This window comes from Thiemannella venezuelensis (assembly GCF_014203605.1).
In the GTDB taxonomy this organism is placed as follows: Bacteria; Actinomycetota; Actinomycetes; order Streptosporangiales; family Streptosporangiaceae; genus Planomonospora_A; species Planomonospora_A venezuelensis.
In genome coordinates this window covers 55,796-171,138 of the sequence record NZ_JACHJJ010000013.1, presented here as the reverse complement: position 1 = coordinate 171,138, position 115,343 = coordinate 55,796, and the positions used below count along the sequence as shown (strand labels likewise).

At 72.2% G+C, this 115,343-nt stretch carries 103 protein-coding genes and 2 tRNA genes (2 of these 105 running past the window's edge); 67 read left to right on the top strand and 38 right to left on the bottom strand.

Annotation, left to right across the window (positions count from 1 at the left end):
- The 4 genes in view from FHS22_RS20195 to FHS22_RS20180 are tightly spaced (at most 52 nt apart) and all read right to left on the bottom strand, a layout consistent with a single transcriptional unit that may run on beyond the window.
- A protein-coding gene (locus FHS22_RS20195) for an AzlC family ABC transporter permease (RefSeq protein WP_184943787.1) crosses the window boundary here: on the bottom strand, positions 1–604 show its 5' portion. The gene continues 77 nt to the left of window position 1, outside the view; 604 of the gene's 681 nt are visible here — the first part of the coding sequence; the start codon lies at positions 602–604; its stop codon lies beyond the left edge, outside the window.
- Between the two features lie 10 nt (positions 605–614).
- Positions 615–1,469, bottom strand: a complete 855-nt coding sequence (locus FHS22_RS20190) for an AraC family transcriptional regulator (protein ID WP_184943786.1) — start codon at positions 1,467–1,469, stop codon at positions 615–617.
- The gene (locus tag FHS22_RS20185; RefSeq protein WP_184943785.1) at positions 1,466–3,415 is read right to left on the bottom strand and encodes a serine/threonine-protein kinase; all 1,950 of its coding nucleotides are present in this window, start codon (positions 3,413–3,415) and stop codon (positions 1,466–1,468) included. Before FHS22_RS20185 ends, FHS22_RS20190 begins: the two co-directional genes overlap by 4 nt.
- A 52-nt stretch (positions 3,416–3,467) precedes the next feature.
- Positions 3,468–5,639 carry a serine/threonine-protein kinase gene (locus FHS22_RS20180; RefSeq protein WP_184943784.1) on the bottom strand — a complete coding sequence of 724 codons (2,172 nt, stop codon included), beginning with the start codon at positions 5,637–5,639 and terminating at the stop codon, positions 3,468–3,470.
- Between the two features lie 356 nt (positions 5,640–5,995).
- Here FHS22_RS20180 and FHS22_RS39635 point away from each other — a divergent pair, with 356 nt between their 5' ends.
- Complete coding sequence (locus FHS22_RS39635) at positions 5,996–6,973, top strand: chorismate mutase (RefSeq protein WP_221473850.1); 978 nt, start codon at positions 5,996–5,998, stop codon at positions 6,971–6,973.
- A 268-nt stretch (positions 6,974–7,241) separates the two neighbouring features.
- A complete protein-coding gene (dnaE, locus tag FHS22_RS20170; protein WP_184943782.1) occupies positions 7,242–10,763 on the top strand; it encodes a DNA polymerase III subunit alpha in 3,522 nt (1,173 codons plus the stop codon).
- Between the two features lie 108 nt (positions 10,764–10,871).
- On the opposite strand, the gene FHS22_RS20165 is transcribed toward dnaE, so the two are convergent.
- Positions 10,872–13,094 carry a transglycosylase domain-containing protein gene (locus FHS22_RS20165; protein ID WP_184943780.1) on the bottom strand — a complete coding sequence of 741 codons (2,223 nt, stop codon included), beginning with the start codon at positions 13,092–13,094 and terminating at the stop codon, positions 10,872–10,874.
- Positions 13,095–13,146: 52 nt separating this feature from the next.
- Positions 13,147–14,463: a UDP-N-acetylglucosamine 1-carboxyvinyltransferase gene (murA, locus tag FHS22_RS20160; protein ID WP_184943778.1), complete on the bottom strand. Its 1,317-nt coding sequence runs from the start codon at positions 14,461–14,463 to the stop codon at positions 13,147–13,149.
- 107 nt (positions 14,464–14,570) lie between these two features.
- Between murA and FHS22_RS20155 the strand changes: the two genes are divergently transcribed.
- A complete protein-coding gene (locus FHS22_RS20155; protein WP_338047845.1) occupies positions 14,571–15,110 on the top strand; it encodes a hypothetical protein in 540 nt (179 codons plus the stop codon).
- A gap of 39 nt (positions 15,111–15,149) precedes the next feature.
- Here the strand turns inward: FHS22_RS20155 and FHS22_RS20150 are convergent, their stop codons facing one another.
- Positions 15,150–16,541 carry an amidase gene (locus FHS22_RS20150; protein ID WP_184943776.1) on the bottom strand — a complete coding sequence of 464 codons (1,392 nt, stop codon included), beginning with the start codon at positions 16,539–16,541 and terminating at the stop codon, positions 15,150–15,152.
- Between the two features lie 136 nt (positions 16,542–16,677).
- Positions 16,678–17,190, bottom strand: coding sequence for a Cys-tRNA(Pro) deacylase (gene ybaK / locus FHS22_RS20145; RefSeq protein ID WP_184943774.1), 513 nt, complete (start codon positions 17,188–17,190; stop codon positions 16,678–16,680).
- Positions 17,191–17,354: 164 nt separating this feature from the next.
- On the opposite strand from ybaK, the gene hisD reads away from it, so the two are divergent.
- From hisD to hisF, 10 genes are all read left to right on the top strand, one after another.
- On the top strand, positions 17,355–18,689 hold the full coding sequence (hisD, locus tag FHS22_RS20140) for a histidinol dehydrogenase (RefSeq protein ID WP_184943773.1): 1,335 nt from the start codon (positions 17,355–17,357) through the stop codon (positions 18,687–18,689).
- Positions 18,686–19,774, top strand: coding sequence for a histidinol-phosphate transaminase (locus tag FHS22_RS20135; RefSeq protein WP_338047844.1), 1,089 nt, complete (start codon positions 18,686–18,688; stop codon positions 19,772–19,774). Before hisD ends, FHS22_RS20135 begins: the two co-directional genes overlap by 4 nt.
- A 342-nt stretch (positions 19,775–20,116) precedes the next feature.
- Positions 20,117–21,469 (top strand): RNA-guided endonuclease IscB, encoded by a 1,353-nt coding sequence (gene iscB / locus FHS22_RS20130; RefSeq protein ID WP_260408118.1) that lies wholly within the window; start codon positions 20,117–20,119, stop codon positions 21,467–21,469.
- On the top strand, positions 21,469–22,083 hold the full coding sequence (gene hisB / locus FHS22_RS20125; protein ID WP_184943767.1) for an imidazoleglycerol-phosphate dehydratase HisB: 615 nt from the start codon (positions 21,469–21,471) through the stop codon (positions 22,081–22,083). The genes iscB and hisB overlap by 1 nt, the downstream gene beginning before the upstream one ends.
- Positions 22,084–22,098: 15 nt before the next feature.
- Complete coding sequence (locus FHS22_RS20120; protein WP_184943766.1) at positions 22,099–22,254, top strand: hypothetical protein; 156 nt, start codon at positions 22,099–22,101, stop codon at positions 22,252–22,254.
- 7 nt (positions 22,255–22,261) lie between these two features.
- Positions 22,262–22,897: an imidazole glycerol phosphate synthase subunit HisH gene (gene hisH, locus FHS22_RS20115; RefSeq protein WP_184943765.1), complete on the top strand. Its 636-nt coding sequence runs from the start codon at positions 22,262–22,264 to the stop codon at positions 22,895–22,897.
- Between the two features lie 48 nt (positions 22,898–22,945).
- On the top strand, positions 22,946–23,287 hold the full coding sequence (locus tag FHS22_RS20110; RefSeq protein ID WP_184943763.1) for a hypothetical protein: 342 nt from the start codon (positions 22,946–22,948) through the stop codon (positions 23,285–23,287).
- A 4-nt stretch (positions 23,288–23,291) separates the two neighbouring features.
- Complete coding sequence (priA, locus tag FHS22_RS20105; RefSeq protein WP_184943762.1) at positions 23,292–24,011, top strand: bifunctional 1-(5-phosphoribosyl)-5-((5-phosphoribosylamino)methylideneamino)imidazole-4-carboxamide isomerase/phosphoribosylanthranilate isomerase PriA; 720 nt, start codon at positions 23,292–23,294, stop codon at positions 24,009–24,011.
- A 26-nt stretch (positions 24,012–24,037) separates the two neighbouring features.
- Complete coding sequence (locus FHS22_RS20100) at positions 24,038–24,481, top strand: RidA family protein (protein ID WP_184943761.1); 444 nt, start codon at positions 24,038–24,040, stop codon at positions 24,479–24,481.
- Positions 24,478–25,248 (top strand): imidazole glycerol phosphate synthase subunit HisF, encoded by a 771-nt coding sequence (gene hisF, locus FHS22_RS20095; protein ID WP_184943759.1) that lies wholly within the window; start codon positions 24,478–24,480, stop codon positions 25,246–25,248. Before FHS22_RS20100 ends, hisF begins: the two co-directional genes overlap by 4 nt.
- A 533-nt stretch (positions 25,249–25,781) precedes the next feature.
- On the opposite strand, the gene FHS22_RS20090 is transcribed toward hisF, so the two are convergent.
- The 3 genes from FHS22_RS20090 to FHS22_RS20080 all read right to left on the bottom strand — a co-directional run bounded on the left by FHS22_RS20090 (position 25,782) and on the right by FHS22_RS20080 (position 27,452).
- The gene (locus FHS22_RS20090; RefSeq protein WP_184943856.1) at positions 25,782–25,964 is read right to left on the bottom strand and encodes a hypothetical protein; all 183 of its coding nucleotides are present in this window, start codon (positions 25,962–25,964) and stop codon (positions 25,782–25,784) included.
- A 133-nt stretch (positions 25,965–26,097) separates the two neighbouring features.
- The gene (locus FHS22_RS20085; RefSeq protein WP_184943757.1) at positions 26,098–26,529 is read right to left on the bottom strand and encodes an ABA4-like family protein; all 432 of its coding nucleotides are present in this window, start codon (positions 26,527–26,529) and stop codon (positions 26,098–26,100) included.
- Entirely contained in the window at positions 26,526–27,452 is a 927-nt protein-coding gene (locus FHS22_RS20080; protein WP_338047843.1) for a hypothetical protein, read from the bottom strand. The genes FHS22_RS20085 and FHS22_RS20080 overlap by 4 nt, the downstream gene beginning before the upstream one ends.
- A 53-nt stretch (positions 27,453–27,505) precedes the next feature.
- On the opposite strand from FHS22_RS20080, the gene FHS22_RS20075 reads away from it, so the two are divergent.
- Positions 27,506–28,225: a MerR family transcriptional regulator gene (locus FHS22_RS20075; RefSeq protein ID WP_221473849.1), complete on the top strand. Its 720-nt coding sequence runs from the start codon at positions 27,506–27,508 to the stop codon at positions 28,223–28,225.
- Here FHS22_RS20075 and FHS22_RS20070 read toward each other — a convergent pair.
- Complete coding sequence (locus tag FHS22_RS20070) at positions 28,211–28,843, bottom strand: TIGR03085 family metal-binding protein (RefSeq protein ID WP_184943756.1); 633 nt, start codon at positions 28,841–28,843, stop codon at positions 28,211–28,213. The two genes, FHS22_RS20075 and FHS22_RS20070, sit on opposite strands and share 15 nt — an antisense overlap.
- Before the next feature lie 172 nt (positions 28,844–29,015).
- Between FHS22_RS20070 and FHS22_RS20065 the strand changes: the two genes are divergently transcribed.
- From FHS22_RS20065 to ppk2, 3 genes are read left to right on the top strand one after another with little or no spacing between them, the layout of a single operon-like run.
- The gene (locus tag FHS22_RS20065; RefSeq protein WP_377296664.1) at positions 29,016–30,827 is read left to right on the top strand and encodes an ABC transporter ATP-binding protein; all 1,812 of its coding nucleotides are present in this window, start codon (positions 29,016–29,018) and stop codon (positions 30,825–30,827) included.
- Between the two features lie 40 nt (positions 30,828–30,867).
- Positions 30,868–32,640: an ABC transporter ATP-binding protein gene (locus FHS22_RS20060; protein ID WP_184943754.1), complete on the top strand. Its 1,773-nt coding sequence runs from the start codon at positions 30,868–30,870 to the stop codon at positions 32,638–32,640.
- 47 nt (positions 32,641–32,687) lie between these two features.
- Positions 32,688–33,620: a polyphosphate kinase 2 gene (gene ppk2 / locus FHS22_RS20055; protein ID WP_184943753.1), complete on the top strand. Its 933-nt coding sequence runs from the start codon at positions 32,688–32,690 to the stop codon at positions 33,618–33,620.
- Between the two features lie 7 nt (positions 33,621–33,627).
- On the opposite strand, the gene FHS22_RS20050 is transcribed toward ppk2, so the two are convergent.
- Genes FHS22_RS20050 through FHS22_RS20035 form a run of 4 tightly spaced genes read right to left on the bottom strand, consistent with a single transcriptional unit; the run spans position 33,628 to position 37,550 of the window.
- On the bottom strand, positions 33,628–34,437 hold the full coding sequence (locus FHS22_RS20050; protein WP_184943752.1) for an ABC transporter permease: 810 nt from the start codon (positions 34,435–34,437) through the stop codon (positions 33,628–33,630).
- Entirely contained in the window at positions 34,434–35,279 is an 846-nt protein-coding gene (locus FHS22_RS20045; RefSeq protein WP_184943750.1) for an ABC transporter permease, read from the bottom strand. Before FHS22_RS20045 ends, FHS22_RS20050 begins: the two co-directional genes overlap by 4 nt.
- A 9-nt stretch (positions 35,280–35,288) precedes the next feature.
- On the bottom strand, positions 35,289–36,506 hold the full coding sequence (locus tag FHS22_RS20040; protein ID WP_184943748.1) for an ABC transporter substrate-binding protein: 1,218 nt from the start codon (positions 36,504–36,506) through the stop codon (positions 35,289–35,291).
- Between the two features lie 15 nt (positions 36,507–36,521).
- Positions 36,522–37,550, bottom strand: a complete 1,029-nt coding sequence (locus tag FHS22_RS20035; protein ID WP_184943747.1) for an ABC transporter ATP-binding protein — start codon at positions 37,548–37,550, stop codon at positions 36,522–36,524.
- A 173-nt stretch (positions 37,551–37,723) separates the two neighbouring features.
- Between FHS22_RS20035 and FHS22_RS20030 the strand changes: the two genes are divergently transcribed.
- The 9 genes from FHS22_RS20030 to trpA all read left to right on the top strand — a co-directional run bounded on the left by FHS22_RS20030 (position 37,724) and on the right by trpA (position 44,551).
- Entirely contained in the window at positions 37,724–38,446 is a 723-nt protein-coding gene (locus FHS22_RS20030; RefSeq protein ID WP_184943745.1) for a GntR family transcriptional regulator, read from the top strand.
- 30 nt (positions 38,447–38,476) lie between these two features.
- A complete protein-coding gene (locus FHS22_RS20025; protein ID WP_184943744.1) occupies positions 38,477–39,235 on the top strand; it encodes a cache domain-containing protein in 759 nt (252 codons plus the stop codon).
- Positions 39,225–39,572: a phosphoribosyl-AMP cyclohydrolase gene (gene hisI / locus FHS22_RS20020; protein WP_184943742.1), complete on the top strand. Its 348-nt coding sequence runs from the start codon at positions 39,225–39,227 to the stop codon at positions 39,570–39,572. Before FHS22_RS20025 ends, hisI begins: the two co-directional genes overlap by 11 nt.
- A complete protein-coding gene (locus FHS22_RS20015; RefSeq protein ID WP_184943741.1) occupies positions 39,569–40,213 on the top strand; it encodes a TIGR02234 family membrane protein in 645 nt (214 codons plus the stop codon). The genes hisI and FHS22_RS20015 overlap by 4 nt, the downstream gene beginning before the upstream one ends.
- Positions 40,214–40,549: 336 nt before the next feature.
- Complete coding sequence (locus FHS22_RS20010) at positions 40,550–40,942, top strand: DUF4190 domain-containing protein (protein WP_184943740.1); 393 nt, start codon at positions 40,550–40,552, stop codon at positions 40,940–40,942.
- Positions 40,943–41,072: 130 nt separating this feature from the next.
- Complete coding sequence (locus FHS22_RS20005) at positions 41,073–41,456, top strand: DUF2752 domain-containing protein (protein ID WP_338047842.1); 384 nt, start codon at positions 41,073–41,075, stop codon at positions 41,454–41,456.
- A 167-nt stretch (positions 41,457–41,623) separates the two neighbouring features.
- A complete protein-coding gene (gene trpC, locus FHS22_RS20000) occupies positions 41,624–42,433 on the top strand; it encodes an indole-3-glycerol phosphate synthase TrpC (protein ID WP_184943738.1) in 810 nt (269 codons plus the stop codon).
- Positions 42,434–42,438: 5 nt separating this feature from the next.
- On the top strand, positions 42,439–43,683 hold the full coding sequence (gene trpB / locus FHS22_RS19995) for a tryptophan synthase subunit beta (protein ID WP_184943737.1): 1,245 nt from the start codon (positions 42,439–42,441) through the stop codon (positions 43,681–43,683).
- A gap of 73 nt (positions 43,684–43,756) precedes the next feature.
- Positions 43,757–44,551: a tryptophan synthase subunit alpha gene (gene trpA / locus FHS22_RS19990; protein WP_184943736.1), complete on the top strand. Its 795-nt coding sequence runs from the start codon at positions 43,757–43,759 to the stop codon at positions 44,549–44,551.
- A 146-nt stretch (positions 44,552–44,697) separates the two neighbouring features.
- Here the strand turns inward: trpA and FHS22_RS19985 are convergent, their stop codons facing one another.
- Positions 44,698–45,600 (bottom strand): beta-galactosidase, encoded by a 903-nt coding sequence (locus tag FHS22_RS19985; RefSeq protein WP_184943735.1) that lies wholly within the window; start codon positions 45,598–45,600, stop codon positions 44,698–44,700.
- A gap of 81 nt (positions 45,601–45,681) precedes the next feature.
- Between FHS22_RS19985 and FHS22_RS19980 the strand changes: the two genes are divergently transcribed.
- The 7 genes from FHS22_RS19980 (at position 45,682) to FHS22_RS19950 (ending at position 51,786) form a co-directional block, all read left to right on the top strand.
- Positions 45,682–46,533, top strand: coding sequence for a helix-turn-helix domain-containing protein (locus FHS22_RS19980; protein ID WP_184943734.1), 852 nt, complete (start codon positions 45,682–45,684; stop codon positions 46,531–46,533).
- A 156-nt stretch (positions 46,534–46,689) separates the two neighbouring features.
- A complete protein-coding gene (locus tag FHS22_RS19975; RefSeq protein WP_184943733.1) occupies positions 46,690–47,208 on the top strand; it encodes a MauE/DoxX family redox-associated membrane protein in 519 nt (172 codons plus the stop codon).
- Positions 47,208–47,972, top strand: coding sequence for a DsbA family protein (locus tag FHS22_RS19970; RefSeq protein ID WP_184943732.1), 765 nt, complete (start codon positions 47,208–47,210; stop codon positions 47,970–47,972). Before FHS22_RS19975 ends, FHS22_RS19970 begins: the two co-directional genes overlap by 1 nt.
- Positions 47,973–47,998: 26 nt before the next feature.
- A complete protein-coding gene (lgt, locus tag FHS22_RS19965; RefSeq protein ID WP_184943731.1) occupies positions 47,999–49,243 on the top strand; it encodes a prolipoprotein diacylglyceryl transferase in 1,245 nt (414 codons plus the stop codon).
- The gene (locus FHS22_RS19960) at positions 49,240–49,959 is read left to right on the top strand and encodes a VIT1/CCC1 transporter family protein (protein ID WP_184943730.1); all 720 of its coding nucleotides are present in this window, start codon (positions 49,240–49,242) and stop codon (positions 49,957–49,959) included. The genes lgt and FHS22_RS19960 overlap by 4 nt, the downstream gene beginning before the upstream one ends.
- Positions 49,956–51,098, top strand: a complete 1,143-nt coding sequence (locus tag FHS22_RS19955; RefSeq protein ID WP_184943729.1) for a hypothetical protein — start codon at positions 49,956–49,958, stop codon at positions 51,096–51,098. Before FHS22_RS19960 ends, FHS22_RS19955 begins: the two co-directional genes overlap by 4 nt.
- A 70-nt stretch (positions 51,099–51,168) precedes the next feature.
- Positions 51,169–51,786 (top strand): hypothetical protein, encoded by a 618-nt coding sequence (locus FHS22_RS19950; RefSeq protein WP_184943728.1) that lies wholly within the window; start codon positions 51,169–51,171, stop codon positions 51,784–51,786.
- On the opposite strand, the gene FHS22_RS19945 is transcribed toward FHS22_RS19950, so the two are convergent.
- Positions 51,755–53,356 carry a bis-aminopropyl spermidine synthase family protein gene (locus tag FHS22_RS19945; protein WP_184943727.1) on the bottom strand — a complete coding sequence of 534 codons (1,602 nt, stop codon included), beginning with the start codon at positions 53,354–53,356 and terminating at the stop codon, positions 51,755–51,757. The two genes, FHS22_RS19950 and FHS22_RS19945, sit on opposite strands and share 32 nt — an antisense overlap.
- A 204-nt stretch (positions 53,357–53,560) precedes the next feature.
- Here FHS22_RS19945 and gltB point away from each other — a divergent pair, with 204 nt between their 5' ends.
- The 6 genes from gltB to FHS22_RS19915 all read left to right on the top strand — a co-directional run bounded on the left by gltB (position 53,561) and on the right by FHS22_RS19915 (position 63,796).
- Positions 53,561–58,096, top strand: a complete 4,536-nt coding sequence (gene gltB, locus FHS22_RS19940) for a glutamate synthase large subunit (RefSeq protein ID WP_184943726.1) — start codon at positions 53,561–53,563, stop codon at positions 58,094–58,096.
- Positions 58,097–58,110: 14 nt separating this feature from the next.
- Entirely contained in the window at positions 58,111–59,589 is a 1,479-nt protein-coding gene (locus tag FHS22_RS19935; RefSeq protein ID WP_184943725.1) for a glutamate synthase subunit beta, read from the top strand.
- A 209-nt stretch (positions 59,590–59,798) separates the two neighbouring features.
- Complete coding sequence (locus FHS22_RS19930; protein ID WP_184943724.1) at positions 59,799–61,502, top strand: S8 family peptidase; 1,704 nt, start codon at positions 59,799–59,801, stop codon at positions 61,500–61,502.
- Between the two features lie 154 nt (positions 61,503–61,656).
- Positions 61,657–62,040, top strand: a complete 384-nt coding sequence (locus FHS22_RS19925) for a DUF2784 domain-containing protein (protein WP_184943723.1) — start codon at positions 61,657–61,659, stop codon at positions 62,038–62,040.
- A 78-nt stretch (positions 62,041–62,118) separates the two neighbouring features.
- The gene (gene pyk, locus FHS22_RS19920; RefSeq protein WP_184943722.1) at positions 62,119–63,549 is read left to right on the top strand and encodes a pyruvate kinase; all 1,431 of its coding nucleotides are present in this window, start codon (positions 62,119–62,121) and stop codon (positions 63,547–63,549) included.
- Between the two features lie 162 nt (positions 63,550–63,711).
- Positions 63,712–63,796, top strand: a tRNA-Tyr gene (locus FHS22_RS19915).
- A gap of 344 nt (positions 63,797–64,140) precedes the next feature.
- Here the strand turns inward: FHS22_RS19915 and FHS22_RS19910 are convergent.
- Positions 64,141–64,213: transfer RNA gene (locus tag FHS22_RS19910), tRNA-Leu, on the bottom strand.
- Between the two features lie 129 nt (positions 64,214–64,342).
- On the opposite strand from FHS22_RS19910, the gene FHS22_RS19905 reads away from it, so the two are divergent.
- From FHS22_RS19905 to FHS22_RS19880, 6 genes are all read left to right on the top strand, one after another.
- Complete coding sequence (locus FHS22_RS19905; RefSeq protein WP_184943845.1) at positions 64,343–64,933, top strand: response regulator; 591 nt, start codon at positions 64,343–64,345, stop codon at positions 64,931–64,933.
- 536 nt (positions 64,934–65,469) lie between these two features.
- The gene (locus FHS22_RS19900; protein ID WP_338047841.1) at positions 65,470–66,636 is read left to right on the top strand and encodes a branched-chain amino acid ABC transporter substrate-binding protein; all 1,167 of its coding nucleotides are present in this window, start codon (positions 65,470–65,472) and stop codon (positions 66,634–66,636) included.
- Between the two features lie 161 nt (positions 66,637–66,797).
- Entirely contained in the window at positions 66,798–67,766 is a 969-nt protein-coding gene (locus FHS22_RS19895; protein ID WP_184943720.1) for a branched-chain amino acid ABC transporter permease, read from the top strand.
- Positions 67,767–67,780: 14 nt separating this feature from the next.
- On the top strand, positions 67,781–68,908 hold the full coding sequence (locus tag FHS22_RS19890; RefSeq protein WP_345097523.1) for a branched-chain amino acid ABC transporter permease: 1,128 nt from the start codon (positions 67,781–67,783) through the stop codon (positions 68,906–68,908).
- Positions 68,905–69,720 (top strand): ABC transporter ATP-binding protein, encoded by an 816-nt coding sequence (locus tag FHS22_RS19885; protein WP_338047840.1) that lies wholly within the window; start codon positions 68,905–68,907, stop codon positions 69,718–69,720. Before FHS22_RS19890 ends, FHS22_RS19885 begins: the two co-directional genes overlap by 4 nt.
- On the top strand, positions 69,710–70,462 hold the full coding sequence (locus FHS22_RS19880; protein WP_184943718.1) for an ABC transporter ATP-binding protein: 753 nt from the start codon (positions 69,710–69,712) through the stop codon (positions 70,460–70,462). The genes FHS22_RS19885 and FHS22_RS19880 overlap by 11 nt, the downstream gene beginning before the upstream one ends.
- A 72-nt stretch (positions 70,463–70,534) precedes the next feature.
- Here FHS22_RS19880 and FHS22_RS19875 read toward each other — a convergent pair whose 3' ends face one another.
- A complete protein-coding gene (locus FHS22_RS19875) occupies positions 70,535–71,080 on the bottom strand; it encodes a DUF4352 domain-containing protein (protein WP_184943717.1) in 546 nt (181 codons plus the stop codon).
- Positions 71,081–71,239: 159 nt separating this feature from the next.
- Here FHS22_RS19875 and FHS22_RS19870 point away from each other — a divergent pair, with 159 nt between their 5' ends.
- From FHS22_RS19870 to FHS22_RS19860, 3 genes are read left to right on the top strand one after another with little or no spacing between them, the layout of a single operon-like run.
- On the top strand, positions 71,240–72,112 hold the full coding sequence (locus FHS22_RS19870) for an ABC transporter substrate-binding protein (RefSeq protein ID WP_338047839.1): 873 nt from the start codon (positions 71,240–71,242) through the stop codon (positions 72,110–72,112).
- Positions 72,113–72,115: 3 nt separating this feature from the next.
- Positions 72,116–72,964, top strand: a complete 849-nt coding sequence (locus FHS22_RS19865) for an amino acid ABC transporter permease (protein ID WP_184943716.1) — start codon at positions 72,116–72,118, stop codon at positions 72,962–72,964.
- The gene (locus FHS22_RS19860; RefSeq protein ID WP_338047838.1) at positions 72,961–73,722 is read left to right on the top strand and encodes an amino acid ABC transporter ATP-binding protein; all 762 of its coding nucleotides are present in this window, start codon (positions 72,961–72,963) and stop codon (positions 73,720–73,722) included. The genes FHS22_RS19865 and FHS22_RS19860 overlap by 4 nt, the downstream gene beginning before the upstream one ends.
- A 414-nt stretch (positions 73,723–74,136) precedes the next feature.
- Here FHS22_RS19860 and FHS22_RS19855 read toward each other — a convergent pair whose 3' ends face one another.
- On the bottom strand, positions 74,137–74,520 hold the full coding sequence (locus tag FHS22_RS19855) for a PaaI family thioesterase (protein ID WP_260408115.1): 384 nt from the start codon (positions 74,518–74,520) through the stop codon (positions 74,137–74,139).
- Positions 74,521–74,630: 110 nt separating this feature from the next.
- Here FHS22_RS19855 and polA point away from each other — a divergent pair, with 110 nt between their 5' ends.
- From polA to coaE, 5 genes are all read left to right on the top strand, one after another.
- Positions 74,631–77,336, top strand: a complete 2,706-nt coding sequence (polA, locus tag FHS22_RS19850; RefSeq protein ID WP_184943715.1) for a DNA polymerase I — start codon at positions 74,631–74,633, stop codon at positions 77,334–77,336.
- 111 nt (positions 77,337–77,447) lie between these two features.
- Positions 77,448–78,563, top strand: coding sequence for a polysaccharide deacetylase family protein (locus tag FHS22_RS19845; RefSeq protein ID WP_338047837.1), 1,116 nt, complete (start codon positions 77,448–77,450; stop codon positions 78,561–78,563).
- A 234-nt stretch (positions 78,564–78,797) separates the two neighbouring features.
- The gene (gene rpsA / locus FHS22_RS19840) at positions 78,798–80,285 is read left to right on the top strand and encodes a 30S ribosomal protein S1 (RefSeq protein ID WP_184943714.1); all 1,488 of its coding nucleotides are present in this window, start codon (positions 78,798–78,800) and stop codon (positions 80,283–80,285) included.
- 233 nt (positions 80,286–80,518) lie between these two features.
- Positions 80,519–80,977, top strand: coding sequence for a GNAT family N-acetyltransferase (locus FHS22_RS19835; RefSeq protein WP_184943713.1), 459 nt, complete (start codon positions 80,519–80,521; stop codon positions 80,975–80,977).
- A 49-nt stretch (positions 80,978–81,026) separates the two neighbouring features.
- Positions 81,027–81,620 carry a dephospho-CoA kinase gene (gene coaE / locus FHS22_RS19830; RefSeq protein WP_184943712.1) on the top strand — a complete coding sequence of 198 codons (594 nt, stop codon included), beginning with the start codon at positions 81,027–81,029 and terminating at the stop codon, positions 81,618–81,620.
- Between the two features lie 112 nt (positions 81,621–81,732).
- Here coaE and FHS22_RS19825 read toward each other — a convergent pair whose 3' ends face one another.
- The 3 genes from FHS22_RS19825 to FHS22_RS19815 all read right to left on the bottom strand — a co-directional run bounded on the left by FHS22_RS19825 (position 81,733) and on the right by FHS22_RS19815 (position 85,496).
- Positions 81,733–82,503 (bottom strand): sporulation protein, encoded by a 771-nt coding sequence (locus FHS22_RS19825; RefSeq protein WP_184943711.1) that lies wholly within the window; start codon positions 82,501–82,503, stop codon positions 81,733–81,735.
- Between the two features lie 67 nt (positions 82,504–82,570).
- Positions 82,571–83,827 carry an SPFH domain-containing protein gene (locus FHS22_RS19820; RefSeq protein ID WP_184943710.1) on the bottom strand — a complete coding sequence of 419 codons (1,257 nt, stop codon included), beginning with the start codon at positions 83,825–83,827 and terminating at the stop codon, positions 82,571–82,573.
- A 4-nt stretch (positions 83,828–83,831) separates the two neighbouring features.
- Entirely contained in the window at positions 83,832–85,496 is a 1,665-nt protein-coding gene (locus FHS22_RS19815) for an SPFH domain-containing protein (protein ID WP_260408105.1), read from the bottom strand.
- Positions 85,497–85,645: 149 nt separating this feature from the next.
- Here FHS22_RS19815 and uvrB point away from each other — a divergent pair, with 149 nt between their 5' ends.
- Together uvrB and FHS22_RS19805 are read left to right on the top strand one after the other, a co-directional pair.
- Positions 85,646–87,784 carry an excinuclease ABC subunit UvrB gene (uvrB, locus tag FHS22_RS19810; protein WP_338047836.1) on the top strand — a complete coding sequence of 713 codons (2,139 nt, stop codon included), beginning with the start codon at positions 85,646–85,648 and terminating at the stop codon, positions 87,782–87,784.
- Positions 87,781–88,341 (top strand): hypothetical protein, encoded by a 561-nt coding sequence (locus FHS22_RS19805; RefSeq protein ID WP_338047835.1) that lies wholly within the window; start codon positions 87,781–87,783, stop codon positions 88,339–88,341. The genes uvrB and FHS22_RS19805 overlap by 4 nt, the downstream gene beginning before the upstream one ends.
- A gap of 55 nt (positions 88,342–88,396) precedes the next feature.
- Here FHS22_RS19805 and FHS22_RS19800 read toward each other — a convergent pair whose 3' ends face one another.
- The 5 genes from FHS22_RS19800 to FHS22_RS19780 all read right to left on the bottom strand — a co-directional run bounded on the left by FHS22_RS19800 (position 88,397) and on the right by FHS22_RS19780 (position 92,729).
- The gene (locus tag FHS22_RS19800) at positions 88,397–88,987 is read right to left on the bottom strand and encodes a Uma2 family endonuclease (protein WP_184943709.1); all 591 of its coding nucleotides are present in this window, start codon (positions 88,985–88,987) and stop codon (positions 88,397–88,399) included.
- Positions 88,988–89,051: 64 nt separating this feature from the next.
- Positions 89,052–89,705: a hypothetical protein gene (locus tag FHS22_RS19795; RefSeq protein WP_221473846.1), complete on the bottom strand. Its 654-nt coding sequence runs from the start codon at positions 89,703–89,705 to the stop codon at positions 89,052–89,054.
- A 113-nt stretch (positions 89,706–89,818) separates the two neighbouring features.
- Positions 89,819–90,421: a DUF4126 domain-containing protein gene (locus FHS22_RS19790; RefSeq protein ID WP_184943708.1), complete on the bottom strand. Its 603-nt coding sequence runs from the start codon at positions 90,419–90,421 to the stop codon at positions 89,819–89,821.
- Positions 90,422–90,656: 235 nt separating this feature from the next.
- Positions 90,657–91,814: a ScyD/ScyE family protein gene (locus tag FHS22_RS19785; protein WP_184943707.1), complete on the bottom strand. Its 1,158-nt coding sequence runs from the start codon at positions 91,812–91,814 to the stop codon at positions 90,657–90,659.
- Positions 91,815–91,988: 174 nt separating this feature from the next.
- Positions 91,989–92,729 carry an acyltransferase gene (locus FHS22_RS19780; RefSeq protein ID WP_260408104.1) on the bottom strand — a complete coding sequence of 247 codons (741 nt, stop codon included), beginning with the start codon at positions 92,727–92,729 and terminating at the stop codon, positions 91,989–91,991.
- Positions 92,730–92,888: 159 nt separating this feature from the next.
- On the opposite strand from FHS22_RS19780, the gene FHS22_RS19775 reads away from it, so the two are divergent.
- The 11 genes from FHS22_RS19775 to der all read left to right on the top strand — a co-directional run bounded on the left by FHS22_RS19775 (position 92,889) and on the right by der (position 104,535).
- Entirely contained in the window at positions 92,889–94,559 is a 1,671-nt protein-coding gene (locus FHS22_RS19775) for a CTP synthase (protein ID WP_184943706.1), read from the top strand.
- Positions 94,556–95,194, top strand: a complete 639-nt coding sequence (locus FHS22_RS19770) for an NUDIX domain-containing protein (protein WP_184943705.1) — start codon at positions 94,556–94,558, stop codon at positions 95,192–95,194. The genes FHS22_RS19775 and FHS22_RS19770 overlap by 4 nt, the downstream gene beginning before the upstream one ends.
- A 45-nt stretch (positions 95,195–95,239) precedes the next feature.
- Positions 95,240–96,148: a tyrosine recombinase gene (locus FHS22_RS19765; protein ID WP_338047834.1), complete on the top strand. Its 909-nt coding sequence runs from the start codon at positions 95,240–95,242 to the stop codon at positions 96,146–96,148.
- Between the two features lie 97 nt (positions 96,149–96,245).
- Positions 96,246–97,193: a ParA family protein gene (locus FHS22_RS19760; protein WP_184943835.1), complete on the top strand. Its 948-nt coding sequence runs from the start codon at positions 96,246–96,248 to the stop codon at positions 97,191–97,193.
- Between the two features lie 126 nt (positions 97,194–97,319).
- Positions 97,320–98,189, top strand: a complete 870-nt coding sequence (locus FHS22_RS19755; RefSeq protein ID WP_184943704.1) for a segregation and condensation protein A — start codon at positions 97,320–97,322, stop codon at positions 98,187–98,189.
- Positions 98,179–98,835 carry an SMC-Scp complex subunit ScpB gene (gene scpB, locus FHS22_RS19750; protein WP_260408103.1) on the top strand — a complete coding sequence of 219 codons (657 nt, stop codon included), beginning with the start codon at positions 98,179–98,181 and terminating at the stop codon, positions 98,833–98,835. Before FHS22_RS19755 ends, scpB begins: the two co-directional genes overlap by 11 nt.
- Positions 98,832–100,523, top strand: a complete 1,692-nt coding sequence (locus FHS22_RS19745; RefSeq protein ID WP_184943703.1) for a pseudouridine synthase — start codon at positions 98,832–98,834, stop codon at positions 100,521–100,523. The genes scpB and FHS22_RS19745 overlap by 4 nt, the downstream gene beginning before the upstream one ends.
- 77 nt (positions 100,524–100,600) lie before the next feature.
- The gene (gene aroH / locus FHS22_RS19740; protein ID WP_184943702.1) at positions 100,601–100,960 is read left to right on the top strand and encodes a chorismate mutase; all 360 of its coding nucleotides are present in this window, start codon (positions 100,601–100,603) and stop codon (positions 100,958–100,960) included.
- A 64-nt stretch (positions 100,961–101,024) separates the two neighbouring features.
- Positions 101,025–102,272 carry a prephenate dehydrogenase gene (locus tag FHS22_RS19735; protein WP_184943701.1) on the top strand — a complete coding sequence of 416 codons (1,248 nt, stop codon included), beginning with the start codon at positions 101,025–101,027 and terminating at the stop codon, positions 102,270–102,272.
- A 185-nt stretch (positions 102,273–102,457) separates the two neighbouring features.
- The gene (cmk, locus tag FHS22_RS19730) at positions 102,458–103,114 is read left to right on the top strand and encodes a (d)CMP kinase (protein ID WP_338047833.1); all 657 of its coding nucleotides are present in this window, start codon (positions 102,458–102,460) and stop codon (positions 103,112–103,114) included.
- Positions 103,115–103,164: 50 nt separating this feature from the next.
- Entirely contained in the window at positions 103,165–104,535 is a 1,371-nt protein-coding gene (der, locus tag FHS22_RS19725) for a ribosome biogenesis GTPase Der (protein ID WP_260408113.1), read from the top strand.
- A 75-nt stretch (positions 104,536–104,610) separates the two neighbouring features.
- On the opposite strand, the gene FHS22_RS19720 is transcribed toward der, so the two are convergent.
- On the bottom strand, positions 104,611–106,656 hold the full coding sequence (locus tag FHS22_RS19720) for a multicopper oxidase family protein (protein ID WP_184943699.1): 2,046 nt from the start codon (positions 106,654–106,656) through the stop codon (positions 104,611–104,613).
- 77 nt (positions 106,657–106,733) lie between these two features.
- Entirely contained in the window at positions 106,734–107,198 is a 465-nt protein-coding gene (locus FHS22_RS19715; protein WP_184943698.1) for a DUF6220 domain-containing protein, read from the bottom strand.
- A 198-nt stretch (positions 107,199–107,396) separates the two neighbouring features.
- Between FHS22_RS19715 and FHS22_RS19710 the strand changes: the two genes are divergently transcribed.
- Positions 107,397–108,641, top strand: coding sequence for a sensor histidine kinase (locus tag FHS22_RS19710; protein WP_184943697.1), 1,245 nt, complete (start codon positions 107,397–107,399; stop codon positions 108,639–108,641).
- A gap of 49 nt (positions 108,642–108,690) precedes the next feature.
- Here the strand turns inward: FHS22_RS19710 and FHS22_RS19705 are convergent, their stop codons facing one another.
- The 7 genes from FHS22_RS19705 to FHS22_RS19675 form a co-directional block, all read right to left on the bottom strand.
- Positions 108,691–110,271 carry an MFS transporter gene (locus tag FHS22_RS19705; RefSeq protein ID WP_184943696.1) on the bottom strand — a complete coding sequence of 527 codons (1,581 nt, stop codon included), beginning with the start codon at positions 110,269–110,271 and terminating at the stop codon, positions 108,691–108,693.
- 4 nt (positions 110,272–110,275) lie between these two features.
- Complete coding sequence (locus tag FHS22_RS19700) at positions 110,276–110,950, bottom strand: LppX_LprAFG lipoprotein (RefSeq protein ID WP_184943695.1); 675 nt, start codon at positions 110,948–110,950, stop codon at positions 110,276–110,278.
- A gap of 86 nt (positions 110,951–111,036) precedes the next feature.
- Positions 111,037–111,501, bottom strand: a complete 465-nt coding sequence (locus FHS22_RS19695; protein ID WP_184943694.1) for a MarR family winged helix-turn-helix transcriptional regulator — start codon at positions 111,499–111,501, stop codon at positions 111,037–111,039.
- Positions 111,502–111,687: 186 nt separating this feature from the next.
- Entirely contained in the window at positions 111,688–112,356 is a 669-nt protein-coding gene (locus FHS22_RS19690) for a 4'-phosphopantetheinyl transferase family protein (protein ID WP_184943693.1), read from the bottom strand.
- A gap of 77 nt (positions 112,357–112,433) precedes the next feature.
- Positions 112,434–113,279 (bottom strand): hypothetical protein, encoded by an 846-nt coding sequence (locus FHS22_RS19685; protein ID WP_184943692.1) that lies wholly within the window; start codon positions 113,277–113,279, stop codon positions 112,434–112,436.
- On the bottom strand, positions 113,280–114,656 hold the full coding sequence (locus FHS22_RS19680; RefSeq protein ID WP_184943691.1) for an MCE family protein: 1,377 nt from the start codon (positions 114,654–114,656) through the stop codon (positions 113,280–113,282).
- A protein-coding gene (locus FHS22_RS19675; protein ID WP_221473845.1) for an MCE family protein crosses the window boundary here: on the bottom strand, positions 114,653–115,343 show its 3' portion. It continues 335 nt past the right edge of the window; 691 of the gene's 1,026 nt are visible here — the last part of the coding sequence; its start codon lies off the right edge, out of view — the gene reads right to left on this strand; its stop codon occupies positions 114,653–114,655. Before FHS22_RS19675 ends, FHS22_RS19680 begins: the two co-directional genes overlap by 4 nt.

Sequence of the window (115,343 nt, the reverse complement as noted above, 5' to 3'; positions counted from 1 at the left end):
GGGCCGCGGCCAGCGCGACCGCCGCGCCGCCCGCGGCGACGGCCCGCAGGGTCCGGGTCTCGGGATCCTTCGCGGTCAGCCGGGGCCACAGGATGGCCAGGAACGTCGCCGGGCCCACCGCGTCCAGGCCGAACACCGCCGGGTCGGCCACCCGGGAGGTGCCCAGCGCGCCGAGCAGGGTGGTGGCGTTCCAGGTGAGGTAGAGGCTCACGAACGTGACGAGGAAGCCGGTCCTGGCCGACTTCTCGTCCGGCTGGGCCAGCGCCACGGCGGTGGTCTCGTCGATGACCCCCTGCGCCACGGGGAGCCGTCGCCAGCCGCGGGCGCCGAGCAGGTCCGCCAGGCGCAGGCCGTACAGGGCGTTGCGGACGCCGAGCAGCAGCGCGCCCGCCGCGCCCGCGGCGAGACTGCCGCCGCCCGCCACGACCCCGGCCAGCGCGAACTGCGAGGCGCCGGTGAAGGCGAACAGGCTCAGCACGCAGGCCTGGGCCACGCTCAGCCCGGCGGTGACCGCGGCGGCGCCGAAGGCCAGCCCGGAGAGCCCGACCGCGAGCCCCACGCCCAGCCCGTCCCTGACGGCGGAGGAACGAGTGGTTGTTTCCATGGCAGCGAGGTTATGTCCGGTTCGCGGGTGGGGTCTTGTACGTTCCTGCGCGCTGGTAGGCGGCCGGCGGCACCCCCACGACCCGCTTGAAGTGCCTGTTCAGGTGGGCCTGGTCGGTGAACCCGACCTCCGCGGCGACCTGCGCGGCCGGGGCCCCGGAGTCGAGCAGGGAGCGGGCCCGCCGCACCCGGAGCGTGTTCAGGTAGGCGTGCGGGGGGAGCCCGGTCGCGGCCTTGAACGCGCGGATCAGGGTGAAGGGCCGGACCTCGACCGCCAGCGCCAGGTCCTCCAGCGTCGGCGGGTCGACCAGCCGCTCGTGCAGGATCTCCCGTGCCAGCCGTACCGCACGGTCCCCGGCGGACCGGGGAGGCCTGGCCGGGCGGTAGGCGGCGTGGTGGCGGACCAGCGCGCCGAAGGCCGTGCGGGCCAGGGTGGAGGAGGCCAGGTCGTCGCCGTGCTCGGCGGCGCCGTGGGCGGCGCGCAGCAGGGCGGCGGCGTGCGCGCCCGCCGCACCGGACACGACGGTCTGGGGGAAGTGCGGCGTGCCGCGGCCGGCCAGCAGCTCCCGCGCGATCTCGGTGATCACCCGGACGGAGGGGTACAGCATCCGGTAGGCCCAGCCGTCCGGCACGCCCGCGTGACCGGTGTGCACCTGCTCGGGGTCGACCAGGACCACCGCCCCGGCCCCCGCGCGGTGCCGGGCGCCCCGGTAGTCGAACTCCTCGACCCCCGACAGGATGACCCCGATCGCGTACTCCTCGTGCACGTGCCGGGTGAACCGGTGCGTGACGTAGCGGGCCTTGAGCAGGTCGACCCCCGGCAGCCCCGGGCTCCGCCAGAACCGCGCCGCCTCCTGCGCGCTCATGGCCGGAACGTCTTGACCAGCTTGTCGAAGGGGGCCCGGTCCCAGCCGGCCTCCGGACTCTCCCAGTAGAGCGCGTACGGCGTGCCGTCCGCGGTGCGGAACCCCCGGTCCAGGACGTGGACCGGCACGCCGTCCCGGCGGAAGGTGAACTCCCAGTCGGCGGCGGGCCGGCCCAGGTACGTCAGCGGGGTGATGCCGATCCGCTCGTAGCCCGGCCAGGCGCCCTCGGCGGTGCCGCCCTCCTCGACCTTCTCCCAGTGCGCGACCGGGTCCGTCTCGGGGTCCTCGGTCGACTCGACCCAGAGGAAGGCGTCCGACCCCGGCGCCCGGAACTCCACCCGGTCGCGGCCGGAGAACCGCTTGGCGGTCCAGCCGCGCGGGATCGCGATGCTGAAGCCCAGCGGGTCCTCGTGCAGCCGCCAGCCCGCCGGGACCACCGGGTCCGAGGAGGTCGCGGAGGGGGTCGGCCGGGGGGTCGCGGCGGACGCGGACGGAGACGCGGTGGAGGGACCTCCCGTCGCGGAGACGGCGGCCGAGCCCGTTCCCGCCGCGCGCTCCTGCAGGACGAGCCAGCCGCCCGCCCCGGCCGCGAGCACGAGCACCGGCACCCCGACCAGGAGCGCCACCCGCCTGGTCCCCGGCCGGGGGGCGCTCCGGGGGTCCCCGGCGCGGGTGGGGTGGTCCGGCAGCGTCCCGTGCCCCTGGGGGGAGGACCCGTCGGAGGGCGGGAGCTGCCAGGGGTGCACGGGGCCACCGGGATGCCCGGTCTGCCCGGTCTGCCCGGACGGAGAGGGGACGCCGGAGGACGGCGGCCACCCCTGCCCGGCGGGCCCGCCGGGATACGGGGGTTGCCCGGGATGCGGCGGCTGCCCGGGATGCGGGGAGTGCGGCGGCTGGGGGACCTGCCCGGAATAGACGGGCAGGGACCGGTGGGAGGCCTGCCCGGAGTGGGCGGGCGCGGACGGCCCGGGGGTCCACCCGGGGTGGGCGGGGCGCGGCTCGCCGTGACCGGGTTCGGGGCCCCACGGCTGCGTGCCGTACGGGGGCGTGCCGTACGGGGGCGGCGCGGGACGGGCCTGCTCCCGGCCGGACAGGTGGGGGGAGGGGTCCCCGGACGGCCGGCGGTCGCCGGGCGGGACCTGGCCGGTCGCGCGGACGAGCAGGGTCTCGGCCTCCCGGGCGCCCATGCGGGCGGCCGGATCCCTGGACATCAGGCCGAGGATCGCCGTGCTCAGGGGACCGCTGTGGGCCATCGGGCTGGGCTCGCCCTGCAGGACGGCCATCATGGTCGCGGCGGCCGTCGGGCGCTGGAAGGGCGGGCGCCCCTCCAGCGCGGCGTACAGCGTCGCGCCGAGCGACCACAGGTCCGACTCCGGTGTGGCCGGCAGCCCGTGCAGCCGCTCCGGCGGCAGGAAGGCCGGGGTGCCGACCATCCCGCCCGTCCGGGTGATCCCGGTCTCCTGCGTCGTGGCGGCGATGCCGAAGTCGGTCAGCACCACCCGGCCGTCGTCGGCCAGCAGCACGTTCTCCGGCTTGACGTCGCGGTGCAGCACCCCGGCGGCGTGCGCGGCGCACAGCGCGCCCAGCACGCTCAGCCCGACCGCCGCCACCTGCTCCGGGGCCAGCGGCCCCTGCGCGCGGACGACCTCGCCCAGCGAGCGCGAGCGCACCAGCTGCATGACGATCCAGGGACGGCCGCCCTCCTCGACCACGTCGTGCACGATGATCACGGACGGGTGGTCGAGCCGCCCGGCGGTCCTCGCCTCCCGGACGGTCCGCCGGTTCAGCTCCTCCCGCGCGGCCTCGTCGACCCCGCGGTAGCGGACCTCCTTGACCGCCACGACCCTGTCGAGGAGCTCGTCGTGGGCGCGCCAGACGACGCCCATGCCGCCCTCCCCGATGGGTTCGAGCAGCTGGTAGCGGCCCGCGACCCTCCGTTCGGTCATTGCTCTCGAACCCCCTCCCAGGCTCACGAATCGTAGCCGGTCGGGCCGGACATCACTTTTTCGAGGAGAAGGTCTCGGTGAACCCCTCGAACAGCTTGAGGTTCTTCTTCCAGTCCGAGGCGAGGGTGTGCCAGTAGATCGCGTAGCCCCGGCCGCCCTTGGTGACGAACCCCCGGTTGATCACACGGGCCTTGCCGGCCTTGATCCGCCAGGTGAACTCCCAGTCGGCGGCGTCCTCCATGTAGTCGACCTTCTCGATCCGGATCCGCTTGTAGCCGGGGAAGTTGCCGCGGCTGTACGGCTCCTGCTTCTCCCAGTCCTTCTTCGCGTCACTGCCCGGGGTGTCGGTGTACTCGACCATGAGGTAGCTCACCGGGTCGCCGCGCACCTCGAACCGGACCTGCCTGCCGGCGCGCTCCACGACCTTCCACCCCTTGGGCAGGCCGATCGAGAAGCCGTTGGGGTCCTTGTGCATCCGCCAGCCGTCGGGGAGCCTGTCGTCCGCCTTCTTCTTGCCGGTCTTGGACGGGCTCGGCGCGGCCGAGGACGAGTCCTCCGCGGCCCCGGGATCCTCCGAAGGGCTCTCCTCCGGCCCGGCCGTGCCCGGCCCCCGCCGCCCGGCCGCACCGGGCGAGTCGCTGGTCATGCCGATCCAGACGCCCAGGACGGCCACGAGGGCCAGAGCCACCAGGATCGCGGGCAGCACGCGCCGGACCCGGACGGGAGACAGTGTCCCGAGCCGGGTCTGCTCCTGGCCGGAGGGGACGAGGTCCTGCGCCGGCGGTCCGGGGGCGTACGGCGGGGCCGGGTCGGGCGGTGCGGAGTCCGGGGACGTGGCGGCGCTGCGGGCCACGAGGTTCCTGACGTAGTCCCTGACGGCGGGGGAGGGGACGGAGGGGGTCTCCGCGCCGGAGGGGGGCGGCTCCGCGGCGTCGCGAACGGCGGAGGGGGACCTGCCCGCCTCCGGAGGGGGTGGGGGCGTCTCCTCCGCTCCCGCCCCCGCCGCCTCGGACGAGGCGGAGGGGGCCTTCCCCGCGCCGGGCGCGGCGGGTTCCGGAGCCGGCAGCTTGGCGACCTGCCCGGTCTGCGGGATGGCGGCGGGCGCCTGACCCGCCGCGGCCTCGTCCGCCGCGCCTGCGGCGGGCTCCCGCCCTGCCGGGTTCTTGTCCCGCGCGGCCGGGGCGGGAGGCTCCGCGCCGGCGGGGGCGGCGGCCCGCTCGCCGTCCGCGGGGGCGGACGGCGTCCGCTCGCGGGGCGGCACCGGCGCGTACGGCTTGCGCCGCTCCGCCGCCGGAGGCCCGGCGGACGCGGCCGGGGACCCGGAGCCGGTCCGGGGGGCCGCGGGGGAGCCCGCGGAGGCCGGCGGGATCTGGGAGATCGCCCACGGCTGCGTGGAGGAGCGGCCCTCGGCCACCTTCCGCAGCATGGCGGAGGTCTCGGCGTAGGTGAGCCGCTGGACGGGCTCCTTGCGGAGCAGCCCCTCCAGCACCGGCAGGAGCGGGCCGGCGTTGCGCGCCGGGTCGGGCGGGTCGGTCATCACCGAGTGCATGGTGGGCAGGGGCAGCTTGCGGTCGTGCGGGGACCTGCCCTCCACCGCCGCGTACAGCGTCGCGCCGAGCGACCACAGGTCCGACTCCCGGCGGGCGGGCAGGCCGCGCAGCCGCTCGGGCGCGATGAACGCGGGCGTCCCGGCCACGCCGGTCATGGTCAGCGTGTTCTCCGAGTCCAGCTTGGCGATGCCGAAGTCGGTCAGCACCACCCTGCCGTTATGGGCGAGCAGCACGTTCTCCGGTTTGACGTCGCGGTGCAGCACCCCGGCGTCGTGCGCGCTGTGCAGGGCCTCCAGCAGGGCGAGCCCGATCTCGGCGACCCGCCGGGGCGGCAGCGGCCCGTCCTCGCGCAGCACCTGGCCCAGCGAGCGGGACTGCACCAGCTGCATGACGATCCAGGGCTGCTCGTTCTCCTCGATCACGTCGTAGACGACCACGACGTTCGGGTGGGAGAGCCGGGCCGCCGCGCGGGCCTCGCGCATCATGCGCTGGTTGAGGGTCTGGACGTCCTCGCCGAGGGCGGCGGAGTAGCGGACCTCCTTGACCGCGACGGTCCGGTCGAGAAGCTCGTCGTGCGCCTTCCAGACCGTGCCCATCCCGCCCCGCCCGATGGGCTCCAGGAGGCGGTAGCGGCCTGCGACACGTCGTTCTTCCTGGTGTCCGCCCGACTGCATCACCAGCTCCAAACCTCCCTCACAGTAGAGGAGATCCTCCCATAAACAAGGATCCGCCCGGACCCCTCATCCGGCCGGGACGCCGTTCCGGGGGCGGAGCCCCGCCCCCGGATCTCTGTCCATCATGTGAGACGCGTGTCCACTGTGTGGCGTATCCCGAGGCGGATGGCCTATGGTTGACGGCATGAATCGCTGTTTCGCGTTTACCGAGCCGGCTCCGGGGAGCCGGTCGTGAGCACGTGATCTAGCGACCATCCGGAGCCGGCACAGGCAGAGACGCCCGAGTCTCTGCCTTTTTTGTTTCTTACGATTCGCCGGCCCGCGGGAAGCGCGCCGGCTGAGCATGGGGAGCCGAGATGTCGTTGACCGCACGCGCGGAGCGCGGAGCCGTACACCTGGGGACGCTCGCGGTGGGCGCCACCGGCCCGGCCGTGGTGATCGGCGGTGCGGGCGCGGACGCGCGCTGGGTCAGCCTGCGCGACCACCACGGCCGGGTGCCGGCGGCCGAGGCCCTGGCCGGGGTCCGCGCGCAGTGGGCGGGGCCGGTCCTGGTGGAGCCGTTCTCCTCGGCGGACCTGGCGGAGATCGCCGCCGGGGCGGACGGCGTGGTCGTCGGGGCGGACTGGATGCAGGACTTCCGGCTGGTGCGCGCGGTCGCCGGGCTGGGCCTGCCGGTCCTCGTGCAGCGCGGCCCGGCCGCGACGCTGGAGGAGTGGCTCGCCATCGGCGACTACTGCGTGGCGGAGGGCAACGACCAGGTCGTGCTCTGCGAGAGCGGGAGCCGCGTGCGGGCGGCGGCCGGAAGGACCGGGGGCGCCGCGGCCCCGCCCGCGCGCCCGGCGGACACGGTCCTTGACCTGGCCCTGATGCGAGAGGCCCGGGAGCGCTCCGGCCGCCCCGTCATGGCCTGGCTGGGCGACGACCCCGCGCTGGCCGCCGCCGCGGTCGCCGCCGGGGCCGACGGGCTTCTCCTGGCCCCGGACGCCGCACCGGAGACCGCGGCCGCCGCCCAGGAGGCCGTGACGGTCATCGGCGCGGTCACCCGCAGGGAGGAGCCGGACTCGGTGCTCGCCGCGCGCGGCGCCGTCGACCGCGTCGACGCCGCCCTGGCGGTCCTCCTGGAGCGCCGAGCCGAGCTCGCCGGGACCATCCAGCGGCTCAAGCCCGTGGGCGGTTTCGCCGGCCGCGACATGGACCGCGAGCGCCGCCTGGTCGCCGCGATGGCCCGCCGCGCGCCCGCCCTGGGCGAGGCCGGGCTGGCCCCCGTCATGAACGCCGTCATCGAGGCGGGGCTGCGCCTGGCCGAGGAACGGCGGGCGGCCCGCCGGGACTGACCGGGGGCCGCGCCCGGACCCCGGCGGGACACCCGGAGGCCGCACGGAGGCCGCACGGAGGCCGCACGGAGGCCGCACGGAGGCCGCACGGGGGGCCGCACGGGGGGCCGCACGGGGGGCTGGACGCGGGGCCGTACGGGACCTCGCGGGGGTGCGGCGCCGCCGCCCCGCGGGTATGCCGGAAACGGGGGCGGCGGGAGCCCCGGGGACGGGGAAACGCGCGTAAGCTTCCCTCGCCGACGCGGGACAAGGGGAAGGGCGAGGCCGCATGTCAGACTCGTTTGTGCATCTTCACGTTCACACGGAGTACTCCATGCTCGATGGAGCCGCCCGTCTGAAGCAGATGTTCAAGCAGGTCGGCGACCTGGGCATGCCCGCCATCGCGATCACCGACCACGGCAACATGCACGGCGCCTACGACTTCTACAAGCAGGCCACCGGCGCCGGCATCAAGCCGATCATCGGCATCGAGGCCTACGTCGCCCCCGCCTCCCGCCACCAGAAGAAGCCGGTGCTCTGGGGTGAGCCGCACCAGAAGAGGGACGACGTCTCGGCGGGCGGCTACTACACCCACATGACGATCTGGGCGCGCAACGAGCGCGGCCTGAAGAACCTCATGAAGCTCAGCTCCCGCGCCTACACCGAGGGCTTCGTCCGCAAGTGGGCCCGGATGGACGCCGAGATCCTCGCCGAGCACTCCGAGGGCCTGATGGCCACGACCGGCTGCCCGTCCGGCGAGGTCCAGACCCGCCTGCGCCTGGGCCAGTACGACGAGGCGCTGGCCGCCGCGGCGAAGTTCCAGGAGCTCTTCGGCAAGGAGAACTACTACCTGGAGATCATGGACCACGGCCTCGAGATCGAGCGCCGGGTCCGCGACGGGCTGACCCGCATCTCCAAGGAGCTGGGCATCCCGCCGCTGGTCACCAACGACTCGCACTACACCTACGAGTCGGACGCGACCTCCCACGACGCGCTGCTGTGCATCCAGACCGGCAAGCAGCTGTCCGACCCCGACCGGTTCCGATTCGACGGCAGCGGCTACTACATCAAGACCGCCGACGAGATGCGCGCCGTCGACTCCTCCGACCTGTGGGCCGAGGGCTGCCGCAACACGCTCCTGGTCGCCGAGAAGGTCGAGCCGGAGGGCATGTTCGGGTTCAAGAACCTGATGCCGACCTTCCCGATCCCGGACGGCATGACCGAGGAGGAGTTCTTCCGGCAGCAGGTCTGGGAGGGCATGGACCGCCGCTTCCCCGGCGGCTACGACTCCGAGCACCGCGCCTGGGCCGAGAAGGAGCTCGGCGTCATCATCCAGATGGGCTTCCCATCCTACTTCCTCGTGGTCGCCGACTTCATCATGTGGGCCAAGCGCAACGGCATCCGGGTCGGCCCGGGCCGAGGCTCGGCGGCGGGCTCCCTGGTCGCCTACGCGCTGGGCATCACCGACCTCGACCCGATCCCGCACGGGCTGATCTTCGAGCGGTTCCTCAACCCCGAGCGGGTCTCCATGCCCGACGTCGACATCGACTTCGACGAGCGCCGGCGCGGCGACGTGATCCGCTACGTGACCGAGAAGTGGGGCGCCGACAAGGTCGCCATGATCGCCACCTTCGGCACCATCAAGGCGAAGGCGGCCATCAAGGACGCGGCCCGCGTCCTCGGCCACCCCTACGCCCTCGGCGACAAGGTCTCCAAGGCGTTCCCGCCCGCGGTGATGGGCAAGGACATCCCGCTCTCGGGCATCTTCGACAAGGACCACCCGCGCTTCGGCGAGGCCGGCGAGCTGCGCAGGCTGTACGAGGAGGACGTCGACGTCAAGTCGGCGATCGACCTGGGCCGGGGCCTGGAGGGCCTGATCCGGCAGACCGGCGTGCACGCCGCCGGCGTCATCATGTCGTCGGAGGTGCTGACCGACTACATCCCGATCATGCGCCGCGACTCCGACGGCGCGATCATCACGCAGTTCGACTACCCGACCTGCGAGACGCTCGGCCTGCTGAAGATGGACTTCCTGGGCCTGCGCAACCTCACGATCATCGACGACTGCCTGAAGGCCATCGAGGCCAACACCGGCAACATGATCGAGCTGCTCGACCTGCCGCTGGACGACGTCAAGACCTACGAGCTGCTGGCCCGCGGTGACACGCTCGGCATCTTCCAGCTGGACGGCGGCGGCATGCGCTCGCTGCTGCGCCTGATGCGCCCCGACAACTTCGAGGACATCTCCGCGGCCCTCGCGCTCTACCGGCCGGGCCCGATGGGAGCCAACTCCCACACCAACTACGCGATGCGCAAGAACGGCCAGCAGGAGATCACTCCGATCCATCCGGAGCTGGAGGCGCCGCTCAAGGAGATCCTCGACACGACCTACGGCCTGATCGTCTATCAGGAGCAGGTCATGGCGATCGCGCAGAAGGTCGCCAACTACTCCCTCGGCGGCGCCGACCTGCTGCGCCGGGCGATGGGCAAGAAGAAGAAGTCCGAGCTGGACAAGCAGTTCGAGTTCTTCGAGCAGGGCATGAAGGACAACGGCTTCTCCGCCGCGGCCATCAAGGCCCTCTGGGACATCCTGCTGCCCTTCTCCGACTACGCCTTCAACAAGGCCCACACCGCCGGGTACGGCCTGGTCTCCTACTGGACCGCCTACCTCAAGGCCAACTACCCGGCCGAGTACATGGCGGCCCTGCTCACCTCGGTCAAGGACGACAAGGACAAGTCGGCGCTCTACCTCAACGAGTGCCGCCGGATGGGCATCAAGGTGCTCCCGCCGGACGTCAACGACTCCGACTTCGACTTCACCCCGCGCGGCAGCGACGTGCGCTTCGGCCTGTCGGCCATCCGCAACGTCGGCGGCAACGTCGTCGACGGGATCATCGCCGCGCGCAAGGAGAAGGGGCGCTTCACCGACTTCAAGGACTTCCTGCGCAAGGTCCCCGCGGTCGTCTGCAACAAGCGCGTCATCGAGTCCCTGATCAAGGCCGGGGCGTTCGACTCCTTCGACCATGTCCGCAAGGGCCTGGTGATGGTCCACGAACAGGCCGTCGACGCGATCATCGACATCAAGAAGAACGAGGCGATCGGGCAGGACTCGCTGTTCGGAGCCGTCGACGGCGCCGAGGACCAGACCTTCGACGTGCAGATCCCGCCGGGGGAGTGGGACAAGACCACCCTGCTCGCCTTCGAGCGGGAGATGCTCGGCCTGTACGTCTCCGACCACCCGCTCTTCGGCGTCGAGCACATCCTCGCCTCGGGGGCCGACTGCTCGGTCGCCGCGCTGCAGGACGACAGCCGCCCCGACGGCCAGATCATCACCGTCGGCGGCATCCTCTCCGGCGTGCAGCGCAAGGTCACCAAGAAGGGCGACACCTGGGTCCTGACCATGCTGGAGGACCTGGAGGGCGCCATCGAGGTGATGATCTTCCCCTCGGCGTACCAGCTCTGCTCGACGATCCTCGCCGAGGACGCCATCGTCTTCGTCAAGGGCCGCCTGGACAAGCGCGAGGACGTCGGGAAGATCATCGCCATGGAGGTGACCGCCCCCGACCTCACCACGGAGGCGGGCGGGCCGCTGCTGGTGAGCGTCCCGCTGGCCCGGTGCACGCCCCCGGTGGTCGGCCGCCTCAAGGAGGTCCTGACCACCCACCCGGGCACCACCGAGGTCCATCTCCAGGTCCACAACGGCCCCAAGACGACGGTCATGCGCCTGGACGACCGGCTGCGCGTCTCGCCGTCCCCGGCCCTGATGGGCGACCTCAAGCAGCTCCTGGGTCCCGCCTGCCTCGGCGCCTGACCTCGCACGCCCCGACGGTGGGCACCGGCCCGGAAGCGGACGGAAGCGCCCACTCACCAGCGGCTACCAGGCGCCGGGCCTGCCCGATCGGCCACCCGGCAGCCCCCGTCAGCGGTCGAGGAGCTGCCGGTCCCCGAGGCGGAGCCTGTTGCGTCCCGCGCCGTCCCTCCGCCCCGGACCGGCTCCCCGTCCCGGGCGCTGCCCGAGGGGGTGGTCGGCGGACGGGGCCCTGCCCAGGCCGGGGGTCCGGCCGCCGCCGAAGCGGTTCATGTCCGGGGCGTGGAAGGGCTTGGCGGGGACGCCGCGCAGGGCGGCGGACATGGAGGCCACCCAGATCGGCCCGGGCAGGGAGGCGCCCTGCACGCTGCCGTAGTGGACGCCGCCGATCCGCACGTTCCGCAGCGGGTGGCGGTAGGAGCCGCGGATGTCGCCCACGCTGACCGCCGCGGCCAGGGCGGGGGTGTACCCGGCGAACCAGGCCGAGGTGTAGCCGTTGTTGGTCCCGGTCTTGCCCGCGGCGGGGCGGCCGATGCCCTGGCCCCGCATGGTGCCCCGGGTGAACACCCCGGCCAGCACGTGGTTCACCGCGTCGGCCACCTTCGGGTCGATCGCCTGGCGGCAGCTGGGCGGGACGGGGACGCGGACGCCGTCCCGGCCGATGATCTCGGCGATGGCCACCGGGCGGCAGTGGCGGCCCCGGGCGGCGAACGCGGCGAACGCCGCGGCCACCGTCAGCGGGTCCATCTCGTTGATCCCCAGGGTGAACGTCGGGACCTCCCGCAGCGGTGCGCCGTCCGGCCGGGCGATGCCGAGCGCCCTGGCGGTCCGGACCACCGGGCACAGGCCGACCTTGCGCTCCAGTTTCATGAAGAAGGTGTTCACCGAGTTCCACGTGCCGGTGGAGATGCTGTACGCGCCGGCCCTCCGCCGGCCGTCGGCGTTGAAGATCTCGGCGCCGGGGTCGTTGACCGGCCGGCCCGCGCAGTCGGTGAAGCCCCTGGCCGGGACGTACCGGCCGGGGGTCCTGAAGCCCCGCTTGAACCGCCAGCCCCTGGCCAGCGCGGTGGCCAGGGTGAACGCCTTGAAGGTGGACCCGGCCTGGAACCCCATCCCGCCGCCGTGCGCCACGTCGGCGGCGAGGTTGAAGGTGGTGCGGGGGCCGTTCCTGCCGTCGCCGGGGTTGCGGCCGTACCGCTTGCTCGCGGCCAGCGCCCGGATCCGCCCGGTGCCCGGCTCGATCATGGCCTCGGCGGCGACCTCGGTGTCCTCCGGGGCGACCCGGGCGGCGATGGCCCGCTCCGCGGCCTTCTGCGCGACCGGGTCCAGGGTGGTGCGCAGCGTGATGCCGCCCCTGGCCAGGCGGCGCTCGCGCTCCTGCCTGGTGTGCCCGAAGACGGGGTTGTTCAGCAGCTCGCGGTGGACGTAGACGCAGAAGTAGGGGTGGGCGCTCCCGGTGCAGCCGCCCGGCTCCGGCCTGAGACGGATGCCCAGGGGGGTGCGCTTGGCCGCGTCCGCCTGGGCCCGGGTGACGGCCCCGGTCTCGGCCATGCGGTTCAGCACGATGTCCCGGCGCTGCCGGAGCCGCTCCTGGTGCGACGCGCCCAGCGAGGGGTCCGTCCTGTACGGCGTGCGCACCGCTCCGGCCAGCGCGGCCGCCTGCGGCAGGGAGAGCCTGGCGGCCGGGACCGAGAAGAACCGCCGGGCCGCGGCCTCCACCCCGAACGCCCCCGCCCCGAAGTAGGCGATGTTGAGGTAGCGCTCCAGGATCTCGTCCTTGGTGTACTTGCGCTCCATCGCCAGCGCGTACCGCAGCTCGCTGATCTTGCGCTGGAGGTTCGGGGCCCGCGCCTGGTCGCGTCCGGCCTCGGTCTCGGCGTTCTCCACCAGGATGTTCTTCACCAGCTGCTGGGTGAGGGAGGAACCGCCCTGCCGCACCCCTCCGGCCTGGGTGTTGGTCACCAGGGCCCGCAGGGTGCCCTTGACGTCCAGGCCGCCGTGGCCGTAGAAGCGGGAGTCCTCGATCGCGATGATCGCCTTGCGCATGACCGGTGCGACCGCGCTGAGATCGACGACCGTCCGGTTCTCCGAGTAGAACTGGGCGAACGGCCTGCCGTTGCGGTCCAGGAGCACGGTGCGCGCCGGGAGCGGGTTCTCGCGCGGGCTGGGCGGCAGGTCGGTGAAGACCCCCGTGACGTGCTTCGCCGCGAGGCCCGCGCCGCCGGCGACCGGCAGCGCGGCTCCCGCCGCCAGCAGCCCGCCGAGCACTCCGCAGGCCGTCAGGGTCCGCAGGCACGCGACGGGGCCGCGTCTGGTGTCACGTCGCGAAGTCACAGAGAGTAAGGTGCGGCAGGGTGATAACACACAAACACCCCATTGCGAATCCTTACCCGCTCTGCACCTTCTCTCGACTGATCTTCAGGCCGAGCGAGGCGAACTGCTCGAACGGCCTGTGGTAGCCCCGCTCGATGTGGTGCACCCCGCGCAGCGTGGAGGTGCCCTCCGCGGCCGCGGCGGCGAGCACGGCGGAGAATCCGGCCCGGATGTCGGGGAGCGTCACGTCGGCGCCGCGGAGCTTGGACACGCCCCGCACGACCGCCGAGTGCTTGGCGTTGGTGTCGTGGTAGCGGCAGGCGGGGCCGCCGAGGCAGACGTCGAAGACCTCGATCTCGCAGCCCATCTTCTGCAGCGCGGGCACGTAGACCAGCCGGTTCTCGAAGACCGTCTCGTGCAGCACCGACATGCCCTGGGCCTGCGTGAACAGCACCATCAGCGGCGTCTGCCAGTCGGTCATGAAACCGGGGTGGGTGTCGGTCTGCACCGCCGCCGCGCGCAGGCCGTCGGGGGCCGACGCGGAGAGGTAGTCGTCGGTGATGTCCAGCCGGGCGCCCATCCTGGCCAGCGTGGTGATGGCGGTGACGAGCCGGTCCTGGGGGCAGCCGTGGACCCTCACCTCACCGCCGGTGATCAGACCGGCCGCGAGGTAGGAGAAGGCCTCGATGCGGTCGCCGTTCAGCCAGGTGGAGGCGCCGTGCAGCTTCTCCACGCCCTCGATCACGATGCGCCGGTCGGGGCTGAGCTCGATGAGCGCGCCCATGCGCTGCAGGAACAGGGCCAGCTCCACGACCTCGGGCTCCATGGCCGCGCCCTTGAGCACGGTCTTGCCCTCGGCGAGCACCGCCGACATCAGGATGGTCTCCGTGGCGCCCACGCTCGGGTAGGGCAGCTCGATCCGGGTCCCGCGCAGCCGCCTGGCCTTGGCGTAGACGCCGGTGTCGCTCACCTCGACCTCGGCGCCCATCGCGCGCAGCGCCTCGACGTGGAAGTCCACCGGCCGCCGCCCGATCGGGTCGCCGCCGACCAGCGGCACGAACGCCTCGCCCGCCAGGTGCAGCAGGGGGCCGAGCATCAGGATCGGGATCCGGTTGAGACCGGTGAACGCGGCGGGCACGTGGGGGTTGATCTCCGGGCCCTGCGCGATGACGATCTCCCGGGGGGTGATCTCCACGTTGATGCCGAGCGCCCGCAGCATCTGCGCGGTGATCCCGACCTCGCCCACGTCGGGAGCATTGTGGATGATGCTCTCGCCGCTTCCCAGCATGGCGGCGACCATGTGCTTGGAGACGCCGTTCTTGGACCCGCGGACCTCGACGTCACCGCGGAGCGGGCCGGAGGGCTCGATCAGCCATACCTCTTCGTTCACCCCGCAAGGGTACGGGCTCCGGGCGGAGCTTTCGATATCGCAGAGCGGGGCAGTAGGTAACATCGGCCGGAAAGTCGCGAAAATAGAGGAGAGGCACATTGCGCTATGTGCGCGACTTCGCCGTGACCCTGCTCGCCCTCGGTCTTCTCGGGGCCGCAGGCGGCGTCCTGTGGTCGCTCCTCGCGCCGCGCCCGCCGTACGCCGTGACCGAGCGGGGACCGGTCCTCGCCGACCCCTCCACGCAGGCGCTCATCGCCGCCGACGGCTGGTTCGCCGTCGTGACCGGCGGGCTCGGGCTGGTCTGCGGGGCGGCGGGCTACGCCCTGTCGCGCCGGGGCCGGCCGCTCGCCGTGCTGCTCGGCCTGGTCGTGGGCGGCATGGCCGCCGCGTACCTCACGCTGGCGGTCGGCGGGGCGGTGAACCCCGGCGCGGCCACCGTGACCGCCTCCGGGCAGGGCGTGCCGCTGGTCCCCGGACCGCTGAAGCTGACCGCGTACGGCGTGCTCGTCTCCTGGCCGGTGCTCGCCGGAGGACTGTTCTTCACGCTGGAGGCCGTCGCGGGCTACCGCGAGTCGCCGCTGCGCCGGCCGTTCGGCGGGCAGGACGCCTACGGGCCGCTCCCCGACCGCGAGCTGGGCGGCAGGTAGGCCGCAGGGCCCGGGGGCCCGCCCGCCGCGGCGGATCCGTCACAGGGCCGGTCGGCGGGAGCCGTGGCCGGTGGCCCGCTCGAACGCGTAGGCCAGCCGGAGCACCCGCAGGTCGGCGAAGGGGCGTCCGACGATCTGCACGCCGACGGGGAGGCCGCCCCGGGTGAAGCCGCACGGCACCGAGGCGGCGGGGGCGTGCAGCACGCTGATCCAGTAGGCCGAGCGCATCCACGCCAGGTAGTCGGGGAGCGCCTCGCCGTTGATCTCCGAGACGTACGGCGCGTCCACCGGGAACGGCGGCACCTGGCTGACCGGGGCGAGGAGGAAGTCGTAGGCGTCGAAGAAGCCGCTCATCCGCTGGTAGAGGCCGCTGCGCAGGCGCTCGGCGCGGGCCAGGTCCGCCCCGGTCACCGCCCGGCCCCGCTCGACGTTCCAGCGCACGTTCTCGCCCAGCTCCTCCTGCGGGAGGTCGCCGAAGGAGAGCAGGTAGTACCAGGCGCGGTAGGTCCGGAACGCCTCCTCGGCGTCGGAGAGGTCGAGGTCGACCTGCTCGACCCGGGCCCCCAGCCCGGCCAGCACGGCCGGGGCGCCCGCGGTGGCCTCCGCCGTCTCGGCGTCCACCGGCAGCCCGCCCAGGTCCGGGCTCCAGGCGATCCGGAGCCCGGCCAGGTCCAGCAGGTCCAGCGACTCGGTGAAGACCGCGCCGCTCTCCGCGATGGACAGGGGGGAGGTCGCGTCGAATCCGGCCACCACGCTCATCAGCAGTGTCAGGTCCTCGACGGTCCTGGCCATGGGCCCGGACACGCCCAGGGTGAACCAGGCGGCCGTCGGCGTGGGCGAGGGCACCCGCCCCGGCGTCGGGCGCAGCCCCACCACGTTGCAGAACGAGGCCGGGTTGCGCAGCGAGCCGCCCATGTCCGAGCCGTCGGCCAGCGGCACCATCCCGCAGGCCAGCGCGGCCGCCGCCCCGCCGCTGCTGCCGCCCGCCGAGCGTGAGAGGTCGTAGGGGTTGCGGGTGGCGCCGAAGACCTCGTTCACCGTGTGGGAGCCGGTCCCGAACTCGGGGGTGTTGGTCTTGCCGATCGTGATCGCCCCCGCCTCGCGCATCCGCCGTACGATCAGGGCGTCCCGCTCCGGGACGTGCCCGGCGAACAGGCGTGAGCCGTACGTGGTGCGGATGCCCGCGGTGTCGGCCAGGTCCTTGTGCGCGACCGGCAGCCCGTGCAGCGGACCGCGCCAGACGCCCCCGGCCAGGTCCCGGTCGGCGGCCCTCGCCTCGTCCATGGCGCGCTCGGCCACCAGCGTGACGATCGCGTTGACCTCGGGGTTGGTCTCCTCGATCCGGCGCAGGTGGGAGTCGAGCAGCTCGACCGCGCTGACCTGCCGCGTGCGCAGCAGCTCCTGCATCTCGACAGCGGTCAGGTAGTGCATCCGTCCTCCCGATCGGCCGGTCCACGCCCCGTACGGTCCGCGTCCTGCGGGGTGCGCGCCGCCGCGGTGCGCCCGGTCAAGTCTGGCCGGGCGGCGGCGGCCGCGCGTCGGCAACCTTCGACAGAACTACCCTGTGCTAACCGGTTCTCCCGATGGGGGCCGTGATCGCCCGGGTCAGCCGGACCAGCTCGGCGGGGGCGGTCTCGATCTGCAGCCCGCGCCGCCCGGCGGAGAAGTAGACCGTCTCGAACTCCAGGGCCGAGGCGTCCACCACGGTCGGCAGCCGCCTGCGCTGCCCCAGCGGGCTGATCCCGCCGACCACGTAACCGGTGACCCGCTCCACCTTGGCCGCCTCGGCCATCGCCGCCTTCTTGCCGCCCAGCGCCGCCGCGAACGCCTTGAGGTCCAGCTTGCCCGCGACCGGGACCACCGCGACCGCCAGCCCGCTCTCCACCTCGGCCACCAGCGTCTTGAAGATCCGCTCGTACGGCACGCCGAGCGCGTCGGCCGCCTCCTCGCCGTAGGCCTGCGCGTTCGCGTCGTGCTCGTAGGGGTGCAGGACGAACTCCGCGCCGGCCTGGCTCAGCGCCACGGTCGCGGGGGTGCCCTGGCCGCCCTTGGCGCCTTTGCCGCCCTTCGACTTGCTCATGGTCGGCAGCGTAGAGCATCGAGTGAATCTACAACGTAAAGGAACTCGGACCTGTGAACGAACCGGTAGACGGAGGCCGCGCCCGCGGACGGCGGCCCGCGGGCGCAGGCGTCCGGATGGTGGACAGGACGGGAGCCGGGCTCCGGGCTCCGTAGACTGTACGGGTGATTTCTCGTACCGACCTGCGCGGAGCCCTCCCGGAGGACCTGCGCGACGTGCTGCCCCGTGCCGAGCTCGACGTCGAAGCCGCCCTTACGATGGTCCGGCCGATCTGCGAGGACGTGCATCATCGCGGCGCGGCGGCGGTGCGGGAGTGGACCGCGAAGTTCGACGGCGTGGAGCTGGACTCCACCCGGGTGCCCGCCGGGGAGATCGCCCGCGCGCTGGAGGAGCTCGACCCGCGGGTCCGCGCGGCCCTGGAGGAGTCGATCCGCCGCGCCCGCCTGGTCCACCGCGACCAGCGCCGCACCGACGTCACCACCCAGGTCGTGCCCGGCGGGACCGTCACCGAGCGCTGGGTCCCGGTCGGGCGCGTGGGGCTGTACGTCCCAGGCGGCCAGGCGGCCTACGCCTCCAGCGTGGTCATGAACGTGGTGCCCGCCCAGGAGGCCGGGGTGCCATCGCTGGCGGTCACCTCGCCCGCGCAGCTCGAGTTCGGCGGGCTGCCCAACCCGACGATCCTGGCCGCGTGCGCCCTGCTCGGGGTGGACGAGGTCTACGCCGTCGGCGGCGCACAGGCGGTGGCGATGTTCGCCTACGGCACCGAGGAGTGCGCCCCGGTGGACATGGTCACCGGCCCCGGCAACATCTGGGTCGCCGCGGCCAAGCGCCTGCTCAAGGGCCGCATCGGCATCGACTCCGAGGCCGGTCCCACCGAGATCGCCATCCTCGCCGACGCCACCGCCGACCCGGCGCACGTCGCCGCCGACCTGATCAGCCAGGCCGAGCACGACCAGATCGCCGCCGCCGTCCTCGTCACCGACTCGGCAGAGCTGGCCGAGGCCGTGGAGAAGGAGCTGCCCGGCCAGGTGGCCGCGACCAAGCACGCCGCGCGCATCGCCGAGGCGCTGTCCGGCCGCCAGTCCGGCATCCTGCTCGTCGACGACATGGAGGCGGGCCTGCGGGTGGTGGACGCCTACGCCGCCGAGCACCTGGAGATCCACACCGCGGACGCGGCCGCGCTCGCCGCCCGGGTCCGCAACGCCGGGGCGGTCTTCGTCGGGGCCTACGCGCCGGTCTCGCTCGGCGACTACCTCGCCGGCTCCAACCACGTGCTGCCCACCGGCGGCTGCGCCTGCCACTCCTCGGGGCTGTCGGTGCAGACGTTCCTGCGCGGCATCCACGTCGTCGACTACACCCGCGAGGCGCTGGCCGGGGCCGCGGTGCACGTGTCCGTCCTCGCCGACGCCGAGGACCTGCCCGCGCACGGCGCCGCGGTCCGCGTCCGGTTCGCCGCGGGCGAGCTGGCCGAGCTCGCCGAATGGGAGAACCGCCCGTGAACCTGGACGACCTGCCGATCCGCGACGACCTGAGGGGGCTGTCGCCGTACGGCGCCCCGCAGATCGACGTCCCGGTCCGGCTCAACACCAACGAGAACCCCTACGGCCCGTCGGCCTCGCTGGTCACCGACCTGGCGGAGGCCGTACGGCACGGCGCGGCCGAGCTGAACCGCTACCCCGACCGCGACGCGGCCGCCCTGCGCGAGGACCTGGCCGGCTACCTCGGCCACGGCCTGACGGCCGACCGGGTCTGGGCGGCCAACGGCTCCAACGAGGTCATCCAGCAGATCCTGCAGGCGTTCGGCGGCCCCGGCCGCAGCGCCCTCGGGTTCGAGCCGTCCTACTCGATGCACTCCATCATCGCGCACGGCACCTCCACCGAGTGGGTCGCCGGGATGCGCGAGGAGGACTTCGGGATCGACCCGGACAAGGCGGTCGCCGCGATCGCCGAGCACCGGCCCGACGTCGTCTTCCTGACCTCGCCCAACAACCCCACCGGCACCGCCCTCGATCCGGCCGTGATCGCCAGGATCGTCGGGGCCGCGCCCGGCATGGTCGTGGTGGACGAGGCCTACTTCGAGTTCGCCCGCACCGGCACGCCGTCGGCGCTGACCCTGCTCCCGGACAACCCGCGCCTGATCGTCACCCGGACCATGTCCAAGGCGTTCGCGATGGCGGGCACCCGCCTGGGCTACCTGGCCGCCTGCCCGGCGGTGGTCGAGGCGCTGCTCCTGGTCCGCCTGCCATACCACCTGTCCACGCTCACCCAGACGGCGGCGCGGGTCGCGCTCGCCCACCGCGACGAGCTGCTCGGCACCGTCGACATGCTGCGCGACGAGCGGGACGCCACGGTGGAGTGGCTGCGGGGCCGGGGGCTGGCGGTCGCCGACTCGGACGCCAACTTCGTGCTCTTCGGCCGCTTCCCGGACCGGCGCAAGGTCTGGGAGGGGCTGCTGGAGCGGGGAGTGCTGATCCGCGAGGTCGGCCCGCCGGAGTGGCTGAGGGTTTCCATCGGAACGGCTGAGGAGATGGCGGCGTTCCGCGCCGCCCTGGAAGGGATCCTGTGGTCAATGACCCCGGCCTGAAGGCCGGGGCTTGAGATGCGGCAGCCGCCGCATCTCAAGCCCGTATTGACCAGCCTGAGCCATCAGCGAATGGAGGTGCCATTGATGGCTACGTTCGATACGCGACAGCGGACCCACCGGCGGGTGCTTCCTCAGCCCGCCGCTCTGGAATGCGCGGGAGCAGACACCCCGGGTCGGGACGAAACGGCCCGTGCAGACCCGGCCGGCGACGGTCGGGTACCGGGTATCGGACATGGGCGAGGGGAGACCCGTACGCGCCGCACCCGCGTGCACGGGCGTCACCCCGAGGCGGCCGCGGCCGTCAAGGGAGACCGGGGCCTTACCGCCTCACACGTATTTGTTCTGGATAAGAGCGGTGAGCCGCTGATGCCGTGTCATCCGGCCCGAGCCCGCACACTCCTGGCGTCGGGGCGGGCGGTGGTGGTCCGGCATACGCCGTTCGTCATCCGACTCAAAGACCGTACGGTTGATGAGTCGGCGGTGCCGAGTGTGGAGGTGGGTATCGATCCGGGTAGCCGCCACACCGGAATCAGCCTGTTCATGCAGACGGACGAGGTACGGAGGGGGCTCTTCGCCCTACAGTTGGATCATCGGGGTGGGCAGATCCGCGACAAGCTGACTGCTCGCGCCAATTACCGGCGCGGGCGCAGGTCGCGGAACCTGCGCTATCGTGCTCCGCGGTTCAGCAATCGCATCCGCTCCAAGGGGTGGCTGGCGCCGTCGCTGCGCCATCGCGTCGATGGCGTCGCATCGTGGGTCGGCCGCCTGCGCCGGTGGGCGCCGATCCGGGTGCTGCATGTGGAACGGACGGCGTTCGATACCTCCGCTCTGGCGGTAGGGAAGTCGTTGTCAGGGGTGGAGTACCAGCAGGGCACATTGTACGGCTACGAGATCCGTGAGTACCTGCTGGAGAAGTGGAACCGGACGTGCGCCTACTGCGGCGCGACCGGCGTCCCACTGAACATCGACCACATTCACCCCCGTTGTCGGGGCGGCTCGGATCGCATCAGTAATCTCGCCCTGGCATGCGTGCCGTGCAATCAGGCCAAAGACGCGCTGCCTGTCGAGGAGTTCCTGGTCGGTGACCCTGAACGCCTGGCTCGCATTCGCATTCAGGCCAAGACCCCGCTGCGCGACTCCGCTGCCATGAACGCTACCCGGCAGGCACTGTGGCGGGCCCTGGCTGCTACCGGCCTGCCCACCCGCGCTGCCTCCGGTGGGCGCACCAAATGGAACCGCTGGCGAACCGGTGCGTCCAAGTCCCACACGCTGGATGCCCTGCATGTCGGCGACCTGGAGTACGTCACCGCCTGGCCGGCGACCGTGCTGGTGGCCACCGCGACCGGTCGGGGCGGCTACGCCCGTACCCGCCCTGACCGGTATGGGTTTCCCCGGCTGGCCCTGCCCCGGATCAAACAGGTGCACGGGTTCGCCACAGGGGACCTGGTCCGAGCCGTCGTCCCCTCCGGGAAGAAAGCGGGAACGCATGCCGGTAGGGTCGCAGTCCGTACCACTGGCAGCTTCAACATCCGCACCCGCCAGGGTCTGGTGCAGGGCATCGGCTACCGCCATGTACGACTGCTGCAACGTGCCGACGGCTACGGCTACATAATGATCAAGGAAGTCATTGTGGCCAGCCGTTCCATAGCTCTTCCCCGGTTCGAAGACCTGGGCTGCCATGCTGGAGGAAATTGATGAGTCTCGTTGAGGGCCGTCCTGGGCGGATCGGCCGCGTCGAGCGCGCCACCAAGGAGACCTCGGTGCTGGTGGAGGTGAACCTCGACGGCACCGGGCTCGTCGACGTGGCCACCGGCGTCGGGTTCTACGACCACATGCTGAACCAGCTCGGCAAGCACGGCCTGTTCGACCTGACCGTGAAGACCGAGGGCGACCTGCACATCGACTCGCACCACACCATCGAGGACACCGCGCTCGCGCTGGGCGCCGCGTTCCGCGAGGCCCTGGGTGACAAGTCGGGCATCCGGCGGTTCGGCAGCGCGTCGTGCCCGCTGGACGAGTCGCTGGCCCAGGTGACCGTGGACCTGTCCGGCCGGCCGTACCTCGTGCACAGCGAGCCGGAGAACATGGCCCCCATGATCGGTCCGGACTACGACACGACGCTGACCCGGCACATCCTGGAGTCGTTCGTCGCGCAGGCCGCCATCTGCCTGCACGTGCACGTGCCGTACGGGCGCAACGCCCACCACATCGTGGAGGCCCAGTTCAAGGCGCTGGCCCGGGCGCTGCGCGAGGCGTCGGAGCCCGACCCCCGGGCCACCGGGGTGCCGAGCACCAAGGGCGTGCTGTGATGGCGGCGCGCAGCGATGACTGAGAACTGGACGGCCATCGCGATGGCCTTCGTCGCCCTCTTCCTGGTGGGCGGCATCGTCTCATTCCTCAAACAGGGACTGAAGAAGGGCGCGGCCCTGCTGGCCGCCCTCGCGGTCCTGGCGACCACGGCGGCGGTGCTCTGGTGGTGAAGCAGCGGTGAAGAAGAAGGTCACGGTCCTGGACTACGGTTCGGGCAATCTGCGCTCCGCGGAGCGCGCCCTGGCCCGGGTGGGCGCGGAGGTCACGGTGACCTCCGACCACGAGGCGGCCATGGAGTGCGACGGGCTCGTCGTGCCCGGGGTCGGCGCGTTCGCCGCGTGCATGAGCGGGCTGAAGTCCGTGCACGGCGACCGGATCGTCGCGCGCCGCCTGTCGGCGGGGCGGCCGGTGCTCGGCATCTGCGTGGGCATGCAGATCCTGTTCGAGACGGGCGTGGAGCACGGGGTCACCACCGAGGGCTGCGGCGAGTGGCCCGGCACGGTCGAGCGCCTCGAGGCCCCGGTCCTGCCGCACATGGGCTGGAACACGGTCAAGGCCCCCGCCGGCTCGGTGCTGTTCGACGGGCTGGACGCGGAGACGCGGTTCTACTTCGTGCACTCGTACGGCGTGCGCGAGTGGGAGCTGCAGGCCGGGCCCGGCTTCACCGACCCCCTGGTCACCTGGGCCGAGCACGGGGTGCCGTTCGTCGCGGCGGTGGAGAACGGCCCGCTCATGGCCACCCAGTTCCATCCCGAGAAGTCGGGCGACGCCGGTGCGCGGCTGCTCGCCAACTGGCTCGGCACCGTCGGATGACCGACGTCGCCGGCCGGCCGGTGGGCGCGGTCCGATGAGCGCGGTCCGATGAGCAAGGAGCGGGCCCGGCGGCGGGCCGAGCGCGAGGCGGAGCAGGCCCGTCTGGCGGAGCTGCGCGCCGAGCGGGAGGCCCGGCTCGCCCGGCGCCGGGAGCGCGTGGGGAAGGTCGCCGCGCGCCTGCCGGGCAGACCGGTCCGGATCGCCGGCCAGCGCGGCATCCGGGCCCGCCGCCGCCGCGCGCAGAACGGCGTCGTGGCGGTGCTGTTCCTCATCGCGCAGGTGATCGCCTGGCTGCTCTGGTCCTCGTGGTCCGCGAGGCTGGGTGTGTTCGTCCTTTCCCTATTGCTCGTCCCGGTGCTCGTCACCGTCGTATTCGACCGGAGGTCCTGAACAGATGTCGCTAGAGCTGCTGCCCGCCGTGGACGTCGCCGGAGGCCAGGCGGTCCGCCTGGTCCAGGGCGCGGCCGGAACCGAGACCTCCTACGGCGACCCGCTCTCGGCCGCGCTGGCCTGGCAGGAGGCCGGAGCCGAGTGGATCCACCTGGTCGACCTCGACGCCGCCTTCGGCCGGGGCTCCAACCGTGAGCTGCTCGCCTCCGTGGTGAAGGCGGTGGACGTCAAGGTCGAGATGTCCGGTGGCATCCGCGACGACGCCTCGCTGGAGGCGGCCCTGGCCACCGGCTGCCGCCGGGTCAACATCGGCACCGCCGCGCTGGAGGACCCCGCCTGGTGTTCGAAGATCATCGCTGAGTACGGCGACCGCGTCGCGATCGGCCTGGACGTCCGCGGCACCACCCTGGCGGCCCGGGGCTGGACCCAGGAGGGCGGCGACCTGTGGGAGGTGCTGGAGCGCCTGGAGGCCGACGGCTGCTCCCGCTACGTCGTCACCGACGTGACCAAGGACGGCACCCTGCGCGGCCCCAACCTCGACCTGCTGCGCGAGGTCTGCGCCCGCACCGACAAGCCCGTGGTCGCCAGCGGAGGGGTTTCGTCCCTCGACGACCTGCGCGCCCTGGCCTCTCTCGTCCCGATCGGCGTCGAGGGCGCGATCGTCGGCAAGGCCCTGTACGCCCAGGCGTTCACCCTTGAGGAGGCGTTGGCGGCGGTTTCCTAGGTTTCTCGGGTCTGGAGGAGACAAGGATGGCTCACCGGACGGGTTCCAGGGTTTTCAGCGGGGGATTATGGGAGGAGCGGTACGGCTACGCCCGCGCGGTGGTGGCCGGGCCGTGGGTGATCGTCTCGGGCTGCACCGCCGCCGCCGGCGGCGGGGTCCTCCACGAGGGTGACGCCTACCGGCAGGCGCTCACCTCGTTCGGCGTCGCCCTGGACGCGATCGGGAAGGCGGGCCTGTCCCCCCACGACGTCGTCAGGGTCCGCTACTACGTGATCGACGACGAGCATTACGACGAGGTCGGCCGGGCCCACGCGGAGCTGTTCGGAGAGGTCCGGCCCGCCTGCACCGGCGTGCGGGTGGCGGGCCTGATCGATCCGCGCATGCTGGTCGAGGTGGAGGTCGAGGCCTACAGGGAGGCCCGGGCGGACCAGGTCCCGGGCGATTCGCAGGAAACGAGGAACGGCACGTGACTGTCGCGGTACGAGTGATCCCCTGCCTGGACGTGGACGCCGGGCGGGTGGTCAAGGGCGTCAACTTCGAGAACCTGCGCGACGCGGGGGACCCGGTCGAGCTGGCCCGGCGCTACGACGCCGAGGGGGCCGACGAGCTGACGTTCCTGGACATCACGGCCTCCAGCTCCGACCGGTCCACGATGTACGACGTGGTGCGCCGTACGGCCGAGCAGGTGTTCATCCCGCTGACCGTCGGCGGCGGGGTGCGCTCGGTCGAGGACGTGGACAAGCTGCTCCGGGCGGGCGCGGACAAGGTGTCGCTGAACACCGCCGCCATCGCCAGACCGGAACTGCTGACCGAGGCCTCCCGGCGGTACGGCGCGCAGTGCGTCGTGCTCTCCGTGGACGCCCGCCGGGTCGTCGACGGCCCGGCGACGCCGTCCGGGTTCGAGGTGACCACGCACGGCGGGCGCCGCGGGACCGGCATCGACGCCGTCGAGTGGGCGCGGCGCGGCGAGGAACTGGGGGTGGGCGAGATCCTGCTCAACTCCATGGACGGCGACGGCACCCGCGACGGCTACGACCTGGAGATGATCCGGGCCGTCCGCGCGGCCGTCTCCGTACCGGTGATCGCCAGCGGCGGGGCCGGGGCGCTGGAGCACTTCTCCCCGGCGGTCGAGGCCGGGGCTGACGCGGTCCTGGCGGCGTCGGTCTTCCACTTCGGCCAGCTCAAGATCGCCGATGTGAAGGAGACCCTGCGGACGGCGGGGCACCCGGTCCGCTGAAGTGGAGGCCGCGCTCCGGCGGGGTCTTCCCGCTCCACCGTACCGGGTGCGGGCCGTATGGATGCGGGCCTTTCCCGGACGACCGGTGTGCCCGCCGATGCTGAAGCAACCCGCGCGGGCCTGGTGCGGGGGTGCTCGCCGTCGCCTTGCGGCCATGCCGGCCGGAAGGAGCTCATGGCTCGCCGCCGCAGGGGAGGAAGCTCGCCGAGCGCTTCGCCGGGATGCGGCCCGAGATGGCCGGCAGCTACTCCAAGGCGACCATGGTGCGTCCGGCGAAGGCGTCGGCGCCGGATCCGGTGGTGGTGTCGCATGTGGTCATGGCCCCAGCGTGGGCGGCGGCGCCGACGGGGTCATGAGTACGCCCTACTCGACTTTCCCGGTGCGGAGGTTCCGCTCCGTTGCGGGAGCACACTGCGGGGAACCTGGATGAGCGGACGCGTCACACGGATCCGGATGGGGGGGCGTGCTCCCGTGCGGAGCATACGGAAGCACGGGGGACAACAGGTCAGGGCGGGGCAAACCCCCGCCGACGGTCAGCTCAGGACTTGGGTGACGAAGACGGCCAGTTGATCGGCTCCCCTGACGATCCCGTTGATCACTCCGTCGACCGCGCTCGCCGCCTCGGCGGGCTTGGTGAACAGATAGAAGACCACGAACGCCACCGCTAGGTAGGTGACGACCTTCTTGACCTGCATGGGGGCCTCCTGCAGTTCCATTCCCAGCCGTATATACCCGGATTTTAGAGAGATCTGGCATTGCGGGCCCGAGTGGCTCCCGGATCGTGGTGATCATACCTGCTCAGCCCGGGGGAACCGCTGCCGGTTCGGGAGATTGGCGGGACCACCTCTGTCATGGTGCGGTGGCGCGGCCCTTCTGTCCAATGCGGAGTGCAAGATATAGCGGAAAGGCGACCGGGGAGAGCAGGATCGTGAGGATGAGGACCGGGGCCGTCAGGAGCGGGTGGAGTCCGCGGTCCCTGCTGTCGAGGTAGATCCACCGGCCCACCAGCAGGTCCCAGGCGATGATCTGACCCCACAGCGCCGCAAGGGCCTCCGGGGCGGCCACCAGTGCGGTGAGCCCGGAGAGGCTGGGCCGGGTGACCACGGGCCAGAAGTCCGCCAGCAGGGGCAGGAGCAGGGTCAGGCAGACCGCCAGCGCGGGCAGGGCGATCAGCGGGGACTCGATGATCCGCCGGGTGGGCGGCCAGGCCGGGGCCAGGATCATCAGGGCCCAGAACGGCGCCGCGGCGAGGAAGCTGAGCTGGAACAGGAACTCGGTCACCGGATCTCCACGACGGCGGGGGACGGCTCGGTCCGGGCGGCGGCGGGGGAGCGCAGCAGTGACGCCAGCCCGGCGGCCGCCACGGCGGCCAGGAGCAGGCCCGCGGCGGCCAGCGTGAGGCCGTCGGGGCGCAGCAGCGGCTGGCCGCGCAGCGCCTGCCAGGTCACCAGGGCGAGCAGCCCGGCGTAGCCGCCGCCGGCGACGGCCACCAGGCGCAGCCGGACCGCCTCATCGCGCAGCCGGTTCAGGGCCAGGGCGAGCAGCGGCAGGATCTGGATGGCGTGCATGCCCACGAAGTGGGGGATGCGCAGGTCTCCGCCGGTGGTGCTCCAGCCGAGCAGGGACAGGCCCGGGCCGCCGTCGGGCACCCCGACGCTGTGCGCGCCGATGACGGCCGCGGCGGGGTCGGCCAGCTGCGCCGCGGTCGGCAGGGTCATCAGGTAGCCCAGTCCGATGCCGGCCGCGGAGATGACCAGCCCGAGGCGGATCGCCCGGGTGCTGACCGGGTCGGCCTGCCGCTCGCGCAGCACCAGGATCGCCGCGACGAGGTTCACGATCATCAGGGTGGCGATGGTGAGGCCCATGACGGAGTACAGCGTGGCGTCCAGCGCGGTGGAGACGTTGAAGTGGCTGCGCACGCCCCGGACGGCCTGGAACATGATGATCGCGATCTCGGCCACGCCCGCCGCCGCCAGCGCCGTGCCGAGCCACCACCCCGAGCGCGGCGCCCGGTGCCGCAGGGTGAGCAGCCAGGCCCAGGTGAACGTGTAGACCGCCAGGGAGACGGTGAACTTCAGCGGCTTGGCCCAGATGGGCATGCCGTCCAGCGTGCGGTCGTCGAACAGCAGCCCTCCCAGGCAGACCACCGCGAGGGCGGCCATGAGCCCGGAACAGAGGACGAGGGGGCGGTGCCAGCGGGTCACGGCGACCTCCAGATAGATAATGGATATATCTATTATCTATAACGTAAACTCCCTTGGACGACAAGAGGGGGTCTGCCGTGCGGATGGCGGAGCTGAGCCGGGTGACGGGTGTCTCCGTGCCGATGATCAAGTACTACCTGCGGGAGGGGCTGCTGGCGCCCGGCGAGCGGACCAGTCCCAACCAGGCCCGGTACGACGCGAGCCATGTGCGCCGGATCAAGCTGGTGCGCGCCATGGCCGAGTACGGCGGGCTGTCGAACGCCGTCATCCGGGATCTGCTGGGGCAGCTCGACGAGCCTGGGCTGAGCCTGAACACCCGGCTCGGCCTGGCGCACCGGACCGTCGCGCCCCGGTACGAGTCGGGCGAGGGGGAGCGGTGGGAGGAGGCCGTGGCGCGGGCCCGGGAGCTGATCGCCCGGCAGGGCTGGCTGGAGCAGCCCGACGGCTCGGAGGTGCTGGCCATCGCCGGCGTGCTGGCCGGCCTGGCCGAGCTCGGCTACCAGGGGGTGCTCGACCGGCTCGACGCCTATGCCGAGGCGGCGGCGCTGACCGCGGAGGCCGACCTCGACGCGCTGGCCGCCGAGCCGGACCTGGAGCGGATGATCGAGTACGTCGTGGCCGGCACGCTTCTCGGGGACGCCCTCGTCACGGCCCTGCGCCGGGTCGCCCAGAGCAACGTCTCGTTCCGCCGGTTCGGCGAGGGTTCCGGGGCGGAGGGTTCCGGGGCGGAGGGTTCGGGGGCGGGCGGGGGTCCCGGGTCAGACGCCCAGTGAGGCGTCCATCAGCCGGGCCACGGCGTCGTCGTCGCCGCTGACCTCCACCCTGGCGTGCGCCTGGCGGCCGAAGCAGAACAGCAGCAGCTCGCCCGCCGGGCCGGTCACCTCGACCCGGGGCGCGTCCTTCGGGCCGCCGAGGGCGACGCCGCCGCCGATCCGGTGCAGCGCGACGCCGACCGGCGCCTTGCGCAGGAACAGCCCCCGGCCCGCCCGGACCCGCTTCCAGAAGGTCTCCTCCAGGCCGCCGGGGAGCTCGCGGGGCTCCCACACGCGCTGGGCGCGCCGTACGTCCTCGTGGTGGACGAACAGCTCCATGGTGTTGACGGCCGCGTCCATGCCGGGGACCAGGCCGTAGACCCCGCCCGGACCGGAGCGGACCAGCTCCACCAGGTTCGCGAAGCCGTGCCTGGCCTTCAGCGACTCCTGCACCCGGGCGGTGTACCCGGCCAGCGGGGGCAGGGCGATGCCCGGGGCGGCGTCGAGGCGGCGCTCGCGCAGGACGAGGTGGGCGGCGAGGTCGAAGGTGGTCCATCCCTCGCACAGGGTCGGGGAGTCCGGGCCGAGCCGGGCGAGCAGGTCGCTGAGCGCGGTGCGCTCGGCGCGGGCGTAGGTCATCCCGTGATCCTAACAAGACCGTTGCGCGAGCAACCAGGGCGGGACGAGACTCGCCGATCATCCCCGATGGGGAATAAGTGTTTGATTCACCGTGATACTCACTTAAGTAGCAACATCTCTGCAGTCTCCCCGCAGCATCCCGCCGTACCCCCTCAGAAAGGACACCTCCCGAGTGACGAGCAAGGTGACGTCCGCCGTCATGCGCCAGGGACTCCGCGTACTCGGGGTGGCCATCCGGGCCGAGAAGGCGGTCTTCTCCGCCGCGGTGCTCTCCAGCGCCCTGTACGGCGTGATGACGGTGGCGTCCGCCTGGGCGCTGGGCTGGGCCACCGAGAACGTCGTGCTGCCCGCGTTCGACCGGGGGGAGGCCGCCGCCGGCGCGGTGACCCTGGGCGCGGCCCTCATCCTCGGCACCGCGCTGCTCAAGGCGCTGGGCGTCGCCGGACGGCGCTACTTCGCCGGGGTCATGCAGTACCGGATGCAGGCCCGCTCCCGCCGGGACGTCACCCGGCAGTACCTGAGACTCCCGCTGGCCTGGCACCACCGGCACCCCACCGGCCAGCTGCTCTCCAACGCCAGCGCCGACGCCGAGGCCGCCTGGGCCCCGCTGGCCCCGCTCCCGATGGCCGTCGGCGTGATCGTCATGCTGGTCACCGCGGCGGTCGCGATGCTGGTCACCGACCCCGTGCTCGCCCTCGTCGGCTTCCTGATCTTCCCCGCCATCGCCCTGCTCAACCTGGTCTACCAGCGCAGGCTCAGCCCCCTGGCGACCCGCGCCCAGCAGCTCCGCGCCGAGGTCAGCGAGATCGCGCACGAGAGCTTCGACGGGGCCCTGGTCGTCAAGACCCTGGGCCGCGAGGACACCGAGACCGCCAGGTTCCGGGCCAGGGCCGAGGAACTGCGGGACGCCAACGTCGAGGTGGGCCGCGTCCGCGGCCTGTTCGACCCGCTGCTGGAGGCCCTGCCCACGCTCGGCGTGCTCGCCGTCCTGCTGGTCGGCGCGGCCCGGCTGGAGAGCGGCGCGATCACCCCCGGCGTACTGGTCCAGGTCGCCTACCTGTTCACCCTGCTCGCCTTCCCGATCCGCGCCCTCGGCTGGGTCCTGGCCGAGCTGCCCCGCGCCGTCGTCGGCTACGAGCGCGTGCAGGCCGTGCTCGACGCCACCGGCTCCATGGAGTACGGCGCCGCCGCGCTGCCCTCCGGCGGCCCGGCCCGCCTGGAGGTCCGCGCCCTGGACTACGCCTACGGCGACTTCAAGGTCCTGCACGGGGTGGATCTCGAGGCCGAGCCCGGCCGCACCGTCGCGCTGGTCGGTCCCACCGGTTCCGGCAAGTCCACGCTCGCCCAGACCTTCGTCCGCCTGGTCGACCCGGCGGCGGGAGCCGTGCTCGTCGACGGGACGGACCTGCGCGAGGTCGCGCGCGGCGGGATCAGCGACGCGGTGGCGCTCGTGCCCCAGCAGACGTTCCTGTTCGACGACACGGTGCGCGGCAACGTCACCCTCGGCCTGCCGATCTCCGACGCCGACGTCTGGGCGGCGCTCCGGCTGGCCCAGGCCGACGGCTTCGTCAGCGCGCTCCCCTCCGGCCTGGACACCAGGGTCGGCGAGCGCGGGACCACCCTGTCCGGCGGCCAGCGCCAGCGCCTGGCGCTGGCCCGCGCGCTGGCCCGCCGGCCCCGGCTGCTCGTCCTGGACGACGCCACCTCCAGCGTGGACCCCCAGGTCGAGGCCAAGATCCTGTACGGCCTGCGGGACGCGGCCGCGACCTCGGCGGCCGCCACCGTGGTGGTCGTCGCCTACCGGATGGCCACCATCGCCCTGGCCGACCAGATCGTCTACCTGGAGCACGGCCGGGTCGCCGACCGGGGGACCCACGACGAGCTGCTGGAGCGCTGCGAGGGCTACCGCAACCTGGTGACCGCCTACGAACGTGAAGAGGCCGAGCGCGAGGCGCTCGAATCGGACGAGGAGATCAACGCGTGAGGACGCGAAGCAGCCGCAGGACGAGGGCGGGGGAGCACGAGTGAGTTCGCTTCAGGGGGTCGAGCGCTCGGCGCTGGCCACCGTACGGCACGGCCTGTCCCTCACGCCGGAGTTCCGCAAGGGGCTGGCCGGGACGCTCACCCTGGCCGTGCTCGCCACGCTCGGCAAGGTGGTCGTCCCCATCGCCGTTCAGCAGACCGTCGACGGGGGGCTCAAGGGCGCGGTGCCCGACGTGCCGTTCATCCGGACCACCGTCGCGCTGTGCGCGGCGGCGGTGGTGATCACCGCGCTCTGCGGCTACCTGATGAACGTCCGCCTCTACAGGGCGACCGAGGCCTCGCTGGCCACGCTCCGGGTGCGCGGCTTCCGGCACGTGCACGACCTGTCGGTGCTCACCCAGAACTCCGAGCGGCGCGGCGCCCTGGTCTCCCGGGTCACCGGCGACGTCGACCAGATCAGCGCGTTCATGCAGTGGGGCGGGCTGATGATCATCGTGGCGGTGGGCCAGCTCCTGGTCGCCAGCCTGGTGATGTTCGTCTACTCCTGGCAGCTCGCCCTGCTGATCTGGGCCTGCTTCCTGCCGCTCATGGTCGCGATGCCGCGCTTCCAGCGCTGGCTCTCGGCCGCCTACACCCGGGTCCGCGAGCGCACCGGCGACATGCTCGCCGCGGTCAGCGAGTCGGTCGTCGGCGCGGCGGTGATCCGGGCCTACGGCTCCGAGGCCCGCACGGCCGAGCGGCTCGACACCGCGATCGACGCCAACAAGGCCGCCCAGGCCCGCACCCAGCGGATCGTCGCCACCGTCTTCCCGCTGACCGAGATCATCGCCGCGATCGCCCTGGCCGCCGTGGTGCTGGTCGGCGTCCGGCTCGGCGTGGGCGGCGGCATCACCAAGGGCGAGCTGATCCTGTTCCTGTTCCTGATCACGTTGTTCGTCTCCCCGATGCAGATCGCCACCGAGGTGCTCAACGAGGCGCAGAACGCGATCGCCGGCTGGCGGCGCGTCCTCGGCGTGCTCGACACCCCGCCCGACGTCGCCGACCCCGGCTCCGAGGGCGTCGAGCTGCCGCGCGGCCCCATCTCGGTCTCCTTCGAGGACGTCGGCTTCGCCTACCCCGGCGGCCCGCCGGTGCTGCGCGAGGTCTCGGTGGACATCCCGCCGCGCTCGCGGATCGCGGTGGTGGGGGAGACCGGCTCGGGCAAGACGACCTTCGCCAAGCTGCTCACCCGGCTGATGGACCCCGTCTCCGGGCGGGTCACGGTGGACGGCGAGGACCTGCGCGAGGTCCGGTTCTCCTCGCTGCGCGAGCGGATCGTCATGGTGCCGCAGGACGGCTTCCTGTTCGACGGCACGCTGGCGGAGAACGTCCGGTTCGGACGCCCGGAGGCGACCGACGCGGAGATCGCGCTGGCCATGACCGAGCTGGGCCTGGCCGACTGGGTGGATGGCCTGCCCGCGGGCCTGGACACCCCGGTCGGCCAGCGCGGCGAGTCGCTCTCGGCGGGCGAGCGCCAGCTCGTCGCGCTGGCCCGCGCCTACCTGGCCGACCCGGACCTGCTCCTGCTGGACGAGGCCACCTCCGCCGTGGACCCGGCCACCGAGGTACGGCTGGCGCGCGCCCTGGAGGGCGTCACGCGGGGCCGTACCGCCGTCTCCATCGCGCACCGCCTGTCCACCGCCGAGGCCGCCGACGAGGTGTTCGTCTTCGAGCACGGCAGGATCGTCCAGCGCGGCCCGCACGCCGAGCTGGTGGCCGAGCCCGGCGTCTACGCCGACCTGCACGCCTCCTGGGTGGCCGCCGCGCACTCCTGAGCGGGACGGGCGGGTTAGGGCACCCGCGGCGGTGGCAGAAGCCGGGTATGGACGCGAACCTGCTGCCGCCCGGAGTGGCCTCGGCCATGGCCGAGAGCGACCTGATGGACGACCTGAAGAAGTTCCTGGTCGACGACGACGACGGGGACGACGACCCGGTCCTGTGCTGGCTGGACGGCACCCCCGTGGACACCTGGCGGGAGCAGTACCCCTACGCCGAGCGCATGTCCCGAGACGAGTACGACAAGGTCAAGCGGCTGCTCCAGATCGAGCTGCTCAAACTCCAGTACTGGATCAAGGACACCGGCGGGCGGCTGGTGGTCCTGTTCGAGGGGCGGGACGCGGCCGGCAAGGGCGGCACGATCAAGCGGTTCATGGAGCACCTCAACCCGCGCGGGGCCCGCGTGGTCGCCCTGGAGAAGCCCAGCGAGCGCGAGAGCACCCAGTGGTACTTCCAGCGCTACATCCTGCACCTGCCCGCGGCCGGGGAGATGGTCTTCTTCGACCGCTCCTGGTACAACCGCGCCGGGGTGGAGCGGGTGATGGGCTTCGCCACGGAGGAGGAGTACCTGGAGTTCATGAAGCAGGCCCCGGAGCTGGAGCGCATGCTGGTGCGCGACGGGATCCACCTGGTGAAGTTCTGGTTCTCCGTCTCGCGCCGGGAGCAGCGCACCCGCTTCGTCATCCGCCAGGTCGACCCGGTCCGGCAGTGGAAGCTCTCCCCGATGGATCTGGAGTCGCTGGACAAGTGGGACGACTACACTCGCGCCAAGGAGGACATGTTCCTGCACACCGACACCGCGGAGGCGCCGTGGACGGTGATCAAGAGCAACGACAAGAAGCGGGCCAGGGTCGAGGCCATGCGCCACGTCCTCGACATGTTCGAGTACGACGACAAGGACCACGACATCGTCGGCCGCCCCGATCCGGAGATCGTCGTCCAGGCGGCCGACGTCCTCGACGAGGACCGGACCCGCTAGCGGTCCGTCAGCGGGCGGACGCCCCGCCGCCGGACAGGCGCTGGGCGAGGTAGATCGGGACGACCGACAGGACGATCAGCGCGGCGGCGACCACGTTGACGACCGGGGCCTGGTTGGGGCGGAACAGGTTCTCGAAGATCCACAGGGGCAGGGTCTTGACCCCGGCGCCCGCGGTGAACGTGGTCACGATGATCTCGTCGAAGGAGAGCGCGAAGGCCAGCAGGCCGCCCGCGAGCAGCGCCGAGCGCATCATCGGGAAGGTGACCAGCCGGAAGGTGGTGAAGGCGTCGGCGCCCAGGTCGGCCGAGGCCTCCTCCACCGAGGCGCCCAGCCGGCGCAGGCGCGCCAGCACGTTGTTGTAGACGGTCACCACGCAGAAGGTGGCGTGCCCGACGACGACCGTGAACATGCCCAGCCCCACGCCGAACGGCTCCAGCACCGTGCGGAAGGCGTTGTTCAGCGCGATGCCGGTGACGATGCCGGGCAGCGCGATCGGCAGGATGATCAGCAGTGAGACCGCGTCCCTGCCGAAGAAGGAGTACCGCTGGACGGCGAAGGCCACCATGGTGCCGAGCACCAGCGCGATCGCGGTCGCGCCCAGCCCCGCCTGGACCGAGGTCCACAGCGCGTCGCGCACGCCGGTGGAGTTCCACGCCGCCGCCCACCAGCGCAGCGTGAACCCGGTCGGCGGCCAGCCGAAGGTGCGGTCGGCGTTGAAGGAGTTGAGCAGCACGACCAGGAGCGGCACGTAGATCACGGCCAGGCCGCCGGCCAGCGCGGCCCAGAGCGTCGCGCGGGCCGTACGAGAGAGGTTCACAGGTTCTCCAGGGCTCCGGTGCGGCGGACCGCGGCGAGGTAGACCAGCATGATCACCACGGGGACGGTGGCGACCGCGGCGGCGAACGGGAGGTTGCCGGCCGCGCCGATGTTGTCGTAGACCACGTTCCCGATGAGCTGGGACCTGCCGCCGACGATCTTCACGGTGATGTAGTCGCCGAGCGAGAGCGAGAACGTGAAGATCGATCCGGCGATCACCGCGGGGAACGCCAGCGGCCACACCACCGTGCGGAACGTCCGCCACCCGCGCGCGCCCAGGTCCCCGGCCGCCTCCAGCAGCGAGTTCGGCAGCCGCTCCAGGCCCGCGTAGATCGGCAGGATCATGTACGGCAGCCACAGGTAGGACAGGGTGATGACCGTGGCGGTCAGGCCGTACCCCCAGCCGAGTACGCCGTCGGAGGAGAGCAGGACCCGCCAGGCGTACGCCTTGACCAGGTAGGAGGCCCACAGCGGGGTCAGCACCGCGATGACCAGCCAGCGCTGGGCGCGCGGCGAGGCCAGCTTGGCCATCGCGAACGCCATGGGGAAGGCGATCACCAGGTCGATGAGGGTCACCGCCGCTGCCACGCCCACCGAGCGCAGCGTGATCGTCCGGTACACCTCGGCGGTGAGCAGCTCCTGGAAGTTGGCCCAGGTCACCTCCTTGACCAGGTCGCCCGTGAAGGTGTCGGTGCTCCACAGCGCCGACAGGAACAGGGCGGCCAGCGCGCCGAGGTAGGCCACGCCGAGCCAGAGCATCGGGGCCGACAGCAGCAGCGAGAGCCGTACTCCGGCGTGCCGGTGCAGGAAGGCGGCCAGGCGCCGCCGGAGTGCGCGGGTCATCCTCGTCGTTCAGCCCTTGATCTCGGTCCAGGCGCGGGTCCACTCCGCGTAGTCCTTGCACGTCACGTCGGTCCGGCCGTCCAGGCACTGGGCGATCGGGGTGGTCCAGTACCAGACCTTCGAGAAGTAGTCCTCGTCGGTGGCGTGGAAGGTCTCGCAGTGCTTCGGGTCGGCGGTCAGCTCGCAGGACCCGGAGTTCGACGGCGCCTCGCCGAAGTACTCGGCGACCTGCGCGTTGGCCTTCGGCGAGATGATCCAGTCGAGCCACTTGTAGGCGCAGTTCGGGTTCTCGGCCTTCGCCGCGACCATCCAGGTGTCCGACCAGCCGGTCGAGCCCTCCTTGGGCAGCGTCACCTCGACCGGCGCGCCGTCGGCCTTGGCGACGTTGGCGATGACCTGCCAGGTGGTGCCGGCCACGGAGTCGCCGCTCTTGAAGGCCTGGACCTCCTTGGTGTAGTCCGACCAGTACTCGCCGACGAGCTGCCGCTGCTGCTTGAGCAGGTCGACGGCCGCCTGGAACTGCCTGTCGTCCAGCGCGTACGGGTTCTTGATGCCCAGGTCGGGCTTGGTGGCCATCAGGTACACCGCGGCGTCGGCGATGTAGATGGGGGAGTCGTAGGCGGTGATCTTCCCCTTGTACGGCGAGGCCGGGTCGAAGACCACGCTCCAGGAGTCGGGCGCGGGCTTGACGGCGTCGGTGCGCCACATCAGGAGGTTGGCGCCGCGGCCGTGCGGCACGCCGTAGGAGACTCCGTCGACCGAGTTCCACGGCTTGTCCTTCAGGCCCGCGAAGACGTCGGCGTAGTTGGGGATCAGCGCGGTGTTGACCGGCGCGACGTCGCCGCCGGCGATCAGCCGGAGCGAGGCGTCGCCGGAGGCGGAGACCGCGTCGTACTCGCCGGTCTTCATCAGGTTCACCATCTCGTCGGAGGTCCCGGCGGTCTTGGAGTTGACCTGGCAGCCGGTGGCCTGCTCGAACGGGGTGACCCAGTCCACCTTGGGGTCGTTGGAGCCGTCCTCGGCGTAGCCGGCCCAGTGGACCAGGTTGACCTGGCCCTCGCTCGCGCCGAGGGACTTCAGCGCCTCGATCTTGGGCGGGGTGAAGCCGCTCCGGCCGGGGGCGGCGGCCGTACCGGCGGGTTCGGAGCCGGAGCCGCAGGCGGCCGCGGCGAGGGCGAGCGCGCAGAGCGCGGCCGCGGACAGGGGGAGGCGGGGGGTGGATCGCATTGCTGACGACCTTTCTTACGGGACGATCGCGAACTCGTGCCGGCGCTGCCAGACGAGCCGGACCCTGGTGCCGCGCAGGCCCGTCACGTCCATGGACGAGACCTGCAGGTTCTGCTGGAGCGCGATGAGCCGGCCGCCCGCGTCGAGCTCGACCACGAACCGGGTGGCGGGCCCGGCGTAGACGACCTCGCTGACGGTCCCGGTCGCGCTGTGCTCGGCGCCGTCCACCGGGTCGCCGAGCGCGGCCACGCGCAGTTTCTCCGGCCGCACGCTGAAGGTGCCCTCCTTGCCGAGCACGGCCTGCGCCGCCTCTCCGGAGATGAGGTTGGAGGTGCCGACGAAGGAGGCGACGAAGGCGGTCGCGGGCCGCTCGTAGACCTCGGCGGGGGTGCCGACCTGCTCGATCCGGCCCTCGTTGAAGACCGCGACCCGGTCGCTCATGGTGAGGGCCTCCTCCTGGTCGTGGGTGACGAACAGGAAGGTGATGCCGACCTCGCGCTGGATCGACTTGAGCTCCACCTGCATCTCCTCGCGGAGCTTGAGGTCGAGCGCGCCCAGCGGCTCGTCCAGCAGCAGCACGCGGGGGCGGTTGACCAGGGCGCGGGCCAGGGCGACCCGCTGGCGCTGGCCGCCGGAGAGCTGCCCGGGCCTGCGCCGCTCGTAGCCCTCCAGCCGGACCGAGGCCAGCGCCGCCAGGGCGCGCCCGCGCCGCTCGGCCCGGGGGACCCGCTTGACGCGCAGGCCGTACTCGACGTTGCCGAGCACGTCCATGTGCGGGAACAGCGCGTAGTCCTGGAAGACGGTGTTGACGTCGCGCTCGAAGGGGGCGAGCCGGGTGACGTCGGCGCCGCCGAGCTCGACCGTGCCGGAGGTGGGGGCCTCGAAGCCGGCGATCATCCGCAGCACGGTCGTCTTGCCCGAGCCCGAGGGGCCGAGCATGGCGAAGAACTCGCCGTCGGCGATGTCGAGGTCGACGCCGGTGACCGCGTGGACGCCGCCGAAGCTCTTGCGGAGGCCGCACAGCCTCACCGCTGGGTCTGACATGAACGGAAACATATGAGTTTAAATGTTTAACTGCAAGAGCCGATCCGGTATCACTGGGGCGGACGGCGAGGAATGAGGTGTTCGCGGGTGGGCGAGCCGAGGACGGGGCGGAGGCCCGGCGGGGCGCGGGACGCGCCGCCGGGCGGGGTGGCGGGGGAAGGGGGCGCGCGGTCGTGACGGACATCTCCGGAGGGGCCAGGCTGGCCGCCTTCGCGCCGGTGGACAGCACCGCGCGGGTGGACGCGGTGGTCCGCCGGCTCACCGACGCGATCGTCCTGGGCCTGCTGGCCGACGGCGAGCAGCTGCCGAGCGAGGCCGAGCTCGCCGCCCAGCTCGGCGTCTCCACGGTCACGCTCCGGGAGGCCCTGATGGCCCTGCGGCAGCAGGGCATGGTCGAGACCCGGCGCGGGCGCGGCGGCGGCAGCTTCGTCCGGGTTCCGGCCGAGGCCCCCGGCCTGGTCGACCGGTTGCGCGGGCTCACCGCGGAGGAACTGCGAGACCTGGGCGACCACTACGCGGCCATCGCCGGGGCCGCGGCCCGGCTGGCCGCCCAGCGGGCGCTCCCCGAGGACGTCGCCCCGCTCCGGCGCACCCTGGAGGAGATGGCCGCCGCCCGGGACGAGGCGCACCTGCGCCGGCTGCACGGGCGTTTCCACATCGAGGTGGCGGCCGTCTCCCAGTCGGCGCGACTCACTCAGGAGGAGATCCGGTTACAGGCCGACATCGGACCGTTGCTCTGGCTCGCCCACACGGGGGAACATGGTCCGTCGGCTCAGCACCGCGCGATCGCCGAGGCCATCCACCGGGGCGACGGAGACCGTGCCAGGGACCTGGCGGAGCGGCACGTCCTCGACGCGGTGGAGCACCTCATCGAGCTGCGGCTGCGGGAGCCGTGAGCGTCAGCGTGCCTAGGGTGGTGGATCGACGTGGGTGAGTTCCGGACGCTGCCGGCACCCGGCGCGGCGAGCGGGAGCGGCGCCGCGGGCGCCGCGGGCGGCGCGGTGAGCGGTACGGCGGCCGGGGCGGCCGCCGCGGTCGGGGAGATCGCGGAGGGCGTCTTCGGCGCGCTCCACCAGGTGCGCGGCGCCGTGCTCGCGACCGTGGGCCCGGCACCGGTCAGCGGCGACCTGGCCGGGCTGCGCCCGCTGCTCCTGCCCCGCCTCGGGGGCCTGGTCTCCGGGATCGGCTTCATCGCCGCGCCCGGCCTGCTCGCCGACGCCCCCTGGTACCTCGAATGGTGGCAGGAGGGTCCCTCGGGCGATCCCGTGCGCCTGGTCAGGGACATGGACCCGGCCAGCAGCGCCTTCTACGACTACTCGCACTGGGACTGGTTCTCCGGGCCGCGCTCGGGCGAGGAGCACACGCTCGCCGGGCCGTACGTGGACTTCCTGTGCACCGACGAGTACTCGCTGACCTTCTCGGTGCCGGTGCGCAGGGACGGGGAGTTCCTGGGGGTCGCCGCGGCCGACGTGTTCGTGCGCCGCTTCGAGGTCGCCGTGCTGCCGGTGCTGCGCCGGGTGCCGGGCCCGGCGTTCCTGGTCAACCGGCAGGGCCGGGTGGTGGCCTCCACCACGGCCAGGCACCTGGCCGGATCGGTCTTCCGGGGAGCCCCGGCGACGGCCGCCCACCCGTGCCGGGACCTGCCCCTGGCCCTGGTTGCGGCACAATTGCCGCATGCCCCTTGACCCCGCGATCGCGGCCCGACTGAAGCGCACCGCCGACGGGCTGGTGCCCGCCGTCGTCCAGCAGTACGACACCGGCGAGGTGCTGATGCTCGCCTGGATGGACGACGAGGCCCTGCACCGCACGCTCACCACCGGCCGGGCCACCTACTGGTCGCGCAGCCGGGGCTCCTACTGGGTGAAGGGCGACACCTCCGGCCACGTCCAGCACGTCAGGTCGGCGGCCCTCGACTGCGACGGCGACACGATCCTGCTCAAGGTGGACCAGGTCGGCGCGGCCTGCCACACCGGCGACCGGACCTGCTTCGACGCCGACGAGCTCGCGGTGGCCCCGGCGTGAACGCCCGGCGGGAGCTGTGGGCCTGGGTGCCCGCGTGCGCGGCGGGCGCCGGGCTGGTGCTCCTGGCCGCCGGGCGCGACTGGGCCGTGCTCGACACCGGAGGCGACCCGGCGGGGGGCGGCGCCGAGCCGGTCCCGCTGGCGGGCGCCGAGCTGGCGCCCTTCCTGGGCCCGGTGGCGCTGGCCGCCCTCGCGGCGGTGGTCGCGGTGCTCGCCACACGCGGGTGGCCGCGCCGGGCCGTCGGCGCGGTGATCGCGCTGTGCGGGGCGGGCGTGGCCGCCGGAGTCTGGGCCGGCACCGGTCAGGCGGCCCTGGCCAGGGCCGGCGTCGAGAAGCTGACCGGCCCGACGGGCGTCGGCCTGTTCTCGGCCGAGGTCCGCTGGGGCTGGCCGGCGGCCGCCGCCGCGGGCGGGCTGGTCCTGCTGGCCGCGGGAGCCGCCGCCGTGCTGCGGGGCGGCCGGTGGCCGGGCATGTCCGCCCGGTACGACCGCCGGGAGGCGGGGCCCGGTACGGCGGCCGGGCCCGCCGCGGGACCGGTGACCGACCGGGCGCTGTGGGACGCGCTCGACCGCGGCGCCGACCCCACTGCCGACCCCGCTGCCGACCCCGCTGCCGATCCGGACGGGGGCCGGCGGGGTTAGCGCCGTCCGCGTGCGCCCGCCGTACGGGAGCCGTCCGGGGACGGCGCGGTCGTTCCAGGAGGGAACGGCATATCGGTGATCCGCCCGCCGCGGCCGTTTTATGATCATTGGGATTTCCGGAGGGCGTCCCCGCCTCGGAGACTCCGCCGCCCGATCACCCGAATCATGCGGTGAGTTCCGGCGGCAGTCCATCCTGGTGCAGGACGTGAGACGCTTCTGCGAATCGTTCACCGACAGGGAGGAGCCGCAATTCGCCCGCAGCGCGGTCGAGGATCTTCAGCGGAGATGTGTTGTCGCTAAGCTTCCGCCCATAACGCGGATAAAAGGGGATTCATCATGAGTTATGGCAATCAGTCGGGTGGGTATGGGCCGCCTCCGGGTGGCGGTTACGGTCCTCCCGGCGGTTACGGTCCTCCCGGGGGCGGCTACGACCCCTACGGCTACGGCCCCAAGCAGCCCGCCGGCAACAACGGGATGGCCATCGCCGCGCTGATCATGGGCATCGTCGGGCTCTTCACCTGCGGGCTCGCCTCGGTCGTGGGCATCGTGCTCGGGCACATCTCGCTGAACCAGATCAAGCGGACGGGCGAGGAGGGCCGCGGCCTGGGCATCGCCGGACTGATCCTGTCCTACATCGGCATCCTCGGCTACGTGCTCCTGCTCGTCTTCGCCCTGATGCTCGGCTGGTGGGGGCTGGGGGTCGCCGCCAGCTACGGTGTCGAGTACTGACGGGCGGACCTCCCTCACGGCCGGGAGCGGCCGGGTATCGTGGCCGGATGACAGGCCGTCGCGGCGGGCGGGCCCGGGCGGGCCGGCGATGACGGGGAAGACCCCGACGGGGCGTCCCCGGTGGCGGAGCGTGCCGGTGCCGCTCGGCGCGGCGGTGGCGGCGGGGGCCGCGGTGGCCTTCGTGGGCGCGGTGGACCCGAACGAGCCCGGTCACTATCCGTCCTGCCCGTTCCTGGTGCTGACCGGGCTGTACTGCCCCGGCTGCGGAGGTCTGCGGGCCGTGCACGCGCTCGCGCACGGCGACCCGGTCACGGCGCTGGGGCTGAACCCGCTCGTCGTCGCGGCCGTCCCGCTCCTGGCCGTCCTGTGGGGGCGCTGGGCGCTGCGGTCCTGGCGGGGGGAGCCGGTCCCGGCGGGGGCCGTACGGCCGGCGCACGGATGGGCGCTGCTCGCGCTGACGGTCGTTTTCTGGGTGGCGCGGAACCTGCCCCACGGGGAGTTCCTGGCGCCGTGACCGCCGCCCGGCTCACCCCGTGGCCGATTGACCTCGGCCAGGCCGATAGCATCGGCGGGACAAGGGCAATCGATCGGGAGGGACCTACTCGTGGGCGAGCGGAGCGAGCGGACCGCGGACACGGCGGTGTCCGCGAACTTGATCGACGAGCTTCGCGAGGGGGGCAAATGAGCGTTCTGGACGACATCATCGAAGGGGTCCGCGCCGATCTGGCGGACCGGGAGCGGACCGTCTCGCTGGCCGAGCTGAAGGAGCGCGCCGAGCGCGCGCCCGCGCCCCGCGACGCCTACAAGGCGCTGGGCGGCGACCAGGTGGCGGTCATCGCCGAGGTGAAGCGCTCCAGCCCGTCGAAGGGGGCGCTGGCCGCGATCGCCGACCCGGCGGCCCTGGCCGCCGACTACGAGGCCGGCGGCGCGCACGTCATCAGCGTGCTGACCGAGCAGCGCCGCTTCGGCGGCAGCCTCGACGACCTGGCGGCGGTGCGCACCGTGGTCGACATCCCGGTGCTGCGCAAGGACTTCATCGTCACCTCCTACCAGCTCTGGGAGGCCCGCGCCTACGGCGCCGACCTGGCGCTGCTGATCGTGGCCGCGCTGGACCAGAACGCGCTGGTCTCGCTCATCGAGCGGGCCGAGTCGATCGGGCTGGCCCCGCTGGTGGAGGTGCACACCGCCGAGGAGCTCGACCGGGCGCTCGACGCCGGAGCCAAGATCATCGGTATCAACGCGCGGAACCTCAAGACCCTCGAGGTGGACCGCGAGGTGTTCGCCGCGCTGGCCCCGAAGATCCCCGAGGGCATCATCAAGATCGCCGAGTCGGGCGTGCGCGGCCCCCACGACCTGCTCGCCTACGCCAGGGCCGGCGCCGACGCCGTCCTGGTCGGCGAGAGCCTGGTCACCGGCAGGGACCCGCGCGCCGCCGTGGTGGACCTGGTGACCGCCGGAGCCCACCCCGCATCCCGACCCGAGGGACAGTGAGACACATGACTGCGACAGAGGGAACCCTCCTCACCGCCGCGGACCTCGCCGGAAACGGCGTGCACGGCGACGACCCGGACGTGCACGGAAAATTCGGGATCTTCGGCGGGCGCTATGTGCCCGAGGCCCTCATCCCGGCGCTGGACCAGGTCGCGGCCGAGTACGAACGGGCCAGGAACGACGTCGCGTTCCTGCGCGAGTTCGACCACCTGCTGCGCACCTACGCCGGCCGGCCGACCACGCTCACCGAGGTCCCGCGCTTCGCCGAGCAGGCCGGCGGCGCCCGGATCATCCTCAAGCGCGAGGACCTGACCCACACCGGCGCCCACAAGATCAACAATGTGCTCGGCCAGGCCCTGCTCACCAAGCGCCTGGGCAAGAGCCGCGTGATCGCCGAGACCGGCGCCGGCCAGCACGGCGTGGCCACCGCCACCGCCGCCGCGCTGATGGGCCTGGAGTGCGTCATCTACATGGGCGCCGTCGACTGCGAGCGCCAGGCGCTGAACGTCGCCCGGATGAAGCTGCTCGGCGCGACCGTCGTCCCGGTCCACAACGGCAGCAAGACCCTCAAGGACGCCATCAACGAGGCCTTCCGCGACTGGGTCACCAACGTCGACAGCACCCACTACCTGTTCGGCACGATCGCGGGCCCGCACCCGTTCCCCGAGATCGTCCGCGACTTCGCCCGGATCATCGGTGTCGAGGCCCGCCGCCAGATGCTGGAGCTGACCGGCGCCCTGCCCGACGCCGTCTGCGCGGCCGTCGGCGGCGGCTCGAACGCGATCGGCATCTTCCACGCGTTCATCGGCGACCAGAACGTCGCGCTGCACGGCTACGAGGCCGGCGGCCGGGGCCTGGAGACGGGTGAGCACGCGCTCACCCTCACGGCCGGCTCGGTCGGCGTGCTGCACGGTTCGCGCACCTACGTCCTGCAGGACGAGGAGGGGCAGACGATCGAGTCCCACTCGATCTCGGCGGGCCTCGACTACCCCGGCGTCGGCCCCGAGCACGCCTGGCTGAAGGACAGCGGCCGGGCCACCTACCACGGCATCACCGACGCCGAGGCGATGGAGGCCTTCGCCCTGCTGGCCCGGACCGAGGGCATCATCCCGGCGATCGAGTCCTCGCACGCGCTCGCCGGCGCCCTCAAGCTCGGCCGCGAGCTGGGCTCCGAGGCGACCATCCTGGTCAACCTCTCGGGGCGCGGTGACAAGGACATGGGCACCGCGATGAAATACTTCAACCTCTGACAGCCGGCGTGCTTCCCCTCCGGTCCCGCTCCGGAGGGGATCGAGAAGGCCCCGAACCGCAACGGAACACACAATGACGACTCTCCAGACGGTGTTCGCCAAGGCGAAGGCGGACGATCGCGCCGCCCTCGTCGGCTACCTGCCCGCCGGATTCCCCACCAAGGACGGCGCGATCGCGGCCGCCACCGCCATGGTCGAGGCGGGCTGCGACGTGATCGAGATCGGCTTGCCGTACTCCGACCCGCTCATGGACGGGCCGACGATCCAGGACGCCGTGCACCGGGCCCTGACCAACGGCACCCGCATCGCCGACGTGCTGCGCACGGTCGAGGGCGTGGCCAAGACCGGCGCCGCCACCCTGGTCATGACCTACTGGAACCCGATCGACCGCTACGGGGCCGAGCGGTTCGCCCGTGACCTGGCCGACGCGGGCGGCGTGGGCACCATCACCCCGGACCTGACCCCGGAGGAGTCCGGTCTCTGGCGGCAGGCCAGCGCCGACGCCGGGATCGACACGGTCTTCCTGGTCGCCCCCAGCTCCACCGAGGAGCGCATCAAGGCCGTCGCCGACTGCTGCACCGGGTTCGTCTACGCGGCCTCGCTGATGGGCGTCACCGGCGCCCGCGAGTCGGTCGGCGCGGCCGCGCAGGGCCTGGTGGAGCGGACCCGTCCCCACACCGGCCTGCCGGTCTGCGTGGGCCTGGGCGTCGGCAACGGCAGGCAGGCCGCCGAGGTGGCCGGCTACGCCGACGGCGTCATCGTGGGCTCGGCGTTCATCCGCCGCATCCTCGACGCCCCCGACGAGGCCGCCGGCCTGGCGGCCGTGCGCGAGCTGGGCGCCGAGCTGGCGGCGGGTGTCCGCGCCTGACCCGCCACGGGTTTCGTCTGGAGTGCGGCCGTCCGACAAGACGGCCGCACTTTTCGTTTCTGTTCGGATCCCGGCTTTCCCACGCACATAAGTGCAAGAGTCCGCGATTGTTTGTCCATGGTCCCCTCCGCGCGATCGCGACAGGGTTACCGGCATCGAACGCCAGCCGGAGCCCGCGTGACCGAGAGGGAAACGACGATGGGAAAGCTGACGAAGACGGGCGCGGCCGCCGCGCTGGTCGGGCTCTCGCTGACCGCCGCGTCCACGGGGTCCCGGGTGACGTGTCCGCGCCCCCAGCGGTCGAACCAGCCGTTCCAGAACTCCATGCAGAGCAGGGGCTCGCCCGGACGGTGGCGGCGCAGGACCGCGAACGCCTCCTCGGGATCGGAACCGAACTTCACCGTGGCGAGCACCCCCGGGATCGAACCGCCGGTGAGCATGTGGTCCTCCGGGCCGCCGGAGGTGAACAGCGGCACCTCCACCCCCCGCGCGACCAGCCCGTCGGCCAGGTGCCGCAAGTAGACCCGGTCGCTGCCGTAGGAACCGCACTCGTTCTCCACCTGCACCATGATCACGTTGCCGCCGCGGGTCACCTGGTGCCGGGCGACGAGAGGGATCAGCGCGTCGAAGAACCGGTCCACGCGGGCCAGATACCCCGGGGCGCGGGTGCGCACCCGGCGGCCCAGCGCTCCGGTCAGCCAGGACGGCAAACCGCCGTTGTCCCACCCGGCGCAGATGTACGGCCCCGGCCGGACGATCGCCAGCAGGTCCGCCCGGGCGGCCTCGGCGAGGAAGGCGTCCAGCTCCTCCAGGCGGCGCATCTCACCCGGGCGCGGCTCGTGCAGGTTCCACGGGACGTAGGTCTCCACCGTGTTCAGGCCCATCGCGCGCAGCGTCCGCAGCCGGTGCGCCCACTGCTCGGGACGGACCCGGAAGTAGTGCAGTGCCCCCGACAGCACGCGGAACTCCGCCCCGTCCAGCCGGAAGCTCTCCCCGTCGATCGCGAAATGTCGTCCGTATCGTGCTTCGGTTACGATTTCCCAGGTCATAGCCGCCCAGCCTGCCCACCGAGCCGGGGCGCGGCCATGGACAAACGTCGGGCGGTTGTTGGATTTGAGGGGCGGGTGCCGATGACGGTGAGGCCGGCACCGGGGCCGCGGCAGTGGTGGCACTACCTGCCGCCCGGTCCCGCCCACCGCAGGCTCGGCCTGGTCTGCCTCGGCGTCGGCACCCAGTACGGCCGCCTGCCCACCGTCGGCCCGCGCGTCCTGGACAACCACGTGGCGGTGCTCGTCACCGAGGGCTCCGGCTGGTTCTCCCACGCGGGCGGCCCGCGCGCCGAGGTACGGACCCCGGCGGTGCTCTGGCTCTTCCCCGGAGTCCCGCACCACTACGCCCCGCACGACCCGGGCTGGACGGAATGGTTCGTCGACTTCACCGGACCGGCCGTGGCGGCCTACACTGACCTCGGGTTCATCGACCCCGGCGAGCCGGTCGTCCCGCTGGGCGACGCCGAGGCCGCCCGCCACGCCATCGCGCGGATCGTCGGGGCCTGCCGCCGGGGCAGCCCCTATCTCGAGGTGGAGACCTCCGCGATGGTGCACGAGGTGCTGGTCGCCCTGCGGCGGGCCCGCGCGGGAGAGGACCGGCACGGAGAGCCCGTCCTGGAGCGCCTGGCACGCGACGCCTGCCTGCCCGTCTCGGTCGCCGAGCACGCCCGCCGGCTGGACATGCCGGTCACAGACCTGCGCCGGGTCGTGCGGCGGCTGGCCGGATGCACGCCCAAGGACTACCTGCTGACGGCCCGGCTGAACCGGGCCAAGGAACTACTGGCCACCGCCGACCTGCCGGTGGCCTCCATCGCCCGCCGGGTCGGCTACGACGACCCGGCGTACTTCACCCGCGTGTTCACCCGCCGGGTCGGCCTGCCGCCGAGCGGGTTCCGGGCCCAGCAGTTCCGCGGGCCCGCCTCCGCGGGCTGACTTATCAGGCACTTATCCGGCCCGTGATGGGGTTTCCCTCAGCTGTTGTGCCCATCCACGGACAATCACCACGCCCGGGGTGCGGAATAGGAGACGATTACCGTCGTGACTTCTGACAAGCCTGAGCCTTCGAGGCTGCGTTCGGCGCTACCCTGGGTGACGACCGTTTCGCGGCTGGTCCTGGCGGCCGTGCTGATCATCGCCGGCGGCGGGAAGATCGGCACCCCCGTCCTGTCGGTCGAGGCGGTCAAGGCGTACCAGTTGCTCCCCGACTCGCTCGCCACGGCGGTCGGGTACGGCCTGCCCATCCTGGAGATCGTCATCGGGGTGCTGCTGGTCGTCGGGCTGCTCACCCGGGTCGCAGGTGTCGTCTCCGCACTGCTCATGCTGGCGTTCGTCGTCGGCATCGCCTCCGTCTGGGCGCGCGGCCTGCGGATCGACTGCGGCTGCTTCGGCGGCGGCGGCCAGCTCGCGGCGGGAGAGGAGCCCAGCTACCTCATCGACATCCTGCGGGACTTCGGCCTCTTCGCGCTCGGCGTGATCGTCGCCTGGTTCCCGCCGGGACGGTTCGCGCTCGACTCGGCCCTCGGGCTGACCCCGGGCCGGGAGCCCGACGAATACAACGACGACCTCGAGGGCGACGACGAGGAGCCCCGGGAAGGAAAGGACCACTGATGGGCAAGGCCGCGAGGGACCAGTCGGCCCGGGACCGGATCAAGGCGCAGCGCGAGGCGGAACGCAAGAAGGAGCGCACCAAGCGCCTGGCGACCATGACGGCCGTCGCGGTCGTCGCGGTCGCCGCCATCGGCGCGGGCTGGTGGTTCGCCGCGCAGAGCAGCAAGCCCGAGGAGACCACCGCGGCGCTCGCGCCCATCACCCGGGCCGCGGACGGCACGGTCGTGATGGCCAGGCCCGGCGTGGAGAAGCCGGTGGTGGACGTCTACGAGGACTTCCAGTGCCCGGCGTGCAAGGCGCTGGAGGAGACCAGCGCCGCCACGCTGAAGAACCTGGCGGCGGAGGGCAAGGCCAAGGTGGTCTTCCACACCGTCACGATCTTCCCCGAGGAGATGAACAAGGGCATCACGCGCGGCAACTCCGTCCGGGGGGCGGCCGCGGCCCGGTGCGTTCCGGCCGGGCCGGCGTGGATGGCCTACCACGACAGGCTGTTCGAGGAGCAGCCGCCGGAGACCGCCGAGGGCTTCGCGCTCGACGACCTGGTCGCCTGGGGCGAGGACGCCGGGGTCACCGACGCGGGCTTCGCCGCCTGCGTGCGGAACCAGCAGCACGCCGCCGCCCACCTCGCCGCGAGCGACAAGACGCTGGAGGCCGCCAAGATCCAGGGCACCCCGACCGTGAAGATCGACGGCGTCGAGGTCGACAACAACGTGGCCTTCACGCCGGCGGAGCTCCGCCAGGCGATCCTTGATGCCGCGAAGTAGCGCCGGACACGGTAACGTCACCTGACATGCCCCTCGCCTCGATTCCCAGCCCGTCCCAAGGGGTCTGGTACATCGGCGTGGTCCCCATCCGGGCCTACGCCCTCTGCATCGTGCTCGGCGTCATCGCCGCCGTCGTCATCGGCGAACGCCGCTGGCGCGCCCGGGGCGGCGCCCCGGGCACCATCGTGGACCTCGCCGTCTGGGCCGTGCCGTTCGGCCTGGTCGGCGGACGCCTGTACCACGTCCTCACCGACTGGCAGCTCTACTTCGCCGAGGACGCGCCCAACGAACCGATCGAGGCGCTGTTCATCTGGCAGGGCGGGCTGGGCATCTGGGGGGCCATCGCGCTCGGCGCCCTGGGCGTGTGGTTCGGCTGCCGGAGCCGGGGGATCTCCCTGTCCGCGGTGGCCGACACCGTCGCCCCCGGCGTCGCGGTGGCCCAGGCCATCGGCCGCTGGGGCAACTACTTCAACCAGGAGCTGTTCGGCAGTCCGACCGACCTGCCCTGGGGCCTGGAGATCGACCCGGACAAGCCCGGCACGATCCCGGGCGAGGACACCTACCACCCCACGTTCCTGTACGAGTCGATCTGGGACCTGGCCCTGGCGTTCGTGCTGATCTGGGCGGGCCGGAAGTTCGCGCTGCGCCACGGCCGCGTGTTCGCGCTCTACGTCGCGGGCTACACCGTCGGCCGGTTCTGGATCGAGGGCCTGCGCATCGACACCGCCCACCACATCCTCGGCCTGCGGCTCAACCAGTGGACCTCGATCATCCTGCTGCTCGGGGCGCTGGCCTACTTCTGGTGGGCCCGCGGCAAGACCGGCGAGGAGTCGGTGGGAGCCGTGTCCGGGGACGACCCCGACGGCGACGCGGAAAGCGACTCCGAGGGCGACCCTGCGAGCGGCTCCGAGGGCGGCAAGGTCGCCGCAGCCACCGCAGCCACCGGGGAGGGGACCGAGCCCGGAGCCGCGGAGGACGCTGCGGACCCCGCGCACCGGGCCGACCAGGCCGACCCCGGCAGCGGGGACTCCGCGCCCGCCGGAGCGGAGACCGCGGAGGCGGACGGGGAGCCGTCCGGCGCGACGGCCGCATCCGAGGAGAGCACGACCGGGGAGGGCGCGGCCGACGGTGCGGAGCCCGCCGAGGCCGCCGATCCCGCGCACCGGGCCGACCAGGCCGACGACCCCGAGCAGGACACCGCGGCGGACGGGGACGGCGCGTCCCAGGAGAGGGTGAGCGCCCTCCCCGAAGGGGAGAAAGGGAAGTCGTGAGCGACGGCGGCTCGGGGGGGCGCGCCGAGATCCATCACGAGCACCGTGACGTCAGCGGCGGATGGCTGCGCCCCTCGGTGTTCGGCGCGATGGACGGGCTCGTCTCGAACTTCGCCCTGATCGCGGGCGTCGCCGGAGGCAGCGACGACACCCGGGTGATCGCGCTGGCCGGAGTGGCCGGGCTGGCGGCGGGCGCCTTCTCCATGGCCGGAGGCGAGTACGTCTCGGTGGCCAGCCAGCGGGAGCTCGCCCTCGCCGAGATCGACGTCGAGCGGCGCGAGCTCCAGCGCAATCCGGAGTCGGAGCAGGAGGAGCTCGCGCAGCTGTACGTGGCGCAGGGCGTCGAGCCCGCGCTGGCAGCGGAGGTCGCCCGCCAGATCTCCCGCAACCCGGGGAAGGCGCTGGAGGTGCACTCCCGGGCCGAACTCGGCGTCACCCCCGGCGACCTGCCCTCGCCGAAGACCGCGGCGGTCTCCTCGTTCCTGTCCTTCGCCGCGGGCGCGTTCCTGCCGCTCCTGCCGTACCTGCTGGGGGTCACCAGCCTGGCGGCCTCGGCGGTCGTCGCGTGCCTGGCCCTGTTCGGCGCCGGCGCGCTGGTCTCCCGGGTCACCGCGCGCAACTGGTGGTACAGCGGGCTGCGCCAGCTCGTCGTGGGCGCGGTCGCCGCGGCCCTGACCTTCGCTCTCGGAAACCTCCTGGGAGGGACCGGACTGTGACCGCCACCCCCGCCCGCAGGCGCCGCCGGCCACCGGCCAGGTCGCCCGAGCGTCCCGTCCCCACCGGCCCCCAGGAAGGCCGGGCGCCGGCCCCGGGCCGGCCGGAGCAGCAGCCGGCCCCCGGGGGGTGGCAGGAGCGGACCGGTCCCGCCTCCGGCGGGTGGCCGGAGCAGCAGCCGGCCCCGGGCGGGTGGCCGGAGCAGCAGCCCGGCTCCTCCTCCGGAGGGTCCCGCAGGCGGGCCGCGCCAGAGGACGGGCCCCGGGAACGGCCCGCCGCGGGTAGGTCGCGGGAGCGCCGTTCGCCCGCCAGACCCGCCAGGTCCCCGAAGCCCCCCAAGCCCCCGAAGCGCCGCGGCTCCGCCCGGGCGGAGGAGTGGAGCATTCCCTGGCTGGAGGAGCGCGGCCTGACCCGGGGCCAGCAGAAGCTGGTCGTGGCGGGCGGCTCCGTGATCGCCGCGGTGGCCGCCTTGACCGTGTTCATGCTCGTCGTCTCCGGGCTCGGCGGCGGCTCCGTGCCCGAGCGGGCCGAGACCTCGGCGGCCGGCACGCAGCCCCGGCCCGGCGCCTACAAGGGCTGGGTCTCCTCGAAGGTGTTCGCGCCGATCGCGCAGCGCACGGCCGATCCCGAACCGCTGGCCCTCAAGGACGTCTTCGCGGAGAAGACCCTGAAGGAGGGGCGGATCACGCTGAAGCTGGCCGGGAGCAAGCTGGACTCCGGCTGCGCGGCGGCGGTGTGGGGCCCGGCCCTGGCCGACCGGCTCACCCAGGCCGGGTGCACGCAGGCCCTGCGCGGGCTCTACACCAGCGCCGACGGCCGCTACGTCGCCCAGTACACCCTGTTCAACCTGCGCGACACGGCCTCCGCGGACGCGCTCGTGACCGCCCTGACCACCATGCACCGGGGAGGCTGGGCGCTGGCGCTGGACTCCGGTACGGCGGCCTTCCCCGCGGGCGGGCACACCGAGGCCAGTGGCCACGCCATGGGGCACTACGCCGGTCTGGTCTGGATCGGCCGGGCCGACGGCGCCGAGCCCGACGTCAAGGACGACTTCGTCTCCCTGGCGCTGACGGCCAGGAGGCCGGAGAAGGCGGTGTTCCGCCGGGTCGTCGCGGTCGCGCCCAAACCCCCGGTTCCCTGACGGGACCGGACCCGGCCCGGCGCGGGGGATCGCCGCCGGCCCCGCGCCGGTCCCGGTAAGCTCGGGGTCCATGCGCAAGTGGATCGCCGTCGTCGCCGTACTCGTGGCCGCCGGGGCGGCGGCGTTCTGGTGGTGGCCGGCCGGCGGGCCGGCCGATCCGCGCGCGGCCACCTTCCGCGGCGCGCCGAGCAGCGGCCACTACGCGCCGATCGCCACCCGCGAGCTCGACCCCGAGCCGCTGACCGTCGCCGAGATCTTCCCCGCGGAGGAGATCGCCTCCGGCGGGACCACCATGGCGAGCAAGGGCACCGAGGCCCTGGCCGACTGCGCCGAGGCCGTGTGGGGCGGCGCGCAGGCCGCCGTCGCCGGATGCAGCCAGGCGCTGCGCGCCCACTACCTGACCTCCGACGGGCGGGTCTGGGGCCAGTTCCTCATCTTCAACCTGGCCGACTCCGCCGCCGCCGACCGGTTCGTCGCGGCGCTGAAGGACGGCGGGTTCGTACGGCCCGCGCCCGGCACGCCCGAAGGCCTCGACGCCTCCCGGAGCTGGGCCCAGGCCCGGGCGCTGGGCCACTACGCCACCGTGAGCTGGGTCGCCCCCGTGGGCGCCGGCGCGCAGGTGGACCTGACCTATCCGCAGCTGGCGGTCGACGGCCTCAGCCTGGCGATCCAGAAGCGGCTGGTCTAGCGTCGCCGCCGGCCTCCGCCAGGTCGCGGGACCGCTCCAGGGAGCGCGCCACCGCGGCGGGCAGTTCCGCCAGGCGGTGGGCGGGCAGCTCCAGGACGGTGACGTCCTCCGCCCAGGGGGCGATCTCCGCGATGACCGCCCTGGCCTGCTTCTTGGTCAGCTCGCCCCGGACCCTGATGAGGGCCTCCCGCCAGGTGTTGGCGAGCTTGCCGTGGGCGTTGTCGAGGACGCGGCGGAGCACCCGGTCCCCGTCGGCGTCTCCGCCCGCGCCGGGGAGCGCCCGCCGTACGGCGTGGACCGTCGTCCCGCCGACGGACAGCTCGTAGACGGGGGACAGCAGCCCGGCGGGCAGGTCGCGGGGAGGGGCGGCCAGCGTGATCCGGATCCGCCGGGCGCGGGTGGCCAGGAGCAGGCGGGGGAGCGCGGCCTCCAGCCCGGCGGGCACGGCGATCGCGACCTGGGCGGGATCGGTGGCGTACGGCTTGGCGAGCCACGTCGCCAGCCGGGCCCGCGGCACCTTCGGCAGCACGTCCCTCGGCCACTCGCCCACCAGCACCGCCGGCTCGAACCCGTCGCCGGCCTCAGCCGGCGCGGCGGGCGCGGGACGGGACTCGACGGACTGCGGGCCGTGGGTGTAGATGGCGGTGCCCAGGGCGTCGACGCGGGCGGCGACGGCGGGCCAGGTCTTGGTGGTGGGCCGCAGGACGTACAGGTCGGCGGCGGAGCCGATGGCCTCGGCGCCGTGGTAGCGGTTGAAGTCGGGATAGATCGCCTCGCTGACCAGGTTGAGCCGGCCCAGCTCGTGCTGGACCTTCAGCGCCAGCGCCGGGGTGTGCTCGCCCGCGCCGTACGCCAGCAGGATCCGGCCCCGCTCGCGGTCGCCGAGCCCCTCCGCCGCGCGGGCGGTGAACAGCCCGACGCCCTCCGGCGTGTACGGCGGGTCGGTGATCGCCAGGTCGGCCCAGCCCTGCACCGAGGCGGGCAGGCCCAGGCGCAGGTCGGCCCAGCGGGTCCGGACGTTCAGCCCGTACCGGGCGGCCTGCTCGGCGATGTAGGCGAGGATGCGCTCGTCGACGTCGACCACGGCGACCTCGGCGCGCGGTTGCAGCATCGCCGTCGCCAGCGAGGTCAGGTCGTGGTCGCCGACGCACAGCAGCCGGGCCCCGGGCAGCCAGAACCGGGCCTCCATCAGCAGCGCCCGCCGGACCACGGTCTCGGCGGTCGCGGCCACGTGGTCCAGCGCCTGGCGGCCGCGGGGCGCCCCGGCGACCAGCCTCTCCATCCGGTCCAGCAGCCCGGCGTGCCCGCCGAGCAGGTGCGCCACCGGGTCGGCGGGGGCCGGGGTCCCGCCCGCCATGCCGGGCAGCGGCTCGCGGAGCCGGAACCGGTCACCGGAACGCTCCAGCTCGACCGCCCGCAGCAGGCCCTCGACCGCCCGCCGCGAGGTCGCCGTCTCGCGGACCAGTTCGGCCAGCGTCCACCACCGCCCGCCGCCCAGCAGGGCCAGCGCCGTCCGCAGCCGCCTGCCGTCCACCCCGGCCTGCCCGAGCAGCTCCTCGATCCCGTCCATGACCCCAACCCTAGAGGTCCGGCAGGGAATGGCCTGCTCCCGGCGCCCGTTGAGTCAATAGCGGAAACTGGTGTGAAATGGTCGTTATGTGGACCGGGTAGGCAGGTTTCCGGCGGGGTACGGTAATGTCTACACACCACGCAGCAGGGCCAACGTCGTCCCTTTGCTTGCCTAGACGAAGCAGAAGACGACGGGAGGGATTCAATGCCTGCTGCCCGCCTCGGCTTTCCCGAGCCCCAGGGCCTGTACCACCCTTCACGCGAGCATGACGCCTGCGGTGTCGCCATGGTCGCCGACGTGGCCGGACGACGCAGCCACGAGATCGTCGCGAAGGCCCTGACGGCACTGTGCAACCTTGACCACCGGGGGGCCCAGGGTAGCGAACCGGACACCGGCGACGGCGCCGGCATCCTGACGCAGATCCCCGACGCCCTCCTCCGCGCGGCGGTGGACTTCCCGCTGCCCGCAGCCGGCGCCTACGCCGCCGGCATGGCCTTCCTGGCCTCCGACCCCGAGGCCCGCGAGATCGCCGTGCGGATGATCGAGGAGATCGCCGCCGAGGAGGGCCTGACGGTCCTCGGCTGGCGCGACGTCCCGGTCGACCGCGAGCTGCCCGGGCCGAGCGCCCGCGCCGTGATGCCCTTCTTCCGCCAGCTCTTCGTCGCCTCCCCCGGCGGCGAGACGGGCCTGGCCCTCGACCGGCTGGCCTTCTGCCTGCGCAAGCGGGCCGAGCACGAGGTGGACGTCTACTTCCCCTCGCTGTCCAGCCGGACCATCGTCTACAAGGGCATGCTCACTCCCGGCCAGGTCGAGCCGTTCTTCCCCGACCTGAGCGACGAGCGCTACGAGACCGCGATCGCGCTGGTCCACTCGCGCTTCTCCACCAACACCTTCCCGTCGTGGCCGCTGGCGCACCCCTACCGGTACGTCGCCCACAACGGCGAGATCAACACGGTCCAGGGCAACCGCAACTGGATGCGGGCCCGCGAGGCCATGCTGGCGACCGCGAACCTGCCCGGCGACCTGTCGCGGCTGTTCCCGATCTGCGACCCCGACAGCTCCGACACCGGCTCCTTCGACGAGGCCCTGGAGCTGCTCCACCTCGCCGGGCGCTCGCTGCCGCACGCGGTGCTGATGATGATCCCCGAGGCGTGGGAGAACCACACCGAGATGGACCCCGCGCGGCGGGCGTTCTACGAGTTCCACGCCTCCCTGATGGAGGCCTGGGACGGTCCCGCCTCGATCAGCTTCTCCGACGGCACCCTCGTCGGCGCCGTCCTCGACCGCAACGGCCTGCGCCCCGGCCGGTTCTGGGTCACCGACGACGGCCTCGTCGTCCTCGGCTCCGAGGCCGGCGTGCTCGACATCGACCCCGAGCGCGTGGTCCGCAAGGGCCGCCTCCAGCCCGGCCGGATGTTCCTCATCGACACCGCCCGCGGCAAGATCATCGAGGACGGCGAGATCAAGGCCGAGCTCGCCGCCGCGCAGCCGTACGAGGAGTGGCTCCACGCCGGCCTGGTCCGCTTCGAGGAGCTGCCCGCCCGCACCCGCGGCGTCCTTCCCGACGGTGTCGAGGGCGACACCCGCGAGGCCCTCGCCAAGCGGCAGCAGACCTTCGGCTACACCGAGGAAGAACTGCGGATCATCCTCGCGCCGATGGCGAAGACCGGCGCCGAGCCGATCGGCTCGATGGGCACCGACACCCCCGTCGCCGTGCTCAGCGAGAAGCCCCGGCTGCTGTTCGACTACTTCAGCCAGCTGTTCGCGCAGGTCACCAACCCGCCGCTGGACGCCATCCGCGAGGAGCTCGTCACCTCCCTGGCCAGCACCCTCGGCCCCGAGGGCAACCTGCTCGACCCGGGCCCGGCCTCCTGCCGCCAGCTCGTCCTGCCATACCCGGTGATCGACAACGACGAGCTCGCCAAGATCATTCACATCAACGACGAGGGAGCCCTCCCCGGATTCCAGCCGCACGTCGTCTCCGGCCTGTACGAGGTCGGCGGCGGCGGCGAGGCCCTCCTGCGCCGCCTGGAGGAGATCCGCGCCGAGGTCTCGGAGGCCATCGCCGGCGGAGCGCGCATCATCGTGCTCTCCGACCGCGGCTCCACCGACGCCCTCGCCCCGATCCCGTCGCTGATGCTCACCGGCGCGGTCCACCACCACCTCATCGCCGAGAAGACCCGCACCCGCGTCGGCCTCGTCATCGAGACCGGCGACGCCCGCGAGTGCCACCACATGGCCCTGCTCATCGGCTACGGCGCCGGCGCGGTCAACCCCTACCTCGCCATCGAGACCGTCGAGGACATGGTCGGCTCCGGCGTCCTGGCCGTCGACCGCGACAAGGCCGTGCGCAACCTCATCAAGGCGTACGGCAAGGGCGTGCTGAAGGTCATGTCCAAGATGGGCGTGTCCACCGTCGCCTCCTACACCGGCGCGCAGATCTTCGAGGCGCTCGGCCTCGGCCAGGAGGTCGTCGACACCTGCTTCGCCGGGACCACCTCCCGCCTGGGCGGCGTCGGCTTCGACGTCCTGGCGGCCGAGACCGCCGAACGGCACCGCCGCGCCTACCCGCGCGCCGGCGGCTCCGTCCGCGCCCACCGCCGCCTGGAGGTCGGCGGCGAGTACCAGTGGCGCCGCGAGGGCGAACCCCACCTGTTCAACCCCGAGACCGTCTTCAAGCTGCAGCACGCCACCCGCACCCGCCGCTACGAGATCTTCAAGGAGTACACGGACCTCGTGGACTCCCAGGCGGAGAAGCTCATGACGCTGCGCGGCCTGTTCACGTTCCGCGACGGCGTCCGCGAGCCGATCCCCATCGACGAGGTCGAGCCGGTCAGCGAGATCGTCAAGCGCTTCTCCACCGGCGCCATGTCCTACGGCTCCATCTCCATGGAGGCCCACGAGACCCTCGCCATCGCCATGAACCGGCTGGGCGGCAAGTCCAACACCGGCGAGGGCGGCGAGGACCCCGAGCGCCTGTACGACCCCGAGCGCCGCTCCGCCATCAAGCAGGTGGCCTCCGGCCGCTTCGGCGTCACCAGCGAGTACCTCGTCAACGCCGACGACATCCAGATCAAGATGGCCCAGGGCGCCAAGCCCGGCGAGGGCGGCCAGCTCCCCGGCCACAAGGTCTACCCGTGGATCGCCAAGACCCGGCACTCCACTCCCGGCGTCGGCCTCATCTCGCCCCCGCCGCACCACGACATCTACTCCATCGAGGACCTCGCCCAGCTCATCCACGACCTGAAGAACGCCAACCCCGCCTCCCGCGTGCACGTCAAGCTCGTGGCGGAGGTCGGCGTCGGCACGGTCGCGGCGGGCGTCAGCAAGGCCCACGCCGACGTCGTGCTCATCTCCGGCCACGACGGCGGCACCGGCGCCTCCCCGCTGACCTCCCTCAAGCACGCCGGCGCCCCCTGGGAGCTCGGCCTGGCCGAGACCCAGCAGACGCTGCTCCTCAACGGCCTGCGCGACCGCATCACCGTCCAGGTCGACGGCCAGCTCAAGACCGGCCGCGACGTGGTCATCGCCGCACTGCTCGGCGCCGAGGAGTACGGCTTCGCCACCGCCCCGCTGGTCGTCTCCGGCTGCGTCATGATGCGCGTCTGCCACCTCGACACCTGCCCGGTCGGCGTCGCCACCCAGAACCCCGAGCTGCGCAGGCGCTTCAGCGGCAAGCCCGAGTTCGTCGTCAACTTCTTCGAGTTCATCGCCGAGGAGATCCGCGAGTACCTCGCCCAGCTGGGCTTCCGCTCCCTGGACGAGGCCATCGGCCACGCCGAGCTGCTCGACACCGCCTCGGCCGAGAACCACTGGAAGGCCGCCGGGCTCGACCTCTCGCCGATCCTGCACCGTCCGGAGCTGCCCGCCGGAGCCGCGCTGCGCCGCAGGATCGCCCAGGACCACGGCCTGGACGCGGCCCTGGACAACACCCTGATCCAGCTCGCCGAGGGCGCCCTCAACGAGGGCCGCCGGGTCACCCTGGAACTGCCCATCCGCAACGTCAACCGCACGGTCGGCACCATGCTCGGCCACGAGGTGACCAAGCGGTACGGCGGCGCGGGCCTGCCCGACGACACCATCGACGTGCGGTTCACCGGCTCGGCCGGCAACTCCTTCGGCGCCTTCGTGCCCAAGGGCGTCACGCTCCGGCTGACCGGCGACGCCAACGACTACCTCGCCAAGGGCCTGTCCGGCGGCCGGATCACCGTCCGGCCGCACGACGCGGCCCCGCTCGACGGCCACATCATCGCCGGCAACGTCGGCCTGTACGGCGCCACCTCCGGTGAGGTCTACGTCCGCGGCGTCATGGGCGAGCGCTTCTGCGTCCGCAACTCCGGCGCCACCGCCGTCGTCGAGGGCGTCGGCGACCACGGCTGCGAGTACATGACCGGAGGCAGGGTCGTCGTCCTCGGCCCCACCGGCCGCAACTTCGCGGCCGGCATGTCCGGCGGCGTCGCCTACCTGCTCGACCTCGACCCCGCGCGGGTCAACCGCGAGATGGTCGAGATCGAGGCCCTGGGCGAGGACGACTCCGCCGCCCTCCGGAAGATCGTCGAGACGCACCTGGCGGAGACCGGCTCCACGGTCGCCCAGGAACTGCTCGCCGACTGGAACCCGGCGCGCTTCAGCAAGATCATGCCGACCGACTACAAGCGGGTCCTGAAGGCCGCCGAGACGGCGCGGCTCGAAGGCAGGGACATCGACGAGGCGGTCATGACCGCCGCGGTCCAGGGATAAGGGAGGTAACACCGATGGCTGACCCGAAGGGTTTCCTGAACCACGGGCGCGAGCTGCCGGCGCGCCGCCCGGTGGACGTGCGCATCCGCGACTGGCGGGAGGTCTACCAGGACTTCCCCGCCGAGAAGCTGACCAGGCAGGCGTCCCGCTGCATGGACTGCGGCATCCCGTTCTGCCACAACGGCTGCCCGCTGGGCAACCTCATCCCCGAGTGGAACGACCTCGTCTACCGCGACGACTGGCGCGAGGCGATCGAGCGGCTGCACGCCACCAACAACTTCCCGGAGTTCACCGGCCGCCTGTGCCCGGCTCCGTGCGAGGCGGCGTGCGTCCTCGGCATCAACTCCGACCCCGTCGCCATCAAGCGGGTCGAGGTCGAGATCATCGACCGCGCCTTCGACGAGGGCTGGGTCACCCCGCACGTCCCGGCAGCCAGGACCGGCAAGCGTGTCGCGGTCGTCGGCTCCGGCCCCGCGGGCCTGGCCGCCGCCCAGCAGCTCACCCGGGCCGGGCACGACGTGGTGGTGTTCGAGCGGGCCGACCGCATCGGCGGCCTCCTGCGCTACGGCATCCCCGAGTTCAAGATGGAGAAGCGGCACATCGACCGCAGGCTCGAGCAGATGCGGGCCGAGGGCACCGAGTTCCGCACCGGCGTCAACGTCGGCGTGGACGTCACCGCCGCCCGGCTCCGCGAGGAGTTCGACGCGGTCGTGCTCGCCGGCGGCGCCACCCAGTGGCGGGACCTGCCCGTCGCCGGGCGCGACCTGAAGGGCGTCCACCAGGCGATGGAGTACCTCCCGCCGGCCAACAGGGTCCAGGAGGGCGACCACGCCGAGTCCCCGATCTCGGCGGAGGGCAAGCACGTCGTCGTGATCGGCGGCGGCGACACCGGCGCCGACTGCATCGGCACCGCCATCCGCCAGGGCGCCGCCTCGGTGACCCAGCTGGAGATCATGCCGCAGCCCCCGGCGGCCCGCCCCGGCAGCCAGCCGTGGCCCACGTTCCCCATCCTGTTCAAGATGGAGAGCGCCCACGAGGAGCTGGCCGACGACGGCGGGCAGCGGGTCTACGCGGTCTCCACCACCGAGTTCGTCGGCGACGCCGACGGCAACGTCCGGGCGCTGCGCCTGGTCGAGGTGGAGGGCCCGCAGGGCGGCTTCAGGCCGATCCCCGGCACCGAGCGGGAGATCCCGGCCGAGCTGGTCACCCTCTCGATGGGCTTCACCGGCCCGGAGAAGGGCGCGCTCCTGACCGACCTGGCCGCCGAGGGCGGCGAGGGCTTCTACGACGCGCGCGGCAACGTCGCCCGTGACAAGGGCTACCAGACGGCGGTGGAGGGCGTGTTCGTCGCCGGCGACATGGGCCGCGGCCAGTCGCTGATCGTCTGGGCGATCGCCGAGGGCCGGTCGGCCGCCGCGGCGGTCGACCGCCACCTCACCGGGCAGAGCGCACTGCCGGTCGCGATCCCGCCGACCGCCCGCCCGCTGGTCTGACCGGCGCCGCTCCCGGTCCTCCCCGCCCGTACGGCGGCGCGGGGAGGCCGCGGGCGGCGCCCGGGAGCGCCCGGTACGGCACGCCGTACCGGGCCCCAGCCATGCCCGCCGTACCGGAAATATCGCCTGAAGAAAGTGTTCAGGTTGCTTTGCCCGCTGTATGCCTGAAAGATGCTTCTCCTTGGTCCAGCGTCAGGCACGGAGACTCGATGAAACGCGCAGGCGGGCGCCTCACCGGCATCGCGGCGGCGGTCACCCTGGTGACCGCCCTCACCACAGGCGGCCAACCCGCCGCAGCCACGGCACACACCCCACCCCTCCGCGACTACCTCGTCTTCTACACCGAAGGCGCCCACACCCAGGCCCTGAAAGCGATCACCGCCGCCGGTGGAACGGTCCTGTCCACCGAACCCCGGCTCCGCTACATCACCGCCAAGGCCCCCGCGGGCCCCGGAACCCGCTTCGTCGAGAACCTCGCCGCGAGCCGCGCCGTCGCAGGCGTCTCCTCCGACCGGAGAATCGGCCACGCCACCGCCCACCCCGGCCCGGCGGCCGCCCACCTGCGCACCCCCGTCCGCCCCGCCGCCACCCGCACGGCGACCTTCCCCGACGCCGAAGCCCTCCTCGGCAAGAGCCGCGCCGAACCGCTCGCCGGACGCCAATGGGACATGAAACTCATCGGCGCCACCGCCGACGGCTCCCACGCCACCGCGGCCGGCCACCGCACCGTCCTCGTCGGCGTCATCGACACCGGCGTCGACGGCAAGCACCCCGACATCGCACCGAACTTCGACACCGCCCGCAGCCGGAACTTCGTCACCGACAGACCCGAGGACCCCAACGGCGCCGAACTCGACGGCCCCTGCGAGGTCGACGGCTGCAAGGACCCCGTCGACCGGGACGACGACGGCCACGGCACCCACGTCGCCAGCACCATCGCCTCCCCGGCCAACGGCCTGGGCATCGCCGGAGTCGCCCCCAGGGCCACGATCGTCAACCTCCGCGCCGGCCAGGACTCCGGCCTGTTCTTCCTCAAGCCCAGCCTCGACGCCCTCACCTACGCCGCCGACAACGGCATCGACGTCGTCAACATGAGCTACTACATCGACCCCTGGCTGTTCAACTGCAAGGCCAACCCCGCCGACTCCAAAGCCGAACAGCTCGAGCAGCGCGGCGTCATCACCGGCATGCAGCGCGCCCTCGACTACGCCCGCGACCACGGCGTCACCCTCATCAGCGCCATCGGCAACGGCTCCACCGACCTCGGCAGACCCGGAACCGACACCACCAGCCCCGACTACCCCCTGGACACCGAACGCACCCGCACCATCGACAACTCCTGCCTCAACGTCCCCGCCGAATCCAAGGGCGTCATCTCCGTCTCCTCCACCGGACCCAGTGGACGCAAGTCCTACTTCTCCGACTACGGGATCGAGCAGACCGACCTGGCGGCCCCCGGCGGCGACGAGTACGACGGCCCCGGCGGCACCGACATCACCAGGACCATCCTCGCCGCCGCCCCCGAACACGTCCTGCGCAGGGAAGGCCTGCTCACCGGCACAGGCGAACCGAAGACCCCCGCCGTGGTCCGCGACTGCCGGAGCGGCGTCTGCGCCTACTACCAGTACCTCGCCGGAACCTCCATGGCCGCCCCCCACGCCACCGGCGTCGCCGCCATCCTCATCGGACGCTTCGGGAAACCCTCCGCCGACGGCGTCACCATGCCCCCCGCCGACGTCGAACGCCTGCTCTACGCCACCGCCACCAGGAGACCCTGCCCCTCACCCCGCACCCTCACCTACCGCCTCGGCGAGGACACCGACACCCACACCTGCGAGGGCGGGAAATCCCGCAACGGCTTCTACGGCCGCGGCATCGTCAACGCCGGCAAGGCCGCCACCGTCACCCGCTGACCGCCGGACACCCCGGCGGCAGGACCGCAAAGACCACCGGCGAGGCCCGCCAGGGAAGCGGCGGGCCCGCACAGGAAGCCAAGAGACGGGACGGACGGCGGACCCGGGAAGGGACACGGATGCCGCACCCGCCTCCGCCGCCTAGCGTGGAACCATGATGTACCGCCTCATCGGGGAAGCCGCGATGATGCTGCACTTCCTCTTCCTCGCCTTCATGGCCGTCGGCGGCTTCCTCGCCTGGCGCCGGCCCCGCCTCATCCGGGCCCACCTCGCCGTCGCCGCCTGGGGCGTCGCCTCCGTCGTCACCGGAATGGAATGCCCCCTCACCGTCGTCGAGGACTGGGGCCGCCGCAACGCCGGGGAACAGGGCCTGCCGCCCACCGGGTTCATCGACCACTACATCGAAGGAGTGATCTACCCGGAGGAGCACACGAACCTGGCCCGCCTCGCCGTCGCCGCCCTCGTGCTCATCTCCTGGGCCGGCTACCTCCTCCGGAGGAGGAGGGCCGCCACCCCACCACCCGTCAATCGGAAGTAGCGTTACGTAACCGAGTTTTTCACCGGTGATATGACCCGCGTCACGCCCAAGTGGTCTGTACCAATTAAGGTAGGACCCGTGACTCGTCGCGCGAAAATCGTCTGCACCCTAGGCCCCGCCACCTCCTCATCCGAACGCCTCCGCGAACTCATCGCCGCAGGCATGGACGTGGCCCGCTTCAACCTCAGCCACGGCAGCCACGAGCTGCACAAAGAGGTCTACGACAGGGTGAGGGAGGTCGCCGCCGAGCTCGGCCGCGGCGTAGGCGTACTCGCCGACCTGCAGGGCCCCAAGATCCGCGTCGGCAAGTTCGAAGAAGGCCCCGTCCGCCTCGGCTTCGGCGACGTCTTCACCATCACCACCGAAGAGATCCCCGGCGACCGCGAACAGGTCTCCACCACCTACCTCGGCCTCCCCAAGGACGTCCGCCCCGGCGACAGCATCCTCGTCGACGACGGCCGCGTCCACCTCGAGGTCACCCGCATCGACGGCCCCCGCGTCACCACACGCGTCGTCATCGGCGGCATGATCTCCGACAACAAGGGCCTCAACCTCCCGGGCGTCAACGTCAGCGCCCCCGCCCTCACCGACAAGGACGAGGCCGACCTCCGCTGGGCCCTGCGCACCGGCTTCGACCTCATCGCCCTCTCCTTCGTCCGCCGCCCCTCCGACGCCGACGTCGTCCGCAACATCATGGAGCAGGAAGGCGTCCGCCTCCCGCTCCTCGCCAAGATCGAAAAACCCCAGGCCGTCGACCGCCTCCCCGAGATCATCGAAGCCTTCGACGGCATCATGGTCGCCCGCGGCGACCTCGGCGTCGAACTCCCCCTCGAAGAGGTCCCCGTCGTCCAGCGGCGCGCCATCGAACTCTGCCGCGAGAAGGCCCGCCCCGTCATCGTCGCCACCCAGATGCTCGACTCCATGATGAGCGCCCCCAGGCCCACCCGCGCCGAGGCCTCCGACGTCGCCTACGCCGTCATGGACGGCGCCGACGCCGTCATGCTCTCCGGCGAGACCTCCGTCGGCACCTACCCGGTCGAGTCCGTCGCGACCATGAGCCGCATCGCCACCGCCGCCGAGCACTCCGTCCTGGAAGCCACCCACAGCCTCGACCGGCTCCCCGAGACCACCGGAGGCGCCATCGCCCGCGCCGCCGCCGAGGTCGGCGCCATCGTCGGCGCCAAGGCCCTCGTCGCCTTCACCATGTCCGGCGAGACCGCCCGCCGCCTCGCCCGCTACCGCTCGCCCATCCCGCTGCTCGCCTTCACCTCCGCCCCCCACGTCCGCGGCCAGCTCGCCCTCACCTGGGGCGTGGAGACCTTCGAGGTCCCCTTCGTCCACCACACCGACGACATGGTCCGCCAGGTCGAAGCCGCCCTCCTCGCCCACGCCCGCCTCGAGAAGGGCGACAAGGTCGTCATCGTCGCCGGCTCCCCGCCCGGCACCGCGGGCTCCACCAACGCCCTGCGCGTCCACACCATCGGGTCCGCCGTCGCCCACCCCGCCTGACTCTTTCCGGGTACGGCCCCGCCCACGACGGCGCGGGGGGTCACGCCTCCCACTACGAGACGTGACCCCCCGCACCGCGCCCAGACCAGGTGGGAACGTCCGGCCGCACGAAAACCCGTTGCCCCGGCCGCTCGGCGGAGACCATCCTGAAGCCGTCTCCACGGAGCGGCGCCGGAGCTGGAGAGCCGGGCCCGGCTGTAAACCGGGTGTTTCGACTGAGGGGGTTCGAATCCCTCCCGCCCTACCAGCCCCCAGTACTTCGGCCCCACGAACTCATCCAAGATGCCGAACGTATTCGCGATGAGATGCGTGGATTGACCGGCTTCCGACTCCGGACGAAACATGGGATCGGGCGTTGGATGTCCAGACTCGACTCATCGCGACCGGGAACTGGAGAGCTCTGTCGGTCTCCGGCCTGGTCATCGCCGCCACCGCTGAGCGCCACGGAGCGGTTGTCCTGCACTGCGACGGCGACTACGACATGATTGCCCGGGTAACGGGCCGACCTGTCCGGTGGGTGGTCACTGCAGGGACTGCGGACCTGTAAGGACGGAGGAAGCCGCCTGGTCGCAAGGCCGGGCGGCTTGACTGTGCCCCGAGTGGGATTCGAACCCACACTTGATGGATTTTGAGGCCATTTCCTCTGCCGTTGGGATATCGGGGCATATTTGCGGACTTGTCCGGATTTTGTCGGCCAGCTCCGAGCTTACCCAAAGTGGATCAGTCGTGGGACCGGCGTGGTCCCAATCTAGCGGACGTCGGTACTCTCTTGCTCGTGAGTACGCAGCGGCGAGTGGTGATCGCGGAAGACGAGGCTCTGATCCGCCTCGACCTCAAGGAGATGCTGGAAGAGGACGGATACGCCGTCGTCGGGGAGGCGGGGGACGGGGAGACGGCCGTGAAGCTGGCCGCGGAGCTCCGGCCGGATCTGGTGATCCTGGACGTGAAGATGCCGGTGCTGGACGGGATCTCGGCCGCTGAGCAGATCGTGTCGCAGCGGATCGCGCCGTGTCTGATCCTGACGGCGTTCTCGCAGCGGGACCTGGTGGAGCGGGCGCGGGATGCGGGGGCGATGGCGTATCTGGTGAAGCCGTTCACGAAGTCGGACCTGGTTCCGGCGATCGAGATGGCGGTGAGCCGCCATGAGGAGATCGCGGCGCTGGAGCGGGAGGTGGGGACGCTCTCGGAGCGGCTGGAGACGCGGAAGCTGGTGGAGCGGGCGAAGGGTCTGCTGATGGCGGAGCACGGGTGGAGTGAGCCGCAGGCGTTCCGGTGGATTCAGAAGGCTTCGATGGACCGGCGGTTGAGCATGCGTGAGGTGGCTCAGATCATCGTCGGGAGTGGTGGTGCCGGGTCCGAGGGGGGTTCGGGCGGCGGGGAGTGAGTTCTCCGGAGGGTGCGGGGGGTCTTCGGGTGCGGGGGTTCGGGGAGTGGGGTCGCCGGCGGGTTCGGTGATCTCGGGGTCCGTCCTCGCGGCCGGGGGCAGGTGCGCGTCGGCGGGCCGGTCTGCGCGTGTCGGGAGGGGGCGGGGCCTGTGGGGCCGGTGTGGCCTGCCGTCGCCGTTCCGGTGTCCGGGGGTGCCGTCCTGGTTCGCCGGGGGCGTCCTTCTCGGCGGAGTCATGCCGGTGCCGGGCGGCCTCCTGGATGCGCGCGGGCTTCCCCATGTCCGGTGTGTCGTGCTGGAAAGATCGCAGGTTGGCGGTGACCATGGCTTTTGTGCCAGTAGCCGAAAAGAATCGGTGTAATAACGAAGCGGTAACGTCGGGTCGTCCTGTATCGACCTGTGACATCCGCTGGCTGTACTAACCGACACACCCCCTGGCCACTCCGCCAGGGGAGGGCATCTGTGAACCTGGTCCTGACCATGGACCGGGTGAAAGGAAGGCAACCTTGCGGCCTAAGACTGCTCGCCTCGGTGGAGTGCTTGCTGCCGGTCTGGCGCTCACTCTTGGTCTCGCCGCCTGCAGCGGAGGCGACACGGGTACCACGACTGAGGGCGGCTCCACGGGGGCCGCTGCCGGCACTGTCAAGATCGGTTTCATGGGTGACCTGACCGGTGCGAACGCCGGCATCGTCATTCCGCCGCGGAACGGTGCGAAGCTCGCGTTCGACGAGTACAACAAGACCAACCCGGCTGTGAAGATCGAGATGGTCGAGTACGACAGCCAGGCCGACCCGTCCAAGGCGGTGGCCCTGGCTCAGCAGGCCATCAAGACCGACAAGATCGTCGGCCTGGTGGGTCCGGCGTTCTCCGGTGAGTCCGCCCAGGTGGGCCCGGTGCTGGAGGAGGCGAAGATCCCGAGCGTCTCGGCCTCCGCCACCAATGTGAAGCTGGCCGAGAACGGCTGGAAGTACTGGCACCGTGTGCTGCCGAACGACGGTGTCCAGGGTCCGAGCATCGCCGACTTCATCGTCGACGGCGCCGCGGCGAAGAACGTGTTCGTCATCGACGACAAGTCGGAGTACGGCAAGCCGCTGGCGGACGCCGTCCGCGGTCAGCTGAAGACCAAGGGCGCCACGGTCACGGACGACTCGCTGGACCCGGCGGAGAGCGACTTCTCCTCGGTGGTGAACAAGGTCGCGGCGGCCAAGCCGGACGCGATCTTCTTCGGCGGTTACTACGCGGCGGGCGGCAACCTGCTCAAGCAGCTGCGTGACAAGGGTGTGACGGCGAAGTTCCTGTCCGGTGACGGTTCGCTGGACAAGGGTCTGATCGAGGGCGCCGGTGCGGAGAACGCCGAGGGCGCGCTCGTGGGCTGCCCCTGCTACATCGCCACGCCGGACGTGACGGACGCCAAGGTGAAGGGCTTCGCCGACGCGTACAAGGCGGCGTTCAGCGCCGACCCGGCGATCTACGCCTCCGAGGGCTACGACGCCGCGACGGTCTTCATCGAGGCGATCAAGGCGGGTAAGACCACGGCTGAGGACATCAACCAGTTCATCTCCACGGTGGACTTCACCGGTGTCTCCAAGCAGGTCAAGTTCCAGCCGACCGGTGAGGTCGAGGCCAAGGACATCTACATCTACCAGGTCAAGGGCGGCGTGATCACGCTGCTCGGCAAGGCCGCGGAGGCGAAGCTGGGCTGAGGTCCGGAGCTCCGAGAGGGTTAGGTAGTTGACGCGCGGAGAGCGGGAACGCCGCGGTGCGGTCCCGCTCTCCGTGCGGTTCCGGGTGGTCCACGAGATCCACTTGGGAGTGGCGGCTACCGGACAATGCAGGCGACCCCCGCTAGAAGTGGTAATCCCTAGTGTTCAATGACTTCATCAATCAGTTCTGGCCGTCGACGATCGACGGCCTGGCGTTCGGTTCGATCTACGCGTTGATCGCGCTCGGTTACACGATGGTGTACGGCGTGCTGCGGCTGATCAACTTCGCGCACTCCGAAGTGTTCATGATCGGCACTTTCGGTGCGATGTTCGTCCCGTTCGTGCTGGGCATCGACTCGGCTCTCACGGGCCTGGCGCTCGTGGGTGTGATCATTCTGATGATCCTGGCCGGAATGCTGGCCTCCGCGGGGACGGCGGTGGCGCTGGAGCGCATCGCCTACCGGCCGCTGCGCCGGCGCGGTGCGTCCCGGCTCGCGGCGCTGATCTCGGCGATCGGCGCCTCCATCTTCCTGCAGGAGCTGTTCGCGCTCCTGGTCATCCCGAACCTCTTCGACCGTCCGCAGCAGGGCCGGATCCAGATGGGTCTGCCCCGGTTGATGGAGCGGACCGAGCTGTTCTCGATCTTCGGTCACTCGGTCCGGGTGGACCAGGTGCTGGTGATCGTGGCGGCGCTCGGCATGATGATCGCGCTCGACCGGCTGGTGAACCGTACGAAGATCGGCCGTGGTATCCGTGCCACCGCGCAGAACCCTGAGGCGGCCGTGCTGATGGGCGTCGACATCGACAAGATCGTCCGGATGACGTTCCTGATCGGCGGCGGCATGGCCGGTGTGGCCGGCGCGCTGTACCTGATCTCGTACGAGAACACGAACTACCTCATCGGGTTCCTCTTCGGCATCAAGGCGTTCACCGCGGCGGTCCTGGGAGGGATCGGAAACCTGCGCGGTGCTCTGGTCGGCGGGATCGCCCTCGGGCTGGTGGAGAACTACGGAGCGATCTTCTTCGGTTCCGACTGGAAGCACGTGATCTCCTTCACCATCCTCGTCTTGGTCCTGATGTTCCGCCCCACCGGCATCCTCGGTGAATCACTCCAGCAGGCGCGCGCATGAACGAGAAGAATCCTTTGGCAGGCTTCCGTGGCCGGCTCAGCCACTTCGCAGACCAGATGCACGACCGCTGGCTGAACACGCCGGGCTGGCAGCGGTGGATCGTCTACGCGGCCCTGATCGTCGGGGCTCTGCTGCTGCCGTCGGAGAGCATCGGCGCCTTCATGTCGCCGGACACCGACTGGGCGAGCATCCTGTTCTTCCCGATCGGCACCTTCGTGCTGCTGGCCATCGGCCTGAACGTGGTGGTGGGCCAGGCCGGCCTGCTGGACCTCGGGTTCGTCGCGTTCTACGCGGTCGGCGGCTACTCGATGGCGCTGCTGGGCACCCGGATGGGCTGGGACTTCTGGCTGATCATGGTGGTGGGCATCGGGATCTGCGCCCTGTCCGGTATCACGCTGGGCGCGCCGACGCTGCGGCTGCGCGGTGACTACCTGGCGATCGTCACGCTGGGCTTCGGTGAGATCATCCGCATCACGGCGCGGAACACCGACGAGATCGGCGGCCCGAACGGCATCCGCGGCATCCCGCACCCGCCGAGCATCGAGGGCATCATGATCGGCGATGTCGAGATCTTCAAGTACGGTGTGCTGGACCCCCGGCCCTACTACTACCTGCTGGTCGCGCTGGCCGTCGTGGTGATCATCCTGGTGAAGCGCTGGGAGAAGAGCCGGGTCGGGCGCGCCTGGGCGGCGATCCGGGAGGACGAGGACGCGGCCGAGGTCATGGGCGTGCCGACGTTCCGCTTCAAGATGCTCGCGTTCGCGATCGGCGCCTCCATCGGCGGCGCGATGGGTGTGCTGTGGGCGGCGAAGTCCATCTCGATCAACCCGAACGACTTCCAGTTCCTGCTGTCGGCGACGATCCTGGCCGCGGTGGTCATGGGCGGCGCGGGCAACCTGCCGGGCGTCATGCTGGGCGCGTTCCTGGTGGCGTGGCTGCCGGAGCGGTTCCGCGGGCTGCAGGAGTACCGCATGCTGATCTTCGGTGCGGTGCTCGTCGCACTGATGATCTTCCGTCCCGAGGGCCTGCTGCCGTCGCGGCAACGCAAGGCGGAGCTGAAAGAGGGATCAGGCGGGATGGGTACGCTCGGAGCTGAGGTCCCCGGACCGCAGTCGCACGGTGAGGAGGTGGCGTCCAAGTGAGCACCGAAGCGGGTGCGGCGGCCGGCCAGGAGCGCGGTGGCCGCACGATGTTGGAGCTGCAGGACCTCGTCATGCGGTTCGGCGGCGTCACGGCGCTGCGCGACGTGAACCTGACGATCAACGAGGGTGAGATCTTCGCTCTCATCGGTCCGAACGGCGCGGGCAAGACCACGGTGTTCAACGTGGTCACCGGTGTCTACCAGCCGACCCAGGGCCAGGTCCGCTTCCTGGGCGAGAAGATCAACGGAGTCAAGCGCTTCAAGATCACCAAGCGGGGCATCGCCCGGACGTTCCAGAACATCCGGCTGTTCCACAACATGACGGCGATCGAGAACATCATGGTGGGTTCGGACGCCCACCAGCGCGCGGGCATGGTCAGCGTGGCGCTGGGCCTGCCCTGGCACCGCAAGGCGGAGCGCGAGGGCCGCGCGCTGGCGATGGAGCTGCTGGAGTTCGTCGGCATCCCGCACCGCGCGCACGACCACGCCAAGAACCTGCCCTACGGCGACCAGCGCCGCCTGGAGATCGCCAGGGCGCTGGCGACCGACCCGAAGCTGCTGCTGCTGGACGAGCCCGCCGCGGGCATGAACCCGGCGGAGAAGGTGGCGCTGCAGCAGCTCATCCGGGACATCCGGGATGCCGGGCGGACCATCCTGATCATCGAGCACGACATGAGCCTCATCATGGGCATCAGCGACCGCATCGCGGTGCTGGACTTCGGCCAGAAGATCGCCGACGGTCTGCCGGACGAGGTGCGGAACGACCCCCGGGTCGTCGAGGCGTATTTGGGGGCTCCCGCAGATGCTTCTTGAGATCAAGGACATCCACGTCCACTACGGAAAGATCGCGGCGCTCAAGGGCATCTCGGTCGAGGTGAACGAGGGCGAGATCGTCACGCTCATCGGGGCGAACGGGGCGGGCAAGACCACCACCCTGAAGACGATCTCGGGTCTGCGCGGCCTGACCTCGGGGAAGATCATCTTCGACGGCCGGGACATCAGCAAGATGCCCGGCCACAAGAGGGTCGTCGCGGGTCTCGGGCAGGCGCCCGAGGGCCGCGGCATCTTCCCCGGCATGACGGTCCACGACAACCTGCTGATGGGCGCCTACGCGCGCACGACCAGCTCCAGCAAGGAGCTCGCCGAGGCGTACGAGCTGTTCCCGCGGCTGGCCGAGCGCCGGGACCAGGCGGCCGGCACGATGTCCGGCGGAGAGCAGCAGATGCTGGCCATCGGCCGGGCGCTGATGGCCAGGCCGAAGGTGCTGCTGCTGGACGAGCCGTCGATGGGTCTGGCGCCGCTGCTGGTGCAGCAGATCTTCTCCATCATCGAGGAGATCAACCGGCGGGGCGTCACGGTGCTGCTGGTGGAGCAGAACGCCCAGCAGGCGCTGAAGCTCGCCCACCGGGCCTACGTCCTGGAGACCGGACGGGTGGTCAAGAGCGCCGCGGCGTCCGACCTGCTCAACGACCCGGCCGTGCAGGCGGCCTACCTGGGGGGCGGTCTCGGGCACGACGAGCCGCCGGCCCAGGGCGCTCCGGAGAGCCGGGCCTGAGCCGTACCGCGTGAGGAGGAGGGTCCGCCGCGGCGCGGCGGACCCGCCCCTCCCCTGGGCGGGGATCCCGGATCAGGGGAGGGGGACCGTGACGCCGTCCGTGCGGGCCAGGCCGAGCGGCGGGTCGCCGAAGAGCCGGACGGCGGTGGGCTCGGCGTCCTCGGGGACGTCGAACCACAGGTCCATCTCGACCCTGACCCCCGCGCCGAGGAGGAATCTCTCGGGCTGGCGCTTGATCGCCTGCGTGAACGGGTCGATCGCGTGGGCCGTGCCGCCGGCCGTGACGAGCCGCTGCTTTCCGGCGTCGAACCGGGAGTTGGCGCGGTTCGGGTTCTCCATGAGGATCCGCACGACGACGTACTGGCCCTTGGCCTGCCACTCGGCGTGGCTGCCGAAGAACCCGCTGAGGCCCTTCTGCAGGCCGATCACCTGGAAGCGGATCTCGCCGTCCTGGACCGGCGCGGAGGTCACCGGGATCTCGCCGGGCCTGACCGCGCGGGCCGGGAGCTCGTAGGTGGGGCTGGGGGCCGCCCGGGGCGGCCGCTCCGGCTCCGGGGAGCAGCCGGTCGCCAGCACGGTGAGCACGGCGGCGGCTGCGAGTGCGGTACGGCGTGGCATGGGGATCAAGCTAGATCGGGTGGTGCCGGATGGCAGCCGCGACCGTGCTTGTTGTCTGAATTGTGTCACAGTGGTGACCTGCGCGGTTGCGGATGTGAGGCAGCATCACCTGCACTGAGGTATCCATACAGGAAGCGACACTGACCGAAGGAGGCCGTTGTGGGCCTGAGTTTTGTTTCCCGCCGCGCGCTCACGGTGGGCGCGATGGTCGTCGCCGGTGCGCTCGGCCTGTCGGCCTGCGGTAGCGGCGGCGGTGGCGAGACCACAGCCGCGAGCCCGAGCGAAGGTGCCTCGTCCAGTGCTCCGGCGGCTGCGGGCGGACCCAAGCTGGTCACCCCCGGCAAGCTGACGACGTGCACCAACCTGCCGTACGAGCCCTTCCAGTTCAAGGAGGGCGACAAGGTCGTCGGCTTCGACGTCGACATCGTCGACCTGGCGGCCAAGAAGCTGGGCCTGACGCAGGAGATCGTCGACATCGACTTCGCCGTCATCAAGAGCGGTGCCGCCATGGCGGCCGGCAAGTGCGACGTCGCCGCCGCCGGCATGACCATCACCGAGGAGCGCAAGGCGAACATCGACTTCTCCGTGCCCTACTTCGACGCCACCCAGGCGCTGCTCGCCAAGAAGGGCACCGGCGCCGCCTCGCTGGAGGACGTCAAGGCCAAGAACCTCAAGCTCGGCGCCCAGGCGTCGACCACCGGCCTGGACCACGCGAAGAAGAACGGCTTCAGCCCCCGCGAGTTCGCCGACTCGCCCAAGGAGCTGCTGGGCCTGCAGTCCGGCCAGGTGGACGTGATCATCCAGGACCTTCCCGTCGTGCTCACCTGGCTGAAGAAGCCGGAGATCGCCGAGAAGTTCGAGCTGATCGCCAGCCTCGACACCGGTGAGCAGTACGGTGTCGGCCTGAAGAAGGGCGCCGACCCCGTCGTGCTCAAGGCGGTCAACGACGCGATCACCGAGGCCAAGGCCGACGGCACCTACGAGCAGATCTTCGTCAAGTGGTTCGGCAAGAAGCCCGGCGAGCTCGGCTGATCGATGACCGACCAGCTGAAGACGGCTGAGCCCGGCCCCGGCGGGAACCCTCCCGTCAGGGCCGGGCTCAGCCCTCGCAAGAAGCAGCAGATCAGCCGGGCCGTCCAGTACGTCATCCTGGTCGCGGTGGCGGTCGCCGCCGTCCTGCTGATCGACTGGGCGAGCCTCGCGCAGAACTTCGCCAAGCCGGAGGTGGCCCAGGAGTCGCTGCCGGAGCTGTTCACGGTCGCGCTGAAGAACACGCTCATCTACTCGGTCGGCGGGTTCGTCTTCGCGTTCCTGCTCGGCCTGGTGCTGGCGCTGATGAGGCTCTCGCCGGTCCGCCCCTACCGGTGGCTGGCGCTCGTCTACATCGAGATCTTCCGCGGGCTCCCGGCGCTGCTCATCTTCCTGATGATCCTGTTCCTGCCGCTGGCCCTGCCCGGCTTCGAGGTGCCCGGCGGCACCTACGGCCAGGGCATCCTGGGCCTGACCATCGTCGGCGCCGCCTACATGGCGGAGACGCTCCGCGCGGGTCTGCAGGCGGTGCCCAAGGGGCAGATGGAGGCCGCCCGCTCCCTGGGCATGTCGTACGGCAGGGCGATGATCACGATCATCATCCCGCAGGCCGTGCGCATCGTGATCCCGCCGACGACCAACCAGTTCGTGGCCCTGCTCAAGGACTCGTCGCTGGTGCTGTTCCTCGGCGTCTCCGGCGAGTACGTGGAGCTGACGAAGTTCGGCAACGACCTGGCCTCCACGCACGCGAACGCCACGCCCATCCTGGTCGTCGGCGTGACGTACCTGCTCGTCACCATCCCGCTGGGCTACCTCGCGTCCAGACTGGAACGGCGTCAGGGGAAGGGGCGGTGATCCCGGTGAGGCACGCGGTCGAGATCCGTGACCTGCACAAGTCCTTCGGTGAGCTGCAGGTGCTCAAGGGCATCGACTTCACCGTCGACCCCGGCCAGGTGGTCTGCGTCATCGGCCCCTCGGGGTCGGGCAAGTCCACCCTGCTGCGCTGCGTGAACCTGCTGGAGCAGCCCACCTCGGGCATGGTCGTCGTGGAGGGTCTGGAGCTGACCGACCGCGACGCCGACCTCGACGCGGCGCGGCGCCGGGTCGGCATGGTCTTCCAGCAGTTCAACCTGTTCCCGCACATGACGGTGCTGGAGAACGTGACGATCGCCCAGCGCCGGGTGCTGAAGCGCGGGAAGGCGGAGGCGGAGCGGGTCGCCAGGGACAACCTGGACCGGGTCGGCCTCGCCGACAAGGCGGGCTCCTACCCGGCGCAGCTCTCCGGCGGCCAGCAGCAGCGCGCGGCGATCGCCCGCGCGCTGGCCATGAACCCGGCGCTGATGCTCTTCGACGAGCCCACCTCGGCGCTCGACCCGGAGCTCGTGGGCGACGTGCTCACGGTCATGCGCAAGCTGGCCGAGGAGGGGATGACCATGCTGGTGGTCACCCACGAGATGGCGTTCGCCCGCGACGTGGCCGACCGGGTGGTCTTCATGGACGGCGGCGTCATCGTGGAGGACGGGCCGGCCGCCCAGGTGATCGGCGCGCCGCAGCACGAGCGCACCAAGTCGTTCCTGCGCCGGGTGCTCGACCCGACGCACACCGACGTCTGATCCGCGCGCACGCCGTACGGCCCGTGCCCTCACCGGGTGCGGGCCGTACGGCGTGCGCGGGTGGAGACGGCTGGTAGAGATGACCGGTGGCGATGACCGGTGGAGATGACGGAGCCGGGACCACGCGCTCTGGTGGGGCCGCGCGATCCCGGCCGCGCCGGCGGGCACGGGCCCGGGGGAGACCTTTGGCGCCGTGCGGAGCTTCCCCGACCCCGCACGTTTTCTACTCGGTCTCCCCGCGGGCGCCGATGCCGCTCGCGGTGACTTCCTTACCCCTCCCCGCACAGGGGGAATCCTGCGCGGGGTCCTGGAGCCCCTACCGCCGCCTCCCGTCCGGGAGGCGGGGCCCTGTCCCACTATAAGCAGGCGATCCGCGTCACGGAGGGTATTCCCGCGCGGACGGGCGGTGGGCGGTCAGGCGTCGCGGAGCATGCAGGTGAGCCGGGAGGTGCAGACGCGGCGGCCCTGCTCGTCGGTGATCTCGATGTCGTAGGTGGCGAGCGTCCGGCCGCCGTGCGCCCGGGTGGCCACGCCGGTGACGTATCCGGAGGTGGCCGAGCGGTGGTGGGTGGCGTTGATCTCGATGCCGACGGCGATGCGGTCGGGGCCGGCGTGCAGGGCCGCGCCGGTGGAGCCGATGGTCTCGGCGAGCACGCAGGAGGCGCCGCCGTGCAGCAGGCCGTACGGCTGGGTGTTGCCCTCGACGGGCATCCTGGCGACGACGCGCTCGGCGCTCGCCTCGATGAGCTCGATGCCCATCCGCGCGACGAGGGTGTTCTGGTGCGCCGTGCCGAACAGCTCCTGGAAGGCGGCGTCGCCGGGACCGGTCAGAGTCAAGGGGGTCTCCTGTCGTGCTGGTGTCGCGGGAGGTCCGGTTTTCTGTCGTACCAGGAGACTAGGCTTCTGCTGTGCCGAAGAGCGAAGCGACCCCCACCCGTCCGTGCCTCCTGCTGCTGGACGGCCACTCCCTGGCCTACCGGGCGTTCTACGCGCTGCCGGAGGACAACTTCTCCACCTCGACGGGGCAGAAGACCAACGCGGTCTACGGGTTCACGTCGATGCTGGTCAACGTGCTCCGCGACGAGCAGCCGACCCACGTGGCGGTCTGCTTCGACCGGTCCGAGCCGACCTTCCGGCACGAGGAGTACGCCGACTACAAGGCCAACCGGAGCGCCAGCCCCGACAGCTTCCGCAGCCAGATGAGCCTGATCCACGAGATGCTCGACGCGCTGCGCGTGCCGCACCTGTCGCTGGCGGGCTACGAGGCGGACGACCTGATCGCCACGCTCGCCACCCGGGCCGCGGAGCAGGACATGAACGTGCTGGTCGTCACCGGCGACCGCGACGCGCTGCAACTGGTCGACGAGCGGATCACGGTGCTGATGACCCGGGTCGGGATCAGCAACATGACCCGGTTCACGCCCGAGGCGGTCCTGGAGAAGTACGACCTCACCCCGGCCCAGTACCCCGACTTCGCCGCCATCCGCGGCGACGCCAGCGACAACCTGCTGAGCATCCCGGGCGTGGGGGAGAAGACCGCCGCCAAGTGGATCCGCGAGTTCGGCTCGCTGGAGGAGCTGGTCGACCGGGTCGACGAGGTCAAGGGCAAGGTCGGCGAGAAGCTCCGCGACAACCTGGGCCAGGTGCTGATGAACCGCCGTCTCACCCAGCTCATCCGGGACGTCCCGCTGGAGCGGCAGGTGCCGGATCTCACGATCGGCCAGTGGGACCGCGGGGAGATCGACAAGATCCTCGACGCGCTGGAGTTCCGGGGCGAGATCCGCGACCGGCTCTTCAAGACCCTCGGTTCGCCCGAGCCGGAGGCCTCCGACGGCTTCGAGGTCGAGGTGGCGGTCCTGGGAGCCGGCGAGGTGGCCGGGTGGCTGGACGGGCTGCCCGCGGGGCGGGCCGGGCTGGCCTTCACGGGCGTGCACGCCGGCGGCACCGGCCGGATCGACGGCGTCGCGATCGCGGCGCCGGCAGGCGAGGACGGCGGGCGGCGGGCGGCGTTCGTCGACCCGGCCGGCCTGACCGAGGGCGACGAGGCGGCGCTGCGCGCCTGGCTGGGCGACGAGGCGAAGGCCAAGGCCGTGCACGACGCCAAGGGCTCGATGCTGGCGCTGTGGGCGCAGGGGATGGACCTGCGCGGGCTGTCGTGCGACACGGCGCTGGCGGCCTACCTGGCGACGCCGGGCCAGCGCTCCTTCCCGCTGGAGGACCTGGTCCGGGTCTACCTCAGGCGGGAGCTGCGCGGCGAGGCCGCGGCGGACGGCCAGACCAGCCTCTTCGACGACGCCGACGCCGACGCCGCCCGCGACCTCGCGCTGCGGGCGGCGGCCGTGCGCGACCTCGCCGAGGCGCTGGAGGCGTTCCTGGAGCCGCTCGGCGGCGTCCGCCTGATGCGGGAGGTGGAGCTGCCCCTGCTGACCGTCCTGGCGGAGATGGAGCGCACCGGCATCGCCGCCGACCGCGACCACCTCAACGGGCTGGAGGAGGAGTTCCGGGCGGCGGTGAAGCAGGCCGTCGAGGCCGCCCACGCCTCCGTGGGCGAGCAGTTCAGCCTCAACTCGCCCAAGCAGCTGCAGGAGATCCTCTTCGTCAAGCTGGCGCTGCCCAAGACCAAGAAGATCAAGACGGGCTACAGCACCGACGCCGAGCAACTGGCCTGGCTGGCCGCGCAGACCGAGCACGAGCTGCCGACGATCATGCTGCGCCACCGCGACCAGGACAAACTGCGCACCACCGTCGAGGGCCTGATCAAGGAGATCGCCGACGACGGCCGGATCCACACGACGTTCGAGCAGACGGTGGCGGCGACCGGGCGGCTGAGCTCCAAGCAGCCCAACCTGCAGAACATCCCGATCCGCACCGCGGAGGGGCGGCGGATCCGGCAGGGATTCGTGGTCGGCTCCGGTTACGAGACGCTGCTGACGGCCGACTACAGCCAGATCGAGCTGCGCATCATGGCGCACCTGTCCGGCGACGAGGCGCTGATCGCGGCCTTCGCGTCCGGGCACGACTTCCACCAGGCGACCGCCGCCCGGGTCTTCGGCATCGAGCCGGCCCAGGTCGACGGCGAGATGCGGGCCCGGATCAAGGCGATGAACTACGGCCTGGCCTACGGCCTGTCGGACTTCGGGCTGGCCGCGCAGCTCGGCATCCCGGTCGCGGAGGCCAGAGGCCTGAAGAACGAGTACTTCGAGGAGTTCGGCGGCGTCCGCGACTTCCTCAACGCGATCGTGGCCCAGGCCCGGCAGGACGGCTACACCGAGACCATCATGGGCCGCCGCCGCTATCTGCCCGACCTCAACAGCGACAACCGGCAGCGCCGCGAGATGGCCGAGCGGATGGCGCTCAACGCGCCCATCCAGGGGTCGGCGGCCGACATCATCAAGGTCGCCATGCTCCACGTGAGAGGCGCGCTGCGGGATGCGGGGATGGGCTCCCGGATGCTGCTGCAGGTCCACGACGAGCTCGTGTTCGAGGTGGCGCAGGGAGAGCTGGAGACCCTGCGTGAGCTGGTGTGCGAGCGGATGAACGCGGCGTACGCGCTGCGCGTCCCGCTGGAGGTCTCCGTGGGCGTGGGCCGCACCTGGGAGGACGCCGGCCACTGATGTCGAGTGCCGTGCCCGTCCGGTTGTGACGGCGGTTGCCGGAGTGGTCTGGCTTGTCTGAGTCTGTTCTAGGGTGGACGGAGCCGGAACCAGAACGGGCACGGGAGTTTTGTGCGGAGTCCAACCCTTCTCACGCAGATCGTCATGGTGGCCAACGCCGTGGTCCTGGTCGTCGCCGTCGGGGTGCTCCTGGTCCTGCCCACCCCGGAGGAGCCGGCCGCCCGGCACACCTCGGCCTCCGCGGGGGCCTCGGGCGGCCCCAAGGGCCCGGCCGCGCCGCCCGAGGCCGAGCTGCCCTCCGCCGACCTGCCTCCGGCGGTCGTGGCGACCCCGGAGTTCGCCCGGCAGGTGAAGGCCAACGAGGCGGGGCTGGTCCCCGTGCTGATGTACCACCGGATCGTGAAGAAGCGGCGGGCCTCCATCGACCGCACCCCCGCGCAGGTGCGCGGGGAGATGGAGAAGCTGGCCAGGGACGGATACGTGCCGGTCACCGCGCGAGAGTTCGTCACCGGGCGGATGGACATCCCGGCCGGGAAGCACCCGGTCGTGCTGACCTTCGACGACGGCCACTCCAGCCACTTCGCGCTGGACGAGGCGGGTGTGCCGGTGAAGGACACCGCGGTCGGCATCATCTACCAGGTCGCCGAGAAGTACCCGGACTTCCGGCCCGTCGCCACCTTCTGGGTGAACCGGCAGCCGTTCGGCCTGCAGAAGCGGGCCGACCAGGCGCGGGCCGTGCAGTGGCTGGCCTCGCGCGGGTTCGAGGTGGCCAACCACACCTGGAGCCATCCGTACCTGCCGGGGCTGTCCAGGAAGCGGATCGCCGAGCAGCTCGTCCGGGTCGAGCGGATGCTCGGCGAACTCGGCGCCGGCCCGTCGGAGACGCTGGCGCTGCCGTTCGGCGCGATGCCGGGGGCCAGGTCCACGGTGCAGCGCGGGAAGTGGGACGGGACTCCGTTCAGGTTCAAGGGCGTCTTCCTCGCCGGTGCGCAGCCGTCGGTCTCGCCCTTCACCGAGGACTACGACTGGCGGGCCATCCAGCGCATCCAGAGCAACGGCAAGAAGGGCGAGTGCCGCAGGTGGTGCTCGCAGTACTGGCTGGAGTGGCTGAAAAAGCACCCCGATCAGCGCTACACCGCCGACGGCGATCCCGAACGCATCTCCATCCCGGGCAAACTTCGGGGTAATATCAGCTCCAAGCGGAGACAGCAGGTCAACGCGTATTGACCGCGCCTGCCGTCGTTTTCGCCCCCGGGTGGTCTCCGGTGACGCCTGTCTCCGGATTGACCAGGCCCGTCTGGTCTCATATGCTGATCGCTGCGCTGTGGGCTCGCGCGCGTCTCGGACGGAGTGGGCTCGCGCTCGATCACGTCGATGAAAAAATCCTTCGGCTGAACGATTCAAAGGCCTGCCGCGCGTTCGCCACATCGACATCTGTCCGCGTTCGGAGCAATTCCACACATGACGAGCAGCACTGAGGCCACCTCGAGCACCCCGCAGGTAGCGGTCAACGACATCGGGTCCGAGGAAGAGTTCCTCGCCGCGATCGACCTGACCATCAAGTACTTCAACGACGGCGACATCGTCGAGGGCACCGTCGTCAAGGTCGATCGAGACGAAGTTTTGCTCGACATCGGCTACAAGACCGAGGGTGTCATCCCCTCGCGCGAGCTCTCGATCAAGCATGATGTCGACCCGGCGGACGTCGTCGAGGTCGGTGAGCACGTCGAGGCCCTGGTCCTCCAGAAGGAGGACAAGGAAGGCCGTCTGATCCTGTCCAAGAAGCGCGCCCAGTACGAGCGCGCCTGGGGCACGATCGAGAAGATCAAGGACGAGGACGGCATCGTCACCGGCACCGTCATCGAGGTCGTCAAGGGCGGCCTCATCCTCGACATCGGCCTGCGCGGCTTCCTCCCCGCCTCCCTGGTCGAGATGCGCCGTGTCCGCGACCTGCAGCCGTACGTCGGCCGCGAGCTCGAGGCGAAGATCATCGAGCTGGACAAGAACCGCAACAACGTGGTTCTCTCCCGCCGCGCCTGGCTGGAGCAGACCCAGTCCGAGGTCCGCCAGACGTTCCTCAACACCCTCCAGAAGGGTCAGGTCCGCAAGGGCGTCGTCTCCTCGATCGTCAACTTCGGCGCCTTCGTGGACCTCGGCGGCGTCGACGGCCTGGTCCACGTCTCCGAGCTGTCCTGGAAGCACATCGACCACCCGTCCGAGGTCGTCGAGGTCGGCCAGGAGGTCACCGTCGAGGTCCTCGACGTGGACATGGAGCGCGAGCGCGTCTCCCTGTCGCTCAAGGCGACGCAGGAAGACCCGTGGCAGCAGTTCGCCCGCACCCACCAGATCGGCCAGGTCGTGCCGGGCCGCGTCACCAAGCTGGTGCCGTTCGGCGCGTTCGTCCGCGTCGAGGAGGGCATCGAGGGCCTGGTCCACATCTCCGAGCTGGCCGAGCGCCACGTCGAGATCCCCGAGCAGGTCGTCCAGGTCGGCGACGAGATCTTCGTGAAGATCATCGACATCGACCTCGACCGCCGCCGGATCTCGCTCTCGCTCAAGCAGGCGAACGAGGGTGCGATGGGCGCCGACGTCGAGTTCGACCCCACGCTGTACGGCATGGCGGCGACCTACGACGACCAGGGCAACTACATCTACCCCGAGGGCTTCGACCCGGAGACCGGCGAGTGGCTCGAGGGCTTCGACAAGCAGCGCGAGGAGTGGGAGCGGCAGTACGCCGAGGCCCAGACCCGCTTCGAGGCGCACAAGAAGCAGGTCGAGGAGGCCCGCAAGGCCGAGGCCGAGGCGGGCGAGGAGGCCCCCACGTCCTACTCCGGCGAGACCCCCTCCACCAGCTCCAGCAGCGGCTCCAACGCTCCGGCGGCGGGCGCCCTCGCCTCCGACGAGGCTCTCGCGGCCCTGCGCGAGAAGCTCGCCGGCGGTCAGAGCTGAGCCTGCACCGCAGAGGTTCCGCGCCGCTGGGAGGCCCCGTGCCTCACCAGTCCGGAACCCGCCCGGTGAGGCACCGGTAGTCCCTGAAGGGCCCCGCTCCGGCGGGGCCCTTCCCCTTTTCCCGCCCGGGCTCCTCCGCGCCCGCCTTCCCCGCTCCACCCCTTCCCCGGGTCATTCCCCGGGCCCCCTTCCCGCCGCCGCCGGGTCCTCCCCGCCTCCGCTAGGGTGGCGCCGTGGCGGACATCGAACGGGCCGGGCCCGGCGACGCGGGCGAGATCCTGACCGTGCAGCGCGCGGCCTACGTGAGCGAGGCCCAGCTCTACGGGGACCCGTTCATCCCGCCCCTGATCGAGCCGGTCGAGCAGGTGCGCAACGCCATCGAGACCGGGACCGTGCTCGTCGCGCGCGACGGCGGCCGCATCGTCGGCGCGGTCCGGGGCCGGCTGTCCCGGACGACCTGCCTGGTCGGGCGGCTGGTCGTCGCACCGGACCTGCAGGGCCGGGGGATCGGCGGGGCGCTGCTGGCGGCCCTGCACGAGCAGGAGGCCGCGGCGCTCGCGTTCGACCTGTTCACCGGCCACCTGTCGGACGGCAACCTGCGCCTCTACCGGCGGCACGGCTACCGCGAGACGCGCCGGGAGCGGATGAGCGACCACCTCACCCTGGTGCATCTGCGCCGGGAGACCGCGTGACCGCGTCCGGGGTCCCCCGGACGCCGGCCGTACCCGTATGCTGCGGATCATGCTGAAGGTGGGACTGACCGGCGGGATCGGGTCCGGCAAGAGCGAGGTGTCGCGGAGGCTGTCGGCCCGGGGCGCGATGGTGATCGACGCCGACAAGATCGCCCGGGAGGTGGTCGAGCCGGGGACCGAGGGGCTGGCCAGGGTCGTCGCGGTCTTCGGGGACGAGGTGCTCCGCCAGGACGGCACGCTCGACCGGGAGAGGCTCGGCTCGATCGTGTTCGCCGACTCCGAGAGACTCGCCGCCCTCAACGCCATCGTGCACCCCCTGGTCGGAGCCAGGGTCGCCGAGCTGCAGAGCCGGGCGGACGAGCACGCGGTCGTCGTCTACGACGTGCCGCTGCTGGCGGAGAACGGACTCGCCCCGATGTACGACGTGGTGGTCGTCGTCGACGCGGCCGACGAGGTGCGGCTGGCCCGGCTGGTCGGGGTGCGCGGCATGACCGAGCAGGACGCCCGCGCCCGGATCGCGGCCCAGGCAGCCCGGGAGGACCGGCTGGCCGTCGCCGACGTCGTCATCCCCAACGAGGGCTCCCTGGAGGACCTGGACGCCCGCGTGGACGACCTCTGGGCCGAGCTCTCCGCGAGGACCTGACCCTTTTCGGAGGGCCGGGTCTCCACGGTCCCGCCCGCCGCGGAGCGGCCGGAACAGGCCGACGGCCCCGCTCCGGCACTGAAGCCGGGGCGGGGCCGTACGACGGGGAGGGTCAGAACCAGCCGCGCTTGCTGGCCATCGCCTGCAGGCCGCCGCGCAGGGCCTGGTCGGCCTGGGCGGGGTTGTCGGTGTAGCGGACCGTGAAGCGGCTGTAGGTGTCGTGGCTGCCGCCGAAGGCGCCGCGCTTGTCGGCCTCCAGGATGACGTCCATCGCGTTCGGCCCCGAGATGAAGGTCAGCTCCAGCTCGTTGAAGTGGCGGCCCCAGTCCGGGCCCGCGTAGTACTCGATCTCCTGGAAGAACGGCATCGTCGAGCCGTGCAGGGTGCCGCGCTCCAGGTCGGCCTTCTTGAAGCGGAAGCCCAGGCCGTCCAGGGCGCGGATCACGTAGTCCTGGGCGGGCAGCGGGTTGACGAACAGCGGGTCGAGGTCGCCCTTGTCGAGCGCGCCGGCCAGGGCGAGCTCGGTGGCGACGCCCAGCTGCATGCCGCGCAGCGGGTGGCCGCCGATGGCGCTGATCGGGGTCTCCCACGGGACCTGGATCTCGAAGGGGGTCGAGTGCGCGGCGCCGCCTGCGAGGTGGAACGGGCCCGCGACCTGCTGGCGCAGGAAGCTGTAGGTCGTCTTGTACTCGTTGTCGCCGCTCTCCACCTCCACGACCGCGGTGAAGTCGATGAAGATGCCCTCGACCTTGTAGTCGCTGCTGCTGCTGCGGAAGTTGACCTGCCCGCGCAGGGTCTCGCCGGGCCGGACGTTCGAGTTCTGCAGGACCGTGTCGACCTCGACACCGGCGCCGAACGCGGCCTTCAGCTTGCGGAACACCATCGAGAGACTCCCAGAGGTTGAGAAGGTTTTTCAGTGGTCGTGAATCAGTGGGATGTTACGGAGTTGATCAGCGGTCTGCGCTGTGTTCAACGGAAGAGCCCGCCCGGCCGTTCCCGCCGCCGAGCTGCGGCAGGATCTGCGCCATGAGCAGGGTGGACAGCGCCGAGGAGTCGCCCTGCGCGCCCGCGGTGCGGACGACGACGGGGCGCGGCGCGCTCTCGGCGAGCCGGGCGCCGACGTCCAGGCGGCGGCGGGCCAGCTCGTACTGGAGCACGGCGCGGTTGTCCCGGTAGGACTCGGCCAGGCGGCGCAGCGCCTTGGCCTCGTTCTCGGCCGAGGTGAGCTCGGCCCTGCCCCGGGCCTCGATCTCCCAGCGCACCCGCTGGGCCTCGGTCTCGTGCTCCTCCAGCATGCGGGCCACGTCCTTGCGCGCGGTGTTGGCGGCGGCTCTCACCTCGACGATACGCGCGTCCCGGGTCTTCTTCGATCGTTCGATCTCCATGAGCAGCGTGTCGATCCTGCGCTTGCGGGTGAGCTCCCACTCCCGCTCGAAGGCCGACATCTCCTTGGCGACCTTCTCCCTGGTCGCCAGGTGCTGCTGGTAGGCGTCGGGCAGCTGCACGTCGGGGATGTTGGCGCCGGTGATCCGCACGCCGTACCGGCCGAGCTGGCGGTTGAGGGCGTCCTGCATGTCGCCCACGTCGGAGCCGCGCAGGTCGTAGGCGCGCTCGGTGTTCACCAGGCGGCTGCGCTGGCGGATGGCGTCCTGCACGGCGCTGCTGAGCACGAGGTCGAAGTTGCCCGCGCCGATCGTCCGGACGAAGGCCACCGGGTCGACGATGCGGAACTTCAGGAAGAACTCGATCGACTTCAGCGGCACGTTCTCCGCGGTCGGGCAGGCCACGATCGGCGCCGAGTAGGGGATCTCGGTGGAGGTGTCCACCACCGCGTCGACCCGGTCCCACGGCAGCCACAGGTAGTGGCGGCCCGGGGGCAGGACGCCGGTGATCGCCCCCCACCGGCTGCGCACGCCGGTGGTGCCCTCCTCGATCTCGATGATGGCCCTGCGCCAGAGCCAGATCACCGCGGCGAACAGGAAGAACACCGCACCGGCCCCGGCCAGCAGGCCGAGGGCGCCGCCGGCGGACACCGCGGTGCCGGCCAGGTAGACCGAGAAGAACAGCAGCGTCACCCAGGCGAAGCCGCGGCGGTCCTTGGGGATGACCACCGGGACGAGCTGGCCGGACTCGCCGCCGCGCAGCAGCTGGCGGATGTCGGACCAGGCCGCCAGGGACTCCTTGATCTTCGAGAACTCTCTGCTCATGTCCTCAGGCCTCTTCCTGCGCGGCACGCGGCACGGCGATCTCGACGGTGTTCTCGACGGTGTTCTCGGCGGTGTTCTCGGTGGGGGGCTCGCCGGAGTCCGGGGCGGTGCGCGGGACCGTCCCGGAGGAGGATCCGGCGGCGGCCGGGTTGAGCAGGGCGGAGATCTCCGCCTCGCGCTCGCCGACGCGCTTGCCGATCTCGGTGATCCGGGCCCGGATCGCGGCCATGTCCGCATCCGAGAACAGCGCGGTCTCGCGGCCGCCGACGAGCTGCTGGGCCAGGGCCAGCAGGTCGATGTCGACGGTCTCGCCGACCTGGACCACGCGGGGCAGGTGCGAGGCCACGGACTCCAGCTTGTCGAGCAGGTCCTGCTGGAAGCGGTAGTCCAGGATCTCCGGCGCCTCGGCGGCGCTCAGCGCCCTGATGTCGAGCGCCTGGGCCTCCAGCAGCGCCGCGTTGGCCTTGGCGGTGGACTCCGCCTCGACCAGCCGCTGGCCCGCCTGCGCCTTGGCCTGGTGGGAGGCGCGCTCCAGCGCGGTGTCCATCCGGGCCTGGTAGCCGGCGATCTCGGCGTGGATGGCCGACAGCTGCTCCTGCAGGCCGGCGAGCTCCTTGACCAGGTCGCCCTCGTTCTGCTCCTTGCGGAGCTGGAGCTCGTACTCGTAGGTGTAGGCCTCCTTGGCCACCCGGATCATCTCCGGGGCGGCCAGGTCCATCCGGTACTCCTGGCTGGAGGGTTCGGCGTGGGTGATGTTCACGTCGGTGAGCCGTACGGCGGGCAGGAACTGCTGGTTGAGGCTCTCCAGCATGCCGAGCGTGCTCTCGCCCACCAGGTCGTAGATGTCCTCGGCCCGCTGGGCGTAGATCAGGGAGCGGGTGACCTCGCTGATGGCGTTCTGCAGCTTGGCCTGGAAGCCGCCGACCGAGCCGAGCACGAAGATGAACTCGGCCGGGTCCTCGATCCGGAACTGCAGGAACAGGTCCACGCTGGCCTTGACGCCCTGCTGGGTCGGGGCCTCGCGGATGGGGGCGTTGAACGGGTACTCGCGGGTGGTGTTGACGATGTAGCTGACCCGCTTCCACGGGTTGAGCAGCGTCACCCGGCCCGGCTCGGCGATCTGCACGAGCTTGCCGAACTTGGTGATCAGGGCCTTGCAGCCCTCGGGCACCATCACCACGCTCCGCCGCCACCACAGGAACGCGGCGGCCAGCACCAGGACGGCCCAGTAGTGCGGGCCGAACAGCGCCCGCGCGCCCTCCGGAAGCCCGGTGGCGACCAGGCCGACCACGCCGAGCAGCGCCAGCACGACCAGCGGGACGACCACGCGGGCGGTGGTCCCCTTGGGGATCACGACGGGGGAGATCACGTGGACCGCCTCGCCGTTCTGGCCGCGCTCGCTGAAGCTCCGGTTGATGATCTCGCCGGCCTCGTTCAGCGACGCGCCGCGGGCCTCGATGACCGTGCCCGTGGAGACGCCCTGGTCGCGGGCCGCGAGGAAGTCGGAGGGGTTGAGCGCGAAGCCCTTCTCGCCGGGTGCCTGCCCGGAGAACTGCCCCGCGACCTGGCCGACGGCCTGCCCGACCGCCTGGCGGGGGTCACCGCCCTGCGCGATCGCCTGGGCCGCCGCCGTGGCCGCCTGCCGGACGGCCTCTCTTGGCCGGGACATCACACCTCCGAGATGGTCATGCACTGAAAGCCCGATATGTCACTCATGGCGAGAGTAGGTACGTGTGAGAGTAAAGAGCATCTGGCTTGCGGGTCACTTGCCGAACGGTTGAATAAAGATTGTCGGTCCTGCCGCCTACAGTGGGACAGGTGAGGCCGGTAACAGATTTGCAGCGCAAGGTGGCCCCCTTCGAGGTCATCACGGACATGGTCCCGTCGGGAGACCAGCCAGGGGCGATCGCCGAGCTGGAGCGGCGCATCAGGGCGGGGGAGAAGGACAACGTCCTGCTGGGCGCCACGGGCACCGGCAAGACCGCCACGGTCGCCTGGCTGATCGAGCGGCTGCAGCGCCCCACCCTGGTCATGCAGCCCAACAAGACGCTCGCCGCGCAGTTCGCCAACGAGCTGCGCGAGATGATGCCCAACAACGCCGTCGAGTACTTCGTCTCCTACTACGACTACTACCAGCCGGAGGCGTACGTCCCGCAGAGCGACACCTACATCGAGAAGGACTCCTCGATCAACGACGAGGTCGAGCGGCTGCGGCACTCGGCGACCAACTCCCTGCTCACCCGCCGCGACACGATCGTGGTCGCCTCGGTCTCGTGCATCTACGGCCTGGGCACCCCCCAGGAGTACGTCGACCGCATGGCCCGGCTCCGCGTCGGCATGGAGGTCGAGCGCGACGACCTGCTGCGCCGCCTCGTCGACATGCAGTACACCCGCAACGACCTGGCCTTCACCCGCGGCACGTTCCGGGTGCGCGGCGACACCATCGAGATCATCCCGAAGTACGAGGAGCTCGCCGTCCGGATCGAGATGTTCGGCGACGAGATCGAGAAGCTCGCCACCATGCACCCGCTGACCGGCGAGGTCATCACGGAGGACGAGGAGCTCTACATATTCCCCGCCTCCCACTACGTCGCCGGCCCCGAGCGCATGGCCGGCGCCGTCCGGAGCATCGAGGACGAGCTCGCCGGGCGGCTGGAGGAGCTGGAGCGCCAGGGCAAGCTGCTGGAGGCCCAGCGGCTGCGCATGCGGACCACCTACGACCTGGAGATGATGCACCAGATCGGCACCTGCTCCGGCATCGAGAACTACTCGCGCCACATGGACGGCCGGGCCGCGGGCAGCGCCCCCAACACCCTGCTCGACTACTTCCCCGAGGACTTCCTGCTGGTCCTGGACGAGTCCCACCAGACCGTCCCGCAGATCGGCGCGATGTACGAGGGCGACGCCTCCCGCAAGCGCACCCTCGTCGACCACGGCTTCCGCCTGCCCTCGGCGCTGGACAACCGCCCGCTGAAGTGGGAGGAGTTCCTGGAGCGGATCGGCCAGACCGTCTACCTGTCGGCCACCCCGGGACCGTACGAACTGGGCAGGGCCAAGGGCGAGGTGGTCGAGCAGGTCATCCGGCCGACCGGCCTGGTCGACCCCGAGGTCGTCGTCAAGCCGACGAAGTCCCAGATCGACGACCTGGTCCACGAGATCCGCACCCGCACCGAGAAGGACGAGCGGGTCCTGGTCACCACCCTGACCAAGAAGATGTCCGAGGACCTCACCGACTACCTGCTGGAGCTGGGCATCAGGGTCCGCTACCTGCACAGCGAGGTCGACACCCTGCGCCGCATCGAGCTCCTGCGCGAGCTGCGCAGCGGCGAGTTCGACGTGCTCGTCGGCATCAACCTGCTCCGCGAGGGCCTCGACCTGCCCGAGGTGTCGCTGGTGGCCATCCTCGACGCCGACAAGGAGGGCTTCCTCCGCTCGGAGACCTCGCTCATCCAGACCATCGGCCGCGCCGCCCGCAACGTCTCCGGCCAGGTGCACATGTACGCCGACCGGATCACCCCCTCCATGGAGCGGGCGATCGAGGAGACCAACCGCCGCCGGGCCAAGCAGGTGGCCTACAACGAGGCCCACGGCATCGACCCGAAGCCGCTCCGCAAGAAGATCGTCGACATCCTCGACTCGCTCACCCGCGAGGACGCCGACACCGCCCAGCTCCTGGGCGGCAGCGGCCGCCAGCAGTCGCGCGGCAAGGCTCCGGTCCCCGGCTTCGCGGCGCAGCGTCCATCGCGCGCCTCCGGCACGACAGCGGCGGGCCAGCACGCCAAGGCCATCGCGGGGGAGATGCCCCGGGCCCAGTTGGAGGAGCTGATCGGGTCGCTCACCGAGCAGATGCACCAGGCCGCCGCCGACCTGCAGTTCGAGGTCGCCGCCCGGCTCCGCGACGAGATCAAGGAGCTCAAGCGGGAGGTCCGCGACATGCGCGAGGCGGGGGTCACGTGAGCAGGTGCACCGGGTGCGGGTGCCGGGAGTACGGCGGAGCTCCTGACTGCACCCGCTGCCTGGCCCTCCTCGACGGCCTCGTCGAGGAGGGCTGGCGCGGCTTCCTGCGGCGCGGGTTCGGTACGGCGGAGCCGTCTCCGGAGGAGGAGGCGGCGATCGCCGGGATGGTCGCCGAGGAACCGGACCGGCACGACTGGCGGGTCGTGGACGCCGCCCTGGACCGGCTGGCGTGCACCGGGTGCGGTTCGCGGCTGGGCCGCGGCCCGCGCGGCTGCCCGCCGTGCGACCTGGCCGACGGATTCCGCTACTCGGCGGTCGAGACCGACCGCCCCGGAGTCCCGCCGGGCAACGAGCACGCCGTCCGGGTCGGCGTCTCCGTGCTGCGCGCCCCGCACCGGCAGTCGCCCCACGCGGTGCTGGGCTGGCGCGTGGGGCTGCCCGTCCTTCTGGAGGGCTTCCTGCCGACCACGGCGCAGGCCCAGGCCATGCGCGCCAGGATCAACGCCGGGGCGGCCTACGAGGAGCTGGAAGGGATCTGGGAGATCGCCGGCGGCTGACAGGGGCCTCGCCCCGTTCACCCGGGGCACGCCCGGCGTGGGATGCGCAAGAGCCTCAGCGGGAGATGAACCCGCTGAGGTCGAGGTCGATGTCCACATCGAAGCCGATGTTCGTCCGGAGCCGTTCGCGGTGGATCCCGGTGGGGACATAGGCCTTCACGGCCGGCTCCAGCTCGAAGGTGTAGGCGACCGGTCGCTCGTCCTCCTGCTCGATCCGCCAGAGATATCTGATGCCCGCGTTCGAGTATTTGACGGGTTTGGTGGTCCGATCCCGCTCCATGGACTCGGGGGAGACCACCTCGACGACGAGATGCACATCCTCCGGTTTGAAGGACGTCACGCGCAGGCTCGTCAACGCGGCCCTGTTGACGACGACAACGTCGGGATCAGGGCGCTGTCGCAAGCCGAGAGTCACAGTCATCTCTCGCATGACGATGAGATCTGCGGGCGGCTTGATTCCACGTTCCTCGTCGATCAACAGGTTGATGACGAACATGTGGAAGGCCGACTGCGGCGACATCATGATGAGAGACCCGTCGATCAGTTCGACGCGCCGGGGTGCATCCGCGGGGAGGTGGTCGAGCATGTCGGCCGTCCATCCGCCGGGCGGACCCGGATAGAACCACTCGGGCAATGCCGTGGTCATCCCTGACCTCCTCCATGGCGATGAGATCGACACTGCGTGTCCATCATGCCACAGACGGTAGTCGTCAGCGGGGCTCTTCCGGGCGGGCGCGGTCGATCATCGTGCGCTGGTAGAGCTCGTCGATCTGGTCCAGGGGGTCGGCGACCGGGGCCGTGCGGCGGGCCTCGATCTCCAGGTCGGTGCGGCTCTGGATCTCGTCGATGCCGCTGGCCGTGTGCGCCATCTGGTCGTTCATCAGGTCGGCGCGGATCCGGGCGCAGGCCCTGGTCAGCTTGGCGTGCTGCTCGCGCAGGCGGGCCAGCGCGGCGTGGTCGACATAGGCGGAGACGCGGCTCTGCTGGGCGTAGCGGCTCAGCTGGGCGTCGAGCTGGTCGGCGTGCGAGCCGATCTCGGCCACCAGCTGGGGCAGCTCGCCCAGGCCCCAGCCGCCCTGCAGGGCGTGGTCCACGGCCTGGCGGGTGATGGAGACCTCGCGGCGCAGGTCCAGCCGCATGCGCTCGGCCTCGCCGGCGTCGCCGGGATCCATCGCGGCCACGTGGGTGACCGCCCGGGTCGCCACCTTGCGGGCCTTCTTGGTGGCCTTCTTGCCCACCTTGACCAGCAGGTAGATCCCGGCCCCTCCCAGGATGAGGAGGAACAGCAGGACCACCAGGGCGATGGTGATGATAGTGCTGATCGGAGCCACCTCCCGGTGGGGTTCGTCGGGTCCTTCGAGCATATCCCGCATGCCCGCATGCCCGTGGTTTCCGGACATCCGGGTAACGGGCCGCCCCCGCCGCGGGTTCCCGCCGGCCGGTGGTCCCTGCGCGGGCGCCGGAGCGCCGCCGGAGGTCAGCCGGGACGCGCCCCGCCGCGGCCTCGCATGCGGCGGCGGCGCCGTACCCTCCGCAGCAGCCACCAGGCGAGCAGGGCCAGCCCGGCCACCACCACGAGGATGAGGACCGGCAGGAAGACCGCGACCAGGCTGATGCCGAGCGAGCCGGCGTCCTCGACCGTGCTCACGACCGGCGCGCCGACTCCGGCGGTCGAGGCGTTGACCACGGGCCTGGCGGTGGTCTTCATCACGTGCACGGCCAGCGCGACCCCGATGCCGAGCACCCAGCCCGCCCAGGGGTGCTCGCTCATCCAGGTCGAGCCGTCGAGGCGGGCCGCGGCCTCGGTGGCGCTGAACACCACGCCGCCGGAGGCCGGGCGGACCACCGTCTGGATCATGTCGTTGACGCTGTCGACCACGGGGACCTTGTCCAGCACGACCTCGGCCAGGAGCAGCACGCCGACGATGGCGAGCACCCAGCCGTTCGCCAGCCAGGCGAACTCCTGGGGCAGCCGTACCTGGTCGGTGACGTTGGCCAGCAGGCCCACCACCAGCAGCGGGATGTAGGCGTTCAGCCCGGCCGCGGTGGACAGACCCAGGCCGGTCAGGGCGGCGAGCATCGCACCTCCGTCGTTTCTCTCGACCACTTCAACGATTCCCGGGCGGGGAGAGATCCCGCCGGCGCGGGGAGATCCGGCGGGAGCCGGTGGCGGAGAAGGGAGCCGGACAGGTGGGGGCGGGACGGATCGGGCGGGGACGATGAGGGGAGGCGGGGCGGGGACCGGAGTCCGGTCCCGGAACGGCGCGAGGGGCGCGCCCAGGCCCGGGCGCGCCCCTCGTTCCTCCCCTGCGGGGTCACTCCGCGACGGGAATCCGGAGCACCTCGCCCTTACCGGGCACCATGGCCTTGTCTGCTACGTAGACGGCACCGTCGGGGCCGACGGCCACGCCGAGGGGGGTGGTCAGCCTGCCGGGCTCGAGGAGTTCGGTGCGGGCGCCGTCGGGCTCGATCCGGTAGACGGATGTCCTGGTCATGTGGTCGGCGGGGATCGGCCCGACCGAGCCGAGGACGACCAGCCGGCCCTGGGCGTCGAAGGCCACGTCGGCGACCGTGGTGAAGCCCTTCGCCGCGACGGTGACCTTGCCGCCCTTCAGACGGAAGACTCGGGCCGAGCCCTCGGGGTTGGGGAAGCCGCCGTGCTCGGCGACGTAGAACGCGCCGTCCGGGCCCGCGGTGATGCCCATCGGCACGGACTGCATCGGGATCTTGCTGCCCTTGGGCATCTTGAGCTCCGGCGGGGCCGCCACGGAGCGGGCGCGGAAGACCGCCTCGGTGCTGACCTTCCCCTTCGCGCTCACCCGCAGCACCGTGTTGCCGCCGGTGTCGGTGACCAGCGCGCCGCCGCCGGGCAGCGGCGCGACGCCGAACGGGTAGGAGTCGACCGCGCTGCCCTTGTCCTTGCGGTCGGGGTCGTGCCTGGTCTCGTGGGCGGCCAGGTCGGCGGCGGAGAGGCGCTTGCCGCCCGCCGAGAGGGTCAGCAGCGTGCCGAGGGTCCTGGCCTTGGGGCCGAGCTTGGCGCGGAACCTCGTGTCGCCCGAGAAGCCGATCGTGACCAGCAGGTCGCCCTCGCCGGTGAGCGCGACGTCGTGCGGACCGAGGGCGAACGGGCCGCTGGCCGCCGAGGGCAGCCCCTTCACCAGCACGGAGGTCTTGCCGTCCTTGAGCGTGCTGATCCGGCCGGTGAGGCCGAAGCAGATCTTCTCCGCCTTCTCGCCGGGCGCCGCGGGCGGCGTGGCGCACCTGATCTTCCCGCCGTGTCCCGACTCGGCGATGTACAGGGTGCCGTCGGGGCCGAAGGACAGCCCGCGCGGGCTGTCGAGTCCTTTGGCGACGACCTCGAAGGCCCCGTCGGCGGTGCCTGCCGCCGCGACGGGCGCGGCCGTGACCGCCGATACCGCGATTCCCGCCACAGCCACCGCCAGCAGCCGCCGGCCGGCACGAACTCCGCTCACCAGGGTCTCCTCAGGAAGGTGCTCCGCCTCTGGGCCGGCGGGGCCGTACAGCGGAGAAGCTACGAGCGGCGTGATCGCTCCGGCAAGGGATGTCCGCCCGGATCAGTCCGGCGCGGCGGCGAATTCCGTCGCGCGGGGGAGACCGTCTCCGCCGCGCAGCGGATGCGGGAGGGATCAGACCGCGTCGAGCGCGGGGCGGTCCGGGACCTCGGTCGCGGCGAGCGCCGTCACGGGAGGCTCCCCGGCGGCGGGGCGGGTGCCGTTGAGGTGGGAAGCGTCGAGGTGGGGCGACTGCCAGCCCTCGCCGGGGGTGTACCGGCGGACGACCTTGGCGGGGACGCCCGCGATCACGCTGTGGTCGGGGAACTCGCCGCGGACCACCGCCCCGCCCGCGACCACGCACTGGCGGCCGATCCGGGTGCCCGGAAGGATGATCGCGCCGGTGCCCAGCCACGAGCCCGAGCCGATCGAGACCGCCTTGTTGCGCGGCCACTGGCGGCCGATCGGCATCTCGGGGTCGTCGTAGACGTGGTTCTGGTCGGTGATGTAGACGTACGGGCCGGTGAACACGTGGTCGCCGATGTCGATCGACTGGTGGCCGACGATGTGGCTGCCCCGGCCGATCGAGCAGCTCCCGCCGATCCGCACGATCGGGTCCGGGCCCAGGTCCACCCCCGGCCCCATGCCCGCGGAGATGGAGACGCGCTCGCCCACCAGGGTGTGCTCGCCGATCTCGATCCAGGCCTCGCCGAAGATGGCTCCGACGGGGAACGCGAGGCAGACGCCCTCGCCGAGACGGCGGAAGCGGTAGCCGGCGGGATTGGCCGGGCTGACCGTGCCGGCCGCGCGGATCGCGTTCCAGCCACGGTGAATGAGGGTGCCGGCGGCACGCCGTACCACGCCACGAAGCGACATAGACGCTCAAGTTACTCTCTGGTCAGCTAAGAGCGGAACGCGGGGGCAGGGGGGTGTACGGGCACCTCGCGGGCGCGGTTTGATATTCTGAGAGCCCGTGGACCTGTAGGCCGCCCAGCAGGGTGCGCCGACTGATCTGTCACGACCACGGGAGACTCCTTGCGCAGCGCCGCACACACCAAGCATCTGTTCGTCACCGGCGGCGTCGCCTCCAGTCTCGGAAAGGGACTGACGGCCTCCAGCCTGGGACGCCTGCTCAAGCTGCGTGGCCTCCGGGTCACCATGCAGAAGCTCGACCCCTACCTCAACGTCGACCCCGGGACGATGAACCCGTTCCAGCACGGCGAGGTCTTCGTCACCGACGACGGGGCCGAGACCGACCTCGACGTCGGCCACTACGAGCGCTTCCTCGACACCGAGCTGCACGGCTCGGCCAACGTGACCACCGGCCAGATCTACTCCAGCGTGATCGCCAAGGAGCGGCGCGGCGAGTACCTCGGCGACACCGTCCAGGTCATCCCGCACATCACCAACGAGATCAAGGACCGCATCCGGTCCATGGCCGGCCCCGACGTCGACGTGGTCATCACCGAGGTCGGCGGCACTGTCGGCGACATCGAGTCGCTGCCCTTCCTGGAGGCCGTCCGCCAGGTCCGCCACGAGGTCGGCCGCGACAACGTGTTCTTCCTGCACGTCTCGCTGCTGCCGTACATCGGGCCGAGCGGGGAGCTGAAGACCAAGCCGACCCAGCACTCGGTCGCCGCGCTGCGCAACATCGGCATCCAGCCCGACGCGATCGTGCTGCGCTCCGACCGCCCGGTCACCAACGCGATCAAGCGCAAGATCAGCCTCATGTGCGACGTCGACGAGGACGCGGTGGTGTCCGCCGTCGACGCGGCGAGCATCTACGACATCCCCAAGGTCCTGCACTCCGAGGGCCTGGACGCCTACGTCGTGCGCCGCCTGGGCCTGCCCTTCCGCGACGTGGTCTGGAAGGAGTGGGAGCAGCTGCTGCGCCGGGTGCACCACCCGGCCAAGGAGGTCACCGTCGCGCTCGTCGGCAAGTACATCGACCTGCCCGACGCCTACCTGTCGGTCACCGAGGCGCTGCGCGCGGGCGGCTTCGCCAACGACGCCCGGGTCAACATCCGCTGGGTCAAGAGCGACGACTGCGAGACCCCCGAGGGCGCCGGTCGCGAGCTCGACGGCGTCGACGGCGTGGTCATCCCCGGCGGCTTCGGGGTGCGCGGCATCGAGGGCAAGCTCGGCGCGGTCCGCCACGCCCGCGAGAACCGCATCCCGCTGCTCGGCCTCTGCCTCGGCATGCAGTGCATCGTCATCGAGGCCGCCCGCAACCTGGCCGGCATCGAGGACGCCGGCAGCACCGAGTTCGACCCCGACACCGCCCACCCGGTCATCTCCACCATGGCCGACCAGGAGGACGTGGTCTCCGGCGAGCGCGACATGGGCGGGACCATGCGGCTGGGCCTGTACACCGCCAAGCTCGCCGAGGGCTCCCTCGCGCGCCAGCTGTACGGCAAGGCCAAGGCGGACGAGCGCCACCGGCACCGCTACGAGGTCAACAACACCTACCGCGAGCAGCTGGAGAAGGCCGGCCTGGTCTTCTCCGGCCTGTCGCCCGACGGCCGCCTGGTGGAATACGCCGAGCTGCCCACCGACGTGCACCCGTTCTTCATCGGCACCCAGGCGCACCCCGAGCTCCGCTCCCGGCCGACCCGCTCGCACCCGATGTTCAAGGGCCTGATCGGCGCCGCCCTCGCCTACGCCGACGAGCGCGGCACCGTCGCCAGGGCGGGGCGCGGCAAGTGAGCGACGCGGGAAGCGGCGCGGCCCGGGAGGTCCGGGACGTCCCCGAGGAGTGGAAGGTCGTCTCCACCACCCGGCACTTCGGCGCCCGCGTCATCTCCGGCGTCACCGACGCGGTCGTCATGCCGGACGGCGACGTCGTCGACCGCGACTACGTGACCCATCCCGGGTCGGTGGCCGTGGTCGCGCTGGACGAGCGGGGGCGGGTGCTGCTGATCCGGCAGTACCGCCACCCGGCCCGCCGCCTGCTCTGGGAGCTGCCCGCCGGGCTCCGGGACGTCGAGGACGAGCCGCTGCAGGTCAACGCCGCCCGAGAGCTGGCCGAGGAGGCGGGCTACCGGGCCGCGACCTGGCACACCCTCGTCGACGCCTTCACCTCGCCCGGCATGACGGACGAGAGGACCCGGATCTTCCTGGCCAGGGACGTCAGCCCCATCCCCGCCGCGGAGCTGGACTACGTGCGCCGGCACGAGGAGGCCGACATGCCGGTGGCCTGGATCCCCCTGGCCGACGCGGTCCGGCGCGCCCTGGACGGAATGATCCACAATTCCCAGGCCGTGGCCGGTATCCTCGCCGCATACGCCGCCTCGGCGGACGGTTTCGCCTCGCTGCGGCCCGCCGACGCACCGGAGGCATGACGGGAGGACACCCTGAGCGAGACGGAGGCCGCGCAGACGGAGACGGTGCTCTGCCGCTACCTCGCCCACCTGGCGGGGGAGCGGGGCCTGGCCGCCAACACGCTGGCCTCCTACCGCCGTGACCTCGTGCGGTACGTGGAGTACCTCAGGAGCCGGGGACGCGTCACCTTCGGCGAGGTCGCCGAGGCCGACGTCACGGCGTTCCTGACCGCGCTGAGCGAGGGCGACGAGGAGCACCGCGCCCTCGTCGCCAGTTCGGCGGCGCGGGCCGTCTCCGCCGTGCGCGGCCTGCACCGCTTCGCGGTGCGCGAGGGCGTGTCCGGTCACGACCCGGCCTGCCGGATCCGCCCGCCGCGCCGGCTCCGGCGCCCGCCCAAGGCGATCGGGATCGGGGAGGTCGAGCGGCTGATCGCCGCCTCCGGTCCCGACGGCGCCCCGCTCACCCTGCGCAACAGGGCACTGCTGGAACTGCTGTACGGCACCGGCGCACGCATCTCCGAGGCGGTCGGCCTCACCGTGGACGACGTCGACCTCGATCCCCGGGCCCGGCAGGTCAGGCTGGGCGGCCAGGGCGGGCGGCCCCGGCCCGTGCCGCTCGGCCGGTTCGCCGGCGAGGCGCTGGAGGCCTATCTCACGCGGGCCCGGCCGGGCATCGCCGCCCACGGCCGCGGCACCTCCGGGCTGTTCCTCAACGCCCGCGGCGGCAGGCTCACCCGCCAGGGGGCCTGGGAGGTCCTCCAGGCCGCCGCCGAGCGCGCGGGGCTGGACGGGGTGTCACCGCACATGTTGCGGCATTCGTTCGCAACGCACCTCCTGGACGGCGGTGCGGACGTTAGGGTAGTGCAGGAGCTTCTCGGCCATGTTTCGGTGACCGCCGCCCCGGCGGGCCTCCCGGCGACGGCCGACGGGTTCCGGGAGATATACGCCGCGGCGCACCCGCGTGGGCGGCGTTGACAGCCGTTGCGGCCGGGCGTGCCGTCTTGCCGCATACGTGTTGTCGTCGTAGTGTCCGTCCGGACGGTCCGGTTCGAGACCGTCAGGGAGGTTCTGACTGGTGACTGTGACCGACGGTTCCATCCGGGGGACGACCCCCGGAAACCCCGAGAACCCTTGGGGGGACACCAAGACCGCGGGGGCCCCTCGCGGCGGGGGGGTCCTCGGCCCGACCATGCGGCCTCGCCCGGTGTTCCCCGAGCCGCGCCCGCGGACGGTCCACGGACCGGCCCGCGTCGTCGCCATGGTCAACCAGAAGGGCGGCGTCGGCAAGACGACCACCACCATCAACCTGGGCGCCGCGCTGGCCGAGGCCGGGCTGAAGGTGCTGCTCGTCGACTTCGACCCGCAGGGCGCCCTCTCGGTGGGCCTCGGGATCAACCCGCTCCAGCTGGATCTGACGATCTACAACCTCCTCATGGACCGCCAGGTCACCGCGGAGGACGTGCTGCTGGAGACCGGTGTCGAGAACATGGACCTGCTGCCCAGCAACATCGACCTGTCCGCGGCCGAGGTCCAGCTCGTCACGGAGGTCGCCCGTGAGCAGGTGCTCGGCCGGGTGATCAAACCCCTGCTGCCGGAGTACGACGTCTGCCTGATCGACTGCCAGCCCTCCCTCGGCCTGCTCACGATCAACGCCCTGGCCTGCGCGCACGGTGTCATGGTCCCGCTGGAGTGCGAGTTCTTCGCGCTGCGCGGCGTCGCGCTGCTCATGGACACCATCATCAAGGTCCAGGAGCGCATCAACGAGGAACTGGTGATCGAGGGCCTGCTCGCCACGATGTTCGACGCGCGCACCCTGCACGGCCGCGAGGTGCTGGCGCGGGTGGTCGAGGCCTTCGACGAGAAGGTCTACCACACCGTGATCAACCGCACGGTCCGCTTCCCCGACGCCACCGTGGCCGGTGAGCCCATCACCACCTTCGACTCCTCCTCCCTCGGCGCCAGCGCCTACCGCGAACTGGCTCGCGAGGTCCTCGCCCGCTGGGACGCGCAGGGCAGGTGAGGCCGGTCCCGGGCCCGGGCGGCTGAAACGCCCTCCGCACGGCCACGCCGCCGGGCGGTGGCCACCGGACGCCGCCGGCTCCTCCGGAGCACCCCCGGACGCGCCCGGGTACGCCACAATGGCGGGATGACCGAGCAGCCCCAGACGACCGACGACGGCACCTTCCGGGTGCACCTGGAGGTCTTCGAAGGCCCCTTCGACCTGCTGCTCGGCCTGATCTCCAAGCACAAGCTGGACATCACCGAGGTCTCGCTCAGCCGGGTCACCGACGAGTTCATCGCCTACATCCGGGCCAGGGGGCCGGAGTGGGACCTGGACCAGACGAGCCACTTCCTCCTCGTGGCCGCGACCCTGCTCGACCTGAAGGCCGCCCGGCTGCTGCCCTCCGGCGAGGTGGACGACGAGGAGGACCTCGCCCTGCTGGAGGCCCGCGACCTGCTCTTCGCCCGCCTCCTGCAGTACCGGGCCTACAAGGAGGTCGCCAAGGTCTTCTCCGGCAGGATGGCCGAGGAGGCCCTGCGCTTCCCCCGGACCGTGCCGATGGAGGCCAGGTTCGCGAACCTCCTGCCCGAACTGGTCCTCGGCATCGGCCCCGAGCGCCTCGCCGAGATCGCCCGGCGCGCCTTCGCGCCCAAGGCGCCGCCGTCGGTCTCGGTCGCCCACATCTACCAACCGCTCGCCAACGTCCGCGAGCAGGCGGTTATCCTTGTCGAACGGCTGCGGCGGCTGCGCCGGGCGACCTTCCGGGCGCTCACCTCCGACTGCGCCGGCACCTTCGAAGTCGTCGCGCGCTTCCTGGCCGTCCTGGAGCTCTTCCGGGAGGCGGCGGTCTCCTTCGAGCAGGTGGAGCCCCTCGGGGACCTGCACGTGACCTGGACCGGCAGCGACGACGGGGACGTCGTGGTGGCGGACGACTACGACGACCGAGCGAGGAAGGAACCCGCCGATGGCCGAGCCGGCGACCGAACCGACGACGGCCGAGCCGATGACGACTGAGCCGACGGCGACTGAGCCGACGGCAGCCGGACCGCTTCCGGCGGAGCCGCCGGCCACCGGGCCGGAGGCCGGGTTCACGGCCGGGCCGGAGACCGGAGGAAGCGGGCCGGGACTGCGCGCCGGACTGGAGGCGATCCTGCTCGTGGTCGACGAGCCGGTCGCCGAGGTGACGCTCGCCCAGGTGCTGGAGCGGCCCACGAGGGAGGTCGCCGCCGCCCTGCGGGAGCTGGCGGCGGAATACACCGCGGCGGGCCGTGGTTTCGATCTGAGAGAGGTCGCGGGCGGCTGGCGGTTCTACACGCGGGCCGAGTGCGCCCCTGTCGTGGAGCGGTTCGTCCGCGACGGCCAGCAGACGCGGCTCACCCAGGCCGCCCTGGAGACCCTGGCCGTGGTCGCCTACCGGCAGCCCGTGAGCCGGGCGAGGGTGGCGGCCATCCGAGGCGTCAACAGCGACGGTGTCATCCGCACGCTGGTGACCAGAGGGCTGGTCGAAGAGGCCGGCACCGAACCGGAGAGCCAGGCCGTGCTCTACCGGACCAGTTCGTACTTTCTCGAGCGGATGGGCCTGCGGGACCTCGATGAGCTTCCCGAGCTGGCCCCCTTCCTGCCCGACGACGTGGAAACCCTAGAGGAGCACAGACAGTGAACAGCAGGCGTAGCACCCCGTCCGGTGATGGACGCGGTCGAGGCCGTGGCGGCGCCCCGCGTGGCGGCGCCCCGCGCGCGGGCGGCAACTCCCGCGGTGGCGGCGGGTTCCGCGGCGGCTCGTCCTCCGGCGGCTCCCAGGGAGGCTTCCGCGCCGACAGCCGCGGCTTCCGCTCGGACTCCCCGCGTCGCGACGACCGCGGCGACGCCCCCCGGCGGGACGACCGCGGTTTCCGCCCGGAGCGCCGCGACGACCGGGACTTCCGCTCCCAGGGCCGCGACGACCGGGGCGGCTTCCGCGCCGACCGCCGTGACGACCGGGGCGACCGGGGCGGTTTCCGGGCCGAGGGGCCGCGCGGCGAGGACCGCGGCGGCTTCCGCCCGGAGCGCCGCGACGACCGCGGCGGGTTCGGCACCCGTGACGACCGGGGCGGCTTCCGTTCCGACCGCGAGGGCTCGCGAAGCCGGTACGGCAGGCCCGCGGAGGGCGAGCGCGGAGGGTTCCGCGCCGAGCGGGGCGACGAGGGCCGGGGCGGCTTCCGCTCCGACCGCCGCGACGACCGCGGCGGGTCCGGTTCCCGTGACGACCGGGGCGGCTTCCGCGCCGACCGGGACGGTTCCCGTGCCGACCGCCGTGACGACCGGGGCGACCGGGGCGGTTTCCGCGCAGAAGGACCGCGCCGCGACGACCGGGGCGGTTCCCGGGCCCGCTACGGCAGGAACGAGCGCCGGGACGAAGTGCAGACGATCGGCGGCAAGCGCGCCGGCCAGTACGGCCCGGGCCGTGCGACTCCGGGCCGTGCGACTCCGGGCCGTGCGACTCCGGGCCGGGCCTCCGCGGCCAAGGCCGGGGACAGGCCCGGCGCGATCGAGAACGACCGCTTCAAGACCGCCCGCCAGCCCATGCGCGACTCCGACTTCTACGACCGCGACTACACCGACGAGCGCGACACCACCGAGGTGCCGGGCGGCGTCCGGCTGCAGAAGGTCCTCGCCCAGGCGGGCGTGGCCAGCCGCCGCGCCTGCGAGGACATGATCGGTGACGGCCGGGTGACGGTCGACGGCCAGGTGGTCCGCCGCTTCGGCGCCCGGGTCGACCCGGCCAGGCAGGTCATCCACGTGGACGGCAAGCGGCTGCCGACCATGCCGGACCTGGTCTACTTCGCCATCAACAAGCCGATCGGCGTGGTCAGCACCATGTCCGACCCTGAGGGCCGGCCGTCCCTGGCCGACTACGTGGCCGACCGCACCGAGCGCCTTTTCCACGTGGGCCGCCTCGACACCGAGACCGAGGGCCTGATCCTGCTCACCAACGACGGCGAGCTGGCCAACCGCCTGACCCACCCCAGCTACGGCGTGCAGAAGAAGTACTGGGCGAAGGTCCCCGGCCGGATCAAGCCCGACCTGGCCCGCCGCCTGAAGAAGGGCGTCGAGCTGGAGGACGGCATCGCCAAGGCCGACTCCTTCGCGCTGGTCCAGGAGCACGGCCAGCAGGCGCTGGTCGAGATCGTCCTGCACGAGGGCCGCAAGCACATCGTCCGGCGCATGCTGGAGGAGGTCGGGCACCCGGTCATCGACCTGGCCCGCATCGAGTTCGGCCCGGTCAAGCTGGGCCGCCTCAAGCCGGGCACCGTCCGTGCGCTGACCGTCAAGGAGGTCGGCGAACTGTACGCCGCCGTCGGGCTGTAACCTTCCGGAATACACACGTTCGGGACACGCCGGACCACCCCCTGGTGGTCCGGCGTGAGCGGTACGGAGGAACGACGATGGTGCGGGCGATCCGCGGGGCGATCCAGGTCGAGGGCAACGACAGGGACGCCATCCTGTCCGGGGTCACCGAGCTGGTCAGCGAGGTGATGAACCGCAACGGGCTCACCACCGACGACGTGATCAGCGTGATCTTCACGGCGACCCCCGACCTGACCGCGGAGTTCCCCGCGCTGGCCGCCCGCAAGCTCGGCTTCCACGACGTGCCGCTCATCTGCGCCTCCGAGATCGACGTGCCGGGCGCGCTGCCCCACGTCGTACGGCTGATGGCCCACGTGGAGACCGGCAAGTCCCGCCAGGAGATCCAGCACGTCTACCTGCGCGGCGCGGTGGCCCTGCGCGTGGACATCGCCCAGTGAACCCCCCGTGCCATTCCCCGTTCCCGGCGGCCCCCTCGCGGGTCTCCACGCCAGAGGAGCCCGCATGAGCGGCCTGGAGAGCGTTCTCATCGTCGGCACGGGCCTGATCGGCACCTCGATCGCCCTGGCCCTGCGCGAGCAGGGGGTCACGGTCTACCTGACCGACCGCGACGCGGCGGCCGTACGGCTGGCCAGGGAGCTGGGCGCGGGCATCGAGTGGCACCCCGGGCGCCCCGCCGACCTGGCCCCGGACGTCGCCTGGCACCCCGGGCGCCCCGTGGACCTGGCCGTCATCGCCGTCCCGCCGCACGTGGTCGCCGAGCAGCTCGCGCAGCTCCAGCGGGCCGGGGCCGCCCGGTTCTACACCGACGTGGCCAGCGTCAAGGCGCTCCCGCTCCGGCTGGCCGGAGAGCTCGGCTGCGACCTGACCACCTACGTCGCCGGGCACCCGCTCGCCGGCCGGGAGCGTTCCGGGCCCGCCGCGGCCCGCGCCGACCTGTTCCTCGGACGGCCGTGGGCGCTGTGCCCGACGGAGGAGACCTCGCCCGAGGCGGTGGAGCTCCTGCGCGGCCTGGTCAAGCTCTGCGGCGGCGAGGTCGTCGAGGTCGACGCCGTCCAGCACGACCGGGCCGTCGCACTGGTCTCGCACGCCCCCCACGTGGCCGCCTCCGCGGTGGCCGCCCGGCTCGCCGACGCCCCGGCGGCCGCGCTGGGCCTGGCCGGGCCGGGCGTCCGGGACGTCACGCGCATCGCGGCCGGGGATCCCGGTCTGTGGACCGGCATCCTGTCGGGCAACGCGCTCCCGGTGGCCGACGTCCTGGAGGCGGTCGCGGCCGACCTGGCCGCCGCGGCCGCCGCGCTGCGCGCCTCCGCCGCCGAGCCCGTCCCCGGGCCGGCCGCCCCCGCCCCCGCCCCCGCCCCCGCCCCCGCCCCCGCCCCCGCCCCCGCCCCCGCCCCCGCCCCCGCCGCCGATCCCGTTCCCGCCGCGCCGGCCCCGGTCTCCCCCGAGGGCGGCGCGATGAGCACGGTCACCGACCTGCTCCACCGCGGCGTCGCGGGGACCGGCCGGATCCCCGGCAAGCACGGGGGCCCGGCGCGCACCTACACGGCCGTCCAGGTGATCATCGGCGACCGTCCGGGCGAGCTGGCCCGGCTGTTCCAGGTGGCCGAGGAGACCGGCGTCAACATCGAGGACGTCCGCCTGGAGCACGCCCCGGGCCTGCCGCTGGGCGCGGCCGACCTGTTCGTGCAGCCCGAGGCGGCCGACACGCTCTCGGCGGCCCTGCGCGCGCACGGCTGGCACCTGCCCTGAGGCCCGGCCCGGAACCCGGCCGGACCGGAACCCGCCCGGACCGGGGGAGGGCGGGCCCGCCGCCACGGGTCCCGGCCTCGCGGAGCCCGCGGGCGGTGGCGCGCGGCCGCATGATGGCGTGGCCGCGTTCCGGCTCCCGGTAGCCTCGTACGAACAACCGAATCGGGTGCAAGGGAGAGGGCGCCGTGACCGGACTGGTCGTCGCCATGGACGGGCCCTCGGGGTCGGGCAAGTCGAGCGCGTCGCGCGGGGTCGCGCGGGCGCTGGGGCTGCGGTATCTCGACACCGGGGCGATGTACCGGGCGATCACGTGGTGGATGCTCAGCCACGGCGTGGACCTCGCCGATCCGGAGGCCGTCGCGGCCAGGGCGCAGGAGCCGGTGCTCACGATGGGCACCGATCCGGACGCGCCCTCGGTGGCCGTGGACGGCGCCGACGCAGCCGGTCCCGTCCGCACCGCCGAGGTCACCGCCGCCGTCTCCGCGGTGAGCGCGGTGCCCGAGGTGCGGCGCCGGCTCGTCGCCGAGCAGCGGGAGATCATCGGCGCGGGCGGCATCGTGGTCGAGGGCCGCGACATCGGCACCGTGGTCGCGCCGGACGCTCCGGTCAAGATCTACCTGACCGCGAGCGCGGACGCCCGGGCCGCCCGCCGCAGCGCGGAGCTCGACGGCACCACGGTGGAGGCGCAGAAGGCCGCCATGGCCCGGCGCGACACCTTGGACTCGACGAGGAAGACCGACCCGCTGACGATGGCGCCCGACGCCGTCGAGCTGGACACCACACCGCTGAACCTCGACGAGGTCATCGCCGAGGTCCTACGCGTCATCAAGGAAAAAGTGTGACTGGGGAATACGACGACGACCGCGGCTGGATCGACGCTGAGCTCGCCGATCTGGGGACCGAAGACAGCTCGACGGACGAGGCGCCGGACTCCGGTCCGCTGCCCGTCGTGGCCGTGGTGGGCCGCCCCAACGTGGGCAAGTCCACCCTGGTCAACAGGATCATCGGCCGCCGCGAGGCGGTCGTGGAGGACGTGCCCGGCGTGACCCGGGACCGGGTGACCTACGAGGCCACCTGGCGGGGGCGCCGGTTCACGGTGGTCGACACCGGCGGGTGGGACCCCGACGCGACCGGCATGGCCCTGCGGATCGCCGAGCAGGCGCAGATCGCGGCCGAGCTGGCCGACGTCATCCTGTTCGTGGTGGACGCCGCCGTCGGCGTGACCGACTCCGACGAGATCGTCGGCCACGTGCTGCGCGGCTCCGGCAAGCCGGTCATCCTGGCCGCGAACAAGGTCGACAACCAGCAGATGGAGCTGGAGGCCGCCGCGCTCTGGTCGCTCGGCCTGGGCGAGCCCCAGCCGGTCTCCGCGCTGCACGGCCGCTCCAGCGGAGACCTGCTCGACGTGGTGCTGGACAAGCTGCCCGAGACGCCTCCGCAGCGTTTCGGCGCCGAGCGGGGCCCGCGCAGGGTCGCGCTGCTCGGCAAGCCCAACGTGGGCAAGTCCTCGCTGCTGAACAAGCTCGCGGGCAGCGAGCGCGTGCTCGTCGACCCGATGGCCGGAACCACGCGCGACCCGGTCGACGAGCTGATCGAGCTGGGCGGCAGGACGTGGCGCTTCGTGGACACCGCCGGCATCCGCCGCCGCGACCGCGAGCTCAAGGGCGCCGACTTCTACGCCAGCATGCGGACCAGGGGCGCCCTGGAGCGCTCGGAGATCGCGATCGTGCTCATCGACGCCAGCGATGTGCTGACCGAGCAGGACCTGCGGATCATCTCGCTGGTGATCGAGTCCGGCCGGGCCATGGTCGTGGCGTTCAACAAGTGGGACCTGCTGGACGAGGACCGCCGCTACTACCTGGAGAAGGAGATCGACCGCCAGCTCGTCCGCGTGCCGTGGGCGCTGCGGGTCAACATCTCCGCCAAGACCGGCTGGCACGTCGACCGGCTCGTCCCGGCCATCGAGAAGGCGCTGGACTCCTGGTCCACCCGCGTGCCGACGGCCCGCCTCAACGCCTTCCTCACCGATCTGGTCGCGGCCACCCCGCCGCCGGTCCGCGGCGGCAAGCAGCCCAAGATCCTCTTCGCCACGCAGGCGGCGACGGAGCCGCCGAAGTTCGTGCTGTTCACCTCGGGCTTCCTGGAGGAGACCTACCGCCGCTTCATCGAGCGCCGGATCCGCGAGGAGTTCGGCTTCGCCGGGTCGCCCCTCGAGGTCACGATGAAGATCCGCGAGAAGAAGCAGGCGCAGAAGAAGAGGTGACGGGTCCCGGAGACCCGGTGCGAGCCGTACAGGACGATCCTGTGCGGCTCGCGCCCGTTCTCCGGGATAGCGGCCTCACTCGGGGTGGTTGCCCGAGGCGTGGCCCGCGTCGTAGGGGGTCGTCACGCCCTCGTAGGCGAAGTGGAAGGTCATGCCGAGGGCCGCATGGCTCAGGTCGTGGCAGTGGGACATCCAGATGCCCGGGTTGTCGGCGCGCATCGCCACCTCCCACACCTCGCCGGGCCCGACGTCGAAGGTGTCGGTCCACACCGGGGCGGTGGCCGGGACTCCGTTGCGGGACAGCACCAGGACGTGGTGCCCGTGCGGGTGCATGGGGTGGGTGTCCCTGCCGCGGTTGGCCACGGTGATCTTCACCAGGTCGCCTTCCCGGACGACGGGGAAGGAGATGTCCGGCCAGACCTCGCCGTTGACCGTGTGCGCCAGGGCCGGTGCCCCGTCGAGCATGGCCAGACCCCGGTCGAGCACCCAGGTGACCTCCCGGTCGAAGGAACCGAGCTCGGGCAGGCCCCCGGAGCCGTAGACGGTGACGTCCAGCAGCGGGCCGGCGGCGGGCGGCGGGGCGGCGCCCGGTCCCGGGGTGACGAGCAGGCCGAGGTCGGCCCGGTCGTCGACGGAGAGCAGGACGGGCGCGGCGGGCATGGTGAAGGTCAGGTCGTAGCGGCCGCCCGCGGCCAGCCGGACCCGCGCACCGGTCACCTCGCGCGCGCCGGGCAGGTCCCGGCCGTCCACGGCGGAGATCCGGTACGGCGCGCCGCTCAGACCCAGGGTCCGCCGGGCGTTGTCGGTGCCGGTGACGCGCAGCCGGACCGGGGTTCCGGGGGAGACCCGGAGCAGGGCCAGGCCCTCGGCGGGAGGCCGGTCGTCGACGGCCGTGGTCGGGACGCCGCCGAGCACGTGGACGGAGACCGTGTGGTCGGAGACCGCGCCGGGGGAGGTCGCGGGGGCCTCCGCGGAGGCTCCGGCCGGTTCCCCCGCGGTCTCCTCCGGGGAGGCCTCCGCGGGACCCTCCCCCGGAGCGGGCGCGGGATCGACGACGAGCATGCCGTACAGGCCCATGCGGACGGCCTGGTCCGACAGGTCGTGGCTGTGGTACCAGTAGCTGCCGGGATCCTCGGCCAGGAAGCGGTAGACGAACTCGCCCCCGGGCCGGACCGCGTCCTGGGTGACCCCGGCGACGCCGTCCTCCCCCGCGGGGACGTCGTAGCCGTGCCAGTGCAGGGTCACGCCGAGACCGGGCATCGCGTTGCGCAGCCGTACCTCGACCAGCTCGCCCTGGCGGGCCCGGATCGTCGGGCCGGGGACCGTGCCGTTGAAGGTCCACGCCTCGACCCGCCTGCCGGAGGCCAGGATGACGGTCGCGGGCCGGGCGGTGAGGGTGAAGCGGCGGACCGCCGCCCCGGTGGCGGGCCCCCGCAGGTCGGTCACCGGCCTCGTGCCCGTCACCGGGCGGACGCCCTGGCCGGAGTGGTGGGCGCCGAGGTCGAGCCGGTCCGGGATCCTGCTCGACCAGGCCGACAGCCCGGCCCAGACCAGGGCGGAGCAGAGCACCGCGATCCCCGCCGTCGTGCTCCGGCGGCCCCGCCCCCGGGCACGGAGCGCCGCGGCGGTGGAGGATCCCGCGGGGGGATCCGCGGGGGAGGAGAGACGGCGGCGGGTGATGACGGTGGCGGTGACCACCAGGGCGACCAGGAACGCGGCGGTGACCGGGGGGACGGGGTAGGAGACCGTGAGGGCGGCCAGGACGCCGCCGGCGGCGCCGTAGGCGGCGGCCAGGACGGGGACGGCGGTGGACGGGGCGGGATCGGGCCGCAGCAGCCGCGGCACGGAGAGGACCGCCGCGGCCAGCGCGGGGACCGCCACCAGGGGGAGGGCGAGCAGGAGCTTGTCCGCGGCGAACCACCAGCCGGACCGGCTCAGCGCGACGGCCAGGGCGAGGCGGCCGCCCGTGGCGGCGAGGGCGCCCAGAGTGAGAGCGAGGGCCGCGAGCCGGGTGCGGCGGTCGCGGCGGGCCGCGACCGTGGCCGCCCCGGCGCCGAGCCAGAGCACGGCGACCAGAGCGAGCACGATGTGGTCGAGGGCGAGGAGTCGTGCGGTGGTCATCTTTTCACCGGGAATCGGGGGTCTGGGGTCGGGAGCGGACGCGGGGGGAAACCGCCGGGGCTCCGGGACTCCGGGACTCAGAGGTGGGAGGCCGCCGCCGGCCGGTCGGCGGCGGTCCGGCCGGCGGCGACGGCCAGGCTCCTGGCCTCGCGGAAGACCACCACGGTGGCCCAGAGCAGGAGGAGGCCGAGAACGGCGTGGAAGCCGAGGACCGCGTGCGAGGCGGTGGTGGTCCGGGTGCCGTCGGCTCCGGCCAGCTCGACCAGCGGGAAGATCACGAAAATCTGCGCGGCGGCGATGCCCACCGGGGAGACGCTCAGCCAGACCAGCCTGGCGCCGGCCCGGGCGACGGCGGCCACGATCGTGGTGGCCAGGGAGAGCAGCGGGATCACGGCGAGCCCGTTGACCACGTGCGGTGTCAGCGCGCCGGGGTCGCCCGCGGTCGGCAGCGGGCGCTGGAAGGCGCCGAAGGTGGCCAGGTAGAACTGGACGAGCACGGCCAGCAGCAGGAGGGCGGCGAAGCTGAGGAAGACCTTGCGCACGGGGGTGCTCCTTGGGATCACTCTGGGGTGGTGTCGCCCCAAGGGTGGCGCGGCCGCCTTGGTGACTTCTTGGCGGCTTCTTGGCATGCGGTCAGGGGGCCGGAGCGGGTTCTGATCTTCTGCGGCTGGCGGTAACAAACGCCTCAAAGGGGTATTCATGCACTCATATCCGTTTTGTTAGCGGAGGGGGTGTGGGTCATGGCGTGGCGCCGGCTCCTGATCGGTGAAGGCCCGCACGTGGCCGCCCGGCAGATCGCGGTTCTGCTGGCCGGATGCGCGCTGCTGGCGCTGGCCGTCCTGCCCGTGATCCCGGAAGGGCATCGGATGCTGCTGGCCTGCGAAGGCGGTGCCCAGGCGGTCCTGGCCGCGGCCGGGTGGTGGCTGCCATGGCAGCGGTGGCCACCGTGGGCTCCGCTGGGCCTGGGGCTGGGCCAGCTGGCCGTCCTGGGGATCAACGGCTGGGTGTTCGGCGTGACCTCGACGGGCAACATCCCCTTCTTCCTGCTGCTCGTCGTCTGGGCGGGGGTGAACTTCCCCGTCCGGACCGTCGCGGCGGTGGTGGCGGTGGTGGCGGTGACCTTCCTGGCGCCGCTGTCGGCCACCGAGCATGCGCCGGCGGTGCTGAACGGTGCGCTGGTGTTCGTCCCGACGCTGGCGATCACCGGTGTGCTCCTGGCCCACCAGTCGGAACGGCGCCGCCGGGACCTGGACGCCATCCGCAGGGCCCACGAGGCCCTGCAGCGTTCCCACGAGGAGGTCCGCCGGGCCGAACGCTGGCGGGCCGCCCTGACGGCCACCCTGGCCCACGACGTGCGCTCACCCCTGACCGGGGTGCAGTTCGCGCTGGAGACGCTGCGCGAGGACGACGGCCTGAGCGAGGAGCAGCGCGAGAAGATCGCCGCGGCGGGCATGCGCCAGGCCGACCGCATCCGCCGCCTGGCCGGCGGCCTGCTGGACGCCGATCGCGTCGACACCCGCGGGGAGCTGCGCCTGAACACCCGGCCCGTGCCGGTCCACGACGCAGCCCGCGAGGCGCTGAGCTATCTGGCCTGCCCGGTGGCCGTCGAGATAGACGGTGATCCGGTCGTGGACGCCGACCCCGAGCGGCTGGAGCAGATCCTGATCAACCTGACCACCAACGCCGTCCGCCACGGCGAACCTCCGGTGGTCGTCGGCGCCGAACCGGCCCGCGGCGGAATGGTCGCCATCCACGTGCGCGACCACGGCCCCGGCGTGCCCGAATCCAGGCGCGAGCTGCTGTTCTCCCGGTTCAGCAGCGCCGACACCGCTCCGGGGTCCGTCGGGCTGGGGCTGTGGATCACCCGGGAACTGGCCCGCGCCCACGGCGGAGACGTCACCTACAGCCAGGCCGACCCGGGCGCCCGCTTCACCGTGGTGTTGCCCGCGGCGGATCACCGGCCGGGGGAACGGCCGCCGTCGTGAGCCCCTGCCGGAACGCCTCCGGCCGGACCACCGTCTCGCGCGGCCCGGCTCAGTCCGTTCCCCGCCCGCCGGTCCCGCGCGGCAGCGCCAGCGCGACCAGGGCGCCCGCGGCGCACAGGCCCGCGGTGATCAGGAAGATCTCGCTGTACTCGGTGTGCAGGGCGGCCCGGACCTTCGCCTCGTACTCCGCCAGCAGCCGGGTGTAGACGCCGGGCTCCACGCCGAAGGGCAGCGGCGTGTCCAGATGGGCGGTGAGCGACTGGAACCGGTGGAAGCCCCACGCCGACAGGGCCGCCACGCCCAGCAGCATGCCCATCATCCGGGCCACCACCACCGCCGCGGAGGCCACGCCGTGCTGGGCGGCCGGTACGGCGCGCAGCACGGCGGAGGAGACCGGCGCGATGACCACCCCGAGCCCGAGCCCGGCCACCACCAGGTCGACGTCCATGCGGTACCCGGCGGCCGCCAGATCCAGCGGCCACTGGCCGATGCGGACGTAGCCGGCCGCGGCCACGGCCAGCCCGGCGACCGCCACCGGGCGTTCGCCGTACCGGTGGGCCAGCACCCCGCCGAGCAGGGCCGCCACGGAGAGCGCGATGAGGAAGCGGGAGAGCACCAGCGCGCCGTCCAGCGTCTCCAGCTTCAGCAGCGTCTGCGCCGACAGCTGCACGTCCACCAGGGTGACCAGCAGTGCCGCGCCGGCCAGGAAGCTCACGCCGAGGGTGGCGAAGAAGGGACCGCGCAGCACCCCGGCCATGTCGATCAGCCGGGTCCGGGAGCGCGCCTCCCACACGACGAACACGGCCCCCGCGACGACTCCGGCGGCGATCGCCGGAAGGCCCCACGGAGGCAGGACGGACCGGCTCGGATCGGGGTTGTAGAGCCCGGCCACCAGCAGGCCCAGCGCCAGGGCCAGCAGCAGCCCGCCGACGGCGTCCACCCGGGCGGCGGGAGCGGTCCCGCGCTCCGGCGGCGGCACCGAGCGCTGTACGGCCACCGCCGCCACGGCCGTCAGCGGGAGGTTCAGCCAGAAGATGGACCGCCAGCCGCCGAGCTGGACGCCACCGAGCTGCAGGGTGACCGGGACCAGGGCGGCCAGGCCCGCGCCGTACAGCGGGCCGAGGACGCTGCCGAGCTCCTGGGCGGCGCCCACCGCGCCGAGCGCCACCGGGCGGCCCCGCTCGTCCCACAGGTCTCCGACCAACGCCATGGTGATGGGCAGCAGGGCGCCGCCCGCGACGCCCTGGAGGGTGCGGCCCGCGACCAGCCACGGGACCGTCTCGCCGAGCGCGGTGACGACCGAGCCGATCGCGAAGCCCGCCAGGCACAGGTGGATGAGCGGGCGCCTGCCGTACCGGTCGGAGAGCTGGCCGAGCAGCGGCATGGCCGCGATGTAGCCGAGCAGGAAGCCGGTGACGATCGGGGTGGCCCGCTCCAGGTGGTTCTGCGGGACGTCGACGTCCTTGGCGATGTCGATGAGGACGGTGACGACGACGTAGGCGTCCAGTGCGGCGAGCAGCACCGCGGTGCCGCCGACGCCGAGGGCGACGCGCCGCCGGGCGGCCCGCGCGGGGCCGGCGAGGGGGGCGGGAGGGGGCCCGGTGGGAGAACCGGGAGGCGAGGAGGTCACGGGCTCACTCCGCCGGGGCGGTCACCTGGACCGGCACGTCGTAGTCGTCGAAGGTCACGATCACCTTGCCGCCGGCCAGCGGCAGGTCGGCCTTGAGCAGGCGGCCGGTGGCCTTGTCGATCCAGAGCGTGCCGTCCACGCTCTGCGCGAGTCCCGGCACCATCGTGGCGAGGATCTGCTGGGAGAGCGTCGCCGAGACCCGGTAGGCGTCGGCGCCGCCCACCTTCTCCTCGCCCTGGGTCCTCGGGTCCAGGGCGTTGGACAGGAGCTGGACGACGCCCTTCTCGGGATTGAGGATGGCCGACGGGTCGTAGATCGCGGCGAGCTGGCCGCGGGACATCCGCTGGAAGCCGCCGGTCACGCCCTTGAAGTGCACCGTGTCTCCCACCAGGAAGAACTCGATCTCCAGGAGGCTGCCGGCCATGTCGACCTGGATGGTCCCGTCGGCGTCGCCGGTCGCGCTGAGGCGGCCGGCCGCCTTCTTGACCTGGACCGCCGGGGTGCCCTCGGTCTCCATGGTGAAGGCGGTGGACTTGACGTTCCGCATCGCCTCCGCGGACTTCTTGACCAGATCGGGACCGCTGGGCAGCGCGGCCTTTCCGTCGGAACCACCGCTGCACGCGGTGACCAGGGAGAGCGCGGCGACCACCGCGGCGATGAAGATCCGTCGACCAGACATGGCCGGATCGTAGCGACCGCTCGGTCAACTGCGGGAGGACCGGCCGGTATCGGTTTCGCTTCACCGCCCCGCCGGGAGACGGCGGATCAGCGGAGGCTCTTGAGGTGCTCCACCACGGGGGCGTAGGCCCTCTCCAGCTCGCGGAGCTGGTCGTCGGTCAGCAGGTCGATGAAGTGCTCGCGCACGCTGGCCACGTGGTGCGGCGCGACCTTGCGGATGGTCTCCCAGCCGTGGGCGGTGAGCACGGCGAAGGTGCCGCGGCGGTCGTCCGGGCAGGTCTCCCGGGAGACCAGGTCGGCGGCCTCCATCCGGGAGATCTGGTGGGAGAGCCGGCTGCGGGACTGGATCGTGGCGTCGGCCAGGTCGCTCATCCGCATGCGCCGGCCGGGGCTCTCCGAGAGGTTGACCAGGATCTCGTAGTCGTTCACGGAGAGGCCGAAGGCCTGCAGCTCGCGGTCGAGCCGGTGCTCCAGGAGTTTGTGCGCGGCGAGGTGGGCACGCCAGGCCCGCTGCTCGATCGAGGTGAGCCAGCGAGGTTCCGCGGTGTCCATCCATTCTCCTCGCGAGGGAACTGCCGGATTCGTCCGGCAGGGGGAATCGCCGCCCTGCCGTGGTGCTGCTCGAAACGGTCAGGGCTCGGCCGCCGCCCACCTCGTCTCGAGGGAGGCGAGAGGCCGCTCTCCACGGGGGAGCGGAGAGGTCACGGAACGAACCTACCTCAGGCGGCGGCGTTCGCCTCAGGCGGGCGCCTCCCGCCAGCCGGCGGTGACGGGATGATCCGAGATCACACAGGCCATGAGATCCGGCCCGCCCGGCCCGGTCCGCCACTCCAGCAGGTGCCTGCCCTCCCACTCCAGTGTGCGCGGCTCCCTCGACGGGTCCAGGGGGAGCGCGGACAGGTCGGTCGCGCGCAGGCCGTCCAGGCTCAACTCGCCGCGCTTGACGAGCGCCTCCTTGCGGACCCAGAGCCGGATCAGCGCCTCGTTCCCGCCGACCAGGGGGCGCTCCGCCGGGGACAGGGCCTGCCCTGCCAGGGATTCGTCGAGCGGGCCCGGCAGCACGTGCTCGGCGTCCACGCCGATCCGGCCCGGGCCCGCCGCGGCGCACACGTACCCGCGGCTGTGGCTGAGGCTGATCCCGAGCCGGGGGATCTCCGCCAGGTACGGCCTCCCGTGCCCGGGTCCGTGCCGCTCGCAGACCTGGAGCAGGGTCAGCCGGTCCTCGGGCACGCCGGTGAGCCTGGCCGCGCACCGCCGCGCCAGGACGTGGGCGGCGATGAAGTCGCGGCGGTCGGACTCCCGGGTGAACCGGGCCGCCCGCTCACGCTCGGTCTCGGTGAGCAGGGCGGGTCCGGCGGCGGGATAGAGCTCGTCGGTGGGTCCGGCCAGGACCAGGGAGTCACGCACGGGATCAGACTAGGCGCTTCGCGAGGTATGAGAGATGATTTCCCATAGTGGGGGATTTCCGGGGTTCGAGTTCCCGCCTACTTGTCCTTCTTGCCGGAACTGGGACTGGGGGAGGGCTCGGGCTCGCCGATGGTCTTGCCGTCCGGGTCCGTCAGCAGCTCGTCCGCGGCGCCCATCACGGTCGCGTCGTTCACCCGCCACTCACCGCCGGTCTTGATCAGGCCGAGCTCCATGTAGGCGCCCAGCATGCGCCGGGTGCCCGCGGTGCTCTTCACCTGCGAGTCGACCACGGTGACGGCCTTCGCCCGCCCCTCGGCCACCTCGGAGACGTAGACTCCCCGGATCGAGGCCGTCGAGGAGGCCTTCATCGCGGTGATGATGCTCTCCAGCGGGCTGAACGCCTCGTTGTACGTGTGCTCGAAGTCCTCCCCCGACAGGCTGAAGACGCGGTCGCGGTAGGCCTGCAGGTCGGCGTGGTCATAGGTCTGCAACGCCACGGCGAACTCCCCCGCCCGGGTGGAGACCGCCAGCCGCTCGGCCTTCTCCACCGAGAGCCGGTCGGCCAGCCGTTCGGCCGCCATCCACTGGATCACACCGAACGCCACCGCGCCGGCCGCCGCCATCGCCACGGCCGCGCCGACCAGCCTCCCCCGCCACCCCGCGAACCCTCGCCGCGCCTCCGCGGCCGGGGCGCCGTCCTTCTCCTCCTCCGCGGCGGAGACGGCGGACGCGCCTCCGTCCCCGGTATCCCCGGCGTCCCCGGTATCCCCGGGGTTCTCGGCGGGCCCGGGGTTCTCGGCGGGCCCGGCGTCCCCGGCGCCCCCGGTGGCGGGCGCGGGATCCGGCGGGGTCTCGGCCGCCTCGTCGTGCTCCTCGACGGTCTCGCGGGGGAGTTCCTCGGTCCGAGGGGTGGTGGGACTCATCTAATGCTCCTGTTCGCGGCGGCGGGCCGCCCGGCCGACGGCGATCCAGCCGAGCACGCCGCCGGAGACGACGACGGCGAGAAAGATCGCGACGATGAAGGGGGTGAGGTCCTGCGGGGTGGAGTCGGAGCGCACCCCGGCGTCGTCGGCCGCGGGGCGCCCGCCCTGCTCCCCGGTGCCCTCGGCCTCCAGCGGGCCCTGGCTCTCCTCGGGCGTCGCGGTCGCCCCGTCGTCCGGTACGGCACCCGTCCCGTCCGCCGGGAGGGTCGCGTCGTCGGGGTGGGGGCCGGTGTCCGGATCGTCGTCGGCCCGGTCCATGGGCGGGACGGGGGCGCCCTTGGGGCAGGCGCGGAGCTTGGGCGTCGCCGGCGGGGCCAGCGGGCCCCGGTACTCCTGCGCCACCCGGGGGCCGCCGGGGACGCTGAAGATGAAGGTGACCCTGCCGTACAGGCCGCCGGAGTGCCGCTCGGTCACGTCGGCCAGCAGCGCCTGCGCGGTGGGGACCGTGCGCAGCACGTGGCTGATGTGCGCCCGGGTCTGCGGGGTGAACACCACGCCCTGCCGCATCCCGGCGGCGGTCAGCGTGCAGGACAGGCCGGGGCGCGCGCTGTTGAGCAGGTGGTCGACCTGGCGGAAGAAACCGGGCCCGTGGTCGAGGAAGGCGTACAGCTGCTTGCGGGAGTCGCGGATCGACCGGGTCACACCCGCCAGGTCGGTCACGCCCTGGGAGAGCTCCTCCCGCTTGCCCGCCAGCGTGCCGGTCAGCCGGGTCAGGTTCACCGAGAGCTCGTCCAGCAGGTCGGCGTTCTCGGCGAGCGTGGTGGTGAGATCGTGCGCGTTGTCCACGATCTCCCGGATCGACGTGGTCCGGCCGTCCAGCGCGGTCGCCAGCTCGTGCACGATGGTCTGGGCGTCCTCGGGCGGCACCGCGTTCAGCAGCTTGCCGACCCCGTCGAACAGCTTCCGGTAGTCGAGCGGGACCGACGTGCTGGCCAGCGGGATGGTGGAGCCGGGAGCCATCGGGGCCGCGGCGCCCCCGGCCTTCGGCGGGGAGATCTCCACGTACGGCTCGCCGATCGCGGACTTGCGGCGGACCTCGGCGGTGACGCCCTGCGGGATCCGCACCTCGCGGTCGATGCTCAGCGCCACCACGATCTTGCCGGGGGCGAGCGCCACGTCGTCGATCCGGCCGATCCGCACCCCGAGGTAGGCCACGTCGAAACCGCGCACCAGACCGGGGGAGGAGACGAACTCGGCGTTGATCCGGTAGGGCCGCTCGATGATGTCGAGCTTGATGATGCTGGTGAACGCCCACACGGTCATCACGACGCCGAGCACCGCGAAGAAACCGAGGTTGATCCAGATGCGGTTCCTCATCGCGGCGGCTCCAGCAGCAGGCGGAAGTCGTCCACCGAGTTGGGCAGCTTGGGCCCGGCGTCCTTCTTGGGCTTGGGCAGCAGCAGGCCCTTGAGCCAGACATAGGTCAGGAGCTGGCCGTTGACCACGATCGGCGGCTGGTCGATGAACCGCTGCACCCGGCTGATCAGGGTCTTCAGATCCTCCTTGCCGCGCACCATCGAGGTGGAGATCCCGTCGAGCCGCAGCAGCAGGCTCCGCAGGCGGGCCGCGTGCTTCGGATAGACGGTGGCGTTGACCTCCCTGGCCAGGGCGGTCAGCTCCCTGAGCGTCTTCTTGACGTGCTTGCGGCCGTGGTTGAGCCGGGCGGTGGCGTCGTTGACGCTCCCGGGCAGCCTGTCCAGTTCCGCGCTGCCCGCGGCCAGGTCGTCACCGAGCTTGGCCAGGCCGTCGATGGTCCGGGCGAGATCCCGGCGGGACTCGGCGTAGGCGGCGGTGACCTCGGTGGTCTGCCGCAGCAGCCGGTTGAGGTCCTCGCCCTTGCCGCCGATCCCGGTCGCCGCGGCGTCCAGGATGGCGTTCACGTCCTGGGCGCCGAGCGCGTCGATCAGCGGCCCGGCCCGCTCGGTGACCTGCTCGATGTCCGGTTCCACCGAGGTCTTCACGATCGTCGAGCCGTCCGCCAGGAACGGCCCGGTGGTCATGTCC

What these genes read in the sequence shown, in the direction of transcription:
- FHS22_RS20190 (WP_184943786.1), bottom strand. Translation starts at nt 1,469, where the DNA reads ATGAGCGCGCAGGAGGCGGCGCGGTTCTGGCGGAGCCCGGGGCTGCCG.
- FHS22_RS20185 (WP_184943785.1), bottom strand. Translation starts at nt 3,415, where the DNA reads ATGACCGAACGGAGGGTCGCGGGCCGCTACCAGCTGCTCGAACCCATC.
- FHS22_RS20180 (WP_184943784.1), bottom strand. Translation starts at nt 5,639, where the DNA reads ATGCAGTCGGGCGGACACCAGGAAGAACGACGTGTCGCAGGCCGCTAC.
- FHS22_RS39635 (WP_221473850.1), top strand. Translation starts at nt 5,996, where the DNA reads ATGTCGTTGACCGCACGCGCGGAGCGCGGAGCCGTACACCTGGGGACG.
- dnaE (WP_184943782.1), top strand. Translation starts at nt 7,242, where the DNA reads ATGTCAGACTCGTTTGTGCATCTTCACGTTCACACGGAGTACTCCATG.
- FHS22_RS20150 (WP_184943776.1), bottom strand. Translation starts at nt 16,541, where the DNA reads ATGCACTACCTGACCGCTGTCGAGATGCAGGAGCTGCTGCGCACGCGG.
- ybaK (WP_184943774.1), bottom strand. Translation starts at nt 17,190, where the DNA reads ATGAGCAAGTCGAAGGGCGGCAAAGGCGCCAAGGGCGGCCAGGGCACC.
- hisB (WP_184943767.1), top strand. Translation starts at nt 21,469, where the DNA reads ATGAGTCTCGTTGAGGGCCGTCCTGGGCGGATCGGCCGCGTCGAGCGC.
- FHS22_RS20120 (WP_184943766.1), top strand. Translation starts at nt 22,099, where the DNA reads ATGACTGAGAACTGGACGGCCATCGCGATGGCCTTCGTCGCCCTCTTC.
- FHS22_RS20110 (WP_184943763.1), top strand. Translation starts at nt 22,946, where the DNA reads ATGAGCAAGGAGCGGGCCCGGCGGCGGGCCGAGCGCGAGGCGGAGCAG.
- priA (WP_184943762.1), top strand. Translation starts at nt 23,292, where the DNA reads ATGTCGCTAGAGCTGCTGCCCGCCGTGGACGTCGCCGGAGGCCAGGCG.
- FHS22_RS20100 (WP_184943761.1), top strand. Translation starts at nt 24,038, where the DNA reads ATGGCTCACCGGACGGGTTCCAGGGTTTTCAGCGGGGGATTATGGGAG.
- FHS22_RS20090 (WP_184943856.1), bottom strand. Translation starts at nt 25,964, where the DNA reads ATGGAACTGCAGGAGGCCCCCATGCAGGTCAAGAAGGTCGTCACCTAC.
- FHS22_RS20070 (WP_184943756.1), bottom strand. Translation starts at nt 28,843, where the DNA reads ATGACCTACGCCCGCGCCGAGCGCACCGCGCTCAGCGACCTGCTCGCC.
- ppk2 (WP_184943753.1), top strand. Translation starts at nt 32,688, where the DNA reads ATGGACGCGAACCTGCTGCCGCCCGGAGTGGCCTCGGCCATGGCCGAG.
- FHS22_RS20045 (WP_184943750.1), bottom strand. Translation starts at nt 35,279, where the DNA reads ATGACCCGCGCACTCCGGCGGCGCCTGGCCGCCTTCCTGCACCGGCAC.
- FHS22_RS20040 (WP_184943748.1), bottom strand. Translation starts at nt 36,506, where the DNA reads ATGCGATCCACCCCCCGCCTCCCCCTGTCCGCGGCCGCGCTCTGCGCG.
- FHS22_RS20035 (WP_184943747.1), bottom strand. Translation starts at nt 37,550, where the DNA reads ATGTCAGACCCAGCGGTGAGGCTGTGCGGCCTCCGCAAGAGCTTCGGC.
- hisI (WP_184943742.1), top strand. Translation starts at nt 39,225, where the DNA reads ATGCCCCTTGACCCCGCGATCGCGGCCCGACTGAAGCGCACCGCCGAC.
- FHS22_RS20010 (WP_184943740.1), top strand. Translation starts at nt 40,550, where the DNA reads ATGAGTTATGGCAATCAGTCGGGTGGGTATGGGCCGCCTCCGGGTGGC.
- trpC (WP_184943738.1), top strand. Translation starts at nt 41,624, where the DNA reads ATGAGCGTTCTGGACGACATCATCGAAGGGGTCCGCGCCGATCTGGCG.
- trpB (WP_184943737.1), top strand. Translation starts at nt 42,439, where the DNA reads ATGACTGCGACAGAGGGAACCCTCCTCACCGCCGCGGACCTCGCCGGA.
- trpA (WP_184943736.1), top strand. Translation starts at nt 43,757, where the DNA reads ATGACGACTCTCCAGACGGTGTTCGCCAAGGCGAAGGCGGACGATCGC.
- FHS22_RS19985 (WP_184943735.1), bottom strand. Translation starts at nt 45,600, where the DNA reads ATGACCTGGGAAATCGTAACCGAAGCACGATACGGACGACATTTCGCG.
- FHS22_RS19980 (WP_184943734.1), top strand. Translation starts at nt 45,682, where the DNA reads ATGACGGTGAGGCCGGCACCGGGGCCGCGGCAGTGGTGGCACTACCTG.
- FHS22_RS19970 (WP_184943732.1), top strand. Translation starts at nt 47,208, where the DNA reads ATGGGCAAGGCCGCGAGGGACCAGTCGGCCCGGGACCGGATCAAGGCG.
- lgt (WP_184943731.1), top strand. Translation starts at nt 47,999, where the DNA reads ATGCCCCTCGCCTCGATTCCCAGCCCGTCCCAAGGGGTCTGGTACATC.
- FHS22_RS19950 (WP_184943728.1), top strand. Translation starts at nt 51,169, where the DNA reads ATGCGCAAGTGGATCGCCGTCGTCGCCGTACTCGTGGCCGCCGGGGCG.
- FHS22_RS19945 (WP_184943727.1), bottom strand. Translation starts at nt 53,356, where the DNA reads ATGGACGGGATCGAGGAGCTGCTCGGGCAGGCCGGGGTGGACGGCAGG.
- gltB (WP_184943726.1), top strand. Translation starts at nt 53,561, where the DNA reads ATGCCTGCTGCCCGCCTCGGCTTTCCCGAGCCCCAGGGCCTGTACCAC.
- FHS22_RS19935 (WP_184943725.1), top strand. Translation starts at nt 58,111, where the DNA reads ATGGCTGACCCGAAGGGTTTCCTGAACCACGGGCGCGAGCTGCCGGCG.
- FHS22_RS19930 (WP_184943724.1), top strand. Translation starts at nt 59,799, where the DNA reads ATGAAACGCGCAGGCGGGCGCCTCACCGGCATCGCGGCGGCGGTCACC.
- FHS22_RS19925 (WP_184943723.1), top strand. Translation starts at nt 61,657, where the DNA reads ATGATGTACCGCCTCATCGGGGAAGCCGCGATGATGCTGCACTTCCTC.
- FHS22_RS19880 (WP_184943718.1), top strand. Translation starts at nt 69,710, where the DNA reads ATGCTTCTTGAGATCAAGGACATCCACGTCCACTACGGAAAGATCGCG.
- FHS22_RS19875 (WP_184943717.1), bottom strand. Translation starts at nt 71,080, where the DNA reads ATGCCACGCCGTACCGCACTCGCAGCCGCCGCCGTGCTCACCGTGCTG.
- FHS22_RS19865 (WP_184943716.1), top strand. Translation starts at nt 72,116, where the DNA reads ATGACCGACCAGCTGAAGACGGCTGAGCCCGGCCCCGGCGGGAACCCT.
- rpsA (WP_184943714.1), top strand. Translation starts at nt 78,798, where the DNA reads ATGACGAGCAGCACTGAGGCCACCTCGAGCACCCCGCAGGTAGCGGTC.
- coaE (WP_184943712.1), top strand. Translation starts at nt 81,027, where the DNA reads ATGCTGAAGGTGGGACTGACCGGCGGGATCGGGTCCGGCAAGAGCGAG.
- FHS22_RS19825 (WP_184943711.1), bottom strand. Translation starts at nt 82,503, where the DNA reads ATGGTGTTCCGCAAGCTGAAGGCCGCGTTCGGCGCCGGTGTCGAGGTC.
- FHS22_RS19820 (WP_184943710.1), bottom strand. Translation starts at nt 83,827, where the DNA reads ATGAGCAGAGAGTTCTCGAAGATCAAGGAGTCCCTGGCGGCCTGGTCC.
- FHS22_RS19815 (WP_260408105.1), bottom strand. Translation starts at nt 85,496, where the DNA reads ATGTCCCGGCCAAGAGAGGCCGTCCGGCAGGCGGCCACGGCGGCGGCC.
- FHS22_RS19800 (WP_184943709.1), bottom strand. Translation starts at nt 88,987, where the DNA reads ATGACCACGGCATTGCCCGAGTGGTTCTATCCGGGTCCGCCCGGCGGA.
- FHS22_RS19795 (WP_221473846.1), bottom strand. Translation starts at nt 89,705, where the DNA reads ATGCTCGAAGGACCCGACGAACCCCACCGGGAGGTGGCTCCGATCAGC.
- FHS22_RS19790 (WP_184943708.1), bottom strand. Translation starts at nt 90,421, where the DNA reads ATGCTCGCCGCCCTGACCGGCCTGGGTCTGTCCACCGCGGCCGGGCTG.
- FHS22_RS19780 (WP_260408104.1), bottom strand. Translation starts at nt 92,729, where the DNA reads ATGTCGCTTCGTGGCGTGGTACGGCGTGCCGCCGGCACCCTCATTCAC.
- FHS22_RS19755 (WP_184943704.1), top strand. Translation starts at nt 97,320, where the DNA reads ATGACCGAGCAGCCCCAGACGACCGACGACGGCACCTTCCGGGTGCAC.
- scpB (WP_260408103.1), top strand. Translation starts at nt 98,179, where the DNA reads ATGACGACTGAGCCGACGGCGACTGAGCCGACGGCAGCCGGACCGCTT.
- aroH (WP_184943702.1), top strand. Translation starts at nt 100,601, where the DNA reads ATGGTGCGGGCGATCCGCGGGGCGATCCAGGTCGAGGGCAACGACAGG.
- FHS22_RS19735 (WP_184943701.1), top strand. Translation starts at nt 101,025, where the DNA reads ATGAGCGGCCTGGAGAGCGTTCTCATCGTCGGCACGGGCCTGATCGGC.
- FHS22_RS19720 (WP_184943699.1), bottom strand. Translation starts at nt 106,656, where the DNA reads ATGACCACCGCACGACTCCTCGCCCTCGACCACATCGTGCTCGCTCTG.
- FHS22_RS19710 (WP_184943697.1), top strand. Translation starts at nt 107,397, where the DNA reads ATGGCGTGGCGCCGGCTCCTGATCGGTGAAGGCCCGCACGTGGCCGCC.
- FHS22_RS19700 (WP_184943695.1), bottom strand. Translation starts at nt 110,950, where the DNA reads ATGTCTGGTCGACGGATCTTCATCGCCGCGGTGGTCGCCGCGCTCTCC.
- FHS22_RS19695 (WP_184943694.1), bottom strand. Translation starts at nt 111,501, where the DNA reads ATGGACACCGCGGAACCTCGCTGGCTCACCTCGATCGAGCAGCGGGCC.
- FHS22_RS19685 (WP_184943692.1), bottom strand. Translation starts at nt 113,279, where the DNA reads ATGAGTCCCACCACCCCTCGGACCGAGGAACTCCCCCGCGAGACCGTC.
- FHS22_RS19680 (WP_184943691.1), bottom strand. Translation starts at nt 114,656, where the DNA reads ATGAGGAACCGCATCTGGATCAACCTCGGTTTCTTCGCGGTGCTCGGC.